Annotated in this window: 101 protein-coding genes and 6 pseudogenes (2 of these 107 only partly in view); 53 read left to right on the forward strand and 54 right to left on the reverse strand. The window is 71.9% G+C overall.

Translation table 11 applies throughout. The features are described 5' to 3' along the window. From MKW14_RS09410 to modA, 4 genes and pseudogenes are all read right to left on the reverse strand, one after another. A pseudogene (locus MKW14_RS09410) lies at positions 1–1,110 on the reverse strand (ABC transporter ATP-binding protein) (it extends 53 nt beyond the left edge of the window). A gap of 133 nt (positions 1,111–1,243) precedes the next feature. Continuing rightward, the gene (locus MKW14_RS09415) at positions 1,244–2,320 is read right to left on the reverse strand and encodes an ABC transporter ATP-binding protein (protein ID WP_240861017.1); all 1,077 of its coding nucleotides are present in this window, start codon (positions 2,318–2,320) and stop codon (positions 1,244–1,246) included. Then, on the reverse strand, positions 2,317–3,174 hold the full coding sequence (gene modB / locus MKW14_RS09420) for a molybdate ABC transporter permease subunit (protein WP_240861018.1): 858 nt from the start codon (positions 3,172–3,174) through the stop codon (positions 2,317–2,319). Before modB ends, MKW14_RS09415 begins: the two co-directional genes overlap by 4 nt. Next, positions 3,171–4,013 carry a molybdate ABC transporter substrate-binding protein gene (gene modA / locus MKW14_RS09425; RefSeq protein WP_240861020.1) on the reverse strand — a complete coding sequence of 281 codons (843 nt, stop codon included), beginning with the start codon at positions 4,011–4,013 and terminating at the stop codon, positions 3,171–3,173. The genes modB and modA overlap by 4 nt, the downstream gene beginning before the upstream one ends. Positions 4,014–4,235: 222 nt before the next feature. On the opposite strand from modA, the gene MKW14_RS09430 reads away from it, so the two are divergent. The 3 genes from MKW14_RS09430 to MKW14_RS09440 all read left to right on the forward strand — a co-directional run bounded on the left by MKW14_RS09430 (position 4,236) and on the right by MKW14_RS09440 (position 8,504). After that, complete coding sequence (locus MKW14_RS09430; RefSeq protein ID WP_240861022.1) at positions 4,236–4,925, forward strand: M24 family metallopeptidase; 690 nt, start codon at positions 4,236–4,238, stop codon at positions 4,923–4,925. A 133-nt stretch (positions 4,926–5,058) separates the two neighbouring features. After that, a complete protein-coding gene (locus MKW14_RS09435; RefSeq protein WP_240861024.1) occupies positions 5,059–7,941 on the forward strand; it encodes an ATP-binding protein in 2,883 nt (960 codons plus the stop codon). 65 nt (positions 7,942–8,006) lie between these two features. Then, positions 8,007–8,504 carry a hypothetical protein gene (locus MKW14_RS09440; RefSeq protein ID WP_208781660.1) on the forward strand — a complete coding sequence of 166 codons (498 nt, stop codon included), beginning with the start codon at positions 8,007–8,009 and terminating at the stop codon, positions 8,502–8,504. 10 nt (positions 8,505–8,514) lie between these two features. On the opposite strand, the gene MKW14_RS09445 is transcribed toward MKW14_RS09440, so the two are convergent. Then, positions 8,515–10,491, reverse strand: coding sequence for an N-acetylmuramoyl-L-alanine amidase (locus MKW14_RS09445; RefSeq protein WP_240861026.1), 1,977 nt, complete (start codon positions 10,489–10,491; stop codon positions 8,515–8,517). 264 nt (positions 10,492–10,755) lie between these two features. Continuing rightward, on the reverse strand, positions 10,756–11,898 hold the full coding sequence (locus MKW14_RS09450; protein ID WP_240861027.1) for an aminoglycoside phosphotransferase family protein: 1,143 nt from the start codon (positions 11,896–11,898) through the stop codon (positions 10,756–10,758). Positions 11,899–12,154: 256 nt separating this feature from the next. Between MKW14_RS09450 and MKW14_RS09455 the strand changes: the two genes are divergently transcribed. Then, a complete protein-coding gene (locus MKW14_RS09455; RefSeq protein WP_240861029.1) occupies positions 12,155–13,645 on the forward strand; it encodes a DNA-binding protein NsdB in 1,491 nt (496 codons plus the stop codon). A gap of 48 nt (positions 13,646–13,693) precedes the next feature. Here the strand turns inward: MKW14_RS09455 and MKW14_RS09460 are convergent, their stop codons facing one another. After that, complete coding sequence (locus MKW14_RS09460) at positions 13,694–15,139, reverse strand: PP2C family protein-serine/threonine phosphatase (protein ID WP_240861032.1); 1,446 nt, start codon at positions 15,137–15,139, stop codon at positions 13,694–13,696. Between the two features lie 415 nt (positions 15,140–15,554). Here MKW14_RS09460 and MKW14_RS09465 point away from each other — a divergent pair, with 415 nt between their 5' ends. Further along, a complete protein-coding gene (locus MKW14_RS09465) occupies positions 15,555–15,968 on the forward strand; it encodes an SsgA family sporulation/cell division regulator (RefSeq protein WP_240861034.1) in 414 nt (137 codons plus the stop codon). A gap of 148 nt (positions 15,969–16,116) precedes the next feature. On the opposite strand, the pseudogene MKW14_RS09470 reads toward MKW14_RS09465, so the two are convergent. Continuing rightward, positions 16,117–16,276 (reverse strand): annotated as a pseudogene (locus MKW14_RS09470) (inositol 2-dehydrogenase); the annotation flags it as partial. A gap of 70 nt (positions 16,277–16,346) precedes the next feature. Next, complete coding sequence (locus MKW14_RS09475) at positions 16,347–17,444, reverse strand: baeRF3 domain-containing protein (RefSeq protein WP_240861036.1); 1,098 nt, start codon at positions 17,442–17,444, stop codon at positions 16,347–16,349. A gap of 151 nt (positions 17,445–17,595) precedes the next feature. On the opposite strand from MKW14_RS09475, the gene MKW14_RS09480 reads away from it, so the two are divergent. Both MKW14_RS09480 and MKW14_RS41835 read left to right on the forward strand, forming a co-directional pair. Then, positions 17,596–18,291 (forward strand): alpha/beta fold hydrolase, encoded by a 696-nt coding sequence (locus tag MKW14_RS09480; protein WP_240861038.1) that lies wholly within the window; start codon positions 17,596–17,598, stop codon positions 18,289–18,291. Positions 18,292–18,502: 211 nt separating this feature from the next. Further along, positions 18,503–18,781 (forward strand): annotated as a pseudogene (locus MKW14_RS41835) (winged helix DNA-binding protein); the annotation flags it as partial. A gap of 21 nt (positions 18,782–18,802) precedes the next feature. On the opposite strand, the gene MKW14_RS09495 reads toward MKW14_RS41835, so the two are convergent. Beyond that, complete coding sequence (locus tag MKW14_RS09495; RefSeq protein ID WP_240861042.1) at positions 18,803–20,377, reverse strand: alpha/beta hydrolase; 1,575 nt, start codon at positions 20,375–20,377, stop codon at positions 18,803–18,805. Between the two features lie 300 nt (positions 20,378–20,677). On the opposite strand from MKW14_RS09495, the gene MKW14_RS09500 reads away from it, so the two are divergent. Continuing rightward, positions 20,678–21,310 (forward strand): chaplin, encoded by a 633-nt coding sequence (locus MKW14_RS09500; RefSeq protein ID WP_276618966.1) that lies wholly within the window; start codon positions 20,678–20,680, stop codon positions 21,308–21,310. A 221-nt stretch (positions 21,311–21,531) separates the two neighbouring features. Here the strand turns inward: MKW14_RS09500 and MKW14_RS41515 are convergent. After that, positions 21,532–21,751 (reverse strand): annotated as a pseudogene (locus tag MKW14_RS41515) (cytidine/deoxycytidylate deaminase family protein); the annotation flags it as partial. A gap of 152 nt (positions 21,752–21,903) precedes the next feature. Between MKW14_RS41515 and MKW14_RS09510 the strand changes: the two are divergent. Beyond that, positions 21,904–22,680, forward strand: coding sequence for a GNAT family N-acetyltransferase (locus tag MKW14_RS09510; protein WP_240861046.1), 777 nt, complete (start codon positions 21,904–21,906; stop codon positions 22,678–22,680). Positions 22,681–22,745: 65 nt separating this feature from the next. Next, positions 22,746–23,666 (forward strand): NAD-dependent epimerase/dehydratase family protein, encoded by a 921-nt coding sequence (locus MKW14_RS09515; protein ID WP_240861047.1) that lies wholly within the window; start codon positions 22,746–22,748, stop codon positions 23,664–23,666. An 859-nt stretch (positions 23,667–24,525) separates the two neighbouring features. Here the strand turns inward: MKW14_RS09515 and MKW14_RS09520 are convergent. After that, positions 24,526–24,789 (reverse strand): GlsB/YeaQ/YmgE family stress response membrane protein, encoded by a 264-nt coding sequence (locus MKW14_RS09520; RefSeq protein WP_208778572.1) that lies wholly within the window; start codon positions 24,787–24,789, stop codon positions 24,526–24,528. 225 nt (positions 24,790–25,014) lie between these two features. On the opposite strand from MKW14_RS09520, the gene MKW14_RS09525 reads away from it, so the two are divergent. Next, the gene (locus tag MKW14_RS09525) at positions 25,015–26,469 is read left to right on the forward strand and encodes an immune inhibitor A (RefSeq protein ID WP_240861049.1); all 1,455 of its coding nucleotides are present in this window, start codon (positions 25,015–25,017) and stop codon (positions 26,467–26,469) included. Between the two features lie 40 nt (positions 26,470–26,509). Here the strand turns inward: MKW14_RS09525 and MKW14_RS09530 are convergent. Both MKW14_RS09530 and MKW14_RS09535 read right to left on the reverse strand, forming a co-directional pair. After that, a pseudogene (locus tag MKW14_RS09530) lies at positions 26,510–26,719 on the reverse strand (hypothetical protein); the annotation flags it as partial. Positions 26,720–26,945: 226 nt separating this feature from the next. Further along, a complete protein-coding gene (locus MKW14_RS09535; protein WP_240861051.1) occupies positions 26,946–28,130 on the reverse strand; it encodes an ROK family transcriptional regulator in 1,185 nt (394 codons plus the stop codon). A gap of 126 nt (positions 28,131–28,256) precedes the next feature. Here MKW14_RS09535 and MKW14_RS09540 point away from each other — a divergent pair, with 126 nt between their 5' ends. From MKW14_RS09540 to MKW14_RS09565, 6 genes are all read left to right on the forward strand, one after another. Next, entirely contained in the window at positions 28,257–29,705 is a 1,449-nt protein-coding gene (locus MKW14_RS09540) for an APC family permease (RefSeq protein WP_240861053.1), read from the forward strand. Positions 29,706–29,826: 121 nt separating this feature from the next. Continuing rightward, on the forward strand, positions 29,827–30,405 hold the full coding sequence (locus tag MKW14_RS09545; RefSeq protein WP_240861055.1) for a GNAT family N-acetyltransferase: 579 nt from the start codon (positions 29,827–29,829) through the stop codon (positions 30,403–30,405). A 64-nt stretch (positions 30,406–30,469) separates the two neighbouring features. Further along, the gene (locus MKW14_RS09550) at positions 30,470–30,637 is read left to right on the forward strand and encodes a DUF8839 family protein (protein ID WP_165955108.1); all 168 of its coding nucleotides are present in this window, start codon (positions 30,470–30,472) and stop codon (positions 30,635–30,637) included. A 117-nt stretch (positions 30,638–30,754) separates the two neighbouring features. After that, positions 30,755–31,141 (forward strand): hypothetical protein, encoded by a 387-nt coding sequence (locus tag MKW14_RS09555; RefSeq protein WP_240861057.1) that lies wholly within the window; start codon positions 30,755–30,757, stop codon positions 31,139–31,141. A 5-nt stretch (positions 31,142–31,146) separates the two neighbouring features. Beyond that, the gene (locus MKW14_RS09560; RefSeq protein ID WP_240861060.1) at positions 31,147–31,878 is read left to right on the forward strand and encodes a hypothetical protein; all 732 of its coding nucleotides are present in this window, start codon (positions 31,147–31,149) and stop codon (positions 31,876–31,878) included. Further along, entirely contained in the window at positions 31,875–32,384 is a 510-nt protein-coding gene (locus MKW14_RS09565) for an RDD family protein (protein ID WP_240861061.1), read from the forward strand. Before MKW14_RS09560 ends, MKW14_RS09565 begins: the two co-directional genes overlap by 4 nt. A 47-nt stretch (positions 32,385–32,431) precedes the next feature. Here the strand turns inward: MKW14_RS09565 and MKW14_RS09570 are convergent, their stop codons facing one another. The 5 genes from MKW14_RS09570 to MKW14_RS09590 all read right to left on the reverse strand — a co-directional run bounded on the left by MKW14_RS09570 (position 32,432) and on the right by MKW14_RS09590 (position 37,943). Then, on the reverse strand, positions 32,432–33,772 hold the full coding sequence (locus tag MKW14_RS09570; RefSeq protein ID WP_240861063.1) for a diacylglycerol/lipid kinase family protein: 1,341 nt from the start codon (positions 33,770–33,772) through the stop codon (positions 32,432–32,434). Positions 33,773–33,811: 39 nt separating this feature from the next. Further along, entirely contained in the window at positions 33,812–34,234 is a 423-nt protein-coding gene (locus MKW14_RS09575; protein ID WP_240861065.1) for a DUF7144 family membrane protein, read from the reverse strand. After that, a complete protein-coding gene (locus tag MKW14_RS09580; protein WP_240861067.1) occupies positions 34,231–34,665 on the reverse strand; it encodes an SHOCT domain-containing protein in 435 nt (144 codons plus the stop codon). The genes MKW14_RS09575 and MKW14_RS09580 overlap by 4 nt, the downstream gene beginning before the upstream one ends. 229 nt (positions 34,666–34,894) lie before the next feature. After that, a complete protein-coding gene (locus MKW14_RS09585; protein ID WP_240861069.1) occupies positions 34,895–35,092 on the reverse strand; it encodes a DUF8691 family protein in 198 nt (65 codons plus the stop codon). 136 nt (positions 35,093–35,228) lie between these two features. Then, on the reverse strand, positions 35,229–37,943 hold the full coding sequence (locus MKW14_RS09590; RefSeq protein ID WP_240861072.1) for a winged helix-turn-helix domain-containing protein: 2,715 nt from the start codon (positions 37,941–37,943) through the stop codon (positions 35,229–35,231). 146 nt (positions 37,944–38,089) lie between these two features. Here MKW14_RS09590 and MKW14_RS41520 point away from each other — a divergent pair, with 146 nt between their 5' ends. From MKW14_RS41520 to MKW14_RS09600, 3 genes are all read left to right on the forward strand, one after another. Next, the gene (locus tag MKW14_RS41520; RefSeq protein WP_374116550.1) at positions 38,090–38,173 is read left to right on the forward strand and encodes a putative leader peptide; all 84 of its coding nucleotides are present in this window, start codon (positions 38,090–38,092) and stop codon (positions 38,171–38,173) included. 194 nt (positions 38,174–38,367) lie between these two features. Next, on the forward strand, positions 38,368–38,922 hold the full coding sequence (gene ssuE / locus MKW14_RS09595) for an NADPH-dependent FMN reductase (RefSeq protein WP_240861074.1): 555 nt from the start codon (positions 38,368–38,370) through the stop codon (positions 38,920–38,922). Positions 38,923–38,970: 48 nt separating this feature from the next. Beyond that, positions 38,971–40,116 carry an LLM class flavin-dependent oxidoreductase gene (locus MKW14_RS09600; RefSeq protein WP_240861076.1) on the forward strand — a complete coding sequence of 382 codons (1,146 nt, stop codon included), beginning with the start codon at positions 38,971–38,973 and terminating at the stop codon, positions 40,114–40,116. Positions 40,117–40,122: 6 nt separating this feature from the next. Here MKW14_RS09600 and MKW14_RS09605 read toward each other — a convergent pair whose 3' ends face one another. Next, entirely contained in the window at positions 40,123–41,043 is a 921-nt protein-coding gene (locus MKW14_RS09605) for a class I SAM-dependent methyltransferase (protein ID WP_240861078.1), read from the reverse strand. Between the two features lie 63 nt (positions 41,044–41,106). Continuing rightward, a complete protein-coding gene (locus tag MKW14_RS09610; RefSeq protein ID WP_240861080.1) occupies positions 41,107–42,162 on the reverse strand; it encodes an acyl-CoA dehydrogenase family protein in 1,056 nt (351 codons plus the stop codon). A 99-nt stretch (positions 42,163–42,261) separates the two neighbouring features. Between MKW14_RS09610 and MKW14_RS09615 the strand changes: the two genes are divergently transcribed. The 3 genes from MKW14_RS09615 (at position 42,262) to MKW14_RS09625 (ending at position 45,528) form a co-directional block, all read left to right on the forward strand. Beyond that, complete coding sequence (locus MKW14_RS09615; RefSeq protein ID WP_240861081.1) at positions 42,262–42,612, forward strand: YciI family protein; 351 nt, start codon at positions 42,262–42,264, stop codon at positions 42,610–42,612. Continuing rightward, complete coding sequence (locus MKW14_RS09620) at positions 42,612–43,808, forward strand: RNA polymerase sigma factor (RefSeq protein WP_240861083.1); 1,197 nt, start codon at positions 42,612–42,614, stop codon at positions 43,806–43,808. The genes MKW14_RS09615 and MKW14_RS09620 overlap by 1 nt, the downstream gene beginning before the upstream one ends. Positions 43,809–44,238: 430 nt before the next feature. Beyond that, positions 44,239–45,528 carry a chloride channel protein gene (locus MKW14_RS09625; RefSeq protein WP_240861085.1) on the forward strand — a complete coding sequence of 430 codons (1,290 nt, stop codon included), beginning with the start codon at positions 44,239–44,241 and terminating at the stop codon, positions 45,526–45,528. Between the two features lie 23 nt (positions 45,529–45,551). Here the strand turns inward: MKW14_RS09625 and MKW14_RS09630 are convergent, their stop codons facing one another. Further along, the gene (locus MKW14_RS09630; protein ID WP_240861087.1) at positions 45,552–46,478 is read right to left on the reverse strand and encodes a YhjD/YihY/BrkB family envelope integrity protein; all 927 of its coding nucleotides are present in this window, start codon (positions 46,476–46,478) and stop codon (positions 45,552–45,554) included. Between the two features lie 229 nt (positions 46,479–46,707). Here MKW14_RS09630 and MKW14_RS09635 point away from each other — a divergent pair, with 229 nt between their 5' ends. After that, the gene (locus MKW14_RS09635; RefSeq protein WP_240861089.1) at positions 46,708–47,379 is read left to right on the forward strand and encodes a GAP family protein; all 672 of its coding nucleotides are present in this window, start codon (positions 46,708–46,710) and stop codon (positions 47,377–47,379) included. On the opposite strand, the gene MKW14_RS09640 is transcribed toward MKW14_RS09635, so the two are convergent. Beyond that, complete coding sequence (locus tag MKW14_RS09640; protein WP_240861090.1) at positions 47,360–48,658, reverse strand: hypothetical protein; 1,299 nt, start codon at positions 48,656–48,658, stop codon at positions 47,360–47,362. The two genes, MKW14_RS09635 and MKW14_RS09640, sit on opposite strands and share 20 nt — an antisense overlap. Before the next feature lie 140 nt (positions 48,659–48,798). On the opposite strand from MKW14_RS09640, the gene MKW14_RS09645 reads away from it, so the two are divergent. The 6 genes and pseudogenes from MKW14_RS09645 (at position 48,799) to MKW14_RS09670 (ending at position 52,573) form a co-directional block, all read left to right on the forward strand. Beyond that, positions 48,799–49,242 carry a DUF6325 family protein gene (locus MKW14_RS09645; protein WP_240861092.1) on the forward strand — a complete coding sequence of 148 codons (444 nt, stop codon included), beginning with the start codon at positions 48,799–48,801 and terminating at the stop codon, positions 49,240–49,242. Between the two features lie 121 nt (positions 49,243–49,363). After that, entirely contained in the window at positions 49,364–49,639 is a 276-nt protein-coding gene (locus MKW14_RS09650) for an SHOCT domain-containing protein (RefSeq protein WP_240861094.1), read from the forward strand. Positions 49,640–49,825: 186 nt separating this feature from the next. Continuing rightward, positions 49,826–49,972, forward strand: a pseudogene (locus MKW14_RS09655) (phospholipase); the annotation flags it as partial. 40 nt (positions 49,973–50,012) lie between these two features. Next, entirely contained in the window at positions 50,013–50,918 is a 906-nt protein-coding gene (locus tag MKW14_RS09660; protein WP_240861096.1) for an aldo/keto reductase, read from the forward strand. A gap of 150 nt (positions 50,919–51,068) precedes the next feature. Further along, positions 51,069–51,461 (forward strand): VOC family protein, encoded by a 393-nt coding sequence (locus MKW14_RS09665; RefSeq protein WP_240861097.1) that lies wholly within the window; start codon positions 51,069–51,071, stop codon positions 51,459–51,461. Between the two features lie 41 nt (positions 51,462–51,502). Continuing rightward, the gene (locus MKW14_RS09670) at positions 51,503–52,573 is read left to right on the forward strand and encodes an adenosine deaminase (protein WP_240861099.1); all 1,071 of its coding nucleotides are present in this window, start codon (positions 51,503–51,505) and stop codon (positions 52,571–52,573) included. On the opposite strand, the gene MKW14_RS09675 is transcribed toward MKW14_RS09670, so the two are convergent. Beyond that, positions 52,555–53,070, reverse strand: coding sequence for a mycothiol transferase (locus MKW14_RS09675; protein ID WP_240861101.1), 516 nt, complete (start codon positions 53,068–53,070; stop codon positions 52,555–52,557). The genes MKW14_RS09670 and MKW14_RS09675 overlap by 19 nt on opposite strands. A gap of 17 nt (positions 53,071–53,087) precedes the next feature. After that, positions 53,088–53,981 (reverse strand): LysR family transcriptional regulator, encoded by an 894-nt coding sequence (locus MKW14_RS09680; protein ID WP_240861102.1) that lies wholly within the window; start codon positions 53,979–53,981, stop codon positions 53,088–53,090. A 126-nt stretch (positions 53,982–54,107) separates the two neighbouring features. On the opposite strand from MKW14_RS09680, the gene mgrA reads away from it, so the two are divergent. Continuing rightward, positions 54,108–55,100, forward strand: coding sequence for an L-glyceraldehyde 3-phosphate reductase (gene mgrA, locus MKW14_RS09685; RefSeq protein WP_240861104.1), 993 nt, complete (start codon positions 54,108–54,110; stop codon positions 55,098–55,100). A gap of 298 nt (positions 55,101–55,398) precedes the next feature. On the opposite strand, the gene MKW14_RS09690 is transcribed toward mgrA, so the two are convergent. Beyond that, the gene (locus MKW14_RS09690) at positions 55,399–55,782 is read right to left on the reverse strand and encodes a nuclear transport factor 2 family protein (RefSeq protein WP_240861106.1); all 384 of its coding nucleotides are present in this window, start codon (positions 55,780–55,782) and stop codon (positions 55,399–55,401) included. Positions 55,783–56,104: 322 nt separating this feature from the next. On the opposite strand from MKW14_RS09690, the gene MKW14_RS09695 reads away from it, so the two are divergent. The 5 genes from MKW14_RS09695 to MKW14_RS09715 are packed head-to-tail and all read left to right on the forward strand — an operon-like array spanning position 56,105 to position 61,033. Beyond that, positions 56,105–56,515: a hypothetical protein gene (locus MKW14_RS09695; protein WP_240861300.1), complete on the forward strand. Its 411-nt coding sequence runs from the start codon at positions 56,105–56,107 to the stop codon at positions 56,513–56,515. A gap of 59 nt (positions 56,516–56,574) precedes the next feature. Further along, a complete protein-coding gene (locus MKW14_RS09700; protein WP_240861109.1) occupies positions 56,575–58,914 on the forward strand; it encodes an FHA domain-containing protein in 2,340 nt (779 codons plus the stop codon). Between the two features lie 7 nt (positions 58,915–58,921). Then, complete coding sequence (locus MKW14_RS09705) at positions 58,922–59,464, forward strand: SH3 domain-containing protein (RefSeq protein WP_240861111.1); 543 nt, start codon at positions 58,922–58,924, stop codon at positions 59,462–59,464. Next, positions 59,454–60,452 (forward strand): serine/threonine-protein kinase, encoded by a 999-nt coding sequence (locus tag MKW14_RS09710; protein WP_240861112.1) that lies wholly within the window; start codon positions 59,454–59,456, stop codon positions 60,450–60,452. Before MKW14_RS09705 ends, MKW14_RS09710 begins: the two co-directional genes overlap by 11 nt. A 38-nt stretch (positions 60,453–60,490) precedes the next feature. Continuing rightward, positions 60,491–61,033: an MOSC domain-containing protein gene (locus tag MKW14_RS09715; protein ID WP_240861114.1), complete on the forward strand. Its 543-nt coding sequence runs from the start codon at positions 60,491–60,493 to the stop codon at positions 61,031–61,033. 12 nt (positions 61,034–61,045) lie between these two features. Here the strand turns inward: MKW14_RS09715 and MKW14_RS09720 are convergent, their stop codons facing one another. Next, positions 61,046–62,314, reverse strand: a complete 1,269-nt coding sequence (locus MKW14_RS09720) for a streptophobe family protein (protein WP_240861117.1) — start codon at positions 62,312–62,314, stop codon at positions 61,046–61,048. 173 nt (positions 62,315–62,487) lie between these two features. On the opposite strand from MKW14_RS09720, the gene MKW14_RS09725 reads away from it, so the two are divergent. After that, positions 62,488–63,672: a DUF6777 domain-containing protein gene (locus MKW14_RS09725; protein WP_240861119.1), complete on the forward strand. Its 1,185-nt coding sequence runs from the start codon at positions 62,488–62,490 to the stop codon at positions 63,670–63,672. Between the two features lie 106 nt (positions 63,673–63,778). Then, complete coding sequence (locus MKW14_RS09730; protein ID WP_240861122.1) at positions 63,779–64,234, forward strand: ATP-binding protein; 456 nt, start codon at positions 63,779–63,781, stop codon at positions 64,232–64,234. 35 nt (positions 64,235–64,269) lie between these two features. Here MKW14_RS09730 and MKW14_RS09735 read toward each other — a convergent pair whose 3' ends face one another. Together MKW14_RS09735 and MKW14_RS09740 are read right to left on the reverse strand one after the other, a co-directional pair. Continuing rightward, a complete protein-coding gene (locus MKW14_RS09735) occupies positions 64,270–65,169 on the reverse strand; it encodes an RNA polymerase sigma factor SigF (RefSeq protein ID WP_240861124.1) in 900 nt (299 codons plus the stop codon). A 114-nt stretch (positions 65,170–65,283) separates the two neighbouring features. Then, a complete protein-coding gene (locus tag MKW14_RS09740) occupies positions 65,284–66,066 on the reverse strand; it encodes a class I SAM-dependent methyltransferase (RefSeq protein ID WP_374116551.1) in 783 nt (260 codons plus the stop codon). A gap of 87 nt (positions 66,067–66,153) precedes the next feature. Between MKW14_RS09740 and MKW14_RS09745 the strand changes: the two genes are divergently transcribed. Then, entirely contained in the window at positions 66,154–66,570 is a 417-nt protein-coding gene (locus MKW14_RS09745) for a helix-turn-helix domain-containing protein (RefSeq protein WP_240861126.1), read from the forward strand. Between the two features lie 21 nt (positions 66,571–66,591). Here the strand turns inward: MKW14_RS09745 and MKW14_RS09750 are convergent, their stop codons facing one another. The 3 genes from MKW14_RS09750 to MKW14_RS09760 form a co-directional block, all read right to left on the reverse strand. After that, a complete protein-coding gene (locus MKW14_RS09750; RefSeq protein ID WP_240861128.1) occupies positions 66,592–67,194 on the reverse strand; it encodes a ClpP family protease in 603 nt (200 codons plus the stop codon). 1 nt (position 67,195) lies between these two features. Beyond that, the gene (locus MKW14_RS09755; RefSeq protein ID WP_240861130.1) at positions 67,196–67,834 is read right to left on the reverse strand and encodes an ATP-dependent Clp protease proteolytic subunit; all 639 of its coding nucleotides are present in this window, start codon (positions 67,832–67,834) and stop codon (positions 67,196–67,198) included. A gap of 108 nt (positions 67,835–67,942) precedes the next feature. Further along, positions 67,943–69,142, reverse strand: a complete 1,200-nt coding sequence (locus MKW14_RS09760; protein ID WP_240861133.1) for an epoxide hydrolase family protein — start codon at positions 69,140–69,142, stop codon at positions 67,943–67,945. 122 nt (positions 69,143–69,264) lie between these two features. Here MKW14_RS09760 and MKW14_RS09765 point away from each other — a divergent pair, with 122 nt between their 5' ends. After that, positions 69,265–69,747, forward strand: a complete 483-nt coding sequence (locus tag MKW14_RS09765; RefSeq protein WP_133048666.1) for a VOC family protein — start codon at positions 69,265–69,267, stop codon at positions 69,745–69,747. A gap of 7 nt (positions 69,748–69,754) precedes the next feature. Here the strand turns inward: MKW14_RS09765 and MKW14_RS09770 are convergent, their stop codons facing one another. The 7 genes from MKW14_RS09770 to MKW14_RS09800 form a co-directional block, all read right to left on the reverse strand. Beyond that, the gene (locus MKW14_RS09770; RefSeq protein WP_240861135.1) at positions 69,755–70,666 is read right to left on the reverse strand and encodes an SGNH/GDSL hydrolase family protein; all 912 of its coding nucleotides are present in this window, start codon (positions 70,664–70,666) and stop codon (positions 69,755–69,757) included. An 82-nt stretch (positions 70,667–70,748) separates the two neighbouring features. Further along, positions 70,749–72,413 carry an ATP-binding protein gene (locus MKW14_RS09775; protein WP_240861137.1) on the reverse strand — a complete coding sequence of 555 codons (1,665 nt, stop codon included), beginning with the start codon at positions 72,411–72,413 and terminating at the stop codon, positions 70,749–70,751. A gap of 29 nt (positions 72,414–72,442) precedes the next feature. Further along, entirely contained in the window at positions 72,443–73,117 is a 675-nt protein-coding gene (locus MKW14_RS09780; RefSeq protein WP_240861139.1) for a response regulator transcription factor, read from the reverse strand. Between the two features lie 201 nt (positions 73,118–73,318). After that, positions 73,319–74,194 (reverse strand): geranyl diphosphate 2-C-methyltransferase, encoded by an 876-nt coding sequence (locus tag MKW14_RS09785; protein WP_240861140.1) that lies wholly within the window; start codon positions 74,192–74,194, stop codon positions 73,319–73,321. A 44-nt stretch (positions 74,195–74,238) separates the two neighbouring features. Beyond that, complete coding sequence (locus MKW14_RS09790; RefSeq protein WP_240861142.1) at positions 74,239–75,288, reverse strand: family 2 encapsulin nanocompartment cargo protein terpene cyclase; 1,050 nt, start codon at positions 75,286–75,288, stop codon at positions 74,239–74,241. A 14-nt stretch (positions 75,289–75,302) separates the two neighbouring features. After that, positions 75,303–76,733: a family 2B encapsulin nanocompartment shell protein gene (locus MKW14_RS09795; RefSeq protein ID WP_240861144.1), complete on the reverse strand. Its 1,431-nt coding sequence runs from the start codon at positions 76,731–76,733 to the stop codon at positions 75,303–75,305. 236 nt (positions 76,734–76,969) lie between these two features. After that, positions 76,970–77,977 carry a zinc-binding alcohol dehydrogenase family protein gene (locus MKW14_RS09800; protein ID WP_240861304.1) on the reverse strand — a complete coding sequence of 336 codons (1,008 nt, stop codon included), beginning with the start codon at positions 77,975–77,977 and terminating at the stop codon, positions 76,970–76,972. 162 nt (positions 77,978–78,139) lie between these two features. Between MKW14_RS09800 and MKW14_RS09805 the strand changes: the two genes are divergently transcribed. Together MKW14_RS09805 and MKW14_RS09810 are read left to right on the forward strand one after the other, a co-directional pair. Continuing rightward, positions 78,140–78,937: a VOC family protein gene (locus tag MKW14_RS09805; protein ID WP_240861145.1), complete on the forward strand. Its 798-nt coding sequence runs from the start codon at positions 78,140–78,142 to the stop codon at positions 78,935–78,937. Positions 78,938–78,967: 30 nt separating this feature from the next. Further along, positions 78,968–79,669: a ribonuclease H family protein gene (locus MKW14_RS09810; RefSeq protein ID WP_240861147.1), complete on the forward strand. Its 702-nt coding sequence runs from the start codon at positions 78,968–78,970 to the stop codon at positions 79,667–79,669. Positions 79,670–79,733: 64 nt separating this feature from the next. On the opposite strand, the gene MKW14_RS09815 is transcribed toward MKW14_RS09810, so the two are convergent. Further along, complete coding sequence (locus MKW14_RS09815; protein WP_240861149.1) at positions 79,734–80,186, reverse strand: SRPBCC family protein; 453 nt, start codon at positions 80,184–80,186, stop codon at positions 79,734–79,736. Between the two features lie 173 nt (positions 80,187–80,359). On the opposite strand from MKW14_RS09815, the gene MKW14_RS09820 reads away from it, so the two are divergent. After that, complete coding sequence (locus tag MKW14_RS09820) at positions 80,360–81,838, forward strand: MFS transporter (RefSeq protein ID WP_240861151.1); 1,479 nt, start codon at positions 80,360–80,362, stop codon at positions 81,836–81,838. A 13-nt stretch (positions 81,839–81,851) separates the two neighbouring features. Here the strand turns inward: MKW14_RS09820 and MKW14_RS09825 are convergent, their stop codons facing one another. Then, the gene (locus MKW14_RS09825) at positions 81,852–83,063 is read right to left on the reverse strand and encodes an RNA-guided endonuclease InsQ/TnpB family protein (protein WP_240861153.1); all 1,212 of its coding nucleotides are present in this window, start codon (positions 83,061–83,063) and stop codon (positions 81,852–81,854) included. A gap of 161 nt (positions 83,064–83,224) precedes the next feature. Between MKW14_RS09825 and MKW14_RS09830 the strand changes: the two genes are divergently transcribed. After that, entirely contained in the window at positions 83,225–83,830 is a 606-nt protein-coding gene (locus MKW14_RS09830; RefSeq protein WP_240861155.1) for a TetR/AcrR family transcriptional regulator, read from the forward strand. On the opposite strand, the gene MKW14_RS09835 is transcribed toward MKW14_RS09830, so the two are convergent. Beyond that, a complete protein-coding gene (locus MKW14_RS09835) occupies positions 83,799–84,638 on the reverse strand; it encodes an alpha/beta fold hydrolase (RefSeq protein ID WP_240861158.1) in 840 nt (279 codons plus the stop codon). The two genes, MKW14_RS09830 and MKW14_RS09835, sit on opposite strands and share 32 nt — an antisense overlap. Positions 84,639–84,859: 221 nt before the next feature. Between MKW14_RS09835 and MKW14_RS09840 the strand changes: the two genes are divergently transcribed. After that, positions 84,860–85,843: an aldo/keto reductase gene (locus MKW14_RS09840; protein ID WP_240861160.1), complete on the forward strand. Its 984-nt coding sequence runs from the start codon at positions 84,860–84,862 to the stop codon at positions 85,841–85,843. A gap of 30 nt (positions 85,844–85,873) precedes the next feature. On the opposite strand, the gene MKW14_RS09845 is transcribed toward MKW14_RS09840, so the two are convergent. Beyond that, entirely contained in the window at positions 85,874–86,224 is a 351-nt protein-coding gene (locus tag MKW14_RS09845) for a hypothetical protein (protein ID WP_240861162.1), read from the reverse strand. Positions 86,225–86,384: 160 nt separating this feature from the next. On the opposite strand from MKW14_RS09845, the gene MKW14_RS09850 reads away from it, so the two are divergent. Next, entirely contained in the window at positions 86,385–86,885 is a 501-nt protein-coding gene (locus MKW14_RS09850) for a DUF6328 family protein (RefSeq protein ID WP_240861164.1), read from the forward strand. A gap of 61 nt (positions 86,886–86,946) precedes the next feature. On the opposite strand, the gene MKW14_RS09855 is transcribed toward MKW14_RS09850, so the two are convergent. Beyond that, positions 86,947–87,972: a hypothetical protein gene (locus tag MKW14_RS09855; RefSeq protein ID WP_240861166.1), complete on the reverse strand. Its 1,026-nt coding sequence runs from the start codon at positions 87,970–87,972 to the stop codon at positions 86,947–86,949. A 112-nt stretch (positions 87,973–88,084) separates the two neighbouring features. Further along, positions 88,085–89,056, reverse strand: a complete 972-nt coding sequence (locus tag MKW14_RS09860) for an LLM class F420-dependent oxidoreductase (RefSeq protein ID WP_240861168.1) — start codon at positions 89,054–89,056, stop codon at positions 88,085–88,087. Between the two features lie 75 nt (positions 89,057–89,131). Here MKW14_RS09860 and MKW14_RS09865 point away from each other — a divergent pair, with 75 nt between their 5' ends. Next, positions 89,132–90,574 carry a serine hydrolase domain-containing protein gene (locus tag MKW14_RS09865; protein WP_240861170.1) on the forward strand — a complete coding sequence of 481 codons (1,443 nt, stop codon included), beginning with the start codon at positions 89,132–89,134 and terminating at the stop codon, positions 90,572–90,574. Here MKW14_RS09865 and MKW14_RS09870 read toward each other — a convergent pair. Next, complete coding sequence (locus MKW14_RS09870; protein ID WP_240861172.1) at positions 90,566–92,200, reverse strand: serine/threonine protein kinase; 1,635 nt, start codon at positions 92,198–92,200, stop codon at positions 90,566–90,568. The genes MKW14_RS09865 and MKW14_RS09870 overlap by 9 nt on opposite strands. 199 nt (positions 92,201–92,399) lie before the next feature. Further along, a complete protein-coding gene (locus tag MKW14_RS09875; protein ID WP_240861174.1) occupies positions 92,400–93,077 on the reverse strand; it encodes an AIM24 family protein in 678 nt (225 codons plus the stop codon). 408 nt (positions 93,078–93,485) lie between these two features. On the opposite strand from MKW14_RS09875, the gene MKW14_RS09880 reads away from it, so the two are divergent. The 5 genes from MKW14_RS09880 to MKW14_RS09900 all read left to right on the forward strand — a co-directional run bounded on the left by MKW14_RS09880 (position 93,486) and on the right by MKW14_RS09900 (position 102,122). Next, positions 93,486–95,294, forward strand: coding sequence for a M4 family metallopeptidase (locus tag MKW14_RS09880; protein ID WP_240861176.1), 1,809 nt, complete (start codon positions 93,486–93,488; stop codon positions 95,292–95,294). Between the two features lie 197 nt (positions 95,295–95,491). After that, the gene (locus MKW14_RS09885; RefSeq protein WP_240861178.1) at positions 95,492–96,679 is read left to right on the forward strand and encodes an ROK family transcriptional regulator; all 1,188 of its coding nucleotides are present in this window, start codon (positions 95,492–95,494) and stop codon (positions 96,677–96,679) included. Positions 96,680–96,705: 26 nt separating this feature from the next. Then, positions 96,706–98,502 carry an alpha-galactosidase D gene (locus tag MKW14_RS09890; RefSeq protein ID WP_240861180.1) on the forward strand — a complete coding sequence of 599 codons (1,797 nt, stop codon included), beginning with the start codon at positions 96,706–96,708 and terminating at the stop codon, positions 98,500–98,502. A 21-nt stretch (positions 98,503–98,523) separates the two neighbouring features. Beyond that, a complete protein-coding gene (locus MKW14_RS09895; RefSeq protein WP_240861182.1) occupies positions 98,524–100,887 on the forward strand; it encodes a glycosyl hydrolase family 95 catalytic domain-containing protein in 2,364 nt (787 codons plus the stop codon). After that, positions 100,884–102,122 (forward strand): SGNH/GDSL hydrolase family protein, encoded by a 1,239-nt coding sequence (locus MKW14_RS09900; RefSeq protein ID WP_240861186.1) that lies wholly within the window; start codon positions 100,884–100,886, stop codon positions 102,120–102,122. The genes MKW14_RS09895 and MKW14_RS09900 overlap by 4 nt, the downstream gene beginning before the upstream one ends. 12 nt (positions 102,123–102,134) lie before the next feature. On the opposite strand, the gene MKW14_RS09905 is transcribed toward MKW14_RS09900, so the two are convergent. The 5 genes from MKW14_RS09905 to MKW14_RS09925 all read right to left on the reverse strand — a co-directional run bounded on the left by MKW14_RS09905 (position 102,135) and on the right by MKW14_RS09925 (position 109,249). Beyond that, a complete protein-coding gene (locus MKW14_RS09905) occupies positions 102,135–105,089 on the reverse strand; it encodes a helix-turn-helix transcriptional regulator (protein ID WP_240861188.1) in 2,955 nt (984 codons plus the stop codon). A 104-nt stretch (positions 105,090–105,193) separates the two neighbouring features. Then, on the reverse strand, positions 105,194–105,547 hold the full coding sequence (locus MKW14_RS09910; RefSeq protein ID WP_240861190.1) for a UBP-type zinc finger domain-containing protein: 354 nt from the start codon (positions 105,545–105,547) through the stop codon (positions 105,194–105,196). After that, positions 105,544–107,001 carry an ATP-binding protein gene (locus MKW14_RS09915; RefSeq protein ID WP_240861192.1) on the reverse strand — a complete coding sequence of 486 codons (1,458 nt, stop codon included), beginning with the start codon at positions 106,999–107,001 and terminating at the stop codon, positions 105,544–105,546. Before MKW14_RS09915 ends, MKW14_RS09910 begins: the two co-directional genes overlap by 4 nt. Next, positions 106,998–108,674 carry an NAD(P)/FAD-dependent oxidoreductase gene (locus MKW14_RS09920; protein WP_240861194.1) on the reverse strand — a complete coding sequence of 559 codons (1,677 nt, stop codon included), beginning with the start codon at positions 108,672–108,674 and terminating at the stop codon, positions 106,998–107,000. Before MKW14_RS09920 ends, MKW14_RS09915 begins: the two co-directional genes overlap by 4 nt. Positions 108,675–108,892: 218 nt before the next feature. Beyond that, entirely contained in the window at positions 108,893–109,249 is a 357-nt protein-coding gene (locus MKW14_RS09925) for a VOC family protein (protein WP_240861196.1), read from the reverse strand. Positions 109,250–109,309: 60 nt separating this feature from the next. Here MKW14_RS09925 and MKW14_RS09930 point away from each other — a divergent pair, with 60 nt between their 5' ends. Next, entirely contained in the window at positions 109,310–110,182 is an 873-nt protein-coding gene (locus MKW14_RS09930; protein WP_240861199.1) for a universal stress protein, read from the forward strand. Between the two features lies 1 nt (position 110,183). Here the strand turns inward: MKW14_RS09930 and MKW14_RS09935 are convergent, their stop codons facing one another. Then, a complete protein-coding gene (locus MKW14_RS09935; protein WP_240861201.1) occupies positions 110,184–111,419 on the reverse strand; it encodes a DUF4032 domain-containing protein in 1,236 nt (411 codons plus the stop codon). Positions 111,420–111,460: 41 nt separating this feature from the next. Then, on the reverse strand, positions 111,461–112,091 hold the 3' portion of the coding sequence (locus MKW14_RS09940; protein WP_240861203.1) for an MBL fold metallo-hydrolase. The gene runs 116 nt beyond the window's last position; only the last 631 of its 747 coding nucleotides appear in the window; its start codon lies off the right edge, out of view; the stop codon is at positions 111,461–111,463.

The following is a 112,091-nucleotide window of genomic DNA, read 5'->3' on the forward strand; positions in this document are numbered from 1 at the left end:
ATCCGTCCGTCGTGTCGATCCGCAGGCCGGTCTCGGCCGAGAAGCAGTGCACCGCGTCCGGACGTGCGGTGACGCGCAGTTGAGCGCCCTTGTCCTGGGTCGGCCGTCCCGGGAGGCGGACGACCACCGGGACGACCTCCGGGCCGATCTTGGCGGACGTGTGCAGGTAGGCGACGGCACCGGTGTCCTCCACCGCTTCCACCACGAGCTCCAGCGCGGGCGTCTCCAGGTCCTCGGGGGACAGTACGGCGAACTGCTCCGGCCGGACGCCGAGCACGATCTCCGTGCCGGCGTCGGCGCCGGCGGCCCGCACCGTGTCCCGGGTCAACGGCACCACCAGGGCCCCAGTTCGACGCCGCTCGCGGTGAGCGGAAGCCGGAAGAGGTTCATCGCCGGAGAGCCGATGAATGAGCCGACGAAGATGTTGGCGGGGCGCTCGAACACGTCCTTGGGCGTGCCCACCTGCTGCAGCACCCCGTCCTTGAGCACGGCCAGCCGGTCGCCCATGGTCATGGCCTCCACCTGGTCGTGCGTGACGTAGACGGTGGTGGTGCCCAGCCGGCGCTGCAGCACGGCGATCTGCGTCCGGGTCTGCACCCGCAGCTTCGCGTCCAGGTTGGACAGCGGCTCGTCCATCAGGAACACCCGCGGTTCGCGCACGATCGCCCGGCCCATCGCGACCCGCTGACGTTGGCCGCCCGAGAGGGACTTGGGCTTGCGGTCCAGGTAGTCTCGCAGATCCAGAATGGCGGCCGCCTCCTCGACCCGCTGCCGGATGCGCGGCTTCGGCAGGCGGGCGATCTTCAGGGCGAAGCCCATGTTGTCGGCCGTCGTCATGTGCGGGTACAGCGCGTAGTTCTGGAACACCATCGCGATGTCACGGTCCTTGGGCGGCAGATGAGTCACGTCCCGGTCGCCGATGCGGATGGTCCCCGAGTCGACTTCCTCGAGCCCGGCCAGCATCCGCAGGCTGGTCGACTTGCCACAGCCGGAAGGACCCACCAGGACCATGAACTCACCGTCGGCTATGTCGAGATCGAGCTCGCACACGGCCGGCCGGTCCATCCCCGCGAAGTGGCGGGTCGCCTTGTCGAAGATGACGGACGCCATGACGTTCCCCTCCCCGAAGGTCCCCCGAGGATCTCCTGCCTCCAGCCTGGAGCGGGCGCGGCGCCGACGGGAGGACCCGGTCGACCCGCTTCGGGTGCCGGTCGGCCCCTTCGGGACCGGTCGGTAAAGGGGTTCAGACCGGATAGGCGTGTGTCTGGGTCGCCTTCACCGTCGCCCACACCGACGCGCCCTGGTGCAGGTCCAGTTCGGCGGCGGCGACCGTCGTGAGGTCGGCGGCCAGCGGGAGTTCGCCGGTGAGGTCGGCGCGGATCTGGTCGCCGTGCGTCTCCAGTCCGGCGACCTCGCAGCGCCAGAGGTTGCGGGCGCTGGAGCCGGTGGGGCGGTCCCGGTAGAGGGTGACGGCGCTCGGCGGGAAGGCCACGAACACCGGTCCGGCGAGGTCCTCGGTGGTGGTGATGGCGGGGCCGGTGTCGAGGCGGACGGTGTGGCCGTCGGCCTGCCCGCGGTAGAGGTTCAGGCCGACGAGCTGCGCGACGTACTCCGTGCGGGGGTGCCGGGCGATGCCGGAGGGGGTGCCCTCCTGGACGACCGAGCCGTGCTCGACGACGACCAGACGGTCGGCCAGGACCATCGCGTCCAGTGGGTCGTGCGTCACGAGCACGGCGACGGCCTCGAACTCGGCCAGATGACGGCGGAGCTGGGCTCGTACGTCGAGCCGGGTGCGGGCGTCCAGGGCGGCGAGGGGCTCGTCCAGGAGCAGCAGGCGCGGGCGCGTGGCCAGGGCCCGGGCGAGGGCCACGCGCTGGGCCTGGCCGCCGGAGAGCCGGCGCGGCTTCACGGCCGCGTGGTCCGCCAGGCCCATGCGGTCGAGCCACTCGGCGGCCCGCGCCCGCGCCTCCGCCTTGCCGGCCCCCTGGCAGCGCGGGCCGAAGGCCACGTTGTCCAGGGCCGTGAGGTGGGGGAAGAGCAGATAGTCCTGGAAGACCACGCCGACCGGACGGGACTCCGGCGGCGTACGGTCCAGCTCCTCGCCGTCCAGCCGCAGATGCCCGCCCGTCAACGGGGTCAGACCGGCGAGAGCGCGCAGCGCGGTGGTCTTGCCCGCCCCGTTCGGACCGAGCAACGCGACCACCTCGCCGGGCGCGACGCCCAGGGTCACGTCCAGACGGAAGGCACCCCGTTCGACGATGAGGCGGGCGTCCAGCCCGTCCAGGGCGGTGTCGGCGCGCACGTCGTAGGTCCCGGTCATCCGGCGCTCATCCAGCGGTCGCGCAGCCCGGCCAGCACCGCGATGGACACCGCGAGCAGCACCAGACTGAGGGCGACGGCCGCCTCGGGGTCGTTCTGCAGGGCGAGGTAGACGGCCAGCGGCATGGTCTGGGTGCGGCCGGGGAAGTTCCCGGCGAAGGTGATGGTCGCGCCGAACTCGCCGAGCGCGCGGGCCCAGGCGAGGACCGCGCCGGCCCCGATGCCCGGCGCGATCAGCGGCAGGGTGACCCGGCGGAACGCGGTGAAGCGGGAGGCGCCCAGGGTGGTCGCGGCCTCCTCGTAGCGCGGGTCGGCGGCTCGCAGCGTGCCCTCCACGCTGATGACGAGGAACGGCATCGCGACGAACGCCTCGGCCACCACCACGCCCGCCGTGGTGAACGGCAGGGTGACGCCGAACCAGGAGTCCAGCCATCGCCCGACGACCCCGTTGCGGCCCAGCGCCATCAGCAGCGCGACACCGCCGACCACCGGCGGCAGCACCAGCGGCAGTGTGACCAGGGCCCGGAGCAGGCCACGGCCGGGGAAGTCCACGCGGGCCAGCAGCCAGGCCAGCGGGACGCCGAGCACCAGGCTCACCGCGGTCGCGGCGGTGGCGCACAGCAGGGACAGCTTGAGCGCCTGCCACACGGCGGGACTGCTCAACTGGCCCGGCAGGTCGTGCCATTCGGTCCGTACGAGCAGCGCGAGAAGCGGTACGAGCAGAAACGCCAGCCCGATCAGCGCGGGCACCAGCAGCGGCAGCGGCACCCCGCGGCCCCACCTCCGCGCCCGCCGCCGCCGCGCCCCGGCCACCAGGGTGGCGGGCGCGGCGTCGGAGGCGTCCACCTTGGTCACGGCTTGAGGAACCCGGCCTCGGTCAGGACCTTCTGGCCCTCGGCGGACCGCACGAGCGCGATGAACGCCTTCGCGGCCACGACGTTGGGGGCGTTCTTGAGCAGGGTGATCGGGTAGGCGTTGACGGCGTTCGCCGACTCGGGGAACTCCACGCCCTGCACCTTGCTGCCGGCCGCCTTCACGTCCGTCTTGTAGACGACGGCCGCGTCGGCCTCCTTCAGCACCACCTTGTTGAGCGCGGACTTGACGTCCTGTTCGTAGGAGACAGGGGTGAGCTTGAGCTTGCTCGCCGTCAGCGCCTTCTGGGCGGCGGCGCCGCACGGCACCGTCTTGTCGCACAGCACCACCTTCAGCGAGGACTTGGTGAGGTCCTTCAGGGAGGTGATCTTGTCGGGGTTGCCCGGCAGGGTGGCGATCTCCAGCTGGTTGCGGACGAAGGTGGCGGGGGTGCCGGCCGTGTCCCCCTTGTCCGTCACGATCTTCATCGTCTTGGGGCTCGCCGCGGCGAACACGTCGGCGGGGGCGCCGCCGGTGATCTGCGCGGCGAGGGTGTCGCTGCCGCCGAAGCTGAAGGTGACCTTGGTGCCCGGGTGCTCCTTCTCGAACTCCTTGCCCAGGGCCGTGAAGCTCTCCTGGAGCGAGGCGGCCGCGAAGACGGTCACCGTGCCGGACATCTTCGTCGAGGCGGAGCCGGAGGCCGAGGCGGACGCCGAGGAGGCCGACTTCGCCGAGGAGGAGTCCGAGTCGGACGACGAGCAGGCACTCAGGGCCAGCAGCGCGGCGGTGCCCACGCCGGCCACCTGCAGGGTCCGGCGGTTCCGGCGCGGGGTACGGGTCATCACGGGTCCACTCCCTCTGGTCCTCACGGACATACACAGAGGATAGTGCCGCAGATGCGAGGGAAAAGTCTCCTGTCATATCGCATGAGCCGGAATTGTGATCTACCAGGTTGGCATGTGCGTTTGCACGGGCGCGCGACCGGGTGCGGTCATCCGGGAGGCTCTCTCGGGGGCCGCCGGAATCGCGTTGCCGTGCACGATCGCGTTGATTACGGTCGCCGCATGGCGGATGACGAGAGCACGCGCGCGGCGCGGCTGCTGGACGCCCAGGCGAAGGCCGAGCGGCTCTTCGCGGAGATCGGGGCGCGGGGTCTCGTGGCGCCCGGCGCGGGGGAGCGGGCCGTCAGCGACCGGATCCGGGACCTGGCGAACGACCTGTTCGGCACGACCCGCCACTGGCACAAACGGATCGTGCGCTCCGGGCCGAACACCCTGATGCCGTACCGGGAGAATCCACCGGACCGCACGATCGGCGCGGACGACATCGTGTTCGCCGACTTCGGACCGATCTTCGAGGCGTACGAGGCCGACTTCGGCCGGACCTTCGTCCTCGGCGACGACCCGGTCAAACACCGGCTCCGCGCCGACCTTGCGGAGATCTTCGACGCCGGCAAGCGGTTCTTCGCGGCCGACCCCGACATCACCGGCGCCGGGCTGTACGCCGAGGTCGAGCGGCTCGCGAAGGACGCCGGCTGGGAGCTGGGCGGCTGGCACGCCGGACACCTCGTCGGGGAGTTCCCCCACGAGTCGATCGAGGGCGCGCACACCGAGTCGTACATCACCCCCGCCAACGACACCCCGCTGCGGCGCACCGACAAGGCCGGCCGCCGCTGTCACTGGATCCTGGAGATCCATCTGGTCGACCGGGAGCGGGAGTTCGGCGGCTTCTACGAGGAACTGCTCACCCTCTGAATCCCGCCGCACGGTCGAGCAGTAATGGTCGGACCGGGGCGCCGCGCCCCCGTGAGGCGTACTCTGAGCAGCCTGTAGGCCATGGTGCGCGCTCGCTCCCCGCGCGGGCGCACCACCGTGGCGGGGGGTACACATGGTGCAGCGCATCGTACGGAGCAGGCGCACCCTCTTCGAGCGCGAGAGCGAACTCGCCGCCGTCGACGAGGCGTTGGACGAGCTGGCCGGACTGCGCACGGACGGCGCCGAGGCGGCCGACCGTTCCCGGGGCGCCCTGCTCGCCGTCGCCGGACGCGCCGGCATCGGCAAGACCACCCTCCTTGCCGAGATCCGCCGGCGCGCCACCGCGCGGGGCTGCACCGTGCTCTCCGCGCGCGGCGGCGACCAGGAGCAGCGGGTCGCCTTCCATGTGGCCCGCCAGCTGCTGCAGCCCCAGTTCGCCGGCTCCGGCGAGAGCGATCTGCGGGCCTCGCTGGGCAGTTGGTACGACATCGTCGGCCCCGCCCTCGGCCTGTGCGCGCCGACCGCCGCCGCCCCGCCCGACCCGCAGGGCCTGCGCGACGGCATGGACTGGGTGCTGACCCATCTCGCCGTGCTGCGCGCCCCGATGGTGCTGGTGCTGGACGACGCCCACTGGGCCGACCCCGAATCCCTGCGCTGGCTCGCCGCGTTCGCCCCCCGCGCCGAACAGCTGCCGCTGCTGGTCGTCGTCGCCTACCGGCCCGACGAACTCCCCGACCACGCCGAGTCGTTGCGGGGCCTGCCCGGCCGCGCGGGCGGACGCCCCCTGGACCTGGAGCCGCTCAGCGCCACCGCGGTCGCCCGCCTCGTACGCGAGACCTTCGGGCCGCACGCCGACGACGCGTTCTGCCGTGAGTGCTGGGCCGTCACCGCCGGAAGCCCCTTCGAGACGGTCGAGTTGATCGCCAAGGTGCGCGACCGCGGCCTCACCCCCACCGAGAACAGCGCCCGTCTGCTGCGCGATCTCGCCGCCGCGGTCAAGGGCAGCGGCCTCGTCTCCCGCCTCGAACGTCTGGGCACTTCCACCGTCCGCTTCGCATGGGCCTGCGCCGTCCTCGGCACCGAGATCCATCCGCTGCTCGCCGCCGCCGTCGCCGGCCTCGGCCACGAGGAGGCCGCGGACGCCGCCGACGCCCTGCGCGGCGCCCGCATCCTCACCGGCGGCGAGACCCTCGAGTTCGTCCACCCGCTGATCGCCACCGCCGTCTACCGGGCCATCCCGCCCGGCGTCCGCGTCGCCCTGCACGGTCAGGCCGCCTGGTGCGTGATCGACGCGGGACTGGGCCCCGCCGCGGCCGCCCGCCACCTCCTGGAGACCCACCCCGAGGGCGACACCGGCGTCGTGCAGCAGCTGCGCGCCGCCGCCGAGGAGACCCTGCGCGCCGGCGCCCCCGACGCCGCCCGCAGCTACCTCGCCCGCGCCCTGCGCGAACCCCCGAACGCCCAGGACCGCGCCGCCGTCCTGTACGAACTGGGCTCCGCCTCGCTGCTCACCGAGCCCGCCACCACCGTCAACCATCTGCGCGCCGCCCTCGAGGAACCCATCGCCGACGCCGGCCTGCGCCACCGCATCGTCTACCGGCTCTCCCAGGTCCTCGCCCACAGCGACCGCCTCGCCGAGGCCTCCGACACCCTGGCCCGGGAGATCCGGGTGACCGACGACGCCCGGGTCAAGCTGCGCATGGTGTCCGAGGAGTTCATGTGGGACGCCTTCCGCGCCGACGAACCCGACCACCCCTCCCGCTCCCGCCGCCTCACCAAGCTCGCCGTCCGCCTCAAGGGCCGCGACCTCACCGAGCGGTACATCATCGGCCTGCGCGCCTGGGACGCCACCCTGCGCGGCGAGCCCGCCCACATCGCCCTCCACCACGCCGAACGCGCCCTCGACGGCGGCCTCGGCTGGGCCGAGCCCGACCGCGGCTTCGAGGTGCCCGTCCTGGTCGCCCTCGCCTTCATGTACGCCGACCGGCCCGGCCGCACCGAGGAACTCTTCGCGGCCGGCATCGCCGACTACGAACGCCAGGGCTGGCGCGGCGCCCACCTCTCCTTCGCCTACACCCTCCTCGCCTACGTCCGCTACCGGCGCGGCCGGCTCGCCGAGGCCGAGGACTTCGTCCGCGCCGGCCTCCGCCTCGCCGAGCGCGTCGGCCCCGGCACCCCCGCCCACTGGTACGCCGTCGGCATCCTCATCGAGGTCCTGCTCGCCCGCGGGCGGGTCACCGAGGCCGCACACGTCGGCGAGGACTACTCCTTCCGCGCGCCCTTCCCGGCCGCCGTCGTCTTCCCCGACGCCCAGACCGTCCACGGCGAGCTCCTGCTCGCCCGCGGCCTGACCAAGGAGGCGGCGGAGGAACTGGCCGCCGCGGGCCGCCGCCTGGAACCGCGCGGCATGCGCAACCCCGCCTGGTGCCCCTGGCAGCTCCACCTCGCCCGTGCCGAGGCCCACGAGACCCCCGAGCGCGCCGTCGCCACCGCCCTCGAAGCACTCGCCCGCGCCCGCCAGTACGGCACCCCCTCCGCCGTGGGCCAGGCCCTGCGCACCGCGGCGGAGGTCTCCTCGGGATCGGCCCGCGTCAAGTACCTGGAGGAGTCCGTCACCCAGCTGGAGCGCTCCCCGGCCGCCTACGAACTCGCCTGCGCCCTGGTGGCCCTCGGCACCGAACTCCGCCGCACCGGCCGCCCCCGCGAAGCAGCCGAACACCTCTACCGGGGCCTCGACGCGGCGGTCCAGTGCGGCGCCGACGGACTGGTCGAGTCGGCCCGCGAGGAACTCACCGCGGCCGGGCTGCGCCCCCGCCGCCTGCACAGCACGGAGACGGACACCCTGACGGCCCGCGAACGCACCGCCGCGAACCTGGCGGCCGAGGGCCACAGCGAGGCGGAGATCGCCCGGGAGATGCAGATCGACGAGCCGACGGCCATCCGCCTGCTCTCGGCGGTCTGCCGGAAGATGGGCACGGAGATCACCGGACTGCCGGCCGCGCTGCGGGCGACCTGAGAATGGTGTGCCCCCGCACGCACCCGCGCCCGCGGTAGGACCCCTCGTCCCATTACCATGGGCGCATGTCGTTCCTCCGCCGCCGCAACGCCACCCCCGCCGGCCCCGACTTCGACGTCCTGGCCATGGACCCGGGCGACTGGCCCGGCAACCTCGGCGCCGGTCTGCTGCCCGCCCCCGACGGCACCTGCCAGGGCGTCTTCCTGCGCTACGACCTCTTCGGCGGCCGCGGCCCCGCGATGATCATCGGCAACCTCCCCGAGGGCTCCCCGGCCCGCGAGGTCGGCGAGGGCGAGATCCCCTTCGAGGTGGCCCAGCTGCTGCTCGCGCTGGAGAACGAGGAGGAGGTCACCGTCGTCGGCGTCGAGGACATGCCCGTCATGCAGGGCGACAACCTCCTGATCGTGCGCCGCCTCAAGTTGTCGGAGAGCCGGATCTCCTGCGTCCAGTTCGACCGCAGTGACAATGTCCTGGTGACCATCGCCGCCTGGGACCGCCCCATCACCGACGACCTGTACGCCCTGCTGAAGCCGCTCCCGGCGGAGCTTTTCCAGCAGGGCTGACGCGGCTCGCCTACATGCCGGCGGGCAGCAGCCGCACGTCCGCCGCCCGTACGAACTCCACCCGGTGGCCGTACTGGATCTCGTAGTACAGGTCCTTGCCCCGCACGACCCGGTGCGAGTCGGTGGTGAAGGTGACCGCGTAGTAGTACTCACCCGGCACCAGATCCCCGACCACGTACTTCTGCCCCTTCGGCAGGGTGTACGGCAGCGGGGACAGCGCCTGGACCGGCACTCCCGCCGGATACGCGGCGGCCTCCGGGTAGGCGCGTCCGTACACCGGGACGCTGTCCAGACCGGCCTTCGGTGTGACGACGAGACCCGATGCCGGCACCGCCGTCGGGTGCTTCTCCGGGTTCTTGAACCAGGCCTTCTGCCCCAGGTACCAGATCGCCGTCCAGTCCTCGTAGTGCCCGGCGACCGCGTACTGCTGGCCGGTGGAGACCCGCGAGCCCACGTCGTTGACGTCGATCGTGGAGTCGGCGCCCTTGTGCAGCCCGACGTCCTTGATCAGGGCGGAGTTCTCGTCGTGGTCGGAGTAGAGCCGCACCTCACTGGAACCGTGCGCCGCGCACGGCCGGCCCGGGGTGACACAGCCGGTGTACGCCGGCCGGTTGGTGGCGTAGTCGGGCAGGATCGTCACCAGCGCGCCGTTCTTGCCCGCGGTCCGCTTGAAGGGGTGGCCCAGCAGTTCGAAGTAGTGCCGCCAGTCCCAGTAGGGGCCGGGGTCGGTGTGCATGCCGGGGATGGTCGAGGTCGTCGGGCCGGGCACGTTCTCGTGGCCGAGGATGTGCTGCCGGTCCAGCGGGATGCGGTACTTCGCGGCCAGATAGCGCACCAGACGGGCCGAGGAGCGGTACATCGCCTCCGTGTACCAGGCGTCCGGCGCGGCCAGGAAGCCCTCGTGCTCGATGCCGATCGACTTGGCGTTGATGTACCAGTTGCCCGCGTGCCAGGCCACGTCCTTGGCCTTCACATGCTGGGCGATCAGCCCGTCGGTGGAGCGGATGGTGTAGTTCCACGACACATAGGTGGGGTCCTGGACCAGGTTCAGCACACCGTCCCAGGTGCCCTCGGTGTCATGGACGACGATGTACTTGATGCTCTGCGAGGCCGGGCGGTCGCCCAGGTCGTGGTTGCCGTAGTCGTTGTCGCCGAACTGCTGGTAGGGCGCCGGGATCCACTCGCAGGACACCGACTTGGGGCACTCGGTGCTGTCGTCGGACAGCGCGCGCAGGCCCGTCTTCCCGAGCTGCGCGGTGTCCGGGGCGAGGCCGGGCTCGGCGGCCAGGGCGACCCGCTGACCGGCGTCCGTGGCGCGCTCCTCGCCGGTGCGGAGCACGTCGAAGACATCGTTGGCGTAGGCGGCCGCGGTCGCGGTGTCGTCCGCGCCGGAGAAGCGGGCGACCGCCGCGTACCAGTCCGCCGGGTCGCTGCTCAGCGGCTCGCCGAGGTCTTTCTGGGCCGCGGCGAGGAGTGCGGCACCGCCGGCGACGTTGGACGCCTCGTCGGTACGCAGCCGCTCGGCCGGGATGCCGGTCAGCGCGGCCGCCTTCGGCAGCGTCTCGAGGCGTGCGGGGAGCCGGGACCCGGCCGGGACGCTGGCTCTGGGGTGCAGGGCGGGGCGGGCGCCGTCGCCGCGGGCGTCCTCCGTGCCCTCGCTGTGGTGCGAGGTGGCGGTGAGCGCGGTGCGCGCGTCGGTGAGGTGCATCGGGCCGTAGCCGCCGCTCACGCTCGGCGCGCCGTCGTGCCCGTCCCAGCGGGACTGGAGGTAGGAGACGCCGAGCAGCACGCTCGGCGGGACGTGGTATTCGGCGGCCGCGGCGGCGAACGCCCGCTGCAGTGATCCCGCGGACGACGCGGGGGCGCCGGCGGCCGGGGCCGCGCCGAGCAGCGGCAGCAGCAGGGCCGCCGAGCCGAGGGCGCCCGCGGCCGCGCGGGCGCGTCTGTGGCCGGGGGTGGACACGGGGTCGGTGACGGATCCTCTCAACGCAGCCTCCTGGGACGGACGAGCGTGACGGGGCATTCAGGGCCGAGCGGTGGGTCAGTGGTACTCGCCGGCCGACGATCCGTCAATCATGCCCAGAGGAGGGAGATTTCCCATGTCAACACGAGGGTGGCGGAGTTTCGCGGGGGCGGTGTGCGGGCCTGCGGGGCGTCAGTGGCCCACACCAATGGCCGTGTCCGCACCGGCCCCGGACATACGAAGATCCGCGGTGCGCCGTCGGTGGCGCACCGCGGACCGCCGTCCCCGTCAGCGAGTGCCGACCGCCGCGCGCACGGCCTTGCGGGCCAGCTGGCAGTCGTCGTGCAGCCGCCGCAGCAGCAGCCGTTGCTCCTCGCCGGACGGCGCAGCACCCGGGTGGGCCACTCCCGGTGCCGCCGGGGTCGCGTCGTGCATCGAACGCTGCACGGCCGTCTCGTAGGTACGGATCTCACGCGTCAGGACGAGCATCAGGTTCACCAGGAACGCGTCCCGCGAGGCGGGACCCGCCGACTGGGCGATCTGGCTGATCTGACGGCGTGCCACCGGCGCGTCCCCGAGGACCGACCACAGCGTCGCCAGGTCGTAGCCCGGCAGATACCAGCCGGCGTGCTCCCAGTCCACCAGCACCGGACCGGCCGGGGACAGCAGGATGTTCGACAGGAGTGCGTCGCCGTGGCAGAACTGGCCCATGCCCTGCCGGCCCGCGGTGGCCGCGATGCCGTGCAGCAGTTTCTGCAGATCGCCCATGTCCCGGTCGGTGAGCAGCCCCAGCTCGTGATACCGGGAGATACGGGCCGCGTAGTCGAGCGGGGCGTCGAAGGTGCCCGCCGGCGGCCGCCAGGAGTTGAGCCGGCAGATCGCGCCGAGGGCCGCCCTGATGTCCGCCCGGGGCGGGGCCTCGGCCGGGTGCCGCTGCAGCGCCGCCACCCGTCCCGGCATCCGCTCGATGACCAGGGTGCAGTTGTCCGGGTCCGCCGCGATCAGTCTCGGCACCCGCACCGGCGGGCGCTGCCGGACGAACGAGCGGTAGGCCGCTATCTCGTGCCGGATCCGCTCGGACCACGCGGGAGAGTGATCGAGTAAACACTTGGCGACGGCCGTGCTGCGCCCGGTCGTGCCGACCAGGAGCACGGACCGCCCGCTGCGGCGCAACACCTGCACCGGAGCGAACTCCGGGCAGATGCGGTGCACCGACGCGATCGCCGTACGCAGCTGGGCGCCCTGGGGGCCGGACAAGTCGAGTCTCCCGCTGAGCGGTTGGGTGCCGAGCCCCGCCGGACGCCGTGGCCGACCCGCACCGAGCACGGGGGCCGCCTGCCGGGCGGCGGGGTCGAGGTAGGGGCCGCTGCCCGCCGGGCGGGGGTACAGCGACCGGGGCGGGGCGGACACGGAGGACGATGCTGCGTACATGGGCGAAACAGATCCCTTCGTGTGCCTGCTGTTGCCTGTCTGCTCACGCGCGCCGCCCGGCCCGGCCGCCCGGACGCATCCTGGGGAATGCGGCCGTTCTCGCGAAAAGGCAACCGGGTCGGGGTGGCGCGTTCCTACCTGACACCCGTCGCCCCGTGGCACACCATCTGGCGAACCCTGGCGAACCCTGGCGAATAGTCGCCCGGCAACTCTCCCCGGGCTACTGTCAACTCAGCCGAGAACCTGGGGGCTTGACGTGAGCGGACAACCCAACACCCGCCTTGCGGACCTGTTCGGCCTGGCCGGCTGGTCCAAGGGTGAACTCGCGAGGCTGGTCAACCGGCAGGCGGCGGCCATGGGCCACCCCCAGCTGTCGACCGACACCTCCCGGGTGCGGCGTTGGATCGACATGGGGGAGATCCCCCGCGATCCGGTGCCGCGGGTGCTGGCGGCTCTGTTCACCGAGCGTCTCGGCCGTGTCGTGACCATCGAGGACCTCGGTCTGGTCCGGCACGGGCGTACGGGGAAACGGCAGGACGACGGGAGTGTGGAGCATCCCGACGGTGTGCCGTGGGCGCCCGAGCGGACAGCGGCGGTCCTCACCGAATTCACGGGAATGGACCTCATGCTCAACCGACGCGGCTTGGTGGGTGCGGGTGTCGCGCTCACCGCGGGATCCGCACTCAGCAGCGCCATGCACGACTGGCTGCACACCGACCCGGCCCTCAAGGCCGACGCCCCCCAGTTCGACGACCCCCTGCACGCCGACCCCGCTGGGTTCGACCGCTACGAGGCCGCCCCCATCGGGTCGCAGGAGATCGAGGAACTGGAGCGCTCGGTCGAGGTGTTCCGGGCCTGGGACGCCGCCCGCGGCGGCGGGCTGCAGCGCAAGGCAGTCGTGGGCCAGCTCAACGAGGTGGGCGGCATGCTCGCCTACCGTCACCCCGACCATCTCCAGCGGCGCCTGTGGGGCGTCGCCGCCAACCTCGCCGTCCTCGCGGGCTGGATGTCGCACGACGTCGGCCTGGAGCCCACGGCCCAGAAGTACTTCGTCATCGCCGCCCACGCGGCCCGGGAGGGCGGTGACCGGCCCCGCGCCGGGGAGGCGCTCTCGCGAGCGGCTCGCCAGATGGTGCACCTGGGCCGGCCCGACGACGCACTGGACCTGATGAAACTCGCCCGGTCCGGCTCCGGCGAGGAGGTGCTGCCGCGCACCCGCGCCATGCTCTACACCATCGAGGCCTGGGCACAGGCCTCCATGGGCAAGGGCCAGGCGATGCGCCGCACCCTCGGGCAGGCGGAGGACCTCTTCGTCTCGGACAAGGGGGACGTGCCGCCGCCGAGCTGGATGCAGATGTTCAAGGAGGAGGACCTGTACGGCATGCAGGCCCTGGCCTACCGTACGCTGGCCGAGCACGAGCCGGGCGCCGCCGTGCACGCCCAGCACTACGCGGAGAAGGCCCTGACGCTCAGGGTCGACGGCCGTCAGCGGTCGAAGATCTTCGATTTCCTGTCCATGGCGTCGGCCTGCTTCATCGCCGACGACCCCGAGCAGGCCGACCGGTACGCACGACTGGCCCTGATGTCGATGGGATCCAACTCCTCCCATCGCACCTGGGACCGGCTGCGCCAGATGTACCGGCTGACCGCCGAGTACGCCAGCTACCCGAAGATCCACGAGCTGCGTGAGGAGATCAAACTTGCCCTGCCGAAGCCGGCGAAGGGCGACGGCAGCGCACGGGTGTAGCGGGACGATCGCTTCGTACCGGATCACCCGGGCCTGGATCACCCGGGCCTAGACCACCCGGGCCTCGATCACTCGGGCGACGAGCACGCACGCGTCGTCCTCGCGCTCGGCTTCACCACCGAACTCCTCCACGACCGTCCGCACGCAGTCCTGTGCGGTGCGCGCCTCGCCGAAGCGCGGGGCCAGGTCGAGGAGGCGGCCCACGGCCTCGTCACGGCTGTCCGCGGGCACCAGCCCGTCGGTGGGCAGCAGTAACAGGTCGCCTGGTTCGAGGGTCTGTTCGGTCTGCTCGTAGGAGGCACCGGCGGTCGCGCCGAGCAGGACACCGTCCGGTGCCCGCAGCCTGCGCCCCGTCCCGTCGCGGAACAGCAGCGGGGCGGGGTGTCCGGCCTGCGCCCAGGTCAGGGTGCGGGTCTCGGGCCGGTAGCGGCAGCAGACGGCGCTGCCGAGGGCGGGTTGCACGGTGGCGTCGAGTAACTGGTTGAGCAGGGACAGCAGGTGGCCCGGCTCGGTGCCGGCCATCGCCATGCCGCGCAGGGCGCCGAGCAGCATCGCCATCCCGGAGGTGACGGTGACGCCGTGGCCGGTGAGGTCGCCGACGCTCAACAGGGTCTGTCCGTCGGGCAGTTCGAGGGCGTCGTACCAGTCGCCGCCGATACGGGCGCTGCGGGACGCCGGCAGGTAGTGGGCCGCCAGGTCCAGGGTCTCGGGGCCCTGGTGCGGGAGCCGCAGGGAGCCACGCCACGGCGGCAGCACGGCCTCCTGCAGCTCCACCGCGAGCCGGCGCTCGGTCTGTGCGCGCTGCTGGTGGCGGTGGAGCGAGTCACGGGTCTCGCTCACCGCCCGCTGGCTGCGGCGCAGTTCGCTGACGTCCCGCAGCACGGCCCACATGGAGGCGGTGCTGCCGTCGGCGTCGAGCACGGGCTCGCCCATCATGTGCACGGTCCGTGCCTCGCCGTCCGGGCGCACGACGCGGAACTCCCCGTCGATGGGCTTGGCGTCCACGAGACAGTCGGTGACCATCGCCGTCAGCTTCGCGCGGTCCTCGTCCAGTACCAGGGACGGCAGTTCGTCGAGGGTGAGCGGAGGAACGGAGGGTTCGCGCCCCAGGATCTGGTACAGCTCTCCGGACCAACTGGCCTCGTCGGTCAGCAGATTCCATTCGGCACTGCCGACCCTGCTGAGCAGCGAGCCGCGCCGGGGAGCGGACGGCACGGCTGCGGCGGGGGAGGCCGTCTCCTGGGCGGGACCGAGGGGGGCCGGGCCGTCCCGCAGTTGCGCCAAGTGGGCGCCCAGGTCCTCCAGTTGATGCAGCGCCAGATCACAGAGTGCGCGCTGCCACCGCTCCTCGGGGTCCGAACCGTCGCCGTGGGTGTCCCGCCGTACGGCGTCCACGTCGCCCCTCAGCCGTCGGGTCTGCGATATCAGCGCGTCGAGCGAGCCGCGCCCCGGCGGCTGGGCGGCTGGGTGATCCGCAGAGAGATGGGACGGCATGACGCACTCCGATGCGGGGACGGTACGACCAAGGCGGACGGAGGGACCGTTACGACTGTTGCACAGCCCGCGACGCGCTGTAAGGGATTTGGCAACACACGATACGGTGGTGCTTCTGGCATATGCCAGCGTCTCCACGAACCGGGCCGGCTGCGCGTACCGCCTACCGCGCCGGGCGGGTCAAGTCGTAGTCGATGTACGTGACTTGGGGCATCGTAGTCGAGTTCGAGCGGAGGCTCAGCCGCCTGTTCGACGGGTGCTTGTTCGAGCATGCCCGGCATACGGCCCCCGGCAGCCGGTAGTGACGCAGGTCACACAAACTGGAAAGCGCTTCCGCGTAATGCGATCGGCACCTGCGGAGTCGTAACAACAGATCGGCACACCGGCCGACCTCCGACCGCAGGGGACACCGACCATGGACATCACCCTCGAGCAGCCCGCCCGTGGCCGCCTGATCACGTCCGACGAGCAGGAACTGCCCGTGCCGACGACCCTGCGGTACGTCTCCACGGACCCGCTGGCCGTGCACCTCGACTTCCCGCCGGAGGTCTCCCTCGACGGCACCGGCGTCACCTGGACCTTCGCCCGCGCCCTGCTGGAGGACGGACTGCGCGGCCCGGCCGGTGGCGGCGACGTGCACATCTGGCCGAGCGGCCGGGCCCGTACGGTCCTGGAGCTCCACTCGCCCCACGGCCTGGCCCTGCTGCAGTTCGACACCTCGGCCCTGCGCCGGTTCCTGTTGCGCACCTACGCCGTGGTCGGGGTCGGCGAGGAGGACCTCGGCGAAGTCGTCGACCGCGGCCTGAGCACCCTGTTCGGCAACGTCTGAGCCTGGTCGCTCCCGCGCCTCAGCGGCCGGGCCCGGGATACAACTCCGGGCGCGGGGCCAGGCCGACGGCCATGCGGGCACCGCTTGCCAGCGCCCTCACCCCGGCCTCGGTGACGACGGAGGCCGCGTAGCCGTCCCAGGCGCTCGGCCCGGTGACCCTGCCCTGCGCCTCCTCGGCCCGGCCGGTGTCGGGATCGGCGACCGCGACGACCCTGGCTGGCTCCGCTCACCACCCGGTCGAGGCGTCGTATGTGATCGGCACCCATGTGGCCCGCACCCAGAACGGCCGCTCCCAGCAGGTCGGACACGATCGGTCGGCTCCCGTCCCTCGACGGCCAGGGTTTCATGGTCGTCAAGGGAGGCAGCCGGTACGGCCGTTCAGTACCGCAGCACGCCCGCGATCCCGTGCGCGTCGCCGAGCATGCCGTCCGGGACGAAACGGACCTCCGCGCCGGTCTCCAGGCACTGCTCGACGATCTCGTCCACGATGTCCTCACGGGCGTCGAGGTCACCGCTCGCGGCCGGGACCAAGTGGTCGCCGAGGACGTCGCTCACCGTGACGCGGTAGTTCTCCTCGACGGCCAGCAGCCGCAGCCGCCCCTCGCGGGCGCTGTGCCAGACCTCGTCGACGCCGGCCGCGAACGCCTTGCGGCTGCGGGCCGACTCCAGCTCGCGGGCCACGGCGTCGGTGCCCTTGCGGGCCATCGCGGCGACCATCGGGCGTACCGCCTGCCACACCGCCTCGGGTGTGCCGTGCGCGAGGCCGCCGTGCGGGATGTGCACGGCCTCCTTGGTGACGCCGCCGACCTCGTCCAGCAGCGACAGAGCGGCCTGCTCGCCGGTGACGTACAGCGGACGGGGCTGTTCGCGCAGCACCATGCCCAGGGTCGCGTCGGCCTCCCGCAGGAAGTGCCGGGTGCCCTCGTCGCGGAAGGTGCTCGGCATGTCGCCGATGCGTTCCTGGCGCTCGGCGTCGAAGTTCTCGAGGCTTCTGGTCATCGGGAAGCCGCCGGAGTGGTCCTCCACGACCCGGTCCGTGCCGCCGCTCCAGAGGGTGACCCGGTCGGCGGAGACCGACAGCACCCAGAACGGCCGCTCGGCGGCCTGCGCGGAGACCAGGTTGCGGGTCAGGAAGGTGTCGGAGAGCACCACGCGCTCCGGCACCGCACGGGCCAGCGACCACACCTGGTGCTCACCGGGAGCGGCGAAGATCACCAGACCGTCCTCGGCGTGCGCCAGGTCCACCTCGGCGAGGGCCTGGTCGAGCTGGTGGACGACGTCGGAGCGCCGCTCCCGGGTGATCGCGGGATCGGACTCCAGCTGCTTCTTGGCCTCGGCCACCACATTGCGCAGCCGGACCGGATCCTGGGCGTTGTCGGGCTCCCGACGATGGGTCGGCGTCAGCACGGACACGGCCGGATAGGGCCGCGGGCGCCGGAGCTCGGACAGGGTTGCGGGACTCAGGTCGTGCTCCATAACAAGCACCATAGGACCGTTTCGCGGATGGGGCATTAGGGACAACCGGGCCGGGCGAACGCGATGAACGGGGGTGGCGGCAGGACCGGTCGCGTTCTGCTGTCGGCCAAGGCCCTCGCGCCCCGCCCGGCGCGAGGGACAGGATCGTCCCATGCCGTCGATCTTCGTTCTCGTGCACAGTCCGTCCGTGGGCCCCTCGACCTGGCGTCCGGTGGCCGGGCACCTGACGGCCGCGGGCCATGAGGTGCGGGTGCCGTCCCTGCTGCACGTCGGCGCCGGTGCCCCGCCCTTCTGGCCGCGCGTCGCCGCCGCCGTCCGCGACGACCTGCGGCAGCTCCCGACGGACAGCCCCGTCACGCTGGTCGCCCACAGCAACGCCGGCTTGTTCCTGCCGACGATCCGCGCCGGCCTCGACCGTCCGGTCGCCGCCTCGGTCTTCGTCGACGCCGCGCTGCCCGCCCGCAGCGGGGCAACCCCGGTCGCGCCACCGGAGTTGCTCGACTTCCTGCGCCCCATGGCGGTCGGCGGCAGACTGCCCCGCTGGACCGACTGGTGGGACGAGGCGGACGTCGCGCCGATGCTCCCCGACCCCGAGCTGCGCAAGGCGGTCGTCGAGGAACAGCCCACCCTGCCGCTGTCCTACTACGAGCAGCACATCCCCGTCCCGGCCGGCTGGGACGACCACCCCTGCTCCTACCTGCTGTTCGGACCTCCGTACGACGACCTCACCGCCGAGGCGCGCGGACGCGGCTGGCGGGTGGCCCACCTGCCCGGCGCCCACCTCCACCAGCTGGTCGACCCGGCCGGCACGGCCCGGCACCTCGTCGAACTCGGCGGTGCCGCCTGACGGCGAACCGGCGCGACCCCTGACGGGGCCCGGCCACCGCGATGCTGCCCTGCGCCACCGCGCACAGGGTCCGCGCCCCGGCACCGTCGACCGTCGTCAGGTCGCAGCGGCACAGCGCCCAGCAGACGGCTGAAGGGCTGCTCCGCGAGGGTCTTCCGGGCGAGCTCGAGATCCATCGCCGCGCACACCTCCAACCTCTGACCGGCCCAGCGCCACCCAGCAGGAACTCGCCCGCAACCTCGCGCTGCGCGAGTCCGCGGTCACCGCGCTGGTCACCCGCCTCACCTCGGCGGGCCTGCTGAGCAAGCGACCGCATCCCCTCCAGCACCGGACCGTGGTGCTGGAGTTGACCGAGATGTGCGCGGATGCCCTGCGGGCCGCGCAACCGGAGATCGACGCCTTCAACGCCGAACTGCGGTCGCTCCAGGGGGAGGAGGGCTTCGTGCACACGGCCGGCGCGCTGCACCGCCTCGCCCACTGGGACGAGTGACGACCTTCTCAGCTGCCCTCGTCAGTCGTCCTCGTCCGCCCCGCACGAACTGCCGCTCGGGGGCAGGGAGCCGTAGAGCAGGAAGTCGTCGACCTTCTGGTGGACGCACTTGGAGGAGCCGTAACCGGTGTGGCCCTCGCCCCTGTTGTCGAGGACCACGGCCGAGGAGCCGAGCCGTTTCGCGGTCTCCACGGTCCATCGGTAGGGGGTCGCCGGGTCTCCGCGGGTGCCGACCAGGAGCATCCTGGGGGTGTTCAGGTCGCGCACCTCGGCGCGGATGTAGTCGGTTCCCTTGGGCCGGCCGTAGCACATGAGCAGTTGGGTGAGCCGGTAGCGGCCGAAGACGGGGGAGGCCTCCTCGTACTGCGCGCGGAGCCGGGCCAGGTCCTTGGTGAGCTGCTCGGCGTTGGGGCGGTCGGGGTCGTCGGCGCAGTTGATGGCCATCAGCGCGGCGGGGAGATTGTCGAGCGGTACGTCGTCCTCGTCGACCAGGCCGCCGTCCCCCGCGTGCGGTGCGGAGGGCGAGAAGCCGCCGTTCGCGAACGCCGTCACACCGCGGGTCTCGCCGTCCTCCACGAGTTGGGCAAGTGCCCGCTCCAGCGAGGGCCACAAGTCCTCGCTGTACAGGCCCTGCCCGATGGCGCCCACGAGGTCCTGGCCGGTGAACTGCCGGCCCAGGTCGTTCGACACCGGGTCCTCGTCGAGGGAGTGGACCAGCTGAACGACCTGTTCACCGGCGCTCCGCGCGTCCTGGCCCAGCGGGCAGGCGATGTCCTTGACGCACCAGTCGACGAAGTCGTCCAGCGCCGTCTGCTGCCCCTCGGCGCCCGCGATGCCCTGCTCGGACATCGGTTCGGTGAGGGTGTCGACACCGTCGAGCACCAACCGGCCGACCTTCTTGGGGAACTGGGCCGCGTACACGGCGCCGAGCCGGGTTCCGTAGGAGAAACCGAGGTAGTTGAGCTTCTTGTCGCCCAGGGCCTGGCGCATCACGTCCAGGTCGCGGGCGGCGTACATCGTGCCTATGTACGGCAGGACGGGCCCGGAGTGCCTGGCGCACTCGGCGGCGGCCTTCCGCAACTGCCGCAGCACGTCCTGCGGATGAGCCAGGTCCGGGTCCCCGTTCTCCGCCGCGGACGCCTCGTCGGCACCGTCACCGCAGCTGACCGGGGAGGACCGGCCGACGCCGCGCGGGTCGAACGTGACCACGTCGTAGCCGTTCGTCAGGCCCATGAAGTCCTTGCCGCCGCCCGCGAGTTCGCTCACGCCCGCCCCGCCCGGGCCGCCGAAGTTCAGCAGGACAGAGCCGCGCTTCGGGCCCGTCGCCCGGTAGCGGGCCAGCGCCAGTTCGAGCGTGCCGGCGCGGGGGCGGGCGTAGTCGAGCGGCACGGTGACCTTGCCGCACTGCAGATCCGGTGGCACGTCCGCGCCCTCGCACCGGGTCCAGTGGATCTTCTGCCCGTAGAAGCGGGACAGGTCGGGGCCGGCGCGTTCGGCGGCGGCCGTCGGCAGCCCCGCGGCGAGCAGGGTCGCGGCGGCGGTCGCGGTCACCGCGCAGCGCCGCACCGCGGGCCGCGTCGACAGCTTGGCCAGCATCGATGCCTCCCTGGGCGCCCGTCGCGGACCGGGAGAACGGCGCCCTCGATCACGATAAGCGGCCCCCGGAACCCTCGCCTCCGGACGAGCGGGGGCGTCCGGGGTGCCGTACGCTCCGCCCGCGCCGGCAGTGATCGGACGGCTTTACAGCTAGTTCGACAACCGTGCCGCTCGATGGAGTGAAAGGCCGATTAGCCATAACTCGGATCGTTCGCCCGGCGTTCTACGGGGTGCGGGCACCTGCCCGTTCTCCCCGGCGCGGGCGGTGGCCCGCGACCCCGTCTGGAAGGCAACGAAGCCATGAGAAGGGCTACCCGAAACGGTGTGATCGCCGTCGCGGCCGTGTCCGGCGCGATGGCGCTGGCGGCTCCCGCCCACGCCGACTCCTCGGCGGACGGCGGCACGGCCGGCTCGCCCGGACTGATCTCCGGCAACACCGTGCAGTTGCCGGTGCACGTGCCGGTCGAGGTCTGCGGGAACACCGTGAACGTCGTGGGGCTCCTCAACCCCGCGTCCGGCAACCGCTGCGCCGATGAGGACGGTCACCGCACGCCGGGCGCGTCCGCCGCCCATGGCAGCCGGGCACACGGCGGAGGAAAGGATTCGCCGGGCGTCCTGTCCGGCAACGCCGTCCAACTCCCCGTCCACGTCCCCGTGAACGTCAGCGGCAACACGGTGAACGTGGTCGGCGTCGGCAACGCGGCCGACGACAACGACTCCGCGAACACCTCCGGCAACCGCCCCCCAACTCCCACCCACCGCACCCCCAAGCCCCCCGCCCCACCCAAGCCCCACCCCGCCCCCGAGCACACCGCCGCATCACTCGCCCACACCGGCACGAACGCGACCCTGCCGGCGGCAGCGACGAGCGCCGCGCTGATCCTGGCGGGAGCAGCCGTCTACCGCCGCTCCCGCTCCCGCACAGACCGCTGAGCCCAGGAACCCACAGGCGAACGACCGGCCGACGGAGCGATGGGCGGGCTTCTGGTGGTGGGTCCGGTCGGGTGGGCGATGAGCGGTCGGGGCCTTTGAGGGGCCGGTCGGCGGGCCATGGGCGGGTGCGCTTCTGGCCGTGAGGCCCATCGGGTGAGCGAGGGGGCGGGGTTTCGGCGGCCAGCTCCGGCACGGGGCCGTGCACCACTACGCCCGGTGCCACGTCGGTGACGGGCAGTGTGAGCCGCTGGCCAGCGGGCCGGTTCGAACTCGGGGCCCGGGTGCGGTCGCCGGAGCCCAGCCGGTTGTGGTCCTGGGTGAACGCGGTGCCGTCCGCCCCCACCAGCACCGACCCGAACGGCTCGTGCCCGGCCTCCAGCGCCCTTCCCCCAGCTCGACACACCGGCGCAGATACGGCAGATCGGCGTTCCTCACGACCATGACGTACGGCCTTCCTCGCGCGGCGATCTTCGCGGGCGGCCTATCCACGCCGCACCGTGCCGCAGCACGCCCGGAAAGCCCGCGCGGTGCGGCGGCGAACACAGGTGTGTAAAACAGTTGCCGGGGTCGCGCCCCGGTGCTGGAGTGATCACATGGATCACGCAGCGGTGCTCGCCCTCTTCGACCGGGACATACGCGAGGGGGCGCAGCCGGACAGCCCCGACGCGCGGGTGGAGCGGGTCGGCGGCGTGGTCCGCCAGGTGTCCTCGGCGCGCGGCTGGAACGGCGTCGTGTGGTCCGACCTGGACGAGACGAACGCCGACGAGGTCATCGCCGGGCAGATCGCCTACTTCTCCGGGCTCGGCCGTGAGTTCGAGTGGAAGCTGTACGGCCATGATCTGCCGGTGGACCTCGGGGAGCGGCTGCGGAGCGCGGGGTTCACGGCCGAGCCCGAGGAGACGCTGATGATCGCCGAGGTCGCCGCCCTCGACCTCGACGCCCGGCCGCCCGAGGGCGTGCGCCTGCTGCCGGTCACCGACGCGGCGGGCGTCGACCTGGTGGCGGACGTGCACGAGAAGGCATTCGGCACCGACGGCTCCCGGCTGCGGCACCAGCTGCTGGCCCGGCTGACGGGGGAGCCGGACACGATCGTCGCCGTCATCGCGCTGGCGGGGGACGAACCGGTGAGCGCGGCCCGGATGGAACTGGTGCCCGGCACCCGGTTCGCCGGGCTGTGGGGCGGCGGCACCGTGGAGGGCTGGCGTGGCCGGGGTGTCTACCGGGCCCTGGTCGCCCACCGGGCCCGTGCCGCCGTGGAGCGCGGCTACCGCTACCTCCAGGTCGACGCCTCCAGCCAGAGCCGCCCCATCCTGGAACGCCTCGGCTTCGCACCGCTGACCACGACGACGCCGTACACCTACGTGCCGTAGGGTCTCCCGGATTCTCCCTCGGGGCCGGATGTCACATCCGCGGCGGTCCGATCCGTCGCAGGGGCATGACGACGAACCAGAAGAGCCAGAGCATCCTCCTCGCGGGCGCCAGTGGCGTCCTCGGCGGTCACATCACGCGCGCGTTGACCGATGCGGGCCACAAGGTCACCGGTCTCGGGCGCGGTCCGGCGAACGGCGTACGGGCCGACCTCATGGACCGCGACGCCCTGCCGCGCGCCGTCGACGGGCAGCGCTTCGACACCGTCATCCACGCCGCGACCGCGCTGCGCCAGGCGCCCATGCGCCACCGCGACATGTACGCGACCGACGCGCTGCGCACCGACGGCACCGCCCATCTCGTCGAGGCCGCACAGGCCACCGGCGCACGTCGCCTGATCAGCGAGTCGATGGTCTTCGGGTACGGCTACGGGGACTTCGGCGACCACGTCATCACCGAGGACGACGTGTTCGGTCCGCGCGGCAGCACACCGGAGCTGGAGCGGCACGTCGAGGGTATGCGCGTCAAGGAACAACTGACCTTCGAGGCCGCCGGGTTGGAAGGCATCTCACTGCGCTTCGGCCTGTTCTACGGTCCCGGCGGCACCGACGCGATTCTGCCCATGCTGCGCAGGCGGCAGCTGCCCGTCCCCGCCGACCACGGACGGCTGCTGCCGTGGATCGAGCTCACCGACGCGGCCCGCGCGGTGGCCGCCGCCGTCGAACACGGCCGAGCGGGCCAGGCGTACAACATCACCGACCGCACCCCGTTCGGTTTCCGCGCCCATGTCCTGTGCGTGGCCGAGGAGTTCGGTCTGCCCAGGCCGATGACCGTGCCGCGGTGGCTGACCCGCCCGATGTCCTACGCGCACACCATGTTCGCGACGAACATGCGCGTGTCCTCGGCGAAGGCGGAGCGGGAGCTGGGCTGGACACCCGTGCACCCGTCCTGCCGGGACGGTCTGGCCGCGCTGGCCGCACGGCGTTGACCGCCGACCGGGGCCGTTCGGACCGGAGTTGGAGGCCGAACGGCCCCCCGCGAGCGGAGTCCGCGGCTGGGAACCTGATACGGGGGAGAGCCTCCCGGCGCCCTTCTCTCCCGCTCGGGGCGCACGGTCGAGGCGGCGGGCCCGCCGATCGCCGAGGGGAGCCGCATCGGCGGGCCCGGCTCGGACCGCGACGCGCGCCCACAGTGAGCGGCGTGGCCCGGCTCGGCTCGCGGGTTGCGATGCCCGTACCCGCAGCGAGCCACGTGGGCTGGCTCGGCTCGGGTTGCGATGTGCGTGCCCGCTGCGAGCCGCGTGGGCGGGCTCGGCTTGGGACGCGATGCCCGCGTCGCAGCGAGCCGCGTCGGCGGGCCGACGCCCGCGCCGGCAGCGCCCGGGCGGGGCACCACACGCTCCGCCCGGACCCGTGCGATCGTCTACGGGCTTCCCGTCGGACGCCCTTCCCTCCCGCTCAGGGCGCACGGTCGAGGCGGCGGGTCCACCGATCGCCGAGGGGAGCCGCGTGGGCGGGCTCGGCTTGGGACGCGATGCCCGCGTCGCAGCGAGCCGCGTCGGCGGGCCGGGCCCGGGATCGCGATGCCCGTGCCCGCTGCGAGCCGCGTGGGCGGGCTCGGCTTGGGACGCGATGCCCGCGTCGCAGCGAGCCGCGTCGGCGGGCCGGGCCCGGGATCGCGATGCCCGTGACCGCAGCGAGCCGCGTCGGCGGGCCCGGCTCGCGCCCCGACGCCCGCACTCGCAGCGCCGGGGCGGTGGCACCACGCGCCCGCGCCCAGAGCGTCCGGGCGGGGCGTCAAACGCTCCGCCCGGACCCGTGCGATCGTCTACGGCCTTCCCGCCGCCGTCAGCGGTGCGCCTTCGCGCGGTCCAGGGCAGCCACGCCGACCGCGGCCAGGCCGATCTGGATGAGCCACTCGATCCAGTCGACGCCCTTGGTGTCCTGGACGCCGATTCCGGCGGCGATCGCCGAGCCGATCAGTGCGGCCACGATGCCGACGAGGATCGTCCACAGGATGCCGATGCGCTGGCGGCCGGGAACCACGAGGCGACCCAGCACGCCGATGATGATGCCGATGAGAATGGCACTGATGATGCCCGAGATCTCCATCTCCGCCCCTCTTCGTCCGAACCCCCGCTCCTTCCCTCTGCCCGCAGAATGCGGAGGCAGTCCGCTCCGGTTATTGCCGGGACTTTCTGTTCACCCGGCCGTCATGCCATGTACCTTTCAAGCGTTCAACGCGTGTAGAAGTCTGAACTCCCCGTCTACGCGCGCAGATCGGCGCCCGCACCGCCCGCACCGCCTCTACCCCATCCCCTCACGGAGGTTCGACGGATGCTCGGATCCAGAAGATCCCGCCGCAGACTGACCACCGCCCTGGCCGGCCTCGGGCTGCTCGTCACCGGGGCCGCCCTCCAGGTCGCCGCTCCGGCCACGCCCGCTCACGCAGCCACCACGCACCGCGTCCTGTTCGACGACGGCCACGCCGAGGAGGCCGGCAACGCCGACTGGATCATCTCGACCAGCAAGCCCGACCCGCTCGCCCAGGACTCCTCCCCGTCCGCCGAGACGGACTGGACCGGCGCGTTGTCGTCCTGGGGCGTCGCCCTGCAGAAGACCGGCAACTACAGCCTGAAGACCGCGACCAGCGCCCTCACCTACGGCGGCTCGTCGTCCACGGACCTGTCGAACTTCGACACCCTGGTCCTGCCCGAGCCGAACACGCTGTTCACGTCCGCCGAGAAGACGGCGATCATGAACTTCGTGAAGAACGGCGGCGGCCTGTTCATGATCTCCGACCACACCGGCGCCGACCGCAACAACGACGGCGAGGACGCGGTCGAGATCCTCAACGACCTGATGACGAACAACAGCGTCGACTCCACCGACCCGTTCGGCTTCTCCATCGACTCGCTGGACATCAGCTCCGGCTACCCGGCCGCGATCAGCGACAGCACCGACCCGGTGCTGCACGGCTCCTTCGGCACAGTCACCAAGAGTCTGATCGCCGACGGCACGACGGCCACCCTCAAGCCGTCCGACAACTCCTCCGTCAAGGGCCTGGTCTACCGCTCCGGCTACTCCGGAAACACCGGCGCCTTCTTCCTGACGTCCACCTTCGGCAGCGGCCGCGTCGCCTTCTGGGGCGACAGCTCCCCGATCGACGACGGCACCGGCCAGTCCGGCAACACCCTCTACGACGGCTGGAACGACTCCGGCGCCACCAACGCGGCCCTCGCCCTGAACGCCACCGCGTGGCTGGCCGGGGACGGCAGCAGCAGCGGCGGAGGCGGAAGCGGCGGGGGCACCGGCACGTGCACCGCGGCCCAACTGCTGGGCAACAACGGCTTCGAGTCCGGAAACACCACCTGGAGCGCATCCAGCGGAGTGATCACCAACTCCAGCAGCGAGTCGGCCCGTACGGGCTCGTACTACGCCTGGCTGGACGGGTACGGGACGGCCACCACGGACACCCTCTCCCAGTCGGTGACCATCCCGTCCGGCTGCACCACCGCCGCGCTCAGCTTCTATCTGCACGTCGACACGGCGGAGACCAGCACCAGCACCGCCTACGACACCCTGAAGGTCCAGGTCCTCAACAGCTCCGGCACGGTCCTGAGCACCCTGGCCACCTATTCCAACCTCAACGCGGCCAGCGGCTACACCCAGCGCAGCTTCAGTCTGGCGAGCTACGCCGGCCAGACCGTCACCCTGAAGTTCACCGGCACCGAGGGCTCCACCCTGCAGACGTCCTTCGTCATCGACGACACCGCGCTCAACGTCAGCTGACCCACGTGGGGGCCCGGCTTCCGCGCCGGGCCCCACACCGTCACTGCGCCGGGACGGTCCGCTCCGGCGTGTTCCATCCGGAGACCCGCACGCTCGGCGCCGAACCGTGCAGATCAGCCGTCCGGTAGGTGGCGGTCAGCGTCACCGACTCGCCGGGCCACAGGCTCACGTCGTCGTCGCTCCACTGGACGGGGAGCACCGGCTGCCCGTGCGCGTCCACGACATGGACGTCCGTGAGCAGCGACGGGGACGGGACACGCGTGAGCCGGCCCGGTGGGGCGGCCCGGTGGTGGGGGTGGGCCCAGGCACTGGTTGTCAGGGGACCCAGCAGACCCAGGACTGCGGCGGCCGTGGCGAGACGGTGTCTGTTCACGGAGTCTCCAGCCCCTTCGTAAAGTTAGGAAACTTTACTAACGCGGGTCACGCTACGGCGCCCCGTAGGCCGTGTCAATCACCGTGACGCCCGCGCGAGTTGCTCAGGACGCGGCCGAACGGCGCTCGAACACCACGTCCCGGGCCGTGCCGAGCGCCGTCGCCACCGCGCCCAGCAGCACCGCGTCCTCGCCGAGCCGGCTGGGCGCGATCCTCGGCCGCAGCGGGGTCAGCGTCCGCAGATGATCCCGCACCGGCTTGAGCAGCAGGTCCACGCTGTGGCCGACCCCGCCGCCGAGCACCACGAGATCGGGGTCGAGGACGGCCGCCGCGGCCGCGACCGTGTGCGCGATCCGCTCGCCCTCCAGGCGTACGGCCCTGACCGCCGCCTCGTCCCCGCGCCGGGCGGCGTCGAACACGGCCTTCGCGGTGAGCTGCCCGCTCATCCCGAACCTGCGCGCCGCCTCCACCACGGCCACCCCCGACACCGCGTCCTCCAGCCGCTCCGGCTTCTGCTGTCCCGGCCACGGCAGGAACCCGATCTCCCCGGCCAGCCCGTGCGCCCCCGTGAACAGTCGCCCCTCGCTGACCACGCCCATGCCGAGCCCGGTGCCGATCAGGATGTACGCGAACAGCCTGCTGCCCGCGCCGACGCCGTAGGTGTACTCGCCGAGCGCCGCCAGATTGGCGTCGTTGTGCACCTCCAGCGGCACGCCCAGCTCCTCCCGCATCCGGTCGAACAGCCCGGCCCGCCCCCAGCCCGGCAGGTGCATCGCGTACCGCACCCGGTGCTGCTTCTCGTCGTACACCCCGGGCGTGCCCACCACCGCGTGCACCACCTCGTCCGGCGCCACCCCGGAACCGGCGACCACCTGGCGGGCCGTCGTCACCACCAGGTCGGCCATCGCCCGGGAGCTGCGGGCCCGGTTGCGCACCTCGGAGCGGGCGACCACGGATCCGTCGAGGTCGGCGACCGCGACCCGCAGCCAGCTGCGGCCGACGTCGATGCCGAGCGCGTACCCGGCCGCCGGGTCGGGTGCGTACAGAACGGCGACGCGGCCTCTTTCCGGCGCGTGGGTACCCACCTCGTGCACGAGTCCCGCCGCTTCCAGGGAGGCGAGGGCGCTGGACACCGTCGGCTTGGACAACCCCGTCTCCCGCGCGAGCTGGGCACGGGAGGCCGCCCCCGCGGCGCGCAGCCGGTCGAGCAGCAGGCGCTCGTTGGTGCTGCGCAGCCGCCGGCGGTTCCAGGGCTGTTCCTGCTGGTCTACGGCGTCACTGGCGGGCATCGCACCATTCTCACTTATCCGTTGGGGCCTCTTGACGCATCAAGTAAGCCTCCTTAACTTTATCCGCCAGTCAGCCTCGCCGGGCCAGCCTTGGGCTGCCCAGCGCCCGGTGCCTCGGGAGTCCCCATGTCCGGTAGTCCGCCACCCAACGGTGGTTTCGTCCGTCGCGTAGGCCTGTTCCAGGCCACCGCCATCAACATGAGCCAGATGTGCGGCATCGGCCCGTTCGTCACGATCCCGCTGATGGTCGCCGCCTTCGGCGGCCCGCAGGCGGTGATCGGGTTCGTCGCGGGCGCGGTCCTCGCCCTCGCCGACGGGCTGGTGTGGGCCGAACTGGGCGCCGCGATGCCCGGTTCCGGCGGCAGTTACGTCTATCTCCGCCAGGCCTTCCAGTACCGCACGGGCCGGCTGATGCCGTTCCTGTTCGTCTGGACGGCGATGCTCTTCATCCCGCTGATCATGTCGACCGGTGTCGTCGGCTTCGTCCAGTACCTGGGCTATCTCGCCCCGGACCTGACCAGGACCCAGGGCGACCTGATCGGCCTCGGCGTCATCCTGCTCGTGGTCGTCCTGCTGTGGCGGGGCATCGAGAACATCGCCCGGATCACCGCGGTGATGTGGGCGGTCATGATCGCCTCCGTGGTGCTGGTGATCCTCGCCGCGGCCACCGACTTCAGCGCGCACCTCGCCTTCACCTACCCCGCGCACGCCTTCGACCTGGGCAGCAACCACTTCTGGATCGGCTTCGCGGCCGGCCTGACCATCGGCATCTACGACTACCTCGGCTACAACACCACGGCCTACATGGGCGCCGAGATCAAGGACCCCGGCCGGGTCCTGCCCCGCTCGATCATCTACGCCATCCTCGGCATCATGACGATCTACCTGCTGCTGCAGATCGGCACGCTGGGTGTGATCGACTGGCACCGGATGACGGACGCCAAGGACATCGCCTCCACCTCGGTGGCCTCGGCGGTGCTGGAGAAGACCTGGGGCAAGGGGGCCGCCGACACGGTCACCGTGCTCATCCTGATCACGGCGTTCGCCTCCGTCTTCACCGGCCTGCTCGGCGGCTCGCGGGTCCCCTACGACGCCGCCCGCGAGCGGGTCTTCTTCCGCCCCTACGCCAAACTGCACCCCAAGCACCGCTTCCCGATGCTGGGCCTCGCGACCATGGGCGTGATCACCGCGATCGGCTTCCTCATCGGTCGGCACACCGACCTCGCGACCCTGATCCAGCTGCTGACCACGGTCATGGTCATCGTCCAGGCGCTGGCCCAGATCATCGCGCTGACGGTGCTGCGCAAGCGGCAGCCGACGCTGAAGCGGCCGTACCGCATGTGGCTGTACCCGGTGCCGAGCATCATCGCCTTCGTCGGCTGGTGCGTGATCTACGGATACGCCGACAAGAACTCGCCCGGCCGCCATCCCATCGAGTGGTCGCTGGCCTGGCTGGCCCTCGGCTGTCTCGCGTACGTGCTGTGGGCGCGCTTCGAGAAGGTGTGGCCGTTCGGTCCCAAGGAGATCTCCGAGGAGTACCTGACCCCGCCGGAACCGGAGCCGGCGGGCACCTGAGAAAACGCGCGGTGCCCGTGCCGCGCCTGAGCCAGAGTCTCGTCATCCATGAAGCCTCCCCGGGCGGACCACCATCCGCCCGGGGAGGCTTTTCCCATGTCCCCTGAAAGGCAGGACCCCCGTGCCAGACGTCTCCGTCCGCACCGCCACCGCCGAGGACCGCCCCACCGTCGAGCGGTTGTGGCTGATGTTCCGTCACGACCTGTCCGGATTCATGGGCGTCCTGCCCAACCCCGACGGGACGTTCCGCAGCGACCGGGTCGACGCCGCCTTCGCCGAGGACGGCTGGGCACCGTACCTCTTCCTTCGTGACGAACGGCCCGTGGGGTTCGCGTTCGTCCGCGGGCTGAACGGGCCGACACGCGTGCTGAACAGCTTCTTCGTGGTACGCGGCGCGCGCCGCGAGGGCATCGGGACACGCACGGTCCGCGAGGTCGTTCAGCGCCACCCCGGCCGGTGGGAGATCGCCTTCCAGTACGAGAACGAGCCCGCCGTCCGCTTCTGGCGCCGCGTCGCCTCCATACACGCCCCGGACGCCTGGACCGAGGAGACCCGCCCGGTCCCGGACCGCCCGGACCTGCCGCCGGACGTGTGGATCTCCTTCGACGCGGGCGCTCGCGGCCAGAACATCCCGGGCACGGGCGGAAAAACACCCGCCGACAGGACCGACCGTTTGCGGTGGACATGTCCGCGCCGATAGGGGGCAAGCGAACACTGCGCAGCCGTTGTCGGAAATCGAGGTCGAAACTGGAGGTGCTGCCGCTATGGGCGCGAAGGTGTTGGAGCGGTTTCCTGCGGGAGCTCCGCGCGGATCGTGGCCGGCAGAGGAGTACGCGGCGAGGCGCCGCGCCGAGGGTGAACCGGCGACGGTCGTCATGGACCTGAAGTCCGACGCGTTCCTCGTGGTGATCCCGAGCGGCGACGAGGACTGAGCGGGCCCCTGCGGCTCCGGTCACCCGCTGGGGGTGAGGCCGAGGGGCGCCCGGACGGTCGATTCTGCGAGAGTACGGCCGACCGGGGCATGACGCCTCCCGCCGGAAGGAGTGCCCGTGACCACCGGCAGCGACACCCACTGGGCGGGGGACCGGCTGCGGGCGGTCCCCGGGGCGCGAACGCTGTCGGACCACCGGCGACCGTGGCTGGTCAAGGACCTGGTCGCCGACGCCACCCTGCCACCGCCCTGGATCGTGGTCGCTGCGGCGCCCATGACCGGCGTGGACACCACCGCGGCCGATGTCCTGAACGACCTCGACGTGGGGTTCAAGGTCCGCCACGTCCATCTCGTCTTCGCCGGGATCGAGCGCAACCGACTCACCCGGACCATCGATCCGGCCCACTTCTGCCCCACCGTGGAGACCGCTGTGGCCGCCTTCCGCCGGCGCACCGGAGTCGAGTGGGCCGCCGGGGCCTCCACGCAAGCACTCGGTGAGGGGTGAGCGCGATGAGCGTTCCCGACAGCCCGACCGCGCCCGAGCCGTCGCCCGACGGCGCCTTCCTGCACGCCACCCGGCTGGCGCTGGGCCTGACCGACCTCGCCCTGCGGACCGCGGCGACCACCGGAGGGGTCCGGCTCCGCGAACGGCACCCGACCGCCGCGGCCGCCTCCGACGCGGCCCTCGGGCTCGCCCTGGAAGCCCAACACCGTCTGTCCTCGGGCCTGTTGGGTGCGGCGGAACGGACCGCGCCCCGCACCCGAGCGGCCGTGCGCGCTCTCGTGCCGTCCAGCGCTGCGGATGCCGTCGGACGTCGAGTGGCCCACTTGAGCGCGCGCGGCGCGGCGGAACGCCTGCGGGCGCGGAACGAGGCGCTGTCATGGGCCCGGACGCTGGTAGGGACACTGTCGGCGGCCGTCCTCGACGAGATCGACCTCGACGCCGTGGCGGACCGGCTCGACGTGGACCGTGTCGCCGCCCGCATCGACATCGACGCCGTCCTCGCCCGCGTCGACCTGGTGACGTACACCGAACTGGTCCTGGAGGAAATGGACATCGGCCGGGTGGTGCGGGACACGGGCGGGAGCATCACGGCGGAGACACTGGACGCTTTCCGGGAACAGAACGCGCGCGCCGACCGGCTCGTACAGCGCATCGCGGACCGGCTGCTGCGCAGAGCGGGCACGGATTCCACGGACCGGCCCGCCACCGGGCCCGTTCCCCAGGTGGAGGCGCTGTGACAGCGCCGACACGCCCACGTGGCCTGCCGGTCCTCCAGGGGCTGCCGGCCGGGATCGTGTCGCGCACCGTGGCCGCCGTCGTCGACCTCCTCGTCCTGCTCGCGCTCCTGCTCTGCCTCGAACTCGGCTACGCGGCGGTGCGTTTCCTGCTGACGGGGCCTCCGTTCTCGTTCCCCGACCCCGATCCCGTCGTCACCACCGTCCTCGGATACGTCCTCTTCGTCGCCTATCTCGCGGTCAGTTGGTTCCTCGGCGGTCGCACCGTCGGGGACCAGATGATGGGCCTGCGGGTGACCGGCCGTTCAGGGCGAAGGATGTCCCCGGGCAAGGCCCTGCTGCGTGCCGTGCTGTGCGCCCTCGTGCCCGTGGGCCTGCTGTGGATCCCGGTCAGCCGACGCGGCGCGTCCCTCCAGGACGTCGTCGTCGGCAGCACCGTCGTGCACGACTGGTACGGCAGCACGGGCCCCCGCCTCGGCGGCCCGGGCGGGCTCACCTCCGGAGGGTGAGTTGGCCCGGATCGACGCCGACCTGCGGACCACCCGGCCGAGCCGGCTCAGGTGGCGGGCACGTCCCGGTGGCGGTGTGGCGCGAGGCGGCCCAACCCGAGCCTTGCCACGCGGGGCCAGTCCGCCGGTCCGCCGGACGTCGGCACACCGGGGCGATGGCGTGGCACGACCACCCGCAAGGCCGCGGGGGCGGACCGGCACACCACCGGTGCCGGCAGCGTGACGTACTCTCCGTCGATCCCGACCGCCACGGCGTCCGCGTCCGCCTCGACGACGACCTCCTCGGCGTCGAGCCGTATGACCGACCCGGACCGCGGGCCGCGCACCAGGCGGGCCGCCTGGGCGGTGTTGCCGACGCGGACGCACAGCACGCCGAGCCGCCCCGAGTCCAGCCGTTCCCGGCGTCCCGGATGGGCCGAGTCGACCGCGCGCCGGTACGGGTTGTTGCTGACCAGGAGTGCCTGGAGGCCCTCGGCATCGGAATTCCCGGCCCGCATGCGCAGCACCGGCGCGTCCTTGCCGGTGAGGAGTTCGGGAAGGGTCTGCAGAGCGGTGTGCACTTTCGCGTCCCGGTAGGCGGGGTCGGCGACCACGGACGCGTAGGTCCCGAAGGAGGCGTTGTTGACGAACACCCGGTCGGCGGCGAACCCGAGGTCGACGCGGAGTTCCACGCCGTCGGTGAGCGCTTCCAGGCTCGCGGCGGGATCCTCCCGGTCCAGGCCGAGGTCGAGGGCGAAATGGTTGCGGGTGCCGGCGGGGATCACGGCGAACGGCACGTCGTGCTGCGCCGCCACCTCGGCCACCAGCGCCTGGGTGCCGTCACCGCCCGCCACGGCCAGCAGATCGGCCCCCTCGGCCACGGCCCGGCGCGCGAGGCCCACGACGTCCTGCCCCGCCTCGAGCAGCACCACCCGGGCGCCCGCCGCCCGCGCCTTGTCGGCGAGATGGAACCGTTCCACCTTGCCCCCACCGGACCGCGGGTTCATCAGGATCCAGGGACGCTGCGGGGCCTCGGCCGACCTCGGGGGCCGAGTGGCGTGCGAGGGTGCCAGTGCGGTGTGCGCGGCGGCGACGGCCAGGGCCCACAGGGCCAGCGACAGACAGGCGGGCCACAGCATGCCGGATGACGCGTAGAGCGCGAGCACGGCCAGGGGCGCGGTCACCGACAGCACCACCCCGAGGACACGCAGCACACCGGTGTGGGCCAGCGTCCACCACACCCCGACGGCGGCGAGCGCCAGGCCGGCGATCCCGACCAGCGCCCACAGCACGCTGCGCAGACCGGCGACGATCAGCGGCACGAGCACGCTGCCCAGCAGTGCGAGCAGCGCGACCCGTGCCCTGAGGACACTGCCGGAGGGCGGGTCCGCCGCGGGCCTCGTACTCATGCCCGAGCCGCGGTGCCGACCCATGTCCTCACCTGTCCGTCACATCGCGGAGGCGTCGTCCCGCCGGACCACGCACAGGGCCCAGATGATGAACCCCGACATCGCGATCATCACGACCGACCACACCGGGTAGTACGGCAGCGAGAGGAAGTTGGCGATGATGACGAGGGCGGCGACACCCACCCCGGCGACCCTCGCCCAGGTGGACGTCACGAACAGCCCCATGCTGACGATCACGGCGACCACGCCCAGGGCGAGGTGGACCCAGCCCCAGCCGGTGAGGTCGAACTGGAAGACGTAGTTGCGGGTGTTGACGAAGACGTCGTCCTCGGCGATCGCCATGATCCCCCGGAAGATGGCGAGGAGTCCGGAGATCGTCAGCATGACGGCGGCGAAGGCCGTCAGGCCGGCGGCCCAGTTCTGCTTCGTCGAGGGAGCGTGTGCGGTGTGCGTGGCGGTCATCCTGAGTACCTCGTTCCACTGAGCACCAGGTCCTTGGCCCTGGCGTACTCCTGGTCGGTGATGTCGCCGCGGGCGCGGATCTCCGACAGCCTGGCGAGTTCGTCCACGCTGCTGGACCCGTCGCCGCTTCCCGCGGTCCTGCGGATGTAGGAGTCGAACTCCCGCTGCTGCGCCTGTGCCTGTGCCACCTCACGGCGGCCCATGCTCCTGCCGCGGGCGATCACGTAGACGAACACCCCGAGGAAGGGCAGGAGGATGACGAGCGCCAGCCAGCCGGCCTTCGCCCAGCCGCTCATGTCGTCGTCGCGGAAGACGTCGACGACGATCCGGAAGAGCAGGACGAACCACATGATCCACAGGAAGAAGATCAGCATGGACCAGAAGGCGCTCAGCAGCGGATAGTCGTACGCGAGGTACGTCGGCGTGCTCATGGCTCTCCTCCGTCCCGGGCGGCCGCCCGGCCGCCTGTCTCTGCCTTCTCAGCGTGCGCACGGCAAGAGGCGGACGGCCTCACCCGGTGCGGGTGAACGCGAGCGTCAGGTCGCCGCCGAGGTGCCCGGGCCGCCCATGACGCCCGGGCTCGGCGGCAGCGACCGCTTCGACCGGGTGGTCGCCGAGTTCGCGCAGCCCTCCGTGGTCGGGGCTGTGAGCCGGGCTCGTTCACTCGGGCGTCTGCCGCATTTCCAGGACCCGCAGGCCCAGCGACTGGCAGCGGGCCAGCAGCCCGAACAGCTGGGCCTCGTCGACGACGGAACCGAACAGGACCGTCTGGCCCGACATGAGGACGTATTCCAGCTCCGGAAAGGCCTTGGCCAGCGTCTCCGACATGTGTCCCTCGACCCGGATCTCGTAGCGCATGGGCTTTGCTCCCGCGAGCGACCTGGTGCGGCGGTCTGCGCCCCGTACTGAGATCGTCCGGCCGTTCGGCCCACCCGGCCTCACCCTGCACAGGTGAACCGTCGTCCCGACCGCCGGTCGTCCGAGGGCGGCACGGTCACAGCAGCCCCATCTCCCGGCCCCGGCGTACCGCGGCGCTGCGGCGGTTGACCACCAGCTTCCGGTACAGGCTCTTCAGGTGGGTCTTGACCGTGTTCACCGACACGTACAGATCCGCGGCTATCTCCTGGGTCGACATCATCTGGGCAAGGCGCTGAAGCACTTCGAGTTCACGGGTGGTGAGGTCCTCCACGACGATCGGCAGAGGGAGCGGCTGGGACCCGGCCGGTCCCGTGCGCGTCGAGGAACCGGGTGTGAGCCATCCCGCCGCGAGCTCGTTCAGCGGTGCCGTGACCAGGAGCGGGCGGATCCACCGACCGGCGTCCAGGAAGGGGCGCCGCAACTGCTCGCGCCGGGCGTCGAGGAGGGCCTGGGCGACGAGTCGGTGGGCGGCGTCGGCGTCCCCCGCCGCATCCGCGGCCTGGGCTCTGACCAGAGTCGCCCGGACGGTCACCGCCGGGCCGGGCCGGCCGGCCGCGGGGACGCGGTCGAGAAGGTCGACGGCCGCCTCCTCGTTGCCCACGGCCAGTTGGATACGCGCGGCTTCCACGGCGCAGGACGGCTGGTCGTCGGCGAGTTGCCGCAGCATGTCGGCGGCCTGCTCGGGCCGGCCCTCGGCCAGGTGGGCGGCCGACGTCACCAGCGTCTCGTGGCTGTCCGCCCACGGCGAGGCCACGGCGGCGGAGACGTCCGGGTCCGCCGCCTTGACGGCGGCCGGAGCGTTGCCCCGCGCGAGCTGGAGCCGGGCCGTCACGATGGCCCGTCCGGCGGCCGTCACCGGGTCGTGCGGGGCGACGGAGAGCTCGGCGGCCTCGTCGAGGAGTGCCTCGGCCCGGCCCAGCTCGTCGCGGTCGACGGCGACGGCGGCCAGGACCACCTGCCCGATCCCGGAGCCGGAGGGCGGGGAGAGGCCGTAGCGCTCCGTCTCGCTCACCGCCTCCAGAGCCTTGTGCTCGGCCTGGGCCGGCCAGCCGTTCAGATAGTCGATCAACGCCAGGTGCCCCATCGACTCCTCTCGGGCCAGCACGGTGGAGGCCCTGCCGGGGGCGCCGACCACCTGGGACAGCGCGACTCGGGCGTCCTCGAACCTCCCGGCCCACAGACGTGTGGAGCCGAGATGGGTCAGCAGCAGGGCGGGGAGTTCGGGGTGCTTGTCCAACAGGTGCGGGGGAAGTTCCGGCCGCACGTCCTCGGCCGTCTCGGCGGCCCGCTCCGCCAGCGCGGGCGAGCCGGTCAGCCTGGCCGCGAGCGCCTCCAGGAGTGCGCAGCTCAGCTGGACGGCCGCCGGATCGCCCGCGTCGGTGGCCGGGTGGGCCCGTGCGTCGCGCAGATGGGCCAGGCCGTGCTGGAAGTCGCTGCGGGCCAGGTCACGGGCGGCCCGTACGAGGTCGGTGGCGGGGCTGGTGGCCTCGGGGCCCATCTCGGCGAAGAGCCCGGTCAGGTCGTCGGAGCCCAGCCCCGTGAAGAACTGCCCGATGGCGAGGTCGTCGACGAGGGCGCCGGCGGTGAAGTCCCAGTCGCCGGCGGCGGCCCCGTGCGCGAGGGTCTCGGGCAGCGAGCCCGCCTGTCGCAGCCACCGTGCGGCGCGCAGGTGCAGCTCGGATTCCAGACCGGGACGGTGTACGCGCAGATACGTCCGCAGGATCTCCCCGAACAGCGGATGCAGACGGAACCACGAGTGCCCGAGCCGCTCCACGAACGCGTTGTCCCGGTGCAGGTCGGTCAGTATGCGCTCGGCGTCGTCGCGACCGGTCAGCGAGTTCACCAGATCGGGACAGAAGCGGTCCAGCACGCTGACGCGCAGCAGCAGGTCCTGCGTCTGCTCGGGCTGCCGCTTGAGCACTTCGCCGAGCAGGTAGTCGGCGATGGTGCTGCGGTCCGCCTCGAACTCCTTGAGGTAGGCCGCCGGGTCCGGGCTCTCCCGCGCCGCCAGGGCGCACAGCCGCAGCCCGGCGGCCCAGCCGCGCGTGCGCTCCACGAGGGCGCGTGCGGCGGCGAGCGACAGCGTCAGACCGTGCAGGTCCAGCAGTGCGACGGCCTCTTCGGGGGTGAAGGCCAGCTCGGCGTCACGGATCTCCGTCAGTTCGCCGGCGGCCCGGTACCGGTGCAGCGAGAGCATCGGTTCGGTGCGGGTGACGAGGACCAGATGCAGACCCTGCCCGGCATGCCGGAGGACGAACTCCAGCTGGTCCGCGATCTCCGGCGCGGTCACGCGCTCGTACTCGTCCAGTACGACGGTCAGGGCCGGACCGGCCGCTTCCAGATTCTCGGCGATCGCGGACAGCACCCGTTGGTCCACGTGGTCCGCGTCGGTGGGACCTCCGACCCCCTCGGGCAGGGTCCTGCCGCCGGCGCGTACGGCCTGGAGGAAGTACGCCCAGAACATTCCGGGCCGTTTGCCCTCCGCCTCGACGGTGAGCCAGGCGACCGGCTGCTCCAGACCGGCCGCCCAGTCCGCGACCAGCAGCGTCTTGCCCGCACCGGCCGGGCCGTTGACCATGGCCAGCGGTGTTCGCAGTGCCTGGTCCAGGTGCTGGTTGAGCCGGTGTCGCGGCAGGAAGGTGCCAGGTCTCGCGGGCAGGGCGAAACGTGTACGCAAGAAGGGGTCCCCGAGCGGATCGACGCACTGTCCGGTCGAAACCGGTTGGTCCTCGGTAGCAGCCACGGCGCTCTCACCACCACTGTGAGTCAGGTCATGGGCGGCGCTTCCCATCGCTCAGCATCCCATTTTCCTCGCACATGCGCCTGGCACACCGGGCCCGATGGCCCCATCACAGGGCCGAACGGCCCGGGTCCGCGATACGAGATCACTCCGGCTTTCCTTGACGCTTCTCGCCACCGGCTGCCACGATCGTCGACATGAACACGCGACTGGATCTCACGCGGCGACGCCATGTCGACCTCGCACGCGTCTCCAGCGCCTCCTGTTGCGTCGCGGCCTGATCGACATTCCTGGATCCGCCGCGTTTTCTCTCTTCCCGCGCTTGAATTCACCGCACATTCGCCTGCGCTGAAACGGCGCTTTTCTCGAATTCCGCGTGCCCGGAAATTCTTGGCCTCCGCTCGCACAAGAGCGCATCCCGGCGCTCCTCCCGCGCATCCCGGCGCCACTCCCGCGCATCCCCGAAAGAGGACCCATGGCCACCGTCCTGTCCGTCTCCGGCAGCCCCTCCGCCTCCTCCCGCACCAACCGACTGCTGCGCCACCTCGACCAGCGGCTGACCGCCCAGGGCCACGAGGTGATCCCGCTCGACGTGCGCACCGTGCCGGCCGAGGCGCTGCTGGGCGCGGACTTCCGGCACCCCGCCATCGTCGAGGCGACCGAGCTGTTCGAGCGGGCCGACGGCGTCGTCGTCGCCACCCCGGTCTACAAGGCGTCGTACTCCGGTGTCCTCAAGGCGCTCCTCGATCTGCTGCCGCAGTACGCGCTGGCCGGCAAGACGGTGCTGCCGCTGGCCACCGGCGGCTCCACCGCCCATGTCCTGGCCATCGACTACGCGCTCCGGCCGGTGCTGTCCTCCATGGGCGCCGCCCACATCGTGCAGGGCTGGTTCACCCTCGACAAGGACATCACCGTGCACGAGGACGGCTCGCTGACGGTCGTGCCTCCCGCCACCGAGGCGCTCACCCAGGTGGTCGACCAGTTCTCGACGGCCCTGGGCAGTCCGCGGCTGCTGGCCGCGGCCGGCTGACTCCCACCATCGGCCGCTGTTCTCCCACGCACCCTGATCGGAGATTCCGTGTCCCTCACCTTCCACTGGTTCCTGCCCACCAACGGCGACAGCCGCCATGTGGTCGGTGGCGGCCACGGCACGCCGGCGACCGCCTCCGGCCGGGACCGGCCGCCGACGGTCGCCTACCTGAGCCAGATCGCCCGTGCCGCCGAGGACTTGGGCTTCGTCGGTGCGCTCACGCCGACCGGTGCGTGGTGCGAGGACGCGTGGCTGACCACCGCCATGGTCAGCCAGAACACCGAGCGGCTGAAGTTCCTGGTCGCCTTCCGACCCGGCTTCGTCTCGCCGACGCTGGCCGCGCAGATGGCGTCCACCTTCCAGCGGCAGTCCGGCGGGCGGCTGCTGCTGAATGTCGTCACCGGCGGCGAGAGCCACGAGCAGCGGGCCTACGGGGACTTCCTCGACAAGGACGACCGCTACCGCCGCACCGGCGAATTCCTCGAGATCGTACGGGGGTTGTGGGAGGGCAAGACCGTCGACCTGCGCGGTGAACACCTCCAGGTCGAGGACGCCAGACTGGCCCGGCTGCCCGATCCCGTCCCCGAGGTGTACTTCGGCGGATCCTCGCCGATCGCCGGACAGGTCGCCGCGAAGTACGTCGACACCTACCTCACCTGGGGCGAGCCGCCCGCGCAGGTGGCCGAGAAGATCGCCTGGATCCGTGGGCTCGCGGCGCAGGAGGGGCGCACCCTGCGCTTCGGGATCCGGCTGCACGTCATCACCCGCGACACCGCCGAGCAGGCGTGGGCGGAGGCGAACCGCCTGCTGGACGGATTCGACCCCGAGACGGTGAAGTCGGTGCAGGCCGGACTCGCCCGTAGCGAGTCCGAGGGACAGCGGCGGATGCTCGCCCTGCACGGCGGCGGCAACCGGGACGGCCTGGAGATCCACCCCAACCTGTGGGCCGGCATCGGCCTGGTGCGGGGCGGCGCGGGCACCGCCCTGGTCGGCAGCCATGACGAGGTCGCCGAGCGGATCGAGGAGTACCACGCCCTGGGCATCGACGAGTTCGTCCTCTCCGGCTATCCGCACCTGGAGGAGGCGTACTGGTTCGGCGAGGGGGTGCTGCCCCGCCTCGCCGCCCAGGGACTGTGGCGGCACCCGTCCGGCAGCGCGACGACACCGTCGGCCCAGGTGCCGTTCGCGAGCTGAGGCGCCTTACCGGGAGCGGTTGGCCAGGGCCCGGCGCACCGTCCGTGTGAGGATCGGGGGCATCAGGTCCACGCCTATGCGGCGGGCGCGGGAGCGCGGTCGGCGGGGAGCGGGAACCGGGGGCGCGCCGGGGGCGGCCGCCGGCTTCTGCGGCTCGGGCGGTGCGTAGTGCCGGGAGTGCGGGAAGGGCGGGGCCTGCATGCCCTTGTTGGCGCGGGTGCGCACCAGCCGGTGCCCGGCGGCGTCCTGCACGCTCAGCCCGATGTCCGTCCGCTCCTCCAGCATCGCCAGCAGCTCCTCCTGCACCGGCTCGGGATCGCCCCAAGTGCCGTACAGCTTCTGGGTGCTGAGGCATATCGGGCGCAGTCCGCGGTTGAGCACGGCCTCCCAGGTGGCGACCGAGACGCCGGGGGTGTGCTCGGAGCGGAAGTCGTCGAGGACGACGATGCCCTCGGGCAGCAGCAGGTCGCGGGCGGCCCCGATGTCGTCGCGTACGTGCTCGTACAGGTGGGAGGCGTCGATGTGGACGAAGCGGCAGGTGCCCGGCTTCACCTCCGCCGAGATCACCGAGGACGGGGCCTCCAGCACCCGGGGGAGGGTGTCGTGGAAGGAGAGGTAGTTGCGCTCGAAGGCCTGCCGGGTGAGGGAGGAGTACGACTTCGCCGTCTCGGCCTGGTTGGCGCCGTCCGGCGCCTCACCGCCGAAGAGGTCGCAGACCGTGAACTCCTCGTCGTCCTGCCGGTGTTGGCCGAGCAGGATCGCGCTCTTGCCCATGTAGACGCCGAGTTCCACCAGATCGCCCCGGAAGCCGCCCTTTTCCTGCCGCTCCAGGAACCAGGTGAACAGGAGCTGGTCCAGCGGAGGGAACCAGCCGGGAACGTCTTTGAGCTCGGCGGGGTTCTTGTCGATTGACTGTGCGATCGCCATGGAACGAGTCTGCTCATCCGGCGCCGGAGAAAGTGGCCGCCGACTGAATGTCCGGTGAACAGCTCAGTCGGCCCAGGGCGCGGCCAGAGCGTCGAGATGGGCCCGGCGCACCTCGGCCGTCTGACCCTGCACGAGGAGGAACATCCCTTCGCGGGCGAGGCGTTGGGCAGTCCCGGCCAGATCCATGGCGCGCCCGCCGCCCGCCACGATCGCCGCTGTCGTCGCCGCGCGCATGAGGTCGTACGACCGTGTCTTGAGCGCCAGGCGTTCCTCGACGCGCTCGTGCGGGACCGGGTGTTCAGCCAGGGCGTACACCTGTCGCCGCAGCTCGTCGAGGCGTCCGCGCAGGGTCCGTGCCGTCTCCGCCTCCCCGGCCTCCTCCAGCACCCGCAGCGCCGCGTACGCCACGCCGAAGACGGCGGGGGAGGCGTTGGTGTTGCGGGGCCGGTCCACCAGGGCGAACTTCTCCTGCGGGGTGCGCAGCACCACCGACTCCTCGGGCAGCCACAGCCCGTCCAGCTCCAGGGAGACGGTACGGGCGGCGGTGAGCGCCGCCAGCCGCATGGGCGGCGACGGGCGCAGCCCGGGCTGCTCGCGCGCCTCGGTGAAGGCGAACACCACCTCGTCCGTGCCGGTCACCCCGGCGAGCAGCATCACGTCGTTCAGGCCCCAGCCGGTGTACCAGGGCACCGTCCCCTCGAAGCGCCAGCCGCCGCGCTCGGCGCTCGCGCGGACCGGGACCCGAGGAAAGGCACGTACGTGCGCGAAGGCGATGCCCGCCAGCAGTTCCCCGGTGGCCAGGGGCCGCAACAGCCGCTCCCTGACGGGCAGTTCGGACTGCGCCAGCAGTTTCACCGGTGTGTGGTGCTGGGTCTGCACGAACCAGGTCGAGCAGCAGGCCCCGGCGAGGATCTCCATGATCTCCCGCGCCACCGCGTCGGGGGCGCCCGCGCCGCCGTACTCCTGCGGCGCACTCACGCCGAGCAGCCCCGACCGCCTGATCGCCGCGATGTGACTCTCGGGCACGCCGTCCTGGTCGACCTGTTCCGCGCGCGGGGCGAGGAGGTCGTCCGCGAGGGTTTGGGCGGTGGCGATGAGCGGGTGCGGTGCGGCGGTCATGGAAAAGATTCTCCCGATCTCGCCGTGCGCGGTGTCGATCCGGGGGCGTGCCGTTCGTGTAGGAGGTGAGAGAACAGCTACGACGCCCAGGAGGCCGTCATGACGTACTACCTGCTCAGCGTGGTCACCCCGACCGACGGCACGCCGCCCGGGCCCGACGAGATGGCGCAGATCATGCGCAACGTCGAGGCTTTCAACCAGGAACTGCGCGACGCCGGCGCCTGGGTCTTCGCCGGTGGCCTGCACAGCCCGGACACGGCGACCGTGCTGCGCCCCAAGGGCGCCGACATTCTGGTCAGCGACGGTCCCTACGCCGAGGGGAAGGAGTACCTCGGCGGACTGAGCCTGATCCGGGCCCACGACCTGGACGCGGCCCTGGAGTGGGGCCGGAAGGCGGTCCGCGCCATCGGCCTGCCGGTCGAGGTCCGCCCCTTCGTGGACAGCCACTAGTGGCCGACGCAGTCGACGTCGAGGCCGTCTTCCGTTCCGAGTACGGTCGCGCGGTCTCCGTCCTCGTCCGTTTCCTCGGCGACATCGACCTCGCCGAGGAAGCGGTGCAGGACGCCTTCGCCACGGCCGTGCAGCGCTGGCCGGAGACCGGCGTGCCGCCGAGCCCGGCCGGCTGGATCATCACCACCGCCCGCAACCGCGCGATCGACCGGCTGCGCAGGGAGGCCAAGCGGGACGAGCGACAGGCCGAGGCCACCCTGCTCAACACGCCCGACGCACCGGCCGAGGAGGGCCCCGTGCGCGACGACCGGCTCCGCCTGATCTTCACCTGCTGCCACCCAGCCCTCGCGACCCCGGCGCAGGTCGCCCTCACCCTGCGCCTGCTCGGCGGCCTCACCACACCCCAGATCGCCCGCGCCTTCCTGGTGCCAGAACCGACCATGGCTCAACGCCTGGTCCGCGCCAAGGCCAAGATCCGCGACGCCCGGATCCCGTACCGCCTACCCCGCGACGCCGACCTCCCGGACCGGCTGCAGGGCGTCCTGGCCGTCGTCTACCTGATCTTCAACCAGGGCTACGAGGGCACACCCGAGCTGACGTCGGAGGCGCTGCGCCTCGGCCGGCTGCTCACCGACCTGATGCCGGACGAGCCCGAGGCCGTCGGCCTGCTCGCGCTGATGCTCCTCGTCGACTCCCGCCGGGACGCCCGCCAGGACGAGCACGGCGAACTGGTGCCGCTGCCCGAACAGGACCGCGCCCGCTGGAACCGGGAGCTGATCGCCGAGGGGCAGTCCCTCGTACGCCGCTGCCTGCGCCGCAACCAGCCCGGCCCGTACCAGATCCAGGCCGCCATCCAGGCCGTCCACAGCGACGCGGCCACCGCGGAGGCCACCGACTGGGGGCAGATCCTCAGCCTGTACGACCAGTTGACGGCCTTCACCCCGAGCCCGGTCGTGGCGCTGAACCGGGCGGTCGCGGTGGCCGAGACCGAGGGACCGCGCCGGGCGCTGGACCTGGTCGACGCCCTGGACCTCGACGGGTACCACGTCTTCCACGCGGTCCGCGCCGACCTGCTGCGCCGGCTGGGCCGCGACACCGAGGCGGTGCGGGCGTACGAGACGGCCGTCGAGCGGGCCGAGAGCCCGGCGGAGCGCGCCTTCCTGGAACGGCGTCGGCGGGAACTCCTGCGGACGTGACGGGAGGGCGCCGTTCGCGGGCGGAATTTATTTTGGTGTATGAAAGGTTGGCATATACACCCGAGCCCGAATCTGATGGTGGCGACGCGGAGCGTCGCCGCGTCTGCTCCGGCGGAGCCGGAGCTGGCGCATTCGTCGGTACGCGGCGAACCTCGCGGGCGGCGAGGACGAGAAGACGGCGCGCGCGGCGGCGGACCGCACCATCGCCGCCTACACCGGAGCCGGTGAGCCCGACGAGCGCTGACACGGGCTAGGACCTGTGGCCCGGACTGTCTTCCATGGGTATGTTCGTCCCGATATATGGCGATAGTGGGAGCGGCCACCGCGGGTGGCGCCGACATCGGGAGGACCCATCACCGGAACGACGTCGGAGGGCCGCTCCCGGGCCGCGGCGCGCAGTCAGCCTCCGGAAGCCGATCTGCTGCGGACCATGCTGGGCCGGCCGGAGTACCGCAAGGCCCTGGTGTTCTGCGGGCTGATCGGTGTTCCGGTGGCCCTGATCGCGTTCTGGTTCCTGGTGGCCCTGCGCCAGCTGGAAGAGCTGCTCTGGACGACCTGGCCCAAGGACCTGGGCTGGAAACAGGCGCCCTGGTGGTGGGCGCTCCCGCTGCTGACGGTGGCCGGCCTCGTCGTCGGCCTGGTGGTCGCCCGATTTCCCGGCCGTGGCGGACACCTTCCCGCCGGGGGCCTGCACGCCGGAGGCGTCTCCAGCAAGGCGCTGCCGGGTGTCCTGATCGCCGCCCTGGTCGGTCTGCCCCTCGGCGTCGTGCTGGGACCCGAGGCGCCGCTGATCGCGATGGGCGGCGGACTGGCAGTGCTCTTCGCGAGCCTGGTCCGCGCGCCGCGGACCGAGGCGAGTACGGCGCTGCTGGGCGCGGCGGGGGCGGCGGCCGCCATCTCCGCGCTCTTCGGGAACCCGATCGTGGGAGCGGTGCTGCTGATGGAGGTCGCCGGGGTGGGCGGGCCGCAGCTGTTCGCGGTGATGCTGCCGGCCCTGCTGGCCAGCGGGGTGGGAGACCTGATCTTCACCGGCTTCGTCCACTGGACCGGCCTCGACACAGGGAGCCTGAACATCGGCCTGCCCAAGCCGCCGCCACTCGACTGGGGTGACGTGCTCTGGGTGCTGGTGCTGGCGCCCGCCCTGGCGTTCCTCGTCCACTGGACCTTCGTGGGCGGGCGGCTCGCGGCCCGTTTCGTGGCGACCCGGACGGTGCGGAACACGACCCTCTGCGCGCTCGGCGCCGGGGTCAGCGTCACCCTCTACGCACTTGCCACGGGACGCTCACCGGCCGAGGCGGCCCTGTCCGGGGAGGCCACGCTGGCCCGGCTGGCACAGGACCCGCACGCCTGGCCGGTGGGCGCGCTCATCGCCGTCCTGGCCTTCAAGGGCCTGGCGTACGCGCTGTGTCTGGGCAGCATGCGCGGTGGCCCCGTGTTTCCCGCGCTGTTCCTGGGCGGGGCGGCCGGAGTCCTGTTGGCACCGCTGCCCGGACTGGGACTGGTCCCGGCGATGGCGGTCGGGATGGCGGCCTCGGTGACCGCGGCCCTGCGGCTGCCGGTGAGCGGCGTCGTCCTGGTCGTACTGCTGCTGGGCAACGTGGAGACCGTGGCCCTCGTCGTGCTGGCCGCCGTCGTGTCGTTCGTCGTCACCCAGACGCTGCCACAGGGCCCGAGCCTCCGGGCGGCCGACGGACAACCGGCCGAACAACCGGCCCACTGACGCCCTCTCGCCCCGGACCGTCGCTATGTGTCGTCGGGCGGCGCGTCCGGCAGCCCGGGCGTGCCCAGACGGCGGGCCGCCCACGGTTCGCGGGCGATGACGGCGCCGGCCGTGACGCACAGGGTCGCGACCACGCACAGCGTGATGAGCCAGGACAGCAGGGTGAAGACGGCGCCCAGCGAGCCGTACTTGTCCAGGCTGTGGTTGAGGGCCCGCGGCACGTACAGCGGCGCCAAGGAGGTGAGCACGCTCAGGGCCGCTCCGGTCAGCAGCGAGCCCGGCAGCAGCGGCAGCCACGGCACGCGCGCCACCAGCAGCAGATGCTGCGTCCACCACCAGATGGCGACGTCCGCGATCAGCAGCAGGGGCACGCCGAGCCACAGACCGAGGCCGAAGCCGTCGCGCAGGGTCCCCTGCACTCCGAACATCAGCAGCCAGGCCGCGAGCCAGACGACCCAGCGCCAGGCAGCCACCCGCGCACCCGCCTTGGGCAGGCTCCAGGCACGCTGGCACATCCGCTGCATGGCACGGCTGCACGCGGTGGCCGAGATGAGCACCATCAGCCCGCCGACCACACCGGTGGTCTGCCGGAGCTCGTCGGAGGGGTCACCAGTGCCTTGAACGGCCTTGTCGAGTTCGGCGTTCACGCTTCCCGTCAGTCCGAAGGCGTCGCGCACGGAGTGGACGAGCTGGTCACGCAGGGCCGGTGGGGCGACGGAGGCCACCACGAACAGCAGCGGGACGGCCGTGAGGAACGTCTGGGCGGCCAGCCGGGTCGCCGAGTCGAGCACGTTCACCGAGATCAGATGCGACAGCAGATGCGTGATCACCGGGAAGCGGGTCTCGGCCCGGGCCCGCAGACCCGTCAGGCGGGCCCGCGTCGAGGCGACGGATTCCCGCCGCGACGGGCGGTCCGGGCCGTTTCCTCCGGTCCCTGTCCCTGGCTGCATGCTGCCAGCGTGCCGCTCCTGTCACCGCTTGGCCCCGGCACGAGCACGACACGGGGCCGAACGGGTCAACGAAACGGCCTGAGCAGCGGGAAACGAGGGTCCCGGCTCACGCGATCGCGTGAGCCGCCCCGTCGTCGGCGAATGGTGAGCCGTGGGTCCAGCGGTGAGACTGAGGTCATGGGCGACAGCCGTTCCCCGTCCGGGCGGGCAGGAAGACGCGGGGGCCGCGATGGTGCTTGACCTGGTGTTCATCGGCCTCGCGATCGCCGTGTTCCCCCTGTCGGTGACCGCGTTCGTCCTGGTGCTGTCGGCTGATCGCGGTGTCTGGAAAGGCCTGGTCTTCATCCTGGCCTGGCTCGCCTGCTTCGTGGCCGTCCTGGCCGCCGTCCTGCTCACCACCGGCGGCGAACCGCCGGCTCCCAAGTCCCCGCCCTCCACCGCCTCCTCTTCCGTCAAGCTCGCCATCGGCTTGGGGCTCGTCGGGTACGGCTGGCACCGCCATCGGTCGCGGCACAGGAAGGACGAGCGGCACCGGCACCGGCACAAGTCGTCCGGCGGCGGGTTCATGACGCGGCTCGACCGGCTGTCCCTGTGGGGCGCGGCGGGGATGGCTCCGTTGCTCCAGCCCTGGGGGCTCGTGGCGGCCGGTGCGGCGACGGTGGTCAGCGCCGACCTGTCCCACGCATCGTCGTATCTGGCCCTGTTCGGGTACTGCCTGCTCGCCACGAGCAGTCTGCTGGCGATGGAGGTCTACACGACGTTCGCTCCGGACTCGGCCAGGGAGCGCCTCGGGAAGCTGCGCACCTGGATCGAGACCCATCAGGAGCAGGCGCTCGTGGCCGTGGCACTGGTGGCCGGGTTGTTCCTGGTGAGCAGGAGCATCAGTCAGCTGACGTCCTGACGTCCAGGAACTCGCGGACGGCGAAGGCGGCCAGCACGATCAGGGCGGTCCAGATCACCACCGCCGTGGTCGGATAGCTCCAGGTGAACAGGACGATCGCGGCCACCGCCAGGATCGCCGCTCCGATCCACTTCTTGAAGCGGTGCACGAACCGGCCCACCGGACCCAGCCGCAGCCCCGCCGAGACGGACGCGTCCCGCCCCGCGCCGATGCTCCTGCTGAAGAAGTGCCGGGTGAAGACGGCGGGGCGGGACGGGCCGATGAAGAACGCGCCGATGGCCGTGACCAGGGCCAGCGCCCCGACCGCCCGCACGCTGGAGCGCAGGAACCGCACCAGCGCGTCGTAGACGGCGCCCGCGGCACCGGAGTTGGTGCCCGGCGGCAGATGGTCCAGGTACACCGCGCGGAAGACGGTGAGCGTCACACCGAGCAGCACCATCGCGAGGAAGAACCCGATCGCGGCCCCGATCAGCGCCCGCCGGCGATGGGTTGCCACGAACACGCCGGCGGCGGCGACGAGCACCGCGATGATCGGCAGCCAGTCGCCGACGATCTGCAGCACTCGCAGATACGTCTTGACCTTGCCGACGTCCTTGCCCTGGACCACGACGAAGTCCGTGTGGACGGACGGGATGTGCGACGCGACGCCCAGTCCCGACGCGACCAGACGCTGCTTCACCTGGTCCACGATCGGCCCCACGTCGATGGCGACCGCGTTGTCCTTCAACTGGACGACACTGTCGCTGTTGCCCGTGAGCGCCTTGTTCACGGCGCTGTGCGCCCGACGGTTGGCGTTCTTCCAGGCGGTCGCGAAGGCGGGGCTGGAGACGACCCGCTGCACGGTGGTGCTCACCAGGGTCTTCAGACCGTTGGTGATGGGTCCGTCCAGGTTGCCGACCAGGGTCGCGACCCTCGGCGGCACGCCCTTCTGCGCGGCCGCGTCGCTCAGCTGCTTGACGAGACCGTCCACGTCCACCCGCTGCAGCACGGCGTCCGTGACCCGGTTGGTCACCGCCTGCTGCACGTCGGGGTTGGACGCGAGCGGCGCCATCGTGGCGACGTAGCGGTCGGTGTCCCGGATGATGCTGTTCGCCCAGACCGCGACCACCGCGAGCAGGGCCAGCAGGGACGCCAGAATGATCAGCAGGGTCGAACCGAGCGCCCGCAGCCGGTGCTTCGGCTCGCGCCGACCGCTCTCCAGCTCGCTGACCCGGCGCCGCAGTTCCTCCAGCTCACCGTCGTTCGGGCGGTCCGATGGGGGCGTGTCGCTGCTCGTCATGCCTCCGAGGAGATCCCGCACGAGCCGACCGGGCGAGCCGGGGTGGACCGGAGGAGTGACGCGGGCACGAGGTGCGCCGGTCCATGTCCGGTGATGGAATAGCCAGCAGGGGGAGTCCACGCCTGCCAGAGGTGACCACCATGAGCGAGCAGTTCGACGACATGGGACCCATCGACTACGTGGTGGTGGAGTTCCCCGGCAACCACATGACGGGCGAGGGCCTCCCGCTGCTGGTGGATCTGGTGGACCGGGGCATCATCCGCATCCTGGACCTGAGGTTCATCAGGAAGGACGAGGACGGCTCGGTGACCGCCCTGGAGATCGCCGACCTCACCGGTGACGGCCGTCTCGACCTCGCCGTCTTCGAAGGCGCCAGCTCCGACCTGCTGGGCCAGGACGATCTGGAAGAGGCGGCCGCGGCCGTCGAGCCGGGCAACTCGGCCGGTCTCATCGTCTACGAGAACCTGTGGGCGGCGCCCTTCGCGAGCGCCCTGCGACGCGGTGGCGCGCAGCTCGTCGCCTCCGGACGCCTGAACGTGCAGGCCGTCCTCGCGGCCCTCGAAGCAGCCGAGGCCGCGTCGTGAGCGGAGAGCCGCGGGGCCGGTGAACGCGCACGTCGTACGCACGGCCAGGATGCCGCCCCATACGGGTGATGATGCAATGGACATGGTGTCTTCCGTCGACTTCGGGTGAGAGGCGATCTCCATGCCAGGTCTACTTCGCGGAATCGCGCGTACCGCCGTGGTCGCGGGCACGGCGACCGCGGTCTCCAATCGGGTGTCACGCCGCCAGCAGGGTCGATGGGCGGAGCAGGCCCAGCAGCAGTCCGCCTACCAGGCGCCACCGCCCGCGCCCACCACATCCACCGCGGACGACATGACGAACAAGATCGACCAGCTCAAGCAGCTCGGCGACCTGAAGGCCCAAGGCGTCCTGACCGAGGCCGAGTTCGAGGAACAGAAGCGCCGCCTGCTCGCCTGACGGTCCACCACGACCCCCGAACCCCGGTGCCTGCGCACCGGGGTCCGTCCTCTGCGCGCGCTTTGCGGACAAGGCGCAGGGTTGACTGGTCTGCACCCTTGACTGGTACAGACCAAAGGAGCTGAGTGGGCCCCGCAACCCCCCACCGCGGCCGTGCCCCTCGCCTGGTGCGGCCGTGTTCCGCGCACGGACAACACCGAACTCGCCGACCGCGCCCAGTGGTTCTGCCGGCCTGCCGCCCGCAAGGAGCCCAACCTCCTTGCCGTGGACCGCTACGACCTGGGCGACCCCGCCTCGGCCGTCGACACCCACAACTCGTCCACGTATCCGTAAAACGAACGGCGGAACACAGGGGGTGTGCGAGACTCCGCCGATGACCTCCGAAACGATCACCGCGGACGCCGCGGGCACCTGGAAACTCGCCGACCTGACCGTCAACCGCATCGGCTTCGGAGCCATGCGGCTGACGGGCAGCGCCGCCTTCCACCTCGGCACGCCCAGCGACCGGGACCGCTCGATCGCCGTCCTGCGCCGGGCGATCGAGCTCGGCGTCAACCACATCGACACCGCCGCCTTCTACTTCTCCCAGCTACGCTCCGCCAACGAGATCATCAACAGCGCCCTGGCCCCGTACCCCGACGACCTCCTCATCGCCGTCAAGGTCGGCCCCTTCCGCGACTACCACGGCGAGTGGGGGACCTCCGCGCGGCCCGACCAGCTGCGCGGCCACGTCGAGGAGAACCTGCGCCAGCTCGGCCGCGACCACCTCGACCTGGTCTATCTGCGCCGTATGCGGCAGGAGTCCGTCGCCGAGCACTTCGGCGCCCTGGCCGAACTGCGCGAGGCGGGCCTCATCAGGCACCTGGGCCTGTCCGACGTCGAACCCCGGCACCTGGCCGAGGCGCAGGCAGTCGCGCCCGTGGTGAGCGTGCAGAACCGGTACGCGCTGGACGACCCGAACCCCGTCACCGACGAGGTCCTGCGCCTCTGTAGCGAGCAGGGCATCGCCTTCGTGCCGTTCTACGCCGTCGCCGGCAAGAGCGGTCCGCGCGCCGCCGCCGACGACCACGACGCCGCGGTACGCGCCGTCGCCGAGGCCCATGGCGCCAGTCCCGCGCAGGTCCGGCTCGCCTGGACCCTGCACCAGGGCCCGCAGGTCCTCGCCATTCCGGGCACGAGCAACCCCGACCACCTCGTCGAGAACGTCGCCGCGGGCGCGTTGCGGCTGACGGACGAGGAGGTACGACGGCTGGGCGCCCTGCGCGGACAGAGCGACTGACCGCCCGTCGCACCGGTACCCACCGGGTGCCTCCCGGCCCGTCGTGCGAAGGCGGGCCGGGACGGCCGGAGGGCCCCTTCGGCGCCGACTGGCGCTCCCGGGGTTTTACGTATAACCTCACCCGTCAACCGCTCACCCCGAAAGGCCCCGATGAGTCGCATCGCCCTGGTCACCCTCGTCGTCGACGACTATGACGAGGCGATCCGCTTCTACACCGAGGCCCTCGGATTCCGGCTCGTCGAGGACGCACCGCGCCCCGACGGCTCCCGGTGGGTCGTCGTCGCTCCCGGCGCCGACGCCCAGGGCGCCGGCCTGCTGCTCGCCCGCGCCAAGGGCGAGGCGCAGCGTGACCGGGTCGGCGACCAGACCGGCGGGCGCGTCGGCTTCTTCCTGCACACCGACGACTTCGCCCGCGACCACGCCCGGATGCTCGCCGCCGGTGTGACCTTCCTGGAGGAGCCGCGGCACGAGCCCTACGGCTCGGTCGCCGTCTTCCAGGACCTGTACGGAAACCGCTGGGACCTGCTCCAGCCCGCCGCGTAACCCCGTTCCCCCAGAACCGCCCGTCGTAGAAAGCACCCGCCATGACCGCTACGCGCGTAGACGCCGATGTGATCCGCCGCCTCCCCAAGGCCGTCCTGCACGACCACCTCGACGGTGGCCTGCGCCCCGCCACCGTGGTGGACCTCGCGGCCGCGGTCGGTCACACCCTGCCCACCACCGACCCCGACGAGCTGGCCGCCTGGTACTTCGAGGCCGCCAACTCCGGTGACCTGGTGCGTTACATAGCCACCTTCGAGCACACCCTGGCCGTCATGCAGACCCGCGAAGGCCTGCTGCGCGTCGCCGAGGAGTACGTGCTCGACCTGGCGGCCGACGGGGTCGTCTACGCGGAGGTGCGCTACGCGCCCGAGCTGAACACCCGGGGCGGGCTGGCCATGAGCGAGGTCGTGGAGACCGTCCAGGAGGGGCTCGCGGCCGGCATGGCGAAGGCCGCTGCCGCCGGTACCCCCGTCCGGGTGGGCACCCTGCTGTGCGGCATGCGGATGTTCGACCGGGTCCGCGAGGCGGCCGACCTGGCCGTCGCCTTCCGGGACGCCGGCGTCGTCGGCTTCGACATCGCCGGCGCCGAGGACGGCTTCCCGCCCGCCGACCATCTCGACGCCTTCGAACACCTGCGCCGCGAGAGCGTGCCCTTCACCATCCACGCCGGCGAGGCGCACGGACTGCCCAGCATCCACCAGGCCGTACAGGTGTGCGGCGCGCAGCGCATCGGTCACGGTGTGCGCCTCACCGAGGACATCGTCGACGGCAAGCTCGGCCGGCTCGCGGGCTGGGTGCGCGACCGCCGCATCGCCCTGGAGATGTGCCCGACCTCCAACCTGCAGACGGGTGCGGCCACCTCCATCGCCGAGCACCCGATCACGGCCATGAAGGACCTGGGCTTCCGGGTCACCCTCAGCACCGACAACCGTCTGGTGTCGGGCACGACGATGACCCGGGAGATGTCCCTGCTGGCGGAGGAGGCCGGCTGGACGGTCGAGGACCTGCGCACCGTCACGGTGAACGCCGTCAAGAGCGCGTTCATCCCGTTCGACGAGCGCAAGGCCCTCATCGAGGACGTCGTCCTGCCGGGCTACGAAGCCGCGCTCTGAAGCAGCCCGCGCACATAGGCGGCCTGTCCGACGTGCTGCAGATCGTCGGACAGGACGCTGACCAGGCGGACGCTTAGGGTGACGGGCGGCTCCCAGCGTTCGTCCACGACGCGGTCCAGGTCGCCGGAGACCAGGTCACCGAGGACCGTCAGGGTCTGCTCGTGAACGGCGTCGTAGTAGCCGGTCAGCAGCTCGCCGGAGTCGACGCGGACCTTGCCGACCCGCGTGGAGCTGTGCCCGTAGCCGGTGTCGTGGCGGGGCAGGTCCAGGCCGAAGCGCTTGAACCAGTCCTGGGTGAGCCAGACCTGCTCCAGCCCGAAGGCGTCGGCGACGTGGTCGTCCTGGACCCGGGTCAGATGCCAGACCAGCCAGCTGACGGAGTTGGCGTCGTGCGAGGGGCGGGCGTTGAGCTCGTCCGGGCCGAGGCCCTCGACAACGGAGTGGACTTCTTCCCGGATGCGGCTGTAGCCGTCGATGAGGATGTCCTTTGCATGCATGACTCCACCATCGCGCATCACACGCCGTCCTGTGTCGCCTGTTCCAGAAGCGCCATCAGTGCCCGCGCCGCCGGACTGGTCGCCTGGGCGGGCGGCAGCAGGGCCACCGTCTCGTAGACCGTTTCGCCCGTGCCTTTCACGGGCAGCGCGGTCAGCGCCTCCCGCTTGTGCCGGAAGTGCCGGGGCACGACGGCCACGCCGAGGTTCTCGTCCACCAGGTCCAGCAGGCTGTGCACGTCGTTGACCTCCAGTGCCACCGTGCGCCGTACACCCGCCGCAGTGAAGGCCGCGTCGGTGGTGCGGCGCGGGCCCCAGTCGGGCTGGAAGTCGACGAACACCTCACAGCCCAGATCGTCCGGGGTCACCGCCACGCCGTCCCTCGCCAGCCGGTGGCTGGGATGGCACAGCACGGTCATCGGCTCGGCCGTCAGCGACACCGAGCGCAGCTGGTCGGTGTCCGCCTGGGTGCGGTAGGCGAAGGCGAGGTCCAGCCGGCCCGCCGCGACCTCGTCGGCGAGCTCCACCGAGCCCGCCTGCCGCAGCCGGATCTCCACGTCCGGATGCCGGTGCCGGAACGCCGCCAGCAGCCGCGCCACATCCACGCCCGCGATGCACTGCTCGGTCCCCACCGACAGCGTGCCCCGCAGCACCCCCTGCACGGCCGCCACCGCCTCGTGCGCCGCCCGCACCTGCGCCAGGATCCGCTCCGCCTCGCCCAGCAGCGCCCGCCCCGCCTCGGTGAGCGTCACCCTGCGGGTGGTGCGCACGAACAGCGGTGTCTGCAACTCCCGCTCCAGCGCCCGGATCGAGGCCGACAGCCCCGACTGCGAGACCATCAGCCGTTCGGCGGCCCGGGTGAAATGCTGGTCCTCGGCGACCGCGACGAAGTGCTGGAGATGGCGGAGTTCCATGATTGTGCAGCCTATCTGCTGAGTTCCATCGCATTCTCCTGTTGGACCACTGCCCCCAGGTCGCGAAAGATGGGGTACCGGTTTCCGGAACCGTGAAAGCCCTGTGCCAACCCCTCTGGAGTCGCGTTGTACACCGCACACCCCGACCGCTACGCGGACCTGCCCTACCGGCGCACCGGACGCAGCGGCCTCAAGCTCCCCGCGATCTCGCTCGGCCTGTGGCACAACTTCGGTCCCGACCGCCCGGTCGAGACCCAGCGGGCCATCCTGCGCCGCGCCTTCGACCTCGGCGTCACCCACTTCGACCTCGCCAACAACTACGGCCCGCCGCCCGGCGCCGCCGAGCTGGCCTTCGGCGAGGCCCTCAAGGACGACTTCGCGCGCTACCGCGACGAGCTGGTGATCTCCACCAAGGCCGGCTATCTCATGTGGCCCGGCCCGTACGGCGAGTGGGGCTCCCGCAAGTACCTGCTGTCTTCGCTGGACCAGAGCCTCGCGCGGATGGGCCTGGAGTACGTCGACATTTTCTACTCGCACCGCCCCGACCCGGAGACTCCCCTGGAGGAGACGATGGGCGCCCTGCACTCCGCCGTCCAGCAGGGCAAGGCGCTCTACGTCGGCATCTCCAACTACTCGGCCGAGCAGACCCGGGAGGCCGCCCGCATCCTGGGCGAGCTGGGCACCCCGCTGCTGATCCACCAGCCGCGCTACTCGATGCTCGACCGCCGCCCCGAGGACGGCGGTCTGCTGGACGCGCTCGACGAGCTGCAGGTCGGCTCCATCGTCTTCTCCCCGCTGGAGCAGGGCCTGCTGTCCTCCCGCTACCTCGAGGGCATCCCGGAGGACTCACGGGCCGCCTCCGACAGCCCCTTCCTGCAATCGGACGCGGTCACCGAGGACCTGGTGGCCAAGCTGCGCGCCCTCGACGAGATCGCCAAGGGCCGCGGACAGACCCTGGCCCAGCTGGCCCTCGCCTGGGTGCTGCGCGGCGGCCGGGTGGCCTCCGCGCTGGTCGGCGCGAGCAGCCCGCAGCAGATCGAGGACAGCGTCGCGGCCACCCGCAACCTGGACTTCGACGCCGACGAACTGGCCCGCATCGACGCGATCGTCACCCCGTAAGACGCGCCGACTCCCGGAGGCGGCCGCCGCCCGCGGCTCGACGGCGCCCGGCAGCACGCCGGGCGCCCGCTCGCTCCCGTACCAGGCGGCCGTCGCTCGTCCGCGGCGCCGTCGTGGCTGGTCGCGCAGTTCCCCGCGCCCCTTCGGGGCGCTCCCCTGCAGCCGCTCCTCCAGGCGTACCGTCACCGTGTGGCCCCCGTCTTGCGACGGACTTCGGCCAGACCGGAGAGGTCCAGCCACCCTCGGCGGGGCTCTTGCGCAGGACGGCGGTGGGAAACTCATCGCCCGGGCCGCGCGCTCACGCCCCGGCCGGCACCCGGTCCAGGAAGCCCAGCACGGTGCGGATGCGGCCGTCCTCGTCCAGCGTGACCACGTCGAACCCGGCCACCGGCGCCGAGCCGTCGGTCTCATGGACCAGCTCCCAGGAGAAACGCGCCGTGTCGTGGTGGCCGTCGATCCGGCCGGCCGGGCGGAACGCGAACCCGGGGAACTGCTCATGGGCCGCGGCGATCAGGGCGGCGATCTGCTCGTGACCGGTGACGTCGGCCAGGGGGTCGGTGTAGGAACCGTCCGGGGTCCACGCGGCGGCGACCGCCTTCGCCAGCTCCTCCGGCTCGCCCGCGTTCCAGGCCTCGAAGTAGCGGGCGACGGCGTTCTCGTAACGGTCGGTGTTCGCGGACATGGCGATCAGCCTCCACAGAGGTAGTCGTTGCTGGTCAGAGCCCGGATCACGGTCTCGGTGACCCGGTACGACCACCCTGCCCGGCGCGGGGCGGTGAGTCGATTACCCCTCGGGTAATGAACTCGCCCGCGCATTTCGGCCAACTGCGCCTGTGAATATGCCAGGAGACTGGCCGGAAAACCATGGTGACACTGTTTCAGTAGTGAACATACTCAACAGTTGAGGGACTTCACGGCGAGCGAAGACGCCGTCACGTACCGCACATGAGTCGCACGGAAAGCGAGGAAAGGCCGAGAGGCGAACGAGCAGCGGGGGAATGACCATGCACGACGAGTTCTTATGCCACGTCACCGCGTACGGGGTCTGCGCCGGGCAGCGTATCGGCGTACCCCTGGGGACCTACCGTGCCCCCACCCTCGCCCTCGCGCTGTGGTGGCTGCGCGACCGCGCCACCTGGATCGCCGACCGTCTCGACCCGCAGCCCGAGGCCGAGCACTTCCCGCCCGCCTCGCTGGTCCCGGTCGCCGAGACCGTGCCGGACGTGCCGACCGCGCTGCGCTGGTGGTGCGGTGACCTCTCCCAACAGGAGCTGGTCGCCGACGAGTTGGCCGCCGGGAGACTGGTGCGGGTCGCCATCTGCGACGAGACCACCGAGTACGAGCTGCTCGCCGAGTCCGTCGACGCGCTGCGCATGCAGCGGGTCGTCCCGGCGCTGGTGATGCCCGTCGGCTGAGGTCCGGGGGCGCTTCCGGCGCCAGGCGCACATGTGGACGTATCGGTAGTATTTTCCGCATGGCAGAGCGGCCGGTCGCTCCGACAGCGCCTGAACTCGTGCTGGAGACCGAGACGGGCTCCACGGTGATGAGCCCGAGCCACGACTACCACGTGGGCCGCGACCCGTTGAGCGACATCGTCCTCGACGACGCGCGGGTCTCGTGGCATCACGCGGTGCTGCGGCCCGAGGACGGTCACTGGCTGGTCGAGGACGAGAACAGCACCAACGGCACCTTCGCCGACGGCCGCCGCGTCCACGAGTGGGGTGTGGGCCCCGGCAGCGTCATCCGCTTCGGCAACCCCTCCGACGGCCCCCGCGCCGTCCTGCTGGACTGCCCGCCCCCAGTCGTCGAACGTCCCTCCGCGGTGTCGATGCCGGGCCTGACCGGCACCTTCCGGCAGCCCACCACCGTACGGCCGCTGCCCACGCGGACCCTGCGCATCGGCCGCGCCGCCGACAACGACCTGGTCGTCGACGACCTCAGCGTCTCCCGCCGGCACGCCGAACTGCGCGCCCTGCCCGACGGCAGCTACGAGATCGCCGACCTCGGCAGCCACAACGGCACGTACCTCAACGGCACGCCCGTCACCGTCGCCCCGATCGGCCCCGGCGACATCGTCGGCATCGGCCACTCGGCGTTCAGCCTCGTCGGCGACACCCTGCAGGAGTACGTCGACACCGGCGAGGTCTCCCTCGACGTGCAGGACCTAGCGGTCGCCGTCGACCGGGGCCGCAAGACGCTGCTGGACCACGTCTCCTTCCCGGTGGGGGAGAAGTGCCTGCTCGCGGTCGTCGGCCCGAGCGGCGCCGGAAAATCGACGCTGCTCAACGCGCTCACCGGGCAGCGGCCCGCCGACCACGGCACCGTCCTCTACGACGGCCGCGACCTCTACCGCGACTACGCCGAGCTGCGCCAGCGCATCGGCCTGGTCCCGCAGGACGACATCCTGCACGCCCAGCTCACCGTCCGCAGCGCCCTGTCCTACGCGGCCGAACTGCGCTTCCCGCAGGACACCGCGAAGGCGGAGCGCCGGGCCCGCGTCGACGAGGTCATCCGTGAGCTGGGCCTGGAGCAGCGCGCCCGCCAGCCCGTGCACAGCCTCTCCGGCGGCCAGCGCAAACGCGTCAGCGTCGCCCTGGAGCTGCTGACCAAGCCCTCCCTGCTCTTCCTCGACGAGCCGACCTCCGGTCTGGACCCCGGCATGGACCGCTCGGTGATGCACATGCTGCGCGGCCTCGCCGACGACGGACGCACGGTCATCGTCGTCACCCACAGCGTCCTCAGCCTCGACGTGTGCGACCGCCTCCTGGTCCTCGCACCCGGCGGCAAGGTCGCCTACTACGGCCCGCCCGAGGACGCCCTCGCCTTCTTCGGCTTCGAACAGTGGCCGGAGGCCTTCGAGGCCTTCGAACGGGACGCCGACCGCGACTGGGCGGGTGACTTCCGCCTCTCGCCCTTCCACCGGCGCTACGTCACCGAGGCCACCGCCCAGCCCCGGGTGCCCCGCTCCGGCCCGGTCGTCATCGCCCCGCCCGCCCGGCCCCGCAGCCGGGGCGCCCAGCTCGGCACCCTGGTGCGCCGCTACACCGCCGCGCTCAGCGCCGACCGCACCTTCCTCGCCATCATGATCGCCCTGCCGTTCGTGATGGGCGCCATGGCCCGCGCCCTGGCCGGCAGCAAACTCACCCACGACACGGCGATGAACGCCCTGCTCATCCTGTGCGTCGGCGGAGTCCTCACCGGGGCGGCCAACGCCGTGCGCGAACTGGTCAAGGAGCGCACCATCTACCAGCGTGAACGCGCCGTGGGCCTGTCCAGATCGGCGTACCTGACGTCCAAGGTCGTCGTCCTCGGCACGGTCACCGTGCTGCAGGCCGTCGTGCTGACCCTGGTCGCCCTGCTCGGCGTCGATCTCAACGCGCCCGGCGGGAAAGGCGTGTTGATGCCGCCCCTGGTCGAAATCACCGTCGCGGTCGCCCTGCTGGCGTTCACGGCGATGATGCTCGGCCTGCTGGTCTCCGCGCTGGTGCGCAAGGAGGAGGTGACGATGCCGCTGCTGGTGCTGCTCGCCATCGTCCAGGTCGTCTTCTGCGGCGCCCTGTTGAAGCTGCACGGCGTACCGGGCCTGGAACAGCTGTCCTGGCTGGTGCCCTCACGCTGGGCGCTCGGCGCGATGGCCGGCACGATCGGGCTGTCCCGGATCGTGCCGGGCGAACTGACCGCCGACCCGCTGTTCCGGCACTCGACCGGGGTGTGGCTGCTGAACATCGCCATGCTGGTCGTGCTGTCCGCCGTCTTCTGGTTCGCGGTGTCCCGGCTGCTGCGCCGGCACGAACCGGCCGTGATGCGGAAGTAGGGCCGCGATGACCACGCCCGGATTCCGGCCCACCCACGTCGTCCCCCAGCACGGCATGCCCGCCTGGGAGGCCCCCGATCCCGCCCGCGCCACGTTCCCCCTCGACGCGCTGCTCCCCGTGCAGGTCATCGAGCGGCGCGGCGACTGGTCGCACGTCCTGTGCGCCAACGGCTGGTCGGCCTGGGTGGACGGCCGCCTGTTGGTCGCCGTACCCCAGGACCCGCCGGCCGCCGGGGATCCCCAGGCCCGCACCGCCGACCCACGCCCCCTGCTCGCCCGCGCCGAACAGGCCCTGGCCCGCTACCGCTCCGCGGTCGAGGACCTGGCCGGCGGCATGGACGGGGAGTCCTTCCGCGGCCGTACGCGCGGGCTGCGCATCGGGGTGGTCGTGGACGGCGAGTCCGTGTGGCTGTACGACACCGAGCAGGGCCGGTGGGTGTACGGCGACGGAGCGCGTCTGGCCACGTACGCCACCGACGACGGACCCGGCGCGGCCGGGGCGGACGCCGGGCACGCCCCCACCCAGGTCGTGACGCCCGATGGCCCGTGACACCAGCCTGTTCTCGGGCCGCCCCTCCGAGCTGGTCGGCACCAAGGTCGCCGACTACCGCATCGAGCGCGAGATCGGACGCGGCGGCATGGCCGTCGTCTACCGCGCCCGTGACCTGCGCCTGGACCGCACGGTCGCGCTCAAGCTGCTCGCCCCCGAACTCGCCCGCAACGACACCTTCCGGCTCCGCTTCACCCACGAGTCCCGGGCGGCCGCCGCCATCGACCACCCGCACATCGTGCCGATCTACGAGGCGGGCGAGACGGACGGCGTCCTGTACATCGCGATGCGCTACGTCGAGGGCAGCGACCTGCGGCACGTCCTGGACCGCAGCGGCCCGCTGGCCCCCTCGGTCGCGGTCCGCATCGCCGCGCAGGTCGCCTCCGCGCTGGACGCGGCCCATGAACACGGGCTCGTCCACCGGGACGTGAAGCCCGGCAACATCCTGGTGGCCCGCGGCACCGACAGCGACCACCCGGAGCACAGCTACCTCACCGACTTCGGTCTGACGAAGAAGTCGCTGTCCCTGACCGGCTTCACGACCGTCGGCCAGTTCGTCGGCACCCTCGACTACGTGGCACCCGAGCAGATCTCCGGCCGCCCGGTCGACGCACGCTGCGACGTCTACGGCTTCGCCTGTGTCGTCTACGAGTCCCTCGCGGGCCACCCGCCCTTCCGCCGCGACGACGACATGGCCCTGCTGTGGGCCCACCAGTACGACCAGCCACCCCCGCTGACGGAGTCCCGCCCCGACCTCCACCCACAGGTCGACCCGGTCTTCACCAAGGCCCTCGCCAAGCCGCCGGACGAACGCCACGCCTCCTGCCTCGCCTTCGTGTCCGATCTGCGCGCCTCCCTGACCGGAGGCCCGGACACCGGCCACCCGGCCACGGTGGTGGACCTGCGCACGGCCGGCCCGGGGCAGGAGCGCCCGCCGGCGCCCCCACGCTGGGCCGACCCGGTGTTCGGGCGCCCGGGCCCGGGTTAGGCTCAAGCGTGATCGTTACCGACGAGGGGGGTCCGACGATGAACGGAAGCGTGACGGCGGTCAGCAGCAACGGGGTGTACTCCTTCACCAAGCCGAACCGGGACAGCATCACGCTGCTCGCCGGGCTGGGGGTGGAGGGGGACGTGCATGCCGGGGTGACGGTGAAGCACCGGTCCAGGGTCGCGCAGGACCCCACCCAGCCGAACCTGCGCCAGGTGCACCTCATCCACGAGGAGCTCTTCGCCGAGGTCGGCGGGGCCGGGTTCACGGTGGCGCCCGGCGAGCTCGGCGAGAACATCACCACGCGCGGCATCGACCTGCTCGGCCTGCCGGTCGGCACCCTGCTGCGCGTCGGCGACCGTGCCGTCCTGGAGGTCACCGGTCTGCGCAACCCGTGTCTGCAGATCGACAACTTCCAGGACGGGCTGCTCAAGCAGGTCGTCGGCAGGGACGAGGTCGGCAAGGTCGTACGCAAGGCCGGGATCATGACCGTCGTGCGGGAGGGGGGCGTGGTGCGCCCCGAGGACAGGATCGAGGCGGAACTCCCCAGCGGCCCGCACCGGCCCCTGGACAGGGTCTGACGGCTCCTCGGTTCACACCGGTGCGGCGGGGCCCCTCCGCCGTACCGGCCTTGCCAGCAGCGCGCCCAGGAACCCGGTCACCAGCCCCCACAGCACCGCCAGCCCCAGAGCGCTCCACACCTGGGGCGTGAGGAACACGTTTCCGCCCAGACGCCCGCCCAGGTCGCCGATGCCCAGCACCGACAGGCCGTAGTGCGCGGAGATCCGGCCGAACAGGCAGATCATCCAGACCGTGAGCGCGAGGGCGACGGCCATGTGCAGGGCATGCTGCCAGGCGCGCGTTCGGGACGGAGAGCGGGCCGCCATCACGAAGGCGGCGGCCAGCAGCAGCACCGCGTCCACGACGACCAGCCACCACACCCGGCTGTCGTAGTCGGAGAGGGTGCTCAGGTTGAGCGTGGAGACGTCCTTGGTGCGCAGTACCTCGTCGAGGACGTGCGGCATGGGCAGCCCGAACGGCCCCTGCACCCTGCCGTGCCAGGTCGCGCCGAGGCCGAGGGTGAGGGTGAGCCAGGCCAGGTTCGGCATGCCCAGCAGGATCACCGCGAGGGTCTCCACGGCGTGCCCGCGGGTCGCCGCGGTCACCAGGCCGATGACGACGCCGAGAGCGACGTACACGAGGAGCAGGACGACCATCGCGTACGCGGCCGGACGCACCGACTCCTGGAAGCGCAGCAACCGCCCGGGCAGCGGCGCCCCGCGGGAGACCAGCAGGGCCAGCACCAGGACGCCCGCCAGCCACAGCAGGCCGAAGAGAAGGGTCTGCGGTACGTCCGCCTTGAAACCGACCTTCGGCGAGACGTCGAACAGGTCACCGATGTCGCTGAGCGTGCCGTTGCCGAGGGAGAGGGCGAAGGTCTGGCGGGCGCCGAGGGCCAGTCCGAGCAGGGCGAGCAGCCACAGGACCGCGATCCGGGCGGCCCATCCGGCCAGTTCCGGGGCTCCGGTGACCGCGCGGTGCCGCAGCGGGCGCAGGAAGCCGGCGGCGAGCACGAGCGCACCGGTCAGCGTGACGGACAGCGGGACCACGGTCAGCCCGGCCGAGGAGGAGGCGAGCCCGCCCGCGTCCCCGGACAGCTCGATCGTGCCGCCGACGGCCGTGACCAGCGTCGCCGCCACCAGCCGGGGAAACGCGCCCTGGGGAAGATCCGTCGCTCCGGCCGCCCACAATCCCAGGGAGGCCACGACGCCCATGGCGATCAGCGTGGCCAGCACCGCGGCCAGGGCCTGCACCCAGCCATGACGGGCCACGGTCTGCTCGGGGGCGGTTCGCGGGCTCACGCCTGCCACGCTAAGCAGCGGCCGCGCGCCCCGCCCGCCGGGAGGGCCGTCCGCGTCGGCTTGCGGGCCGCACACGACAGGTGCAGACAATAGGGGTGTACGTCATTCCAGCGGCTCAACTCGGGGCAAGCCGCAGGAAAACTCGCAGGACCCAACGTCGGGAAGAAGAGCTCGTGAGCGTCGAACCGCCGTCTTCCGGCCGCCCCACCGGACCGCCCTCGGGCCCGCTGTCCGGTCCCTCCCAGCCGCCGTCCGGCCCGCCCTCCGAGCCGCCTCCCGGCGGCAGCGGCGGTGGCGCGCCCGCGCCGGAACCCCACCGCCCGTGGTGGCGGTCGGCACCGCGCGTCGCCCTGCTGACCACCGCGGTCGTCGCGGTCGTGGCCCTGGCGCTCGTGTTCACCCATGCGGGCGGGGGCGGCGGCAAGAAGAGCGGCGAGGTCTTCCTGCAGGCGGCGGACAAGAGCGGCCCCGACGCGTTCACCCCGTCCACCGCCAAGGACAGCACCACCGCCCCCGTCTCACCCTCCCCGGCCGGCGCCGCGACCCAGTCCAACGCGGTGCAGGGAGTGGACGGCGGCGCCCCCGGCCTCTACGGCGGCACCCGCGACGTCTCCAGCTGCGACGTGGAACAGCAGATCACGTACCTCCAGGCGACCCCGGCGAAGACCCAGGCCTTCGCCGGCGTCGAGGGCATCGCGCCCTCCCAGGTCCCCGCCTACCTGCGTTCGCTCACCCCGGTGCAGCTGCGCATGGACACCCGCGTCACCAACCACGGCTACCGCAACGGCACCGCCACCAGCTACCAGGCCGTCCTCCAGGCGGGCACCGCCGTCATGGTCGACGGCCACGGGGTTCCCCGCGTCCGCTGCGCCTGCGGCAACCCGCTCACCCCGCCCGTCGCCCAGCAGGGCACGGTCCGGCAGACCGGCGACGCCTGGCCGTCGTACCGCCCCTCGAACACCGTCGTGGTCACGCCCGCACCTCAGATCATCAACATCTTCGTGATCTACGACCCCCACGACGATGCCTGGATCGGCCGGCACCGCGGAGACACCGGTCACCACGACCGGCCGGTCAAGCCGCCGGTGCGGCCCTCGCCGTCGGTGAGCGTCACCACGCCCCCGCCCTCGTCGCCGTGCGTCTCCTCGCCGGGTCCGAATCCGAGCACGTCGTCCCCGTGCCCGCCCAGCTCGAGCGCCCCGTCCTCCCCGTCCTCCTCGTCGCCGAGTTCCGAGTCGCCGTCGTCCGTGCCGCCCACGACCGCGCCGCCGCCCTCGGACTCCTCGTCGCTCGAACCGCCGGCGGCCTCGAGTTCACTGAGTTCCCTGTCGCCGGCGGGTACGACACCGGCGCTCTGAGTGGAAGCGGACACATCGGGCCGCGGCGGGGACTGCGCGGCGCGGCTCGGGGTACGAGCACTGGTGCAGCAGCGTCCGGCCGGTCCGGCTTCCGAGAGAGAAACGCATGAACGACCATGTGGGCGGAGCAGTGGTGGCAACTGGTTTCGATGTACCGGTCGAACCCCTCCGACGGGCGGCCCACTACACCGGTGAACCGGGGTGCATCGCCGAGGCCAGGGCCTTCGCCGCGCACTTCGTGGGCCGGCTGAGAACGGAGTGGTGCGCTCGGATCGGGTCACGCGCCGAGCAGGACGTCCTCCTCGTGGTGAGCGAGCTGGTCACCAACGCCGACCGGCACAGCAACGGCCCCTACATCCTGGAGCTGGAGGGCACGGACACCTTGGTGACGGTGTGCGTGTGCGACAGCAGCGCGGCCCTGCCGCGCCGTTTCCCGCGCGACCCCGAGCGGATCGGCCGGCACGGCCTGGAGATAGTCCACGTGCTCGCCAAGGGGATCACCGTCGAGCGGGTGCCGGTGGGCAAGCGCGTGTCGGCCGTGGTGGCGCTGAGCGCCGAATGAGTGCGTCGGCCGGCCGCTGCGGGCGATCGCGGCGGTCAGCCGCATACGCGGGCGCAGCCGAGTTCGCCCAGCATGCCCTCGCGCAGCCGCGCGATGATCCGCTTGATCAGGCGGGACACATGCATCTGCGAGCAGCCGAGCCGTTCGCCGATCTCCGCCTGGGTGGCCTCCTCCACGAACCGCATGTGGATGATCTGCCGGTCCCGCTCGCCGAGTTCGGCCATCAACGGGGCCAGGGACTGAAAGTCCTCCACGAGCCGCAGCCCGTCCTCCTCGACGCCGATGAAGTCGGCCAGCACCGCCTCGCCGCCCTCCGGTCCGTCGCCGGTGAGCGCGGCGTCCAGGGAGGAGGAGTTGTATCCGTTGGCGGCGATCTGGGCCTCGACGACCTCGCTCTCGGAGATGTTCATGAGGGTGGCCAGCTCGGCGGTGGTGGGATCGCGGTCCAGCCGGCTGGCGAGTTCCTCGCGCGCCTTGGCGAGTTCCACCCGCAGCTCCTGCAGCCGCCGCGGTACGTGCACGGCCCAGGTGGTGTCACGGAAGAAGCGCTTGATCTCGCCGACGATGTACGGCAGCGCGAACGACGTGAACTCCACCTCGCGGGACAGCTCGAACCGGTCGATCGCCTTGATCAGGCCGATCATGCCGGTCTGGACGAGGTCCTCCATGTCGTCGCCGCGTCCCCGGAACCGCCCGGCGGCGAACCGTACGAGCGACATGTTCATCTCGATGAGGGTGTTACGAGCGTACTGGTACTCGTGCGTGCCCTCCTCCAGTTCCGTGAGCCGCTGGAAGAACTGGCGGGACAGCTCTCGTGCGTCGCGCGGTGCCACGGACCGGGGCTCGACGATGCCCGGAAGCGGCCCGTCACCCGTGCCGGTCCCGGCGGTCTCCGCTGTGACCTGCGCCTTCGACCGATTCACGGCGGTATTCATTTCCTCTCCCACGGAAGTCGGGGTCCGACGGTCTGTACTACCTCGGGTCCTCGGGATGCGGGTACCCCGGGTTCGGCGGACCATGCCCGCTGCCGATCGGGGTGGCGGAAATTATCACTCCGGGGTCCGGGCGGCCACGACGAGTTCGTGGAGATAGCGCTTGGTGACGGTCCCGCCGAAGCGGGTGTCGATCAGCTGCCGCAGAGACGTCAGCAGGCCCTGGCGGGCCGTGTCGTCGAGTGCCCGGTGGCCCGAGTAGGTCAGCAGGACGTCGACGTACTGGTCGGCGGTGTAGGTGATGTCCTGGGTGACCCGGAGAGGCGCCGGGGTCTCGAAGAGATCGGATCCGTTCAGCTGGGCGGTCTCCGCGAAGACGATCTCGGACGCCGGCTGCAGGCGCAGCCCGGGCGGGGTGGCCGGATCCCAGCGTTCGTAGCACTCCTGGGCCAGCCGGAAGAACTCCTCGGTGCCGCCCGCTACGTGGTCGGTGAGGATCAGGGCCAGACGTCCGCCGGGCCGCAGCGCCCGCGCCGACTTCACCAGCCGGACCGCCGGGTCGATCCAGTGGAACGCGGTGGCGCACACCACCAGGTCGAACGGCTCGTCCGGCAGCTCCCAGCGCTCGAAGTCCGCCACCCGCACGTCCACCCGGGGAAAGCCGCGCAGGCGCCGCCGGGCCACCTGTGCCATGGCGCCCCCGAGTTCCACGGCCGTGATGCGGCAGCCCGACCCGGCCAGCGGAAGGGTGAGTTGACCGGTGCCCGGACCGATCTCCAGGACCCGGCTGTCCGGGCCGAGGTCCGCGGCGCGCGTCAACTCCTCGACGAGGGCGGCCGGGTAGCGCGGCCGTGCCCGGTCGTAGAGCTCGGCGACCTCGTTGAACGTCTCCCGCAGCACCTTCATCACGCCCTCCGCTCCTGGGATTCCACCCAGGGCAGAATGCCGGTCCCTTCCCATCGCGGCGATCGAATTTAGTCTGAGGGGGTGAGCAGCCGAACGCCCAACGAAGCCCGTGTCATTCCCCTGCGCCGTCCGCAGGACGGACGTCCCGCGGCCTCGCCGCCGCGCGAGGCGGCCCCGGCGGCCCCCGCGCTCAGGGAGCCGCTCTGGCGTGACCTGGTCGGGGACGTCCTGCGCCGCGAACGCCTAGCGCAGGAGCGCACCCTCAAGGACGTCGCGGACGCCGCCCGGATCTCCATGCCCTACCTCTCCGAGGTGGAGCGGGGCCGCAAGGAGGCCTCCTCGGAGGTCCTGGCGGCCGCCGCCCACGCCCTGGGCCTGGGCCTCGGCGACCTGCTGTCGCGGGCGCAGGGCGAGCTCACCCGGCTCGCCGGCCGCCGGCACGGCCGCAGCGGGGCCACGCCCGCCTCGCCGTACAACGGGCTGTGCCTGGCCGCCTGACCGCGGCAGCGGGCCGGCGCCTCAGACCGCGACCAGGCGCCGGCTCAGCACCTCGTCGGCCAGGCCGTAGGCCACCGCCTCCGCGGCGGTGAACACCTTGTCGCGGTCCATGTCCGCGCGCAGGGTCGTGATGTCGTGGTGGGTGTGGCGTGCCAGCACCTCCTCGATCTGCGAGCGGATCCGCACCATCTCCTTGGCCTGCAGGGACAGATCGGAGACCGTGCCCTGCCGGCCGGCGCTGGCCGGCTGCCCCAGCAGCACCCGCGCGTGCTCCAGCACGAACCGCCGCCCCGGATCGCCGCCCGCCAGCAGGACGGCCGCGGTGGAGGCCGCCTGGCCGACGCAGAACGTCGAGATCGGCGCCTGGACGAACGCCATCGTGTCGTAGATCGCCATCAGCGAAGTGACCGAGCCGCCCGGGGAGTTGATGTAGATCGCGATCTCGTGCTCGGGGGCCGCCGACTCCAGATGCAACAGTTGCGCGATGACGACGTTGGCGACGCCGTCGTCGATCTCGGTGCCGAGGAAGATGATCCGCTCCGACAGCAGCCGGCTGAACACGTCGGAGGAGCGCTCGCCGTGCGCGGTCCGCTCGACGACGTACGGAATCGTGTAGTTGCCCATGTCACAGCCCCATCCGTCGCTTGGCGGCGGCCGGGCGGACGTCCGCGAGGGAGTCCAGGACCCGGTCGACCATGCCGTACTCCCTGGCCTGCTCGGCCGTGAACCAGCGGTCGCGGTCGCCGTCCCGGGAGATGGTCTCCGGGCTCTGCCCGGTGTGCTCGGCGGTGATCCGCTCGATGGTCCGCTTGGTGTGCTCCAGGTTCTCCGCCTGGATCTCGATGTCGGCGGTGGTGCCGCCGATCCCGGCCGAAGGCTGGTGCATCATGATGCGCGCGTTGGGCAGGGAGTACCGCTTGCCCTGCGCGCCGACGCTGAGCAGGAACTGGCCCATGCTGGCGGCGAAGCCCATGGCGAGCGTGGAGACGTCGTTCGGGATCAGCCGCATGGTGTCGTAGATGGCGAGGCCGGCGTGGACCGAGCCGCCCGGGCTGTTGATGTAGAGGCTGATGTCGGTGCGCGGGTCCTCCGCGGACAGCAGGAGCAGCTGGGCGCAGACCCGGTTGGCGGAGACCTCGTCGACCTGGGTGCCGAGGAAGACGATCCGCTGCCCGAGCAGTTGGGCGGCGAGATGGTCATCGAAGCGGCTGGGCGGGGTGTCGCCCTCCTCGGCGCGGGGCGCGAGCGGGGTGAGGGGAGTCATCGGTTCTCCTGTCGAACGGTGATGCCGTCGACTCCACTCTTGGCCCCCGGCGGCGCCTCGATGCGGTTTCTCTGCCCGCGGCAGATTCGCCACCGGCAGAGCCCGCCCTCAGCCCTTCTCGCGCAGCTGCCGGAAGAACGCCCGCACGTCGCCGACCAGCAGGTCGGGCTCCTCCATCGCAGCGAAGTGCCCGCCGCGGTCGAACTCGGTCCACCGCACCAGGTTCTCGGTGCGCTCCGCCTTGTGCCGCAGCGGGATCTGGGGTTCGGCCGGGAACAGGGCGAGTGCGGTGGGGGCGGTCGACGGCTCGGTCTGCAGGGCGACCCGGCCGGTGGCGTGGGCGCGCTCATAGTAGACGCGGGCGGCGGAACCGGCCGTCCCGGTCAGCCAGTACAGCATCACGTTGGTGAGCATCCGGTCCCGGTCCACGGCCTCCTCCGGCAGCAGCCGGGAGTCCGTCCACTCGTGGAACTTCTCGACGATCCAGGCGAGTTGACCCACGGGGGAGTCCGTCAGCGCATAGGCCACGGTCTGCGGCCGGGTGGCCTGCAGGACGGCGTAGCCGGTGCCCTCGCGCGACCACTCGCTCCACCGGCGCCACGACAGCAGCGCCCGCTCCTGCTCCTCGGTGTCCAGCTCGTCCAGCTCCTCCTGCGTCGGCTCGGTGCTCTGCTGAGCGCCCGGCAGCAGGTTGAGGTGGACGCCGATCACCCGGTCGGGATGGGCGCGTCCCAGTTCGCGGGAGATCGCCGCGCCCCAGTCGCCGCCTTGGGCGCCGAAGCGCTCGTAGCCCAGGCGGCGCATCAGCTCGGCCCAGGCGTCCGCGATCCGGCCCGCCTCCCAGCCGGTGTCCGTGGGCGGCCCGGACAGCCCGAACCCGGGAATGCCGGGGACGACGACATGGAAGGCGTCCGCCGGGTCGCCGCCGTGCGCGACCGGGTCGGCGAGCGGGCCGACCACGTCGAGGAACTCCACGATCGATCCCGGCCAGCCGTGCGTGATGATCAGCGGGGTGGCGTCCGGCTCGGGGGAGCGGACGTGCGCGAAGTGCACGGTCGAGCCGTCGATGCTGGTGGTGAACTGCGGCCACCGGTTCAGCTGCGCCTCGGCGGCCCGCCAGTCGTAGGTGTGGCGCCAGTGGTGGACCAGCTCGCGCAGGTAGTCGGCCGGCACGCCGTACGCCCATCCCGTGCCCGGCAGCTCGTCCGGCCAGCGGGTGCGGTCCAGGCGCTCGTGGAGGTCGTCGAGGTCGTGCTGCGGGATGTCGAGACGGAAGGGGCGGACCGTGTCCGTGGGGGATGACGTCATGTGCGGAGCCTAGGCGGGGGTCACGGCAGGGCCATATGGATTAATCGGCCGCCCCACCGATGAGTTCCGCGGCCAGGATCGGTCGACAGAGGTGACCGCGTTCCACGCCCCAGGAGGTGCTCATGACCACCGACGGATTCACCACGTGTCTCTGGTTCGACGGACAGGCCGAGGAGGCCGCGCACTACTACGTCTCGATCTTCAAGAACTCCAGCATCGGCCGCGTCGGCCGGAACGTCGAAGGGGGAGCGGGCCCGGTCGGCTCCGTGCTGGCGGTGGAGTTCACCGCCAACGGCCAGAAGTTCGTGGCGCTCAACGGCGGCCCCCAGTTCACGTTCAACGAGTCGGTCTCCTTCCAGATCTTCTGCAAGGACCAGGAGGAGATCGACTACTACTGGACCAAGCTCACCGAGGGCGGCGGCGAGCCGGGCCCCTGCGGCTGGCTCAAGGACAGGTACGGCCTGTCCTGGCAGGTCGTCCCGGACAAGCTGATCGACATGATCAGCGACCCGGACCAGGAGAAGGCCTCCCGCACCACCAAGGCGTTCATGGCGATGTCCAAGTTCGACATCGCGGCCCTGGAGAAGGCCTACGCGGGCGAGTGACGGCCGGTCAGCGCTCCCCCGCCTGTCGTATCACCCGGGTGACCTCCCGGGCCATGCGCAGGATGCCGGGGGAGCGCACCGGGCACGGCCTCGGCGTGGACGTCGTGGGGACCAGGCAGAAGTGCAGGTAGTCCGAGCTCAGATGGAGGGCGGTACGGTCCTGGTCCGGCTGGGTGCAGTAGTCGGGGTGCGCGTGTTCGTAGGCGGTGCACGGCAGGTACTGCGCCCAGGTGTAGCGGGCCCCCGCCGGGCTGACCGACGCGCCCGCGTCGGCGACAAGGTCGTCGGAGGCGGCGGCCTGCTGCTCGTACATCTCGTTGACGCGGCGTACCCGGTCCGGGGTGATCGGATCCGGTCCCTGCAGCACCCACACGATCCTCGGGCGCTTCGCCCCGCCCGCCTCCGCGATCTGCTCGGTGAGCCTGCGCAGGTCGGCACGGTAGCGGGTGAAGTACCGCTGCTGAGAGGCGTTGTAGCTGATGCCCTTCATGCACCACGTGAAGGCCCAGGCGTTGCCCCAGAACTGCATCACCACGTAGTCCGGATGCCGCGCCCGCACCAGCGCGGCGGCCTTGTCGGCGTCCGGCACGAGCGAGCGCGCCCCGGTGCCCTCCAGGTAGTCGCAGAGCGTGGTGCCCGAGTACGGGGCGCTGGTGTAGGTCGCGTTCAGGTCGCCGCGCAGCTGCTGCCCCAGGACGTTCTGGGCCTCCATCGCCAGTGAGTCGCCGAGGTACAGCACCTTGGGGGCCACGGCCGGGCGGCCGGGGGAGGCGGGGGCCCGCTGGTGGGTCGTGGTGGCGCTCGCGCCCGGTACGGCGGGGGAGGGCGGCGGGGCCTGCGGGGCGGACGACGGGTCGGTGCACCCGCCGAGCAGCAGCACGCCGGCCAGCGACACCCCCACGATCCACGGTTTCCGCATGCAGCAACTCCCGCCCCGGCAACCGAAAACGGTTCCCCAGGCAAGCACAGGAGGGCGCAAGGGGGAAGACACGGGGGTGAGTTCAGGCCTGCCCGAGCCGTTCGAGAAGGTCCAGCAGCTCGGCGAGCGGCAGCGGTTTGGCCAGGTGGGCGTCGAAACCGGCCGCCCGGGACAGGGCGCGGTCGGTGCCCCGGCTGAACCCGGACACCGCGATCAGGCGCAGTCGGTCCCCGCCCGGCCTGGCGCGCAGGGTACGGGCGACCGTGTAGCCGTCCATGTCCGGCAGCCCCAGATCGCACAGGACGGCGTCGAAGGGCTCCATCCCGGCGGTGGCGAGGGCGTCCGCGCCGGTGTGCACGGCGGTGACCCGGTGGCCCTGGCGTTCCAGCAGGGTGCGGTAGGTGGTGGCCAGGTCCGCGTTGTCCTCGACGATCAGCAGGGAGAGACGGCCGGGTACGGCCGGGCGGGCGGTCGTGGTGCGCCGCGGCCGAGGGGCCGTCGCGTTGGTCGTCGGCAGCCGTACCGTGAAGGTCGCGCCCGTTCCGGGGCCGTCGCTGTGGGCGGCGATCCGGCCGCCGTGCAGCTCCACCACCGTCCGCGCCACCGCGAGCCCCAGTCCCAGGCCCTCCGGGGTGTCGGGGCCCGCCGGGGCGGCCCGCATGAACACCCCGAACAGCTCCTCCGCCTGCGCGGGCGCGAAGCCGATGCCGTCGTCGCGGACGGTCAGCAGGGCCGTGCCGTCCTCGACCTCCAGGCCCACCTCGGTGTGTCCGCCGGGCCGGGTGTACTTCAGCGCGTTGGACAGCAGGTTGGTCAGCACCTGGGCCAGCCGCAGGCGGTCGCCGTCGATCATCACCGGCTCGGGCGGCACGACGACGCCCAGGGTGCGGCCCTCGTGTCCGAACACGCCCCGGATGTCGGCACAGGCGCCGTCGACGACCGAGCGCAGGTCGACGGGGTCGCGCACCAGCTCCAGACGTCCGGTCACCGCCCGGGTGCCGTCCAGCAGGTCGTTGCTCATCCTCGCCAGCGTGCCCAGCTGCCGCTCCAGGACCGACAGTGCCGGATGGCCGTCGGGCAGGTCCAGGGCGAGCAGCTCGGTGGCCGCGGTGGCGGCGGCGAGCGGGTTGCGCAGTTCGTGCGAGAGCGTGGCGATGAACCGGTCCTTGGCCCGCTGCTCCTCCCGCAACCGGCGTCCGGCGGCGTCGAGTTCGGCGTTGGCCCGGCTGAGCTGCTCGTTGACCTCGCGGATCTCCCGCGCCCGGACGAACAGGTCGATCTCCATGCCCTCGGCCCGCATCTGCGCCTCGGCGACGGCCCGTCGCTGCTCGCGCCCGACCCGGCGCAGATGCACGAAGTCCGTGACGTCCTCGACCCGGTGGATGATGTGGACGACCCGGCCGTCGTCGTCCAGGACCGGTGTGTTGACCGGGCTCCAGTAGCGCTCGGCGAAGACGCCCTCCTCGCCGGTGGGGATGTCGTAGCGCTGCAGCGCCATCGTGTCCGGACGGCCGGTCGCCGCCACCGTCTCCAGCGAGCGGCGCAGATTGGCCACGCCGTCGGCCGAGGGGTCGTCCGGATTGTCGGGGAAGACGTCGAAGATCGGCCGCCCCACGATGTCGCGCCGCGTCCGTGTCGCCGTCAGATACGCGCGGTTGACCTCGACGATGGTGAAGTCGGGGCTCAGGACGAGCAGCGGGGACAGCGTGGCGTCGAACAGGCGCCGGAAGTCAGGGGCGTCGGGCATGGTCGGACCTCCGGGCCGAGGCGGGTCGCTCACAGGTCGAGGCGGTAGCCGTAGCCGCGGACGGTCGTGATCCGGGGAACGGGGGCGGGCATCGCCGCGAGCTTGCCGCGCAGCCGGTACACGTGCTCGACCACGGTCGCCGGCTGCTGCCAGGACGAGCCCCAGATCCGCTCCAGCAGCTGCTCCGCCGAGAAGACCCGGCCGGGCGCCTCGGCCAGCATCTCCAGCAGGGCGTACTCCTTGGGACGCAGCGTCAGCGTCGTGCCGTCGACGGAGGCCTGGCGGCCCGCGCTGTCGATGAGCAGGGAGCCGACCCGGAGCAGAGTGGGCGCCTCGGGCGGCTGCGAGCGGCGCAGCACCGCGTGGATACGGGCCACCAGCTCCCGCTGCGAGAACGGTTTCACCAGGTAGTCGTCGGCGCCGATCTCCAGTCCCGCCACCCGGTCCGCCTCCGCGCCGCGTCCGCTGACCACGATGACCGGCAGCCGGCTGCTGGAGCGCAGCGCCCGCAGCAGTTCGAGGCCGCTGCCGTCGGGCAGCCCCAGGTCGAGGACGGCGAGGTCGATGCCGCCCTCGTGCAGAGCGGCCTTTCCGGCGCGCGCGTCCATGGCCCAGGAGACGGTGAAGCCCGCGCGCTCCAGATAGGAACGGCACATCAGTGCGAAGTCGGGGTCGTCCTCGATCAGCGCGAGACGCGGTCGCACAACGCATCACCCGGACTGTCTGCCGCTCGCTCGTTGTGCAGCTCATGAGCGGGCGTTGATGCCCCGACCATGTGGCGAAGGTAGAACAGGAGCAGCCCACGGTTCAAGGGGGAGCCGCCCGGGGGGAGTTCCGGCGCGGTCCCGTGTGCGGTGCGGGGATGTGTGTCACCACCGCCGCACGGGCCCGCGCCGGGACGCGGATCAGACGCGGTCCGCGGCGATCAGCAGGTACTGGAAGCTGCCGTTGCGGTACGCGGACAGGAACGTGTCCTCGATGCCCGTGACCAGGTGTTCCGCCTCGCGGCGCAGTTCCCAGTAGGGGATGGTGTCGGCGGTCAGGTCCTGGACGTGGACCGGGACGAGACGGTGGCGGGCCATCGCCCGGAAGTACTCCGAGCGCGGGTGGATGTCGCAGATGTAGTGGGCGTTGATCAGGGACACCTCGCGCGAGGCACGCCCGTAGGCGTCGTTGTAGCAGCCGGTGATCACCACGTAGCGTCCGCCGCGGCGCAGCAGCCGCGCGTGCTCAGCGAACAGCAGGTCCAGTTCGACGTACATGGTCGACTCGTTGTTCCACGACGCGGCGTAGGCGCCGGTTTCGAAACCGGTGTCGAGCATGTTGCGGTGGTGGTAGCGCACCCTGTGGTCGATGCCCCGCTTGCGGGCCTGTTCGTCCGCGAAGGCGGCCTGCTTGGCGGAGATGGTCACGCCGTCGGCGTGGCAGCCGTAGCGCAGGTTCGCCACCACGCTGCCGCCGCCGCGTCCGCAGCCGGCGTCGAAGACCCGGTCCTCCGGGGTGAGCGGGCCGAGATGGGCGGCGAGGAGTTCGGCCTGGGCGTGTTCCAGCCGGTGCAGTTCGGCGGTGATCCGCTCACGGCGCAGCGCCGGGTCGCTCTCGTCGAGCACGGAGCGGTCGGCGGCGCCGACGCCGTAGTGGTGGTGGTAGAGGTCGTCGAGCCGGCCGAGTTCGAGGTTGACCGGGTTCTCCTCGGCGTTCCAGTAGTCCGCCACGCGGTTCTGGTACGTGGACTGGGTCGGCAGCGGGACGTTCCTGGTGTCGGCGGGGGCGATGGTCAACGCTGTCTCCTCGTGGTCTTGCTGATGGTTCATCGGGGTGGCGCCTACCAGTAGTCGGGAAGGTGGTAGCGGTGGGTGTTGGTGGCGTGCCACTCGTGGTTGCCGGCCACCCAGTCGGACAGACTCCGGGCGTAGCGCTCCACGAGCGGGGAGGTGGCGGACAGGGCGGCGGACTCGTCCTCGAACGCGGTCATGATCTCGTTGTGGATCTCGACGGCCCGGAGATAGGCGGCCTTCAGCCCGCACCGCTCGTTGGCGGCGACGACCTGCGGCAGGTTGAGGTGGTCGGGGTCGCTCGCCAGTTCCTTGGTGAAGGAGTACAGGTCGTTGACGATCGTCGTGGCGTTGCAGGCGAGCGCGGTGATCCGCTGGATCTCGGGGCGGGCGTAGACGGCTTCCGGCAGTTCGTAGCCGTCCACCGCGTCCACGATGGACAGACAGGGGCGGAAGTTGTTGAACTGCCGCATCACCAGGTACTCCCAGACCCGCGGCACGTGCCGGGTCTCCATCCAGGCGGCCTCCGCGAGATAGCCCAGGTGGAGACGGGCGATGTCGTGGACGAAGCGGCCGGTCTGGCTGGGGGTGGCGAAGGCGGCGTAGTCCGTCATGGCCCAGTGGTACGAGCGCAGCGGGCCGTCGGCCTGGACGCCCTCGCGCCACTCGGCCTCCAGGGCGGGCGTGCCGTGGTACGGGTCGATCGCCGACTGGGCCAGGACCAGCGGCCCGCCGAGTCCGCGGCGCGCTCCGCCGCGGCCCTCGTCCTCCTCGCAGTAGCAGCTGTCGACGAGGTTCTCGGCGAGCAGCAGCTGCCCGGCCACGGTCAGCCGCTCCAGGTCGGCCGCCCGCGGATGCTGGAGCACGACGGCCCGGCCGAACTGGAACCCGGAGAAGTCCCCCTTCCAGGCGGCCGGGAACAGCTCCAGGCCGCGGGCCCAGGCCTCCAGCCTGCGGTCGATCTCCGCGGCCTTCTCGGGATCGGCGGGGGCGACCGGACGGTACTTGAGCCCGGGGATCGCGCCGCCGCGCCGGGTGCGCACGGTGCGGGCCAGGTTCGGCGGCCCCGGCAGGGACGGGACGCACGTGGGGGTGCTCATCGCGTGCTCCACCCTCAGTCGGCCGTCCGGCCGATCTGGACGTTCTCCAGGATCCCCGCCGCGTCCGGCACGAGGATGGCGAGCGAGTAGTAGGCGGTGACCAGGTAGCTGATGATCGCGGCCGCGTCGATGCCCATGAACCGCACGTTCAGGCCCGGCTGGTACTCCTCCGGGATGCCGGTCTGGAACAGGCCGATCACGCCCTGGTCGGACTCGCCGGTGCGCAGCGCGATGATGCTGCTGGTGTGCCGGTCGCTGACCGGGATCTTGTTGCAGGGCAGGATCGGCACCCCGCGCCAGGCGGGGATCTCGTGCCCCTCCACGTTCGCCGTGCCCGGTACCAGCCCGCGGCGGTTGCACTGGCGGAAGAAGGCGGCGATCGCCTTGGGGTGGGCGAGGAACACCTTGGTCTTGCGGCGCATGGCCAGCAGCTCGTCCATGTCGTCCGGTGTCGGCGGCCCGGTGAAGGTGCTGACGCGCTGTCCGTAGTCGACGTTGTGCAGCAGCCCGAACTCCCGGTTGTTGACCAGCTCCCACTCCTGGCGCTCGCGGATCTCCTCGATGGTCAGCCGCAGTTGCTGCTCGGTCTGGTTCATCGGGTCGTTGTAGAGGTCGGCGACCCGGGTGTGCACCCGCAGCACGGTCTGGGTGAGCGACAGTTCGTACTCCCGTGGGGCGAGGTCGTAGTTGACGAATCCGCCGGGCAGCGTCGGTTCGCCCACGTGGCCCGCCTGGACGGGGACGTCGGCCTCGCCCTTGCGGTTCATCGGCAGCTTCTGCCGCTCGGCGAACGCCTGGAGGTGGGCGGCCAGCGACGGCACCCGGTCGGTGAACTCGGTGACGACGTCCCAGGTCAGCGCAAGCAGCACGCCCGCCGTCTCCGCGCGCACCGAGCTCAGCCACAGCGGGTCCGACTGGCCGATGGCCTCGTCGCCCATCTGGTCGCCGTCGACGACGACTCCGGTGATCTCCTCCTCGCCGTACTTGCCGGCCGTGTACCGGGTGAACCTGCCGTGCACCACCAGGTAGGCCTCGGTGACCGGTTGGCCGGCCTCGAACAGCACCTGTCCGGCGCGCACTTCGCGGACCCGGAAGCGGGTGGAGATCTCCTTGAGGACATCGATGTCGGAGTAGCCGCGCAGCACCGGCAGTTCGGTGAGCGTCTCGGGGATGACCTTGATGTCGTTGGCGCCGTTCTGCTCGAACTGCACCCGGCCGCGCCCGATCTTCAGTTGGAGGCGCCGGTTGACCCGGTAGGTGCCGCCCCGGACGTCCACCCAGGGCAGCGCCTTCAGCAGCCAGCGCGAGCTGATGGCCTGCATCTGCGGTTCGGACTTGGTGGTCGTGGTGAGCCGGCGTGCCGCCTGGGTGCTGAGGCTGGTGAGCTGCGGTTCGCCGGGATCGTCGGGGGCCGGGTTGTCGGTGGCGCTTTCGGGGACGGACACATTCCCTCCCTGAACAGGGGTGTGCGGAGTGGTCGCTGAGAAGGACGTGAAGGCGGTGGCTGACAGGAACGCACCGCGTGTACAAGGCAAACAGGGATGGCGGTGGCCCCGGTACGGCGTGCGGGGGGCGGTTTCGTGGACCGGAGGGGCGCATACCGCTTCCCGTCCCGCGGGATGCCTCGCACGCGATCCCGCGCGGGCGTGTGAGCCGTGCGCCCCCTTTTCGAAGACGGTGTTCAGGACAGGTCGTTGACCAGCACCGCCGCTCCGTCGAACCGCCCTGCCTTCAGGTCCCGCAGGGCCTGGTCGGCCCGCGTCAGGGGATAGGTGTGGGTGGTGGCGCGCACGCCGTGCCGGGCGGCCAGGGCGAGGAACTCCCGTCCGTCCGCACGGGTGTTGGAGGTGACGCTGCGCATCTGTTTCTCGTAGAAGAGGTCGGTCTCGTAGTGGAGCGGCGGGGTGTCGCTGAGGTGGATGCCCGCGACGGAGAGGGTGCCGCCGCGGTCCAGGGCCCGCAGCGCGACCGGGACCAGGTCGCCGACCGGGGCGAACAGGATCGCGCTGTCCAGCGGCTCGGGCGGCATCGCGTACGCGTCGCGCGCGGAGGCCGCGCCGAGTTCGAGGGCCAGCCGCTGTGCCGCGCTGCCCCGGGTCAGGACGTGCACGGTGGCGCCCTCGGCCAGGGCCAGCTGCGCGCACAGATGGGCGCTGCCCCCGAAGCCGTACAGTCCGAGCCGGCCGCCCGGCGGCAGCGCGGCCCGGCGCAGCGCGCGGTAGCCGATGATCCCGGCGCACAGCAGCGGCGCGAGCGCCACGTCGTCGAGGGCTGCGGGCAGCCGGTGGGCGAAGGAGGCGGGCACCGTCGTGTACTGCGCGTAACCGCCGTCGGCGTCCCAGCCGGTGTAGCGCGAGGCGGGACACAGGTTCTCGGCACCGCGCGAGCAGTACGCGCAGCTGCCGTCCGTGCGCCGCAGCCAGGCCACGCCGACCCGGTCACCGGCGGTAAATCCCTCGACCGCCGCTCCGACCCCGGCGACCACGCCCACCACCTCGTGCCCCGGGGTCACCCCGGGCCGGTGCACGGGCAGATCGCCCTCGGCGACGTGCAGATCGGTCCGGCACACCCCGCACGCGCGCACGTGCACGAGCAGTTCGTCGTCGGCGGGCTCGGGGACCGGCTTCTCGACGAACCGGAGACCCTCCTCCTCGACCGGCCCCGGAGTCACCACCGACCACGCGCGCATCGTCCCGTTCGTCATCCCGCACCCCGTCCGTCACCTCGACAGCCCGCCGGAAGCCTCCCCGACCAGTCTGGAACGGACCCCGGCGTTCGGCGCGCGCTTCGACCGGCGGATGGCTAGCGTGAGGAAACGGACCATCCGCCTATTCGGGAGAGGGCCGCAGCCATGGCCGTACAACCTGAGGGAACCCCCTGCTGGGCCGACGCGATGTTCAGTGACGTCGAGGGAGCCAAGAGCTTCTACGGAGACGTCCTCGGCTGGACCTTCGGCGAGGCGTCGTCGGAGTACGGCAACTACACCCAGGCCTACTCCGACGGCAAGGCGGTCGCCGCCGTCGTACCGCCGATGCCCGGCCAGGAGGGCCAGTCGCAGTGGTGCCTGTACTTCGCCTCCGCGGACGCCGCCGCGACGGCCGCCAGGATCCGGGAGAACGGCGGCGAGGTGCTGATGGAGCCGATGCAGGTCGGCGAGTTCGGCACCATGTGCATCGCCCGTGAGCCCAGCGGCGCGGTCTTCGGCCTGTGGCAGGGCGGCACCCACGAGGGCTTCGAGGCGACCGCGGTACCGGGCGCCTACGGCTGGGCCGAGGTCTTCACCCGCGAGCCCGAGCGGACGGACGCCTTCTTCAGCGCCGTCTTCCCGTACACGGCCCAGCGGATCGTCGACGAAGCGGTCGACTTCCGCATGTTCAACCTCGGTGACAAGACGGTCCTGGGCCGCATGCGGATGGGCGAGGAGTTCCCGCCGGAGATCCCCTCCTACGTCAACCTCTACTTCGTCGTCCCCGACTGCGACGACGCCGTCGCCAAGGCGACCAAGCTCGGCGGCGTCCTGCGCTTCGGACCGATGGACAGCCCCTACGGCAGGTTCGCGGCCCTCAGCGACGCGCAGGGGGCGAGCTTCTCGGTGATCGACATCACGCGCACCGAGGGCGAGATGCCGCGGACCGAGGACGTCTCCTAGAGGGTGCCGGGAGGCCCCGTCCGCCGTGGCATGATCGAGCCCATGCGTGAACGTGTGGTGGCCGCCTGCGACGGGGCCTCGAAGGGAAACCCGGGACCTGCCGGCTGGGCGTGGGTGGTCTCCGACGACTCCGAGGCCCCGGCCCGCTGGGAGGCCGGCCCGCTGGGCAGGGCCACCAACAACGTCGCCGAACTCACCGCGCTGGAACGCCTGTTGGCGTCGACCGACCGGGACGTCCCGCTCGAGGTCCGGATGGACTCGCAGTACGCCATGAAGGCGGTCACCACGTGGCTGCCCGGCTGGAAGCGCAACGGCTGGAAGACGGCGGCCGGCAAACCGGTCGCCAACCAGGACCTGGTGGTGCGCATCGACGAGCTGCTGCAGGGCCGCTCGGTCGACTTCCGTTACGTGCCGGCCCACCAGGTCGACGGCGACCCGCTCAACGACTTCGCCGACCGGGCCGCGAGCCAGGCGGCGACCGTGCAGGAGCCGGCGGGCAGCGCACTCGGCTCACCGGAGCCGCCGGCCTCGCCGGACACCCCGAAAAAGACCGCCGCCCCGCGCCGGAAGCCCGGTGGGGCCCGGCAGGGCGGCGGCTCGTCGTCCCGCACGATCAAGGCGAAGTTCCCCGGCCGTTGCCTGTGCGGCCGGTCCTACGCGGCCGGGGAGCCGATCGCCAAGAACGCGCAGGGCTGGGGGCACCCGGAGTGCCGTACGGCGGAAGCCGGTTAGGGCCTGTTCCAGGTTTCCCGTCTGCCCCGCGACGCCCGCCCTTCGGGCGGACGACGGGAAACCGTCAGACGACCACGCCGCGCCACTCGCCGGTCTCCTGGCCGCGATCCTCGATGAACTGCTTGAAGCGCTCCAGGTCGCCCTTGGTCTGCCGCTTCACGAACCCGAGCTTGTCGCCGACCTTCTCGGTGACGCTGTCGGGCTGGAACTCCATCTGCAGCATGACCTTGGTGTGGGTGTCGTCGAGGCGGTGGAAGGTCACCACCCCGGCCTGCTTGGCCTCCCCGGAGACCGTGGTCCAGGCGACCCGCTCGTCCGGGATCTGTTCGGTGATCTCCGCGTCGAACTCCCTGTGGACCCCGTTCACACTGGTCACCCAGTGGGTGAGCGTGTCGGTGCGCTGCTCGATGCGCTCGACGCCGTTCATGAACTCCGGGAACGTCTCGAACTGCGTCCACTGGTTGTAGGCGGTGTGCACCGGGACGCCGACCTCGATGGATTCCTCGACCTGCGACACGGGTGAACCCCTCCTTCGTGCTCAGACGGTTGCGTGCGGGCCGGGTACCCGTGACCCGCGCGGCGAACCTCCGTTGAACGGCTGCCCGCCACAACTTGGGTGAATGGCCATTCACCGGCTATGGTGAATGGCCATTCACCCCTTCTTTTCCGCAGCGTCACCCGGGAGTGCCGATGGGCCAGCCAGTACCGATAGCCGAGCCCTCCACCGCGAGGGCCCTGCGGGACCGGTTCACGATCCCGGTGCTGGCGTTCGGCGGCATCCTCATGGCCGTCATGCAGACGGTGGTCGTGCCGCTGCTGCCCGACCTTCCCCGGCTCACCCACTCCTCGGCGGGCGCGGTCTCCTGGACGGTCACGGCCACCCTGCTGGCCGGAGCAGTCCTCACCCCGGTCCTCGGCCGCGCCGGCGACATGTACGGCAAGCGCAGGGTGCTGACGGCGGCGCTCGGCCTGATGACCGTCGGCTCGGTGATGTGCGCCCTGTCCTCCGACATCGCCGTACTGATCACAGCCCGTGCCCTGCAGGGCGCCGCCGCCTCCGTCATACCGCTGTCGATCAGCATCCTGCGCGACGAACTGCCCCCCGAGCGCCGGGGCTCCGCGGTGGCCCTGATGAGTTCCACCGTCGGCATCGGCGCCGCCCTCGGCCTGCCGCTGGCCGCGCTGGTCGTGCAGTACGCCGACTGGCACACCATGTTCTGGCTGACCAGCGCCCTGGGCGCGCTCGGCGCGACGGGGGTGTGGTGGGCGGTCAGGGAGTCGCCGGTGCGCGAGCCGGGCCGGTTCGACGTGGCGGGCGCACTGGGCCTGGCGGCCGGGCTGGTGTGCCTGCTGCTCGGGGTCTCCCAGGGCGGTCAGTGGGGCTGGGGGAGCGCACGGGTGGTGGGCCTGTTCGCCGGCTCCGTCGTCATCATGGCGCTGTGGTGGTGGCAGCAGCTGCGTGCCGAACGGCCGCTGGTCGACCTGCGGCTGGTCGCCCGGCCCCGGGTGGGCCTGTCCCACGTGGCGGCCCTGCTCACCGGATTCGCCTTCTACGCCAACTCCCTGGTGACCGCCCAGCTGGTCCAGGCGCCCAAGGCCACCGGATACGGCCTCGGGCTCTCGATCGTGCAGACCGGTCTGTGCCTGCTGCCCGTCGGCGTCACCATGCTGCTGCTCTCACCCGTCTCGGCCCGCATCTCCGCGGCGCGTGGTCCGCGGATCACGCTCGCGCTCGGGGTCGCGGTCATCGCCTGCGGATATGCGGTGCGCATCGCCGACAGCCGCGACCTGTGGATGATCATCCTGGGCGCGACGGTCGTGTCCACCGGCACCACTCTCGCCTACTCGGCCCTGCCCACCCTGATCCTGCGCGCCGTACCGGCCGAGCAGACCGCCTCCGCCAACGGCGTCAACGTCCTGATGCGCACCATCGGCCAGGCCACCTCCAGCGCCGCGATCGCCGCCGTCCTGGTGCACCACACCAGCCCGGTCGGCGGGCTGCCGGTGCCGACCCTGCACGGCTATCTGCTGGCGTTCGTGATGGCGGGCGCGATCGCGCTGGCCGCCGCGGCGACGGCGCTGACCATCCCGGGCGACTCCGCCGACGGCGGGACGCGCCGGGCCCGTGGCCGCACCCGGGGCGCACGGGAGGCGCTGGAGGGAGCTTGACTTCCTCCCCCGCCTAAAGGCGGGGGATTCCAGCGGTCGCCCGCTGGGGTTCCTGCTTCACCGACGACCGCCCCGTCCGGGAGGACTCCCGTTGAGGTCTTACACCGTCTCCACAGGCAGACGCCGCCAGCCCGGCGGCCAGGATGTTGCGTGCCGCGTTCACGTCCCGGTCGTGCACCACGTCGCAGTGCTCGCACGTCCACGCGCGGACGTTCAACGGCAGCTTCACCGCAACCGTGCCGCAGTTCCCGCACAGCTTGCTGGAGGGGAAGAAGCGGTCGATCACGACGAGTTCGCGCCCGTACCAGGCGCACTTGTACTCCAGCATCATGCGCAGGTCCGTCCAGGCCGCATCCGAGATGGCACGCGCCAGGCGGCCGTTCTTCAGCAGGTTGCGGACGGTGAGGTCCTCGATCACGACCACTTGGTTCTCGTGGACGAGTCGAGTCGAGAGTTTGTGCAGGAAGTCCCGGCGCCGGTCGGCGATCCGCGCATGGATGCGGGCAACCTTCCTGCGGGCCTTCTCGCGGTTCGCGGAGCCCTTCGCCTTGCGCGACAGCTCCCGCTGCGCGCGGGCCAGCCGGGCACGGTCACGGCGCTCGTGCCGGGGGTTGGTGATCTTCTCCCCGGTGGACAGGGTCACCAGCGAGGTGATCCCGGCGTCCAGGCCGACCGTGTTCACCGTCGCCGGGGCCGGGGCGATGGTGTCCTCGCACAGCAGCGACACGAACCAGCGGCCCGCCGCATCCCGGGACACGGTCACCGTGGTCGGCTCCGCACCCTCGGGCAGCGGACGCGACCAGCGGATGTCCAGGGGCTGCGCCATCTTCGCCAGTGTCAGCCGCCCCTCGCGCCAGGTGAAGGCGCTGCGGGTGTACTCGGCCGACGCACGGGACTTCTTCCGCGACTTGTTCCGGGGGTACTTCGCCCGCCTGGCGAAGAAGTTGACGAACGCCGTCTGCAGATGACGCAGCGCCTGCTGCAGCGGAACGGAAGACACCTCCGTCAGGAAGGCCAGCTCCTCCGTCTTCTTCCACTCCGTCAGCGCGGCCGACGACTGCACGTAGGAGATCCGGCGCTGCTCGCCGTACCAGGCCCGGGTCCGCTCCTCCAGCGCCTTGTTGTAGACGAGGCGGACACAGCCGAACGTGCGCGACAGCTCCGCCGCCTGCTCGTCCGTGGGGTAGAAGCGGTACTTGAATGCCCGCTTGACCTGCCGCGTCATACCTCACACCATATCAGATTCTGTGTGAGCGGTCGGTGTCGGTCGGTGGACCGGGTACGCCGGTCCGCCCTGGCGGCGAATCGGCTTTCCCTGCCCCGCTCCGCAGGAGCTTCGTTTCCTTCCCCGGCTGAAGCCGGGGGTATCCACAAAGGAGAGACCCGATGAGTGCCGTGAGCACTCCCCCCACCGCCTCCGCTCCCGCCCGCCGCGACGCGGAGGCCACCAAGGCGGCCATCCTCAAGGCCGCCCGCCATCTGCTGGCCCGGCACGCGCACGCCGACATCACGCTGAAGGCGGTCGCCGAACGCGCCGGTGTCAGCGCGCCGTTGATCCTGAAGTACTTCGGCAACAAGGACGCCCTGTTCGCCCGGGTGATGTCCTTCGAGGCCGACGCGGACGCCCTGCTGGACGCCCCGCTGGAGGACCTGGGCCGGCACATGGTGCGGCTGGTCCTGTTCGGTCAGTCCCGGCACGGCGCCGACCCGCTGCTGCGGATCGTCTTCGCGCCCCTGCACGGCGAGCAGGGCGACATCCTGCGTGCCAACTTCCGCACCCAGGTCACCGAGCGCCTCACCGCCCGCCTCACCGGCCCCGACGCGGGCCTGCGCGCCGAACTCGCCGTCGCCGCCCTGCTCGGCCTCGGCGTGCTCTACGGCATCGCCCGCGGCGCCCACGTCCGGTCGGCGGACCTGGACGACGTGGTCGCCCGGTACGCCCCCCTCGTACAGCAGCACCTCACGCCAGGAACCCCGCCGCCGCGGCCGTGAACACCCGCGGATCGTCGAGCCACGGGAAGTGCCCGGCGCCGGACACTTCGACGAACTCGGCCTTCGGGAACAGGCCGGCGAGTTCGCGGACGGCGGGTGAGGGGGAGTTGAGGTCGACCTGCCCCGCCAGGACGAGCGTCGGTGCGGTGAACCCGGCGATGGCCGCGCGCGTGGCGTCCGGGTCGAAGGCGCGGTCCGCGGCGAAGACGGACGCCGCCTGCTGGTTCTTCTGGGCGGCTCCGGCGGCGTGGTGGGCGCGTGCCGTCTCGTCCCAACGGCCGTACAGGAAGGGCGCGACGGCGTCCCAGCTGCCGGCCGTCGCGCGTCCGGCCGTGATGTCCCGCAGGGCCGCGAAGGCGACCGGGAACCACGGCTCGTCCTGCCTGAGCCGGGCCGTGTGGCGCCGGGTCTCCGGCGGGACCGCGATGCCGACGGCCGACATGCTCGGCGTCACCAGCACCAGCCTGGCGACGCGGTCCGGGTGGCGGGTGGCGTACAACAGGGCCGGGTTGGTGCCGGCGGAGTGGCCGAGGAGGTCCATGGTGTCGAGGCCGAGGTGTTCGCGCAGGGCCTCCACGTCGTCGACCAGACGGTCGCAGCGGTAGGTCGCCGGGTCCTCGGGCAGGGCGGACTCACCGGTGCCGCGGAAGTCCAGCAGCACCAGCCGGCGGTGCTCGGACAGGCCGCCGAGGTCGCCCAGATAGGCGGACGCCTGCATCGGGCCGCCCGGCAGACAGACCAGCGGCGGGCCCTCCCCGCGGACGTGGTAGGCGAGTTCGGTCCCGTCGGGCGCGGTGAGGGCAGGCATGATCGGCAGCCTCGCAGCGGCGCCCGTGGGGGGGCAACCGGTTAACGCGGCAGCCGGCCGAGGAAGGCGTTGCCGAAGACGCGGTGCGGGTCGAGGCGGTCCTGGATCCCGGCTGCCCGGCCCCACGCCGACTCGCCGAACGAGGCGGGCATGTAATTCACACATGCCGCACCGGAGCGGCCGGTTCCGCGCACCGGTGTCACGGATGACAGACTGACGTCATGGACGAGCGCACTTTCGGCAGGTCGCATCAGCACGCATCCGTCGTCGGTCTCGGGACCTGGCAGCTGGGCGCCGACTGGGGAGACGTCGACGACAAGGAAGCCCTCGCGGTGCTGGAGGCGGCGGCCGAGTCGGGGGTGACCTTCTTCGACACCGCCGACGTCTACGGCGACGGGCGCAGCGAGCAGACCGTCGCCGCCTTCCTCGCCGGCCGGCCGGACCTGCACGTGCTGGTCGCCACCAAGATGGGCCGCCGGGTCGAGCAGCTCCCGGAGAACTACGTCCTCGACAACTTCCGTGCCTGGAACGACCGTTCGCGGCGCAACCTGGGCGTCGACCGCATCGACCTGGTCCAGCTGCACTGCCCGCCCACGCCCGTCTACTCCACCGACGAGGTCTTCGACGCCCTCGACACCCTGGTCGAGGAGGAGCGGATCGCCGCGTACGGGGTGAGCGTGGAGACCTGCGCGGAGGCGCTGACCGCGATCGCCCGGCCGGGTGTGGCGAGCGTGCAGATCATCCTCAACCCGTTCCGCATGAAGCCGCTGCGCGAGGTGCTGCCGGCCGCGCGGGAGGCGGGCGTCGGCATCATCGCCCGCGTGCCGCTGGCCTCCGGGCTGCTGTCGGGCAAGTACACCAAGGACACCGTCTTCCCCGCCAACGACCACCGCACCTACAACCGGCACGGCGAGTCCTTCGACGTCGGCGAGACCTTCTCCGGCGTCGACTACCCGACCGGTGTCGAGGCGGCCGCCGAGTTCGCCGCCCTGGTGCCCGAGGGGTACACCCCGGCCCAGCTCGCGCTGCGCTGGATCGTCCAGCAGCCGGGCGTGACCACCGTGATCCCCGGCGCCCGCTCGCCCGAGCAGGCCCGCGCCAACGCGGCCGCGGCCAAGCTGCCGGAGCTGTCCGAGCAGACGCTCGGCGCGATCCGCGACCTGTACGACCGCCGGATCAAGGACCAGGTCGAGGGCCGCTGGTAGATCCCGGCGAACCGGTCACGGCTGACCGGGTCACGGCTCCAGGAGCAGCTGCCACTCCTGCTCCTGGTCGCCGGAGACCGAGCCCTGGTCCTGGGCCGTGAAGGCGTGGGCGAGCGACTCGCGCGCCATGGACACCGCCTCCGGGGCGCCCTGCACGGTCACCGTCACCGCCCCGGACAGATGGCCCGGGCCGCCCGCCGCGGGCTCGGCCGCCCGGTCCGCCGGATCGTGTTCGAACCGCGCCGTGTGGACCGTGACGTCCTCGCTCGTGGGCGGTTCCTCCTTCGCCTGCCCGAAGGCGGGCTCCAGGACCCGCACGACCGCACGCGCGTCGGCGGCGGTGGCGCCGCTGAGGGTGACCGTGAGCTCGGTACCGGACATGGGCGTCGGATCCCTCCGCTGGTCGTCGTACACCATGGCCTCCGTGTAACCGCGCCGTGATCGCCCAAACAGCGGTGGTTCGTCCCGGGGACGATCAGTCGCGCGCTTTGCGGGAACACGGAAGACGACGGTGTCCGGGTCGAACACGCCGGGAGGAACAGTGCCGGCCACGGAGAACGAGTCAGGTGTGAACGAGTGGGGGCGGCACGAGACCGACGAGGAGAGGGCCGACCGCAAGTGGGGTGAGCTGATCCAGGAGGTCAGGGTCGCCCAGACCGGGGTGCAGATCCTGTTCGGCTTCCTGCTGACCGTCGTGTTCCAGCAGAAGTACGCGTCGCTGGAGGACACCGACAAGACCATCTACATCGTGACCGTGGTGCTGGGCGCCGCCGCGACCGGGGCGCTGATCGGGCCGGTCTCCCTGCACCGCCTGGTCTCCGGACAGCGGGTGAAGGCCGAGGCGGTCGAGTGGGCCTCCCGGATGACCTTCGTCGGCCTGCTCCTGCTGCTGGCCACCATGACCTCGTCGCTGCTGCTGATCCTGCGGGTGGCCACCCACAACGAGGCCGTGCCGTGGATCGTCACCGGAGTGGTCGCGTGGTACGCCCTGTGCTGGTTCGTGGTCCCGCTGTGGACCCGGCACCGTCGTACGAGGAAGTGAGGCCGAGCGCGTCGAGCTGCCGGTCGTGGCGGCGGGAGAGCAACCCCTGGGGGCCAGGAACTCAGCCCTTCGCGCCGCGCAGTGCCGTCAGGCAGCCGGTGATGGCCTGCTGGAGCTCCTCCAGGCGCTGGACCATGTCGTCCTCGACGAAGTCCTGGACGTCGTCGAAGGTGAGCTCCTCGAAGGCCTTCGTGGCCTTCTGCAGGCTGCTGTAGAACTTCGTGCGCCGTTCCTGGACGCGCAGTTCGGGATCGGCCTCCACGGCCTCGGCGACCAGGGACTTCATGGTGTCGTAGGCCTCGGTGGCCCAGTCGCCGGTGTCCTCGTCGTCCTCCAGCTCGTCGATGAGCGACAGATGCCGCTCGGCCTCCTGGCGCAGATCGGCCGGGGCGTCGATGGTCTGCCCCGCGGGCGTCCTGACCTGGCCGGACTCGGCGATCTGGCGCACATAGCCGATCCGGTCGGCCGACCTGCTCTCGCTGGCGACGGCCTTCTTCAGATCGTCCGTGCGGACCACGTCCCGCGCCAACTCGGCCTGCAGTTCCGGGTCCTCGCGCACCCGGTCGAGCAGCGCCCGGCGGGCCGCACGGGCGGTGGAGGGGTCGGCGAGGATCGCGGCGCGCAGCGCGGTGGGGTTCTCGGCGACCTCCAGCGCCTTGGTGGGCCGGATGCCCTCGGCCTCGGCGACCTCGGCGATGGCGGTGCCGCGCTCGGAGGCGCCGCTGTTACGGGAGACGTAGTAGCTCAGCCACACGTCCGCGTCCGGCAGCTCCACCTCCTGGCCCGGCGCCAGCGCCTCGAAGTGCGGCACCATGCCGTCGTCGGCGGCCCGGTCCCAGGCCTTGTAGTAGCGCATCACGCGCTCCGAGGAGCAGCCCGCCAGTTCCGCGAACTCCTTCGCGGACACCTTCGCCGTCTCCTGCGCGCCCTGACCGCCGGGCCGTACGCTGCGTGCCACCATCAGGCCGAAGGCCCATCCCCCGGTTCGCGCGTAGACCCCGAACTCGCGCGCGTCCCGCGCCACGAGGTCGGACAGGGGCGCGGCGGACGGCTCGGACGTCTCGGCGGGGTCGATCGCCAGGGTCACCGATGACTCTCCTGTGCAGAGCTGGTCGGACTGCGGACGTGCAGACCGGCAGCCTATACGCACCCGTTGACGTGGCTTTGAGAGGCGTCGGTGGTGGTGACGCGCCGCCGCGTCAGGCGAACGCGTCCCGCAGCGCGGGCAGCAGCGTCTTCTCCGCCCAGTCCAGATACGCCGGCTGCGACTCGCCGCCGATCTGCACCAGCGCGATCTCCCCGAACCCGGCCTCGGCGTACGGTCGTACGGCCTCGACGAAGTCCTCCGGGTCGTCGCCGCACGGGATCGACTCGGCGACGTCGTCCGGCGTCACGAACTGCGTCGCCGCCTCGAACGCGTCCGGGTGCGGCAGTTCGGAGTTGACCTTCCAGCCGCTGCCGAACCAGCGGAACTGGGAGTGGGCGCGCTTGATCGCGGTGTCCCGGTCGGGGTCGTAGCAGACGGGCAGCTGACCCACCCGCGGCTTGCCCGCGCCGCCGTGCCGGTCGAACGACTCCAGCAGCCCGGCCTTCGGCTCGGTGGCGATCACCAGGTCGGCGAGCCGGCCCGCCAGCGCGCAGGACTGCTCGCCGGAGACGGCGATACCGATCGGCGGCGGCTCGTCCGGCAGGTCCCACAGCCGGGCCGACTCCACGTCGAAGTGCGTGCCGCGGTGGTTGACATGGCCGCCCTCGAACAGCGCCCGGATGATCTCGACGGCCTCCTCCAGCATCTCGTGGCGTACGTCGACCGACGGCCAACCGCCGCCCACCACATGCTCGTTGAGGTTCTCGCCGGCGCCGAGTCCGAGCCGGAAGCGGCCTTCGGACAGCAACTGCAGCGTCGCCGCCTTCTGCGCCACGATCGCCGGGTGGTAGCGGACGGTAGGACAGGTCACATAGGTCATCAGCGGAATGCGCGAGGTCGCCTGGGCCGCCGCGCCCAGTACGCTCCACGCGTACGGCGAGTGACCCTGCGAGCGCAGCCACGGGAAGTAGTGGTCCGAGGTCACCGAGAAGTCGTAACCGGCCTGCTCGGCCCGCACCACCTGGTCGACCAGTTCACGAGGGCCGGCCTGCTCGGTCATCATCGTGTATCCGATTCGCACCATGACGCCCGAGTCCCCTGCACCGGTGACGGAAAACGGCCTCTCGATCCGGCGCGGCGCACCAGGCAGGATGCCCTCATGAGCCCCAGCCCGCTGCCGTCCGGCACCCCAGCCGCCCAGGGCGTCGACGCCACCGGTGTCCACGCCTTCCTCGACGCCCTCGAAGCCGCTCCCGACATCGAGCCGCACAGTCTGATGATCCTGCGGCACGGCCGCCTGGTGGCCTCCGGCTGGTGGGCGCCGTACACGCCCGAGCGCCCGCACCTGCTGTACTCCCTCAGCAAGAGCTTCACCGCGACGGCCGCCGGGATCGCGGCCGGCGAGGGCCTGCTGAGCCTCGACGACCCGGTGGTCTCCCACTTCCCGGAGTTCGAGGCCGACATCACCGACCCGCGCAGCCGGGCGATGCTGGTGCGGCACGTGGCGTCCATGGCCAGCGGGCACGAGGGCGAGACCTTCGAGCGGGCCTTCGCCGAGGACCCGGACGAACTGGTGCGGGGCTTCCTGCGGGTGCCGCCGGAGCGCGATCCGGGGACCGTGTTCGCCTACAACCAGCCCGCGACCTACACCCTCGCCGCGATCGTGCAGCGCGTGACGGGGCAGCCGCTGACCGCGTACCTCCGTCCGCGACTCCTGGACCCGGTAGGCATCGGCGAGGTGGCCTGGCTGCACGACCGCAACGGGCGGGAACTGGGCTTCAGCGGGCTGCACGCCACCACCGACGCCATCGCCCGGCTGGGCCTGCTGTATTTGCGGGACGGGGTGTGGGAGGGCGAGCGGCTGCTGCCGGAGGGCTGGGTGGCCGAGGCCACGCGCCCGCACATCGGCAACGGCGACGGCACGGCCGAGGGGGCGCTTTCGGACTGGCAGCAGGGCTACGGCTTCCAGTTCTGGATGGCCCGGCACGGATATCGCGGCGACGGCGCCTACGGGCAGTTCTGTCTCGTACTGCCCGAACACGACGCCGTGATCGCGACGACCGCTGCGACCGAGCGGATGCAGCAGGTGCTCGATCTCGCCTGGGAGCACCTGCTGCCGGCTTTCGGGCCGGAGCCGCTGTCCGGCAGGGAGCACGATGACACGGCTCTTCGGGAGCGCCTCGCCCGGCTCGCGCTGCCTCCGGTCACCGGGAAGCCGGCACCGCCGGAGCAGGCCGCGGAATGGTCCGGCGCCGTGTTCACCCCGCTCGGCGGCGTCTGCGCCGAGCAGCCGAGGCTGGGCTCGGTCACGGTGACGGCCGCCGATGGGGACTGGGGGCTGCGGCTCACCGAGGACGGCCACCGCCTCGACCTGCGCCTGGGGACCGGCTGGAGGGTCACCGACGCGCCGCTGCCGACCGCGGTCAGCGGCGGCTGGACCGACGCCGGCACCCTCGCCGTGGACATCGTGTTCCTGGAGACACCGCACCGCCTGACCGTGACGTGCGCCCCCACGGACCGCACGTTCACGGCCCACTGGCACACCACCCCGCTGCACGACCCGCCCCTGCGCGCACTGCGGGCGCCGCGGCCGTCAGCCTGACGACGGACTGAAGGTCCGCAGGAAGGTGGCCAGCGCCTGCTGGTCGGCGGCGGTGTCCCACTCGGCGTTCGGAGTCGTCCACCGCAGCGAGAACCCGCGGCCGCCGCCCAGCAGGAAGCCGCGCCCGAAGGTGCGCACCCGCGTGCCGTCGACGGTGGAGCGCCACTCCATGTCGGCGGCCTTGTGGCCCTGGTACGTCGTCGCCTTGATCTCGCCGATCCGCTGGTAGCCGCCCTCCTTCTCCAACTCCGGCTCGACGTCGTCACGCCACACGGCGACCGGGTCGGGTCCCAGGACGGTGCTGTACGTGATCGCCAGCGTGCGCGGATCGCCGCTCGCGCCGAAGGTCACGCGGTACGACAGGTCGCCCACGCGGTGGGTGTCCACCCGCTTCCAGCCCTTGGGGAGGTCGACGGAGAAGCCCTCGGGCGCGGAGTAGCGGACGAACGCCGACGGCTGAGCCGACGCCGACGGCGATCCCGAGAGAGATTCCGAGGGAGAGGGCGAGATCACCGACGGGGACGTGGACGGGGTCGCGGAGGCGGAGGGAGCGGTCGTGCCGTCGGTGCGGCTTCCCGGCGCGGAGACGGAGGGGGAGGGCCGGGGCGCGCTCTCGGGCGAGGAGGTGCCGAAGCCGGGCAGCCGGTGGGTGGCGGCCAGCGCGGCGAGGGCCACGGTGACGACGGTCAGGGCGGTGCCCGCCGCCATGGCGCGCCTTCCCCAAGGTGGGGCCGCGTGCCAGGCGGCGGTGTAGTTGCCGCGCAGCCGGGGCCGGGGCGCGCTCTCGGCGAGCGTGTCGGGATCCTCGGTCAGGACCCGCTGAAGGGCCTCGCGGACCACCGGACGGGTCAGCCGTTCCCGGGAGTTCTTGCGCAGCAGGCCCAGCACGGTCTGGGTGAGCGGGCCCGCGTGCACCGGCGTGCGCAGCGGCAGGCGGTCCACGCCCTTCAGCGTGGCCTCGGGCCGGTCCCGGTCCCGGAACGGCGGGCGGCCCTCGACCATGGTGTACAGGATCGCGCCGAGCGCCCAGAGGTCCGCCGCGGGCCCGATCCGCTCGTCACGGGCCTGTTCGGGGGAGGCGTACGACGGCGCGGTCAGCCGGGGCGCCAGGGTGGCGCCGGCCAGGCCGAAGCCGGTGACCACGACCGAACCCCGGTCCCGCACGAAGACCTGCCCGGGGCTGAGCTCCCCGTGGGTGATGCCCTGGCCGTGCGCCGCCTCCAGCACGTCCAGCAGCTCCAGACCGATGCGTGCCGCCCGCACATAGTTGAAGGTGCCTTCCTGGGCGAGGAGTTCGCCGAGCGGCGTGCCGTCGATCCACTCGGTCACGATCCACAGGGTGCCGTCGTCCGCCACGGTGTCGACGACGGTCGCCACCGCGCCGGGACACAGCAGTCCCATGGTCTCGGACATACGGATGACGCGGGCGGTGGTGCGCAGCGCGGAATCGTTGTCCGGGTCCGGGGGGAGTTCGATCTGGGTGAGCAGATAGGGACGTTGGGCAGCGCCGTCGACGCCCTTGCCGTACCAGCAGACCCGGTTCGCCTCGCGGTGGACGACGTCGACGAGCCGATACCTTCCGGCAACCAACTCGTGCGTGAAGACATGCGCCTTGACCATGGTCATCCCTCGCTGAACCCCTGGCTCTCACCTTTCACAAGAGGTACGGGAAGTGCGCCGGTGCGTGTTCAATGCATCCTCAACTCACCGGCGTGCGCCCCCATTTGGTCACGCGCTGTTGGCGGAATTCCCGAAGTGCCTTACGCCTGACCTCAATTCAAGACGGCATATGTTCCCGCCGGTAACTCCCCCTCGGCGCGGGAAATCAGTGCTGCTGGGCCTTCTGCGGCGTCGCCTCGCTCGGCCGTACGACCACACAGCCGTCGCCCTGCAGCATCAGCTGCACCGCCTCGCCCGAGCCGCCGCGCAGCATCGAGCCGATGGACTGCGAACGGTGCAAGGAGGTCTGCAGACCGGCCGTCCAGCCGACCACCGCGTCCGTGTCGACGTACACCGGGTACTGCGGAGAGACCGGGATGACCAGCGGGTTGCCCTCGCACACCAGGCCCAGCCTGCCCTGCCCGGTGAAGACGCTGTTGAACAGGCCGCCACCGGCTATGCCCGCGCCCTTGACCGTCGCGATCCGGTACGACAGGGCGGCGTCGAAGCACAGGACGTTGCGGCCGTTGACGGTGAACTCGTCGCCGGGGTCGACGTCGACGATGAAGCAGTTCTGCGCCTCGTGCGCGAACCACGCCTCACCCTGCCCGCGCACCGACATCAGCGGCAGCCCCTCACCGGTGACCGCGCGCTTGAGCATGCCGCCCACGCCCTGGCCCTTGCGCTCGAACTGGAGGTTGCCGCGGTAGGCGATCATCGCGCCCTGACGGGCGAGCATCTCGCCGTTGACCGCGTACTTGATGCACTTGGCGTTCTCGACCGACATACCCGCCTGGGTCGCCGGCTGGACCATGTGCTCGCTGGAAAAGAGGGAACCCTTCATGCGGGCATCCTGTCCCGGAGCGATTCGTTCCGCCAAGATCACAACCGGTACGGGTTCTCGGTGGTCAGGCGCCGAAGAGCTGTGTCCAGTACGTCCCCTTGGGTCCGCCCCCCGGCGAACCCGACGCCGATGTGCGAGATGAGTCACAGTCACGTGAGGCAACCTTCTTCCGTTCCGTCACATCTCCACAAGTGGCGCACGGTTGGTGACTTCGCGCTCACCGAGTGGTGGGGATTGGCAAAGTATTGCCCTGCTTTGCGCGGAATCCCATGATGCGGGCTTTACATGGACATGACTTGTCCATAAGGGTTTCGAGCCGGGGCCCGACCAGCCCCCATGGCGGCAACGACGCCATGCGTCAGGGCGGTTGGCGAGAGCGGCCGTCCTGGAAGGAAGGAACCCTCATCAGTGCGTAGACCGCACATACGCAGCGTGGCGGTCGCCGTCGCCGTGACGACGGCCGCCACGGGCCTTGCGGGCACCGCCTTCGCGGGTCCGGACACGGGGACAGCCCATGCCGCGGCCGCCACGACCCCGGCCGCGTCCGTGGTGTCGGCGGCCCGCGCCGCCGCCTTCGCCCACGCCTCCGCGACCGGCGTCTCCCGGGGCGACGAACTGCACGCCCAGGACGTCATGATCGACCCCGAGGGCGCGCGGCACGTCCGGTTCAACCGGACCCACCAGGGCATGACGGTCCTCGGCGGCGACCTCGTCGTCCACCTGAACCGGCAACTGTCGTACACCGGGGTCACCCGGGCCGCCGACCACACCGTCCGGCCCGCCGCGGCCACTGCCGCCAAGCTCTCGGCCGACGAGGCCGAGCGGAAGGCCGCCTCGGTGGCCAAGGGCGACGCCGGCGCCGCCCGTCTCGTCGTGGACGCCCGTGACGGCGCGTCCGCCCTCGCCTATCAAGTCACGGTCACCGACAGCGGCACGACCGAGGGTGGGGGAGCCCGGACCGTCGTCATCGACGCCGTCACCGGCAAGGTGCGTAGCAACACGCCGAACAACGACGAGTTCCTCTCGCCCGAGCTGCTCGACACCCTGCGCGAGCGCGGCGAGATCGCGGACCCCGCCACCGGCATCGGCGCGCGCAGCGCCTCGCTCGCCTCGGTGGCGGCCACGTCGTCCGCGGCGGCCGCCGTGCACTACCCGCGCACGGCGAAGGGCACCGGCAAGTCCCTCTTCGTCGGCCCGGTCCCGCTGACCACCACGCAGACGGCCCGCAGGACCTTCGTGCTGAAGGACCCGACGAGGTACGGCACCGAGACCCGGGACGCCAAGGGCAGCTACACGGAGAGCTTCGCCCGCGGCAAGCAGATCACCACCAGCAACGACGTCTTCGGCAACGGCGCCACCTCCAGCCGCAACAGCGCGGCCGCCGACGCCCAGTACGGCATCACCAAGACGTTGGACTTCTACAAGAAGACCTTCGGCCGCAAGGGCATCGCGAACAACAGCAAGCCCGCCAAGGGCATGGTCCACTGGGGCAGCAAGGTGGCCAACGCCTTCTGGGACTCCGACTGCGGCTGCATGCTGTACGGCGACGGTGACGGCGACATGTTCAAGAAGCCGCTCGTCGTCCTGGACGTCACGGGTCACGAGCTGACCCACGGCGTGGTGGACGCCACCGCCAAGCTGGAGCCCACCCGCGTCGACGCGCAGGGTAACCAGTACGGCGAGCCCGGCTCGCTGAACGAGTCCCTGGCGGACATCTTCGGCTCCAACGTCGAGTTCTTCACCAACAACCCGAAGGACGCGCCGGACTACCTCATCGGTGAGAAGCTGGGCCTCGCGCAGAAGTTCCTGCGCCGCCTCGACCACCCCTCCCTCGACCGGCTCGAGGGTACGGTGGACTACTGGCAGCCCGAGGTGTACGACGCGGAGGTGCATGCCGGCTCCGGTGTCTCCTCGCACGCGTACTACCTGCTCGCCGAGGGCAGCGGCCAGAAGACGATCGGCGGCGTCAGGTACGACTCGCCGACCTACGACGGCTCGACCGTCAAGGGCATCGGCCGTGCCAAGGCCACGGCGATCTTCTACCGCGCCCTGACCCGCTACATGGTCTCCACCACCGACTTCCACGACGCGCGCGTCGCGACGCTGAAGGCGGCCAAGGACCTCTACGGGGCGAGCGGCGTCGAGTACCGGACGGTGGACCAGGCCTGGGCCGCCGTCAACGTCACCGCGGCCAACACGCCGGCCATCCGGCACTGACACCGACGCCCCGGCGCTCAGACCCACTGCCCCTCCGCTTCCTCCGACACCGTGAACCCGGCGCCGCAGGAGGGGCAGTGGGCTCTGCCGAAGACGGCCTCGTTGACCACCCCCGGCCCCTGATGGCACAGCGGGGCCACAGACGAATCCTGCTTCTTTTATTGACGGCGGAAAAGAAGCCCTCTAGGTTCCCGGTCATGCGCCCGACCCCTCGTGTCGAGACGTTCCCGGCGAACACGCCGGCCGCCTCGCAGATCTTCACCACGGTCCTGTCCCACGGACCGCTCACCCGGCTGGAGGTGGCCCGGCGGGCGGGGCTGTCGCCGGCCGCCGTCACCAAGGCGGTCAAGCCGCTGATCGAGGCCGGGTACCTGGTCGAGGACGCGGCGGACGAGATCCGGCCGACGCTCGGCCGGCCCGCCAACCCGGTGCGGGTCGACGGCGGACGGGCGTTGTTCCTCGGGGTCAAGGTGACCGGCGACGAGATCATCGCCGTCCTCACCGACCTGTGCTGCCGTGTCCGCTCCGACCGCCGTCTGCCGCTGGCCGACCGCGACACCAGGTCCGTGCTCGCCGACATCGCACGCCTTGTCGGCGAACTGCTGGTGAGCGCCAGCGAGTTGGGCGCCCCCGTGCAGGGTCTCGGGATCGCCGTCTCCGGCGATGTGGACCGCGCCGAGGGCGTCGTACGCTACTCGCCGTTCCTGGAGTGGAGGGACGTCCCGCTCGCCGAACTCGCCGCCATGACCTGCGGGTTGCCGGTCACCGTAGACAACGACGTACGGGCCCTGACCGTGGCCGAGCAGTGGTTCGGCGAGGGGGTGGGCCTGTCCGACTTCGCCGTGGTGACCGTCGGCGCCGGTATCGGCTGCGGTCTGGTGGTGCACGGACGGGTCGTCTCCGGCGCGCACGGCGTGGCCGGTGAGATCGGCCATGTCACCGTCGACCCGGCCGGGCCGGCCTGCCACTGCGGCAACCGCGGCTGTGTGGAGGCGATCGCGGGGGAGGCCGCGATCGTCCGCCAGGTCCGCGCGGCCACCGGCCGGCAGGTCGCCGACGCGGCCGAGGCCGTCGCGCTCGCCCACCGCGAAGTGCCGGGTGTGCGCGAGGTCTACGCGCGGGCCGGTGCGGCGATCGGCCGGGGCATCGCCACCGTCGCCAACCTCCTCGGCCCCGAACGCGTGATCATCTCCGGTGAGGGCCTCGCCGCCCACGACCTCTTCGCCGCGCAGATCCGCGACGCCTTCACCGCCGCCGCCTTCGGCTCCGCCGCCCGGTGCGACGTACGCACCCGCCCGCTGCCCTTCGAGGAATGGGCCCGCGGCGCCGCCGCCACCGCCATCCAGTCCTTCATCTCCTCAGATCACCTACAGCCGAGCCGCTGATCCAACTCCCCCTGGAGGTACGGCCCATGAGGTCTTCCTCGTACTCCGCCCTGCCCGCACGCGCCCTCAGAGCCGCGGTGGTCCTGGCCCTCGCCGCGGGCGCCGTCACCGTCGCCCCCACGGCCCACGCCGAGACCAGCGCGCCCACCCTCGCCGCCAAGCCCTACATGGGCTGGTCGAGTTGGAGCATGCAGTCCTCCAAGTACCCCGGCCTCAACCCCGACGGCGACTACAGCTACCTCACCGAGGCCAACGTCACCAAGCAGACCGACGCGCTGGCCGCCAAGCTGAAGAAGTACGGCTACGACTACGTCAACATCGACGCCGGCTGGTGGCGCGACAGCGCCTGGAAGCCGGAGTACGACCAGTACGGACGTCAGAAGGCCGACCCGAAGCGTTTCCCCAGCGGTATGAAGTCCGTCGCCGACCGCATCCACGCCAAGGGCCTCAAGGCCGGCATCTACCTGCCCGCCGGCCTGGAGAAGGAGGCGTACGGCGACGGGAAGACGCCGATCTGGAACGCCGACGGCTGCACCACCGCCGACATCGTCTACGGCGACCTGCGCACCACCAACGGCTGGGACAGCTCCTACAAGCTCGACTTCTCCCGCCCCTGCACCCAGAAGTACATAGACTCCCAGGCCCAGTTGATCGCCGACTGGGGCTACGACTTCCTCAAGCTCGACGGCGTCGGCCCCGGCTCCGGAAAGAGCGGTGACCAGTACGACAACGTTGCCGACGTGGCCGCCTGGAACAAGGCCATCGCCGCGACGGGCCGCCCGATCCACCTGGAACTCTCCTGGTCCCTGGACATCGGACACGCCGCCGACTGGAAGAAGTACTCCAACGGCTGGCGCATCGACACCGACGTCGAGTGCTACTGCAACACCCTCGTCAGCTGGGAGAACTCCGTCGACGACCGCTGGGACGACACCCCCGGCTGGACGAAGCACGCCGGCCCCGGCGGCTGGAACGACCTCGACTCCCTCGACGTCGGCAACGGCGAGATGGACGGCCTGACCAAGGCCGAACGGCAGAGCTACGCCACCCTGTGGGCCATCGCCAAGTCACCGCTGTTCACCGGCGACGACCTCACCCGCCTCGACTCCTACGGTCTGTCCCTGCTGACCAACAAGGAAGTCATCGCCCTCAACCAGGGCGCCACCCCGCCGGCCCGCCCCATCACCCCGTCCGACCCGCAGCAGGTGTGGGCCGCGAAGAACCCCGACGGCAGCTACACCGTCGCCCTGTTCAACCTCGCCGACAGCCCCGCCGCGGTCTCCGCCTCCTGGGCCTCCCTCGGATTCACCGGCACGGCCTCCGTCCGTGACCTGTGGAACCACGAGAACCTCGGCAGCCTGAAGGACAAGGTCACCGAGGCCCTTCCCGCCCACGGCTCCCGGCTGTTCACCGTCACCCCGCACGGGACCGCGCTCGCCTTCACCGGCTACGAGGCCGAGTCCTCCGCCAACACCCTCGCCGGCAACGCCTCCGTCGCCGACTGCTCCGCCTGCTCCGGTGGCAAGAAGGTCGGCAACCTCTACCTCGGCGGCAAGCTCACCGTCAACGACGTCGTCGTCCCCAAGGCCGGCACCTACCAGGTGAAGATCGCCTACGTCAGCGGCGACGCCCGCTCCGCCGCCGTCTCCGTCAACGGCGGCGGCGCGACGAACCACAAGTTCCCCTCCACCGGCGACTGGGGGACCGTCGAGACCGTCAGCGTGCCGCTGACCCTCAAGGCCGGCTCCAACACGATCACCTTCGACAGCGGCAACAGCTACGCGCCGGACATCGACCGGATCGACGTCCCGAAGTCTTCCTGACCCGAGCCTCCAGGAGCCGCAGTGAACACCGATCCCGCCCGCCTGCTTCCCAGACGCGACCTGCTCGCCGCCACCGCGGCCGGAGCCGCCCTCACGGCACTGCCCGCCTTCACCGCCTCGGCCGCACCCGAGCGACCCGTCAACACACCCGAGATCACGGCGAGTTCACACCACGAGCTGTGGTGGCAGGCCCCCGCCGACGACAACTCCATGATCGAACAGGGGCTCCCGGTCGGCAACGGCCGCCTCGGCGCCCTCGCGAGCAACGACCCCGGCCGCGAGGTCCTGCTCGTCACCGACGCCACGATGTGGACCGGCGGTCTCAACGACACCCTCGACGCCGACGGCCAGTTCCCCTACGACCGCGACCACTTCGGCTCCCTCACCCTGCTCGCCCGGCTCACCGTCGACATCCCCGACCACGACCTCGGCGCCGTCTCCGGCTACCGCCGCACCCTCGACCTCGCACGGGGCGTGGTGACGACGTCGTACGTCCGCTCGGGAGCCACGTATCAGCGGCAGCTCTTCGCCAGCCGACCCGACGACGTGATCGTGCTGCACTTCACCCAGAGCGGGAAAGGCCACTACACCGGCACGGTCACACTGGAGGGCACCCACGGCGAGGGCGCCGGGATCTCCTTCGGCGCCGCGTTCGCCAACGGCCTCAAGTACGGGGCCGCCGTCACCGCGCACGGCACCGGCGGCCGTGTCACCGTCAGCGGCTCCCGCATCTCCTTCGCCGGCTGCAAGGACCTCACCGTGGTGGTGAGCGGCGGCACCAACTACGCTCCGGACGCGGCCCAGGGCTACCGCGACCCGTCCCTCGACCCCCGGCGCCTGGCCCGAACCAAGGTCACCGACGCCGCGGCGCACTCCGCGGACACCCTGCTGCGCACGCATGTCACCGACCACCACGCCCTGTTCGGACGGTTCGGTCTCTCGCTGGGGACCTCCTCCGACCGGCAGCGTTCCCTCGACACCTGGGAGCGGCTGCAGGCCCGGGCGCGCGACGGCGAACCCGATCCCGAACTCGAGGCCGCCTACGTCCAGTTCGGCCGCTACCTGATGATCTCCGGCTCGCGCGGCAGTCTGCCCCTGGGACTCCAGGGGCTGTGGCTGGACGGCAACGACCCGGACTGGATGGGCGACTACCACACCGACATCAACATCCAGATGAACTACTGGATGGCCGACCGGGCGGGCCTGTCCGCCTGCTTCGACGCCCTCACCGACTACTGCGTCGCCCAGCTGCCGTCCTGGACCGACCTGACCCGCCGTCTGTTCAACGATCCCCGCAACCGCTACCGCAACTCCAGCGGCGAGAACGCCGGATGGACACTCGCCATCTCCACCAACCCCTACGGCGGAGGCGGCTGGTGGTGGCATCCGGCGGGCAACGCCTGGCTGTGCAACTCCCTGTGGGAGCACTACGAGTTCACCGGCTCGCGCGCCCATCTGGAGAAGATCTACCCGCTGCTCAAGGGCGCCTGCGAGTTCTGGGAGGCCCGGTTGCTGACCACGACCCTGCCGGGCAGCTCCAAGGAGGTGCTGATCGCCGACAGCGACTGGTCCCCGGAACAGGGACCGCTCGACGCCAAGGGCATCACCTACGCCCAGGAGCTGGTGTGGGCGCTGTTCGGCAACTACTGCGTGGCCGCGGCCGAGCTGAAGCGGGACGGCGGCTACGCGGAAACCGTCTCCAGCCTCCGCAAAAAGCTGTACCTTCCCCAGGTGAGCCCGAAGACCGGCTGGCTCGAGGAATGGATGACCCCCGACAACCTCGGCGAGACCACCCACCGTCATCTCTCGCCGCTCGTCGGCCTGTTCCCCGGCGACCGCATCCGCCCCGACGGCTCCACCCCGTCCGACGTCGTCGCCGGTGCCACGGCCCTGCTCACCGCGCGCGGCATGAACAGCTTCGGCTGGGCCAACGCCTGGCGCAGCCTGTGCTGGGCCCGCCTGAAGAACGCCGACAACGCCTACCAGCTGATCGTCACCAACCTGCGCCCGTCGACCGGCGGCGGCAACGGCACCGCGCCCAACCTCTTCGACATCTACGAGACCAGGCCGGGCCGGGGCATCTTCCAGATCGACGCCAACTTCGGTACCCCGGCGGCCGTCACGGAGATGCTGCTGTACTCCCGGCCGGGTCATCTGGAACTCCTCCCGGCCCTCCCGGACGCCTGGGCCGCCTCCGGTTCGCTCACCGGGGCCCCGGCGCGCGGGGGCTTCGTCGTCGACCTACATTGGCAGGACGGGAGGCCGACCGAGGCCCGCATCCGCAGTGTGGGCGGCCGTACGACGACGGTCGCGTTCGGCGGCTCGTCGCGGACCGTGACCGTAGCGCCCGGAGGGTCCGTGACGATCAAGGACTTCGCGCGGTGAGGGCCCGCCACAGACGGGCCGTCCGGCTCGCCGCCCTCCTGCTGCTGGCCGGCGCCTTCCAGGCCTCACCGGTCGAGGCATCCGGCGAGCAGCCCGCGTTCGCCGTGGTGGGGGCGCCCGCCGACGGGCGGGACGTCGTCACCTGGGGCGCGAGCGCCGACCGCATCGGAGACGCGGTGCCCGACCGCGGCTACCGGCTGGTCGTGCACACCAGCGTCGGCGGCACCGGCCTGCGCGTCCGGCTCTCCAACGCCTTCGGAGACCGCCCCGTCACCTTCGACAGCGCCTACGCGGGCGTCCAGCAGACCGGCGCCGCACTGGTCCACGGCAGCAACCGGCGCCTGACCTTCGGCGGCGCCCGGTCGGTCACCGTCCCGGCGGGCGCCGTCGCCCTCAGCGACCCGCTGCCCGGCCGGCTGTCCGCCGCCACGAACCTTGTCGTCAGCATCCACTCGCCGGACGCGGCGGGCCCGGCCACGGGCCACGGGATGGCCATGCAGACCTCCTACGTCACCCAGGGCGACCACACCGCCGAGGAGGGGGCGGCCGACTGGACGCAGACGACCGGCTCCTGGGCATATCTGGACTCCGTGTCCGTACGACCGCCCGCGGGCACAGCGGCCGTCGTGGCGCTCGGCGACTCCATCACCGACGGCTGGCAGTCCACCAGCGACCTCGACCGCCGCTGGCCCGACTACCTCGCCCGCCGGCTCCAGAAGGCGCACAGCCGGATCCAGGGCGTCGCCAACGAGGGGATCTCCGGCAACAGGGTCCTCGCCGACGGCGCCGGCCAGAGCGCCCTGAACCGTCTGCAGCGCGACGTCCTCTCCCAGCCGGGCGTGCGCACCGTCTTCCTCTTCGAGGGCGTCAACGACATCAAGAGCCACAGCGGTGTCACCGCCGAGGACCTCGTCGCCGGCTACCGCGAGATCGCCCGCCGCGCCCACGCGGCCGGCAAGTGCGTCGTCGGCGCCACCGTCGCCCCCTTCAAGGGCTGGTCGGAGTGGGACCCGGCCGCCGAGGCCGTACGCCAGGAGGTCAACGCCTACATCCGCACCAGCGGCGACTTCGACGCGTACACCGACTTCGACCACACTCTGCGCAGCCCCTACGACACCGAACGGATCCTGCCGTTCTTCGACGGCGGCGACCATCTGCACCCCAACGACAAGGGAATGCAGGCGATGGCCGACGCCGTCGACCTCACCAGGCTCGACTGCGCCGGACGCGGGTGAGCGGGCGGCCCCTCAGCCCGAAGCCGTCGGCTCGGGCGCGATGAGCCCCTCCCGGTAGGCGATCGCCACCGCCTCCGTACGGCTCGTCGCGCCCAGCTTGGCCAGGATGTTGGAGACGTGCACGCTCGCCGTCTTGCCGCTGATGAACAACTCCTCGCCGATCTGCCGGTTGCTGCGGCCGAGCGCGAGCAGCCGCAGCACGTCCTGCTCGCGGGCGGTGAGGGGAGAGGTCCGCCCGCCGTCCGCCGGTGCCTCGGCGAGACGCCCGCGGCGTATCAGGGCGTCGAGCCGCTCCAGCAGCGGCGCCGCGCCGAGGTGTCCGGCCGTCGCCCGCGCCTCACGGGCCTGGTCGGCCGCCTCCGCGCGCCGCTCGGCCGCCAACAGGGCCTCCACGAGCCGGACCTGGCAGCGCACCCGCTCGTAGACGTCCCCATAGGAGAACGCGGCCACCGCCTTCTCCCAGGCCGCCGCGTCCGGACCCGAGACGGCCCGCGTCCACTCCGCCTCGGCCCGCGCCAGCCACGCCACGCCCTCCGGGCCCTGCGGCAGCCCGTCCTCCCCGCGCCCGGCCACAGCCCGCGCCAGCTCGACGAGTTCGTCCGCGGTGCCCTTCCAGCGCCCGGGCGCGTCACCGGCCGGCCGTGACTCGGCCGCCGCGTCCGCGACCGCGCCCAGCGCCAGCGCCGCCAGCCGCACCGTCACGTCCGGGCGGCTGTCCGAGCCGTCGCCCAGGGCGTCCGCCGTCTCCCACGTCCGCCGCACCGCCTCCTCCGGGTCGCCCCGCAGGACGGCCGCCTCCGTCAGCGCGATGCCGGCGACCAGCGTGCCCATCCAGTCGAAGGGCCCCTCCAGCAGCGCCCGGGCCCGCTCGGCGGCCGACAGGTCACCCCGGGCCAGGGACACGTACAGCGCGGGCCCGGACGCGTACCCGCCCGTCGCGGGCAGCACCGCGGCATCCGTCGCCGCGGCCCGCAGACACGCGTCCCAGTCACCCAGCGTGTACAGCACCAGCAGGTGCAGATAGCGCATCTCCAGCGGGTACGGCGACGACAGCAGCCCGGTGCGGCGGGCCCGCTCCAGGCCCTCGGTCACCCAGGGCAGGCACCCCTGGAGGTCACCGGCCTCGAAGCAGCCGACGGCGAGGTTGAACAGGGCGCGCATCTCCACCGGCGCGTTCCCCGAGCGCTGGGCCAGCTCTCGGGCCGCCTTCAGCCGCTCGCGTCCCTCGGGCGTGCGGCGGCCGCCGCTCTCCAGGACGGCCAGGGAGACCAGCAGGTCGGCCTGCGCGTCCCGCACGTCCAGCTCCTCGGCCACGTGCAGTGCCTGGCGGGCCACTCGCAGCGCCGTCCCGTTCTCCCCGACCTGCCGGGCCGCCAGGACATGGGTGGCCGCCGCCCACACCCAGGTCCGGGTCGGCGGCTCGGCGGGGATCAGCGCCAGCGCCTCGCTGCTGTAGGCGAACGCGGCGGTCAGGCTGTCCACGTCCAAGAGGTTGCCGGCCAGGGTGTAGCGGACGCGGGCGGCCAGCTCGGAGTCGGCGTCCTGGCCGATGTGGTCGAGCGCGGAGCGGGTGAGGGACACGGCCCGGTGCGACTCCCCGGCATGTCCGGCCGCCGCCGAGGCGCGCAGGGTCAACGGCACCCGGTCCAGGCCGTCGCCCGCCGGGCGGTCCGCCGCGTCGACCGCCTCCCACAGGTCCAGGGCGGTTTCCAGGTGCCGTAGCTCCTCGGCGGGCGCGCCCACGCGCTGGGCGTGGTCGGCGGCCTCCAGAGAGGCGGCGAGGGCCTCGGCCAGGTCATGGCTCTCCCGGTAGTGGTGGGCGCGCTCGGCCGCGCTCTCGGCCCGGTGTCCGCGCACGGACAGCAGCCGGGCGAACGCGCCGTGCAGCCGGGCCCGTTCGCCCGGCAGCAGGTCCGCGTACACCGCCTCGCGGGCCAGCGCGTGCCGGAAGGCGTAGGTGTCGCCGGTCCCGGGGACGAGGAGCTGACGGCCGATCGCCTCGCGCAGCGCCGACTCCAGCTCGTCCTCGGGCAGGCCCACCGCCTCCCGCAGCAGGTCGTGCTCCACCCGCCGCCCGGCGACGGCGGCCGTGCGCAGCACCCGCTGGGCCGTCTCCGACAGCTGCTCGATCCGGATGAGCAGGACGTCGGCCAGCCCGCTGGGCACTCCGCCCGCCTCGGTGTCCGTGGCCGCGAGCAGTTCCTCCGCGTAGAAGGCGTTGCCCTCCGCCCGCTGGACGATCCCGCGGACGGTGTCCTCCGACAGCGGGCGGTCCTGGAGGGCCCGCACCAGGCGGGTGACGTCCGCGTCGGCCAGGGGCCGCAGTTCGAGCCGCTCCACGGCCGGCAGCCGCACCAGTTCGGCCAGCAGCGGCCGCAGCGGGTGACGGCGGTGCAGGTCGTCGGCGCGGTAGGACGCGAGGACGGCGAGACGGTGGGTGGGGGCGCCGCCCGCCGGGCGCTGGAGGATGCCACGGCTCAGCAGGAACCGCAGCAGGTCGCGGGACGACTGGTCCGCCCAGTGCAGGTCCTCCAGGACCAGCAGCAGAGGCACACGGTCGGAGAGGTCGGCGAGCAGTCCGGCCATGCCCTCGAAGAGCCGCAGCCGGCTGCCCGCGTCCCCCGAGGCGTCCGTCCCCGCGCCGAGCAGCCGGTCCACCACGGGATGCGCGGCCAGTACCTCGGCGAACCGCTCGTCACCCGCCAGCAGTCCGAGGATCTCCGTGAACGGCAGATACGGCAGACCCACGTCACCGAGGTCCACGCAGTGGCCGATGAGCACGGCCATGCCGGCCGCCGACGCCCGCCCGGCGACCTCGTCCAGCAGCCGCGTCTTGCCGACCCCGGCGTCCCCCGCCACCAGCACCGCCCCCGCCTCGCCCCGGCGGGCACGCTCCAGCACCTCGCCGAGTCGGGCGAGGTCCTCGTCGCGGCCGATCAGCGGCGTGGTGATGACGTTCTCAGACACGCGTCCATCCTGGCACGCGGCACTGACAGCGCGGCGGGGACAGGGGGCGCCGGACTGGATGTGCCGGACTGGACGTGAGGGGGCGCGCGAGGCCGTCGGAGGTGTCAGGACCGCAACACCCGCGCCCAGTCCGCCGGAACCCGTCCCGCCGGCCCCGGCGCGGGCTGGTCCTCGGGGTGGGCGACGGGCGGTGCGAGGTCGGGGCCCGACTCGTACAGCTGCGAGCTGTCGAAGTCCCAGAACCACTCCTCACCCGGCTCGAAGCTGCGGATCACCGGGTGCCCGGTCTCCCGGTAGTGCGCGGTGGCGTGCTTGGCGGGGGAGTCGTCGCAACAGCCCACGTGCCCGCACTGCGCGCAGCGCCGCAGATGGAACCACCAGCCGCCCGCCGCGTCGCACTCGACGCATCCGCTGCCGCTCGGCGGGACGCCGGGGTCGATTCCGTCGGCGCTGGTCATGCGGGCTCCTCGGGTGTCTCGTCGGCCGTGGCCGTCAGCGGAAGCAGGACCTGGAAACGGGTGTCGCCGGGCTCGGACTCCACCCGCAGGGTCCCGTGGTGCTTGTTGACGACGATCCGCCAGGAGATGTCGAGGCCCAGCCCGGTGCCCTCGCCGACCGGCTTGGTGGTGAAGAAGGGGTCGAAGATGCGGTCGCGGATCTCCGCGGGCACCCCGGGCCCGGTGTCGCGGAACTCGACCAGGAGCTGGTCGTGCGCCGGCGCCGTCCGTACCGTCAACGAGCCCTCTCCGCCCGCGCTGTCGATGGCGGCGACCGCGTTGTCGATCAGGTTGGTCCACACCTGGTTGAGCTCCGCCGGGTAGGCCGGGATCTTCGGCAGCGTACGGTCGTAATCCTTGACGACCTTGATCCGCTCCCCGATCTTGCCCGAGAGCATCAGCAGGGTGCTGTCGAGGAGTTCGTGCACGTCGACGACCTGGTAGGGGGCCCGGTCCAGCTGGGAGTACTGCTTGGCGGCGTCGACGAGGTGCGAGATGCGGGCCGTGGAGTCGGTGATCTCGTCCATCAACAGCTCGGTCTCGACGGTGTAGTTGAGCCAGCCGATCGCGTTCGGCAGGACCTCCTCGTCCACGGCCGCCGCGACCTGGTCCAGCCAGTCCACGTCCAGGCCCGCCTGCACGAAGGTCGGCGCGATCCGCCAGCCCTCCTCGATGTCGTGGTCGTCCAGCCAGTCGCCGAGGGCGTCCTCCCGGTCCGAGGCCTCCAGCGGGCTCAACGTCGGCGCCTTGGCGACGCGTTCGGCGGTGCGCTCCTGGATGTCGATGAGGTTGGCCATGACCTCGGGCGAGAAGGAGCCCTGAGAGATGATCGCCAGCTTGTGCCGCATCTTGCCGACCCGCTCGCGCAGCGTCGCGGTGGCCCGCACGGCCGCGGCGGCCGGGTTGTTGAGCTCGTGGGTCAGACCGGCAGACAACGAGCCGAGCGCCAGCAGCCGTTCACGCTGCCCGACAGCCCGCTGGGTGTTCTTCGAACCCCAGAACAGCCCCTCCAGCAGATGCACCGCCATCGGGAACTCCGCCGCCATGAAGTCGGCGAACTGCTCCGCGGGCAGCACGAAGAACCGCGAAGGCTCCGTCACCCGCATGGAGTTGGCGTAGACCTGGCGCACGCGGTCCCCGAGGTAGGCCTGCACGGCCCCCGCGTACACCCCGGGCTGGGAGGTCCGCGAGACCTCCACGTCGTCGTCGCCGACCCGCCGGGACAGCACGACCGCGCCCTCGATCATCACGTAGAAGCAGGTGGCCGGGTCACCCTCGGTGTAGACGGGCCCCGGGTCGAAGCCCTCGACCCGGCCCTTGCTGCACAGCTGCCCCAACTGCTGTGCGGAGAGCTTCTCGAACAGGAACAGCGACCCGATCTCCCGCGGGCTGCACGGCAGCAGCCGCCCGCTCACGACTGCTCCAGATAACGGTGGACGAGCATCACGGCCATGGCTCCCTCTCCGACGGCGGACGCGACGCGCTTGGCGGACTCCGCGCGCGCGTCGCCCGCCACGAACACGCCGGGAATGTTGGTCTCCAGGTGGTACGGCGGCCGGTCCAGCTCCCAGTCCGCCGGCGGCCGTCCGTCGGCGGTCAGGTCGGGGCCGGCCAGGATGAACCCGTGCTCGTCGCGCAGCACGGTGCCGTCCAGCCAGTTGGTCAGCGGGGCGGCGCCGATGAACACGAACATCCACTGCGCGTCGACCAGTTCGGTCTCCCCGGTGTCCACATCGCGCAGGGTGAGCTGCTCGAGATGGTCGGAGCCGTGCGCCGACTCGACGACGGTCCGCGCCCGCACCGAGATGTTGGGCGCCTCGTTGATCTGTTGGATCAGGTAGTACGACATCGACGCGGCCAGGTCCGCGCCGCGCACCAGCAGGGTCACCGACTTGGCGCCGCGCGACAGGTACATCGCCGCCTGCCCGGCGGAGTTGGCGCCGCCGACGATGTACACGTCCTGCCCCTGGCAGGAGGCCGCCTCGGTCAGCGCCGAGCCGTAGAACACCCCGCAGCCGGTCAGGTCGGTGCATCCCGGCGCCTCCAACTGCCGGTACGACACACCGGTCGCCAGGATCACGCTGTGCGCGGCGACCGCCGACCCGTCGGAGAACCGTACGGTCCGCGCACCGCCGTTGACCTCGAGCCCCGTCACCTCGCGCGCGGTGAGGATCTCGGCGCCGAACTTCGCGGCCTGCCGCCGGGCCCGTTCGGTGAGCTGGGCCCCCGACACGCCGTCGGGGAAGCCGAGGTAGTTCTCGATCCGGGAACTCTGCCCGGCCTGTCCACCCGTCGCCGACCGCTCCACCAGCACGGTCCGCAGGCCTTCCGAGGCCCCGTAGACCGCCGCTCCCAGTCCGGCGGGTCCGCCGCCGATGACGACGAGGTCGTAGAAGTCCGCGGCCGGTGTCGTCGCGAGCCCCACCTGCGCGGCCAGTTCGGGCGCCTCCGGCTCGACCAGGGTCGCCCCCTCCGGGGTGATCACCAGCGGGAGCCGCTGCCCGTCCTGCCCGGCCGCCGCCAACAGCCGCTGCCCCTCGGGCTCCTCGGCCGAGTACCAGCGGTAGGGCACCTGGTTGCGGGCCAGGAACTCCCGTACGTCGGAGGAGCGCGCCGACCAGCGGTGGCCGACGACCTTGGTGCTGGGCACCGAGCGGAAGTCACTGCACCGCCATGCCTCCAGCAGGTCGTCCAGCACCGGGTAGAGCTTCTCCTCCGGCGGATCCCACGGCTTGAGCAGGTAGTGGTCGAGATCGACGACGTTGATCGCGTCGATCGCCGCGTTCGTGTCCGCGTACGCGGTCAGCAGCACCCGCCGCGCACCCGGGTACACGTCGAGCGCCTGCTCCAGGAACTCGATGCCGTTCATCTGCGGCATGCGGTAGTCCGCCAGGATCACGGCCACGAGATCACCGCGCAGCTTCAGCTCCCGCAGCGCCTCCAGCGCGGACTCGCCGGACTCCGCGCGGACGATCCGGTACGACGCGCCGTAGCGACGCCGCAGGTCCCGGGCGACGGCACGGGAGACTCCCGGGTCGTCGTCCACGGTCATGATGACGGTCCGCGCTGCGTCGGACGCCTGTGCCATACGTCTCCCACCCCGAGGTCGGACTGACGGCACGGCGTCCCCGTACCGCGCCGGCTCCCGCCCATCGTATGTTCGATCGCCCGGCTTCGCCCCGGGATAAAGCAGTCGGCGCGAAGATCGCCCGCCGCCCGCCGCCCGCCGCCCGCCGCCCGCCGCCCGCCGCCCGCCGCTCGCGGACCGAGGCGCTCAGCTCGGCCTCGGTGTCGAGGTCGGCGGGTTCAGCTCCGCCGTGGACCGAGCACGCAGAACTCGTTGCCCTCCGGGTCCACCAGCACGACCCACGACTCGTCGCCCGCCTGTCCGACGTCCGCGTGCCGTGCGCCGAGGGCCAGCAGCCGGGTCACCTCGGCGTCGCGGTCGTCGGGGCGGAAGTCCAGATGCAGCCGGTTCTTGATCGTCTTGGGCTCCGGCACCGGCACGAACAGCAGCCCCGGCAGACGGTCGTTCTCGGGACGGATCTCGAACTCGTCGGCCGCGTCGTTCACCACGACCCACCCGAGCGCCTCGGTCCACCACCGTCCGAGGGCGACGGGATCGGCGGCGTCGACGATCACTTGCTCCCATTCCAAGGTCATGGGGCAAGAGTAGAGAAGACTGTCGCGAACGACGTGACCACGACACTGGGAGGCATCCGCATGACGCGCCCGATCACCGCAGGGGTCGACGGAACCGAGGAGAGCCTGGCCGCGCTGGACTGGGCGGCCAGGGAGGCGGTCCGCCGGGGGCTGGCGCTGCGGGTGGTGCAGGCCTGGCGGTTCCAGCCGTACGACGCGATCGACGCGGCGGACCGGGAGACGCAGGCGGGGTGGGTGCGGGACGCGGTGGACGAGGCGGCCAAGGCCGTCACCGCACGCCACACCGGCCTCGACGTCAGGACCGAGGTGCTGGAGGGGGAGACGGTCGACACGCTCGTCGCCGCGGCGGCGGACGCCGAGATGCTGGTGCTGGGCTCACGCGGATACGGGCCGGTCGTCGGCTTCCTGCTCGGGTCTGTGGGACAGCAGGTCATCGCCGAGACCGCCCGGCCGGTGGTGCTGGTGCGGGCCGACGACCGGCCCACCGCCGAGGCGGCGGGCCGCGAGATCGTCGTCGGCCAGCAGGGCGAGGCGGAGGACAGCGCCGAGGCGCTGCGGTTCGCCTTCGAGACGGCGGCCGCCCGGGGGGCCGGCGTGCGGGTGGTGCGGGCCTGGACCCTGCCCCCGGTGTTCGCCTACAGCCCCGGCTCGATGCACCTCCTCGACGAGGCGGGCGGACTGGAGCCGTATGAGAGGAAGGCGCTGGCGGCGGCGGTCGCTCCGTGGCGGGAACGCTTCCCGGACGTGCCCGTGGTCGAGCACGTGGAGATGGGCAGTGCCGCGCAGGTGCTGCTGTCGGTGGCCGCGCGGGCCCAGCTGATGGTCGTCGGGCGCCGTGCGGCACGTACGGCCGTCGGGGCGCGCATCGGCTCGGTGGCGCACGGGGTGCTGCACCACGCGGGCTGCCCGGTGGCCGTGGTCCCGCACGCCTGAGTCACTCGGCGGTGGCGGGCTGCAGGGTCTCGCGGGCCTTGGGGAGGATGTTCCTGATGTAGTCCTGCACCGCCGTGTCCAGCCCGATGTCGTGCTGCGCCCGCTCGGACAGGTACCAGCGGTGTTCGAGCAGCTGGTGGTAGATCTCGGCCGCGTCCATCGTGCCGCGCAGTTCGGGCGGCACGGCCCGGACCGTGGGCCGGAAGACGTCGCGCACCCAGCGGTGGGCCAGCACCTCGGGGCGCGCGGCGAGCGGGTCGCCCGGGGCGTAGTCGTCCTGGGTGGCCATCCAGCTCTCCAGGTCGTTGAGCAGCCGGCGGGCCTGGTTCTCCTCGGTGTCCAGGCCCGTCAGGCGCAGCAGTTGACGCTGGTGGTGGCCGGCGTCGACGACCTTGGGCACGAAGGTGACGGTGTCGCCGTTGGAGGAGTGCTCGATCTGCATCTCGGCCACGTCGAAACCGAGGTCGTTGAGGCGGCGTATCCGGCGTTCTATGAAGTGGTGCTTGCCCGCCGGGTAGACGGAGGTGCGGGTCAGCTCCTCCCACAGGCCGCGGTAGCGGGCGCAGATCTCCATGCCGAACTCGATCGGGTCCACCGACGGGTGCAGCGCCCCGGACGCCTCCAGGTCCAGCAGCTCTCCGCTGATGTTCACCCGGGCGAGGTCGAGGTCGTACTCCCGCTGCCCGGTGCTGAGCTGGGGGTGCAGATCGCCGGTCTCGGCGTCGACGAGGTAGGCGGCGTAGGCGCCGGCGTCGCGCCGGAAGAGGGTGTTGGACAGGGAGCAGTCGCCCCAGGCGAAGCCGGCCAGGTGGAGGCGGACCAGGAGCACGGCGAGGGCGTCCATCAGGCGGTGCATGGTGGCCGGGCGCATCGTCGTCTCGAACATCGAGCGGTACGGCTGCGAGCCGCGCAGATGCCGGGTGATGAGCACTGGCTCCAGCGGGTCGCCCTCGCCGTCGGTGCGGCCGGTGACCACGGCCAGCGCGTCCACCGCGGGGATGCCGAGCCGGTCCAGGTCGCGCAGCAGCTCGTACTCGCGCAGGGCGGGGCGTTCGGCGAGCTCCTTGACGGCGATCACCTCGTCGCCCGCGCGGGCGTAGCGCACCACGTGCCGGGAGATGCCGCGCGGCAGCGGAACCAGGTACTCCTCCGGCCACTCCTCCAGCGGCAGCTGCCACGGCAGTTCCAGCAGGAGCGCGGGGTGCTCCGGGTTCGTCGCGCTGATCTGCAGTGCCATGAGGTGCGTGTCCTTGCCTCGCGGGTGATCGTGACCTCACCTTAAAGGGCGCGCTCCTTGGCCCGCAGTGCCACTTCACGCACTGGACCGCGCAGTGCCGGGCCGTGTCCGGGCAGCAGCAGATCGCCGTCGAGAGCGGCGAGGACGTCCAGCGAGGCGACGGCCCGCGCCCGCTCATGCTGGAACATGTCGGGCAGCAGCTGGGGGCCTCGGAGGCGGGACGTGGGGTGCCCGGTGGCCAGGGCGTCACCGGAGACGACCACGCCGAGATGCGGCAGATGGAAGGCCGTGTGTCCGTCGGTGTGCCCGGGGGTGTGCACCGGCACGGGCCGCCCCGGCAGATCCAGCGGGCCCGTCGTGGGAAACGGCTCGGGAGCGGAGACCGGCACGTCGGCGGTGCCGCCGGAGCGCAGGGCGCGCAGCGCCCAGGGCAGGACGCCGGGGCGCCAGCCGTTGCGGACGATCCGGCCGACGGTGACCTGGTGCAGGAACTCCCGGCGGGCGTGCGGCACTTCGGCCTCGTGCAGATAGACGGGCGTGTCGTAGGCGTCGCGCAGGAACTCCGCCGAGCCCAGGTGGTCGTTGTGGGCGTGGGTGATCAGTACGGCCGCCACCGCCTCCGGCGCGCTGCCCACCGCCGTGAGCGAGGCGAGCAGCCGCTCCCGGTCCCCG

This window comes from Streptomyces gilvus, from assembly GCF_022513565.1.
Lineage (GTDB): Bacteria > Actinomycetota > Actinomycetes > Streptomycetales > Streptomycetaceae > Streptomyces > Streptomyces gilvus.

What these genes read in the sequence shown, in the direction of transcription:
- MKW14_RS09415 (WP_240861017.1), bottom strand. Translation starts at nt 2,320, where the DNA reads ATGACCGGGACCTACGACGTGCGCGCCGACACCGCCCTGGACGGGCTG.
- modA (WP_240861020.1), bottom strand. Translation starts at nt 4,013, where the DNA reads ATGACCCGTACCCCGCGCCGGAACCGCCGGACCCTGCAGGTGGCCGGC.
- MKW14_RS09430 (WP_240861022.1), top strand. Translation starts at nt 4,236, where the DNA reads ATGGCGGATGACGAGAGCACGCGCGCGGCGCGGCTGCTGGACGCCCAG.
- MKW14_RS09435 (WP_240861024.1), top strand. Translation starts at nt 5,059, where the DNA reads ATGGTGCAGCGCATCGTACGGAGCAGGCGCACCCTCTTCGAGCGCGAG.
- MKW14_RS09440 (WP_208781660.1), top strand. Translation starts at nt 8,007, where the DNA reads ATGTCGTTCCTCCGCCGCCGCAACGCCACCCCCGCCGGCCCCGACTTC.
- MKW14_RS09450 (WP_240861027.1), bottom strand. Translation starts at nt 11,898, where the DNA reads ATGTACGCAGCATCGTCCTCCGTGTCCGCCCCGCCCCGGTCGCTGTAC.
- MKW14_RS09460 (WP_240861032.1), bottom strand. Translation starts at nt 15,139, where the DNA reads ATGCCGTCCCATCTCTCTGCGGATCACCCAGCCGCCCAGCCGCCGGGG.
- MKW14_RS09465 (WP_240861034.1), top strand. Translation starts at nt 15,555, where the DNA reads ATGGACATCACCCTCGAGCAGCCCGCCCGTGGCCGCCTGATCACGTCC.
- MKW14_RS09475 (WP_240861036.1), bottom strand. Translation starts at nt 17,444, where the DNA reads ATGGAGCACGACCTGAGTCCCGCAACCCTGTCCGAGCTCCGGCGCCCG.
- MKW14_RS09480 (WP_240861038.1), top strand. Translation starts at nt 17,596, where the DNA reads ATGCCGTCGATCTTCGTTCTCGTGCACAGTCCGTCCGTGGGCCCCTCG.
- MKW14_RS09495 (WP_240861042.1), bottom strand. Translation starts at nt 20,377, where the DNA reads ATGCTGGCCAAGCTGTCGACGCGGCCCGCGGTGCGGCGCTGCGCGGTG.
- MKW14_RS09500 (WP_276618966.1), top strand. Translation starts at nt 20,678, where the DNA reads ATGAGAAGGGCTACCCGAAACGGTGTGATCGCCGTCGCGGCCGTGTCC.
- MKW14_RS09510 (WP_240861046.1), top strand. Translation starts at nt 21,904, where the DNA reads ATGGATCACGCAGCGGTGCTCGCCCTCTTCGACCGGGACATACGCGAG.
- MKW14_RS09515 (WP_240861047.1), top strand. Translation starts at nt 22,746, where the DNA reads ATGACGACGAACCAGAAGAGCCAGAGCATCCTCCTCGCGGGCGCCAGT.
- MKW14_RS09520 (WP_208778572.1), bottom strand. Translation starts at nt 24,789, where the DNA reads ATGGAGATCTCGGGCATCATCAGTGCCATTCTCATCGGCATCATCATC.
- MKW14_RS09525 (WP_240861049.1), top strand. Translation starts at nt 25,015, where the DNA reads ATGCTCGGATCCAGAAGATCCCGCCGCAGACTGACCACCGCCCTGGCC.
- MKW14_RS09535 (WP_240861051.1), bottom strand. Translation starts at nt 28,130, where the DNA reads ATGCCCGCCAGTGACGCCGTAGACCAGCAGGAACAGCCCTGGAACCGC.
- MKW14_RS09540 (WP_240861053.1), top strand. Translation starts at nt 28,257, where the DNA reads ATGTCCGGTAGTCCGCCACCCAACGGTGGTTTCGTCCGTCGCGTAGGC.
- MKW14_RS09550 (WP_165955108.1), top strand. Translation starts at nt 30,470, where the DNA reads ATGGGCGCGAAGGTGTTGGAGCGGTTTCCTGCGGGAGCTCCGCGCGGA.
- MKW14_RS09560 (WP_240861060.1), top strand. Translation starts at nt 31,147, where the DNA reads ATGAGCGTTCCCGACAGCCCGACCGCGCCCGAGCCGTCGCCCGACGGC.
- MKW14_RS09570 (WP_240861063.1), bottom strand. Translation starts at nt 33,772, where the DNA reads ATGAGTACGAGGCCCGCGGCGGACCCGCCCTCCGGCAGTGTCCTCAGG.
- MKW14_RS09575 (WP_240861065.1), bottom strand. Translation starts at nt 34,234, where the DNA reads ATGACCGCCACGCACACCGCACACGCTCCCTCGACGAAGCAGAACTGG.
- MKW14_RS09580 (WP_240861067.1), bottom strand. Translation starts at nt 34,665, where the DNA reads ATGAGCACGCCGACGTACCTCGCGTACGACTATCCGCTGCTGAGCGCC.
- MKW14_RS09585 (WP_240861069.1), bottom strand. Translation starts at nt 35,092, where the DNA reads ATGCGCTACGAGATCCGGGTCGAGGGACACATGTCGGAGACGCTGGCC.
- MKW14_RS09590 (WP_240861072.1), bottom strand. Translation starts at nt 37,943, where the DNA reads ATGGGAAGCGCCGCCCATGACCTGACTCACAGTGGTGGTGAGAGCGCC.
- MKW14_RS41520 (WP_374116550.1), top strand. Translation starts at nt 38,090, where the DNA reads ATGAACACGCGACTGGATCTCACGCGGCGACGCCATGTCGACCTCGCA.
- ssuE (WP_240861074.1), top strand. Translation starts at nt 38,368, where the DNA reads ATGGCCACCGTCCTGTCCGTCTCCGGCAGCCCCTCCGCCTCCTCCCGC.
- MKW14_RS09605 (WP_240861078.1), bottom strand. Translation starts at nt 41,043, where the DNA reads ATGGCGATCGCACAGTCAATCGACAAGAACCCCGCCGAGCTCAAAGAC.
- MKW14_RS09610 (WP_240861080.1), bottom strand. Translation starts at nt 42,162, where the DNA reads ATGACCGCCGCACCGCACCCGCTCATCGCCACCGCCCAAACCCTCGCG.
- MKW14_RS09615 (WP_240861081.1), top strand. Translation starts at nt 42,262, where the DNA reads ATGACGTACTACCTGCTCAGCGTGGTCACCCCGACCGACGGCACGCCG.
- MKW14_RS09625 (WP_240861085.1), top strand. Translation starts at nt 44,239, where the DNA reads ATGCTGGGCCGGCCGGAGTACCGCAAGGCCCTGGTGTTCTGCGGGCTG.
- MKW14_RS09630 (WP_240861087.1), bottom strand. Translation starts at nt 46,478, where the DNA reads ATGCAGCCAGGGACAGGGACCGGAGGAAACGGCCCGGACCGCCCGTCG.
- MKW14_RS09635 (WP_240861089.1), top strand. Translation starts at nt 46,708, where the DNA reads ATGGTGCTTGACCTGGTGTTCATCGGCCTCGCGATCGCCGTGTTCCCC.
- MKW14_RS09640 (WP_240861090.1), bottom strand. Translation starts at nt 48,658, where the DNA reads ATGACGAGCAGCGACACGCCCCCATCGGACCGCCCGAACGACGGTGAG.
- MKW14_RS09645 (WP_240861092.1), top strand. Translation starts at nt 48,799, where the DNA reads ATGAGCGAGCAGTTCGACGACATGGGACCCATCGACTACGTGGTGGTG.
- MKW14_RS09650 (WP_240861094.1), top strand. Translation starts at nt 49,364, where the DNA reads ATGCCAGGTCTACTTCGCGGAATCGCGCGTACCGCCGTGGTCGCGGGC.
- MKW14_RS09660 (WP_240861096.1), top strand. Translation starts at nt 50,013, where the DNA reads ATGACCTCCGAAACGATCACCGCGGACGCCGCGGGCACCTGGAAACTC.
- MKW14_RS09665 (WP_240861097.1), top strand. Translation starts at nt 51,069, where the DNA reads ATGAGTCGCATCGCCCTGGTCACCCTCGTCGTCGACGACTATGACGAG.
- MKW14_RS09670 (WP_240861099.1), top strand. Translation starts at nt 51,503, where the DNA reads ATGACCGCTACGCGCGTAGACGCCGATGTGATCCGCCGCCTCCCCAAG.
- MKW14_RS09675 (WP_240861101.1), bottom strand. Translation starts at nt 53,070, where the DNA reads ATGCATGCAAAGGACATCCTCATCGACGGCTACAGCCGCATCCGGGAA.
- MKW14_RS09680 (WP_240861102.1), bottom strand. Translation starts at nt 53,981, where the DNA reads ATGGAACTCCGCCATCTCCAGCACTTCGTCGCGGTCGCCGAGGACCAG.
- MKW14_RS09690 (WP_240861106.1), bottom strand. Translation starts at nt 55,782, where the DNA reads ATGTCCGCGAACACCGACCGTTACGAGAACGCCGTCGCCCGCTACTTC.
- MKW14_RS09695 (WP_240861300.1), top strand. Translation starts at nt 56,105, where the DNA reads ATGCACGACGAGTTCTTATGCCACGTCACCGCGTACGGGGTCTGCGCC.
- MKW14_RS09700 (WP_240861109.1), top strand. Translation starts at nt 56,575, where the DNA reads ATGGCAGAGCGGCCGGTCGCTCCGACAGCGCCTGAACTCGTGCTGGAG.
- MKW14_RS09705 (WP_240861111.1), top strand. Translation starts at nt 58,922, where the DNA reads ATGACCACGCCCGGATTCCGGCCCACCCACGTCGTCCCCCAGCACGGC.
- MKW14_RS09710 (WP_240861112.1), top strand. Translation starts at nt 59,454, where the DNA reads ATGGCCCGTGACACCAGCCTGTTCTCGGGCCGCCCCTCCGAGCTGGTC.
- MKW14_RS09715 (WP_240861114.1), top strand. Translation starts at nt 60,491, where the DNA reads ATGAACGGAAGCGTGACGGCGGTCAGCAGCAACGGGGTGTACTCCTTC.
- MKW14_RS09730 (WP_240861122.1), top strand. Translation starts at nt 63,779, where the DNA reads ATGAACGACCATGTGGGCGGAGCAGTGGTGGCAACTGGTTTCGATGTA.
- MKW14_RS09735 (WP_240861124.1), bottom strand. Translation starts at nt 65,169, where the DNA reads ATGAATACCGCCGTGAATCGGTCGAAGGCGCAGGTCACAGCGGAGACC.
- MKW14_RS09750 (WP_240861128.1), bottom strand. Translation starts at nt 67,194, where the DNA reads ATGGGCAACTACACGATTCCGTACGTCGTCGAGCGGACCGCGCACGGC.
- MKW14_RS09755 (WP_240861130.1), bottom strand. Translation starts at nt 67,834, where the DNA reads ATGACTCCCCTCACCCCGCTCGCGCCCCGCGCCGAGGAGGGCGACACC.
- MKW14_RS09760 (WP_240861133.1), bottom strand. Translation starts at nt 69,142, where the DNA reads ATGACGTCATCCCCCACGGACACGGTCCGCCCCTTCCGTCTCGACATC.
- MKW14_RS09765 (WP_133048666.1), top strand. Translation starts at nt 69,265, where the DNA reads ATGACCACCGACGGATTCACCACGTGTCTCTGGTTCGACGGACAGGCC.
- MKW14_RS09770 (WP_240861135.1), bottom strand. Translation starts at nt 70,666, where the DNA reads ATGCGGAAACCGTGGATCGTGGGGGTGTCGCTGGCCGGCGTGCTGCTG.
- MKW14_RS09775 (WP_240861137.1), bottom strand. Translation starts at nt 72,413, where the DNA reads ATGCCCGACGCCCCTGACTTCCGGCGCCTGTTCGACGCCACGCTGTCC.
- MKW14_RS09790 (WP_240861142.1), bottom strand. Translation starts at nt 75,288, where the DNA reads ATGAGCACCCCCACGTGCGTCCCGTCCCTGCCGGGGCCGCCGAACCTG.
- MKW14_RS09800 (WP_240861304.1), bottom strand. Translation starts at nt 77,977, where the DNA reads ATGCGCGCGTGGTCGGTGGTGACTCCGGGGCCGGTCGAGGAGGAGGGT.
- MKW14_RS09805 (WP_240861145.1), top strand. Translation starts at nt 78,140, where the DNA reads ATGGCCGTACAACCTGAGGGAACCCCCTGCTGGGCCGACGCGATGTTC.
- MKW14_RS09810 (WP_240861147.1), top strand. Translation starts at nt 78,968, where the DNA reads ATGATCGAGCCCATGCGTGAACGTGTGGTGGCCGCCTGCGACGGGGCC.
- MKW14_RS09820 (WP_240861151.1), top strand. Translation starts at nt 80,360, where the DNA reads ATGGGCCAGCCAGTACCGATAGCCGAGCCCTCCACCGCGAGGGCCCTG.
- MKW14_RS09825 (WP_240861153.1), bottom strand. Translation starts at nt 83,063, where the DNA reads ATGACGCGGCAGGTCAAGCGGGCATTCAAGTACCGCTTCTACCCCACG.
- MKW14_RS09830 (WP_240861155.1), top strand. Translation starts at nt 83,225, where the DNA reads ATGAGTGCCGTGAGCACTCCCCCCACCGCCTCCGCTCCCGCCCGCCGC.
- MKW14_RS09835 (WP_240861158.1), bottom strand. Translation starts at nt 84,638, where the DNA reads ATGCCTGCCCTCACCGCGCCCGACGGGACCGAACTCGCCTACCACGTC.
- MKW14_RS09840 (WP_240861160.1), top strand. Translation starts at nt 84,860, where the DNA reads ATGGACGAGCGCACTTTCGGCAGGTCGCATCAGCACGCATCCGTCGTC.
- MKW14_RS09845 (WP_240861162.1), bottom strand. Translation starts at nt 86,224, where the DNA reads ATGTCCGGTACCGAGCTCACGGTCACCCTCAGCGGCGCCACCGCCGCC.
- MKW14_RS09860 (WP_240861168.1), bottom strand. Translation starts at nt 89,056, where the DNA reads ATGGTGCGAATCGGATACACGATGATGACCGAGCAGGCCGGCCCTCGT.
- MKW14_RS09865 (WP_240861170.1), top strand. Translation starts at nt 89,132, where the DNA reads ATGAGCCCCAGCCCGCTGCCGTCCGGCACCCCAGCCGCCCAGGGCGTC.
- MKW14_RS09870 (WP_240861172.1), bottom strand. Translation starts at nt 92,200, where the DNA reads ATGACCATGGTCAAGGCGCATGTCTTCACGCACGAGTTGGTTGCCGGA.
- MKW14_RS09875 (WP_240861174.1), bottom strand. Translation starts at nt 93,077, where the DNA reads ATGAAGGGTTCCCTCTTTTCCAGCGAGCACATGGTCCAGCCGGCGACC.
- MKW14_RS09885 (WP_240861178.1), top strand. Translation starts at nt 95,492, where the DNA reads ATGCGCCCGACCCCTCGTGTCGAGACGTTCCCGGCGAACACGCCGGCC.
- MKW14_RS09890 (WP_240861180.1), top strand. Translation starts at nt 96,706, where the DNA reads ATGAGGTCTTCCTCGTACTCCGCCCTGCCCGCACGCGCCCTCAGAGCC.
- MKW14_RS09910 (WP_240861190.1), bottom strand. Translation starts at nt 105,547, where the DNA reads ATGACCAGCGCCGACGGAATCGACCCCGGCGTCCCGCCGAGCGGCAGC.
- MKW14_RS09920 (WP_240861194.1), bottom strand. Translation starts at nt 108,674, where the DNA reads ATGGCACAGGCGTCCGACGCAGCGCGGACCGTCATCATGACCGTGGAC.
- MKW14_RS09925 (WP_240861196.1), bottom strand. Translation starts at nt 109,249, where the DNA reads ATGACCTTGGAATGGGAGCAAGTGATCGTCGACGCCGCCGATCCCGTC.
- MKW14_RS09930 (WP_240861199.1), top strand. Translation starts at nt 109,310, where the DNA reads ATGACGCGCCCGATCACCGCAGGGGTCGACGGAACCGAGGAGAGCCTG.
- MKW14_RS09935 (WP_240861201.1), bottom strand. Translation starts at nt 111,419, where the DNA reads ATGGCACTGCAGATCAGCGCGACGAACCCGGAGCACCCCGCGCTCCTG.